Genomic DNA, 115343 nt, shown 5'->3' with positions numbered 1-115343 from the left:
GCATGTTCTGTTGGGGTTTCTGGTGCGAAGAAGAAAACGCCACCAATTAATGTAACTGCAATTGGTGGCAAAAGGCCTGAAAACTTTATTCAATGAAATGCACCTACGCTGGTTCCAACCATTGAGTAAACAAAGGAATCACTAGCCTGAATTCCAGACCAAATTCCTGATAATCATGAAAAAACTAACCTGGTTCCTAAGTGCTTTGCTCGTGCTGGCAGGCTGTCAAACCGCTGACGAGAAAAACGGCCCGTATCCCTACGCGACACAGTACGCCAATTCGTCAGACTTTATTTCCGGAAGTGAACCCATACGTACAGAGCAATACAACACAATTGTTGAAAATCCTTTTGTCGATGTAGCCAAAGAGGCTACGTCTACCTTTTCGATAGATGCCGATGGAGCCTCCTATGCTAACGTTCGTCGATTTCTATCGACGAATACCAGGCCTGTAGCTGATGCGATTCGGACCGAAGAACTGATCAATTATTTTCCGCTCAACTACGCCGATCCAACGGACGGTCGCCCGATTACGGTTGATGGCGAAGTAAGCAGTTGCCCATGGGATGCAGCCCATAAACTGATTCGGATTGGCGTAAAAGGCCAATCGATTGCCAAAGAAAACCTGCTCCCTTCTAACATCGTTTTGCTGGTCGATGTGTCTGGCTCGATGGGTGATGCCAATAAATTACCCCTGCTGAAAGAAGCATTGCCCACGTTTGTCGATAACCTTCGGGCTCAGGATAAAGTAGCAATCGTTACCTACGCCGGACAGGCCGGTGTAGCACTTGACGCAACCAGTGGTTCGGAGAAAAGTAAGCTGAAAGCGGCCATTAGCCAATTGGGCGCCGGAGGGAGTACGGCCGGGGCACAGGGCATTATTACGGCCTATGAAATTGCCGAAAAAAACTTTGTTGACGGCGGAAATAACCGGGTTATCCTGATGACCGACGGTGACTTCAACGTAGGCCCCAGCAGTCAGAAAGAGCTGGTCGACCTAATTGTCAGCAAACGTGACAAAGGTATTTTTCTGACGGTGGTGGGCGTTGGTGTTGGCAATCTTAACGATGGCATGATGGAGCAGGTTGCCAACAAAGGAAATGGTAACTACGAATACATCGATAATCTAAAACAGGCGAAGAAGGTATTCGTGGACGAGTTCAGTAAGTTTTACACGGTCGCCAAGGATGTAAAAATTCAATTGACATTCAACACCAGCCAGGTAAAGTCGTATCGTCTGATCGGCTATGAAAACCGCCTGCTGAAAAAAGAAGATTTTACCGACGATCGGGAAGATGCCGGAGAAGTGAATGCCGGGCAGACCATTACGGCTCTCTACGAAATTGTACCGGCTTTGCCAGAGATTTCTCCGGGTCAGGCCAGCCTGCGTTCTGCACCAACGTTCACCATTAATTTTCGCTACAAACGCCCTACGGCAGCTAGTAGTGAGGCTCTTGACTTACAAATTTTCGATTCCAGTGTCGACTTTGGTATGGCGAGTGAAAACATGCGATTTGCTGCTTCTGTGGCATCCTATGGCCTGTTGTTGCGTAACTCAGCTTATAAAGGAACTGCCACCTATAGCAATGTTCGCAATTGGGCATCGGCCGCCATGCGCTATGATCCCTACGGGTACCGACAGGAGTTCATTCAATTGATTGATAAGGCTAAATCGCTCTGATCGGTCAGTAGGTCTTCGTCATATCGGCCGGAATCGCCAGAATGAAGTTGGCCAGGTTTGGGCTTTCTACTTTAGGTTTATCAGGATCGGCCATTTCAACGGATGAGAGCGTTACGACCTTGATATCAGGCCGTTGCTGGCGTAAATACCAAACGATACCTTCAAAATTCTTGGAATGGTAATCGCCGTTAAAGTGCAGGAGGGTCTGACCGGGTTTCAGATTCTGTAAAATAAAATAAGCCATCGTGGCATCTTTGATGGCCTGAGCGCGGGCAAAATTGGCCGCCGGACTGCGTTCCGCCTGTTCGGGGTTCGCTTTATGTGCGTCGGTTTTGGTCTCAGTACCCCCATGAGTCCCCATCATATCGAGCATGGCCTTATAACCCGGCAGAGTGAGGTCAACGGTGAGGGGTAATGGGGCCATCTGGCGTTTGGCCTCTGCAGATAGGGTATCCAGTGCGCTTAAGCCTTTCCGGGCAACCAGCGTCGCATATTTACGAGGTACATTCGTGGCGACGAACGGAATCTTCTGTTCTCGGGCGAAACTGGCAATGGGCATGTAATCGGTATCGAAATTGGGCCAGAGCCGGGCTTGAGCAGCTAGTTCTTTGCTGGTAGTATGGCCTGTTACGTAGTCGGTAAGTGCCGTTTGATTGTCGGCCTCAAACATTTCTGCGCCCAGAATAAGGGTGCCTTTTTTAGCTACCTGTAAATCTTTGGTTAGCTGAAGCTCCAGCCAGTGACAGATTGGGTTATTGTGCAATTCGCCAAACAAAACAACGTCGGCACCGGTGGCCTGACGCAATAATTTAGCGTATGTTTGCGATTTCAGCTCAGGACTGTAAAGTCGATAGGCAGGTTTGTCGGGCCGGAAAGCAAATGCAATCAGGCAAAGGAGAAGCAGGGCGATACGCATAGGCAGGATTTGCGAATTTTATAAGCTCAATGTCGGAGAAAACGAATATATTAACTGCTCAATTCTGCTTAGGTCTTTGGCTGTAAAGCGTGCCACGGTTACTGATGCTGCTCCTGATAACCGTGGCACGCTTTACAGCCAAAGACCTACAGTAAATAACCTATAAACCTAATGCATAACCGTCTTTCTGTAACTAATAGGACGGATAATTAGTTACCCGTCTGTCAATCAAATACAGGGATCAAATCGAATTTTTTCCACCCAGTCTTACTTCCTCATGACCCTTTTAGAGAACCTTAAAAAATTTCCGGAGTTCACAACTGTTCCGGATGAACAACTTCAATGGCTGATCGACCGGGCCGAAGAAGTTATGTACGAACAGGAGACAATACTCTATAAACCTGGCGAACCCGCCGATCACCTGATGCTGTTGCTGGAGGGGCGCGTTCGTATCGATAATGGCTCCAGTGGTGTCGGTGATGAATTGTATATGTACGATCCGCACTCCATTTTGGGCGTACTACCGTTCTCGCGGATGAAAAGCTTTCCCAGCCGATTTGTGACCCATACGGCGGTAAGAATGCTTCGGCTTCACCGCGATCACCTGCTTGGAATGATACAGACCTGTTACGAATTGACGGCCTCGCTGGTTCAGCAAATGACCAGCCGCGTTCGTTATTTTACGAAGCAGGCTCAGCAGAATGATAAACTGGCGTCGCTGGGACGACTGTCGGCGGGGTTGGCTCACGAGCTAAATAATCCTGTGGCAGCGGTGGTGCGTTCGGTTGATACGCTGAGTACGCATTTGCGGGCTACACCCGAAGCATTCAAAACCGTGATGAGCCTTAACCTGACCGACGATCAGGTTGATTGCGTGAAAACGGTATTCTTTAAAAAGATGGATCAGAAGTCGGCGGGCGAAACGCGCCAGTTGAGCTTACTCGAACGAACGAGTCTGGAAGATGAATTGACCGACTGGCTGGATGATCATGGCATCGATGACAGTATGGACCTGGCCGGGCCACTGGTGGAGTTTAGCTTTACGGTCGATGATCTGGACTGGCTTCTGGACAAAGTTGATGATACGAATCTGGCGGGTGTGACCAACTGGATTGTCAATAATTTGGTGACTGAAAAGCTGGTTTCTGATATTAGCGAAGCATCAAAACGAATTTCGACACTGATCGGCTCCATCAAAAATTATACACACATGGACCGGGGCGGTGGCAAAGAACAAGTTATGCTTGCCGATGGCATTCGTAGTACCATTACGCTATTGAACCATAAAATCAAGAGCAAGCATATTGAGCTGAATCTTTCCATTCCTGACAATCTGCCCGCCGTTTGCGGGTGGCCGGGTGAGCTGAATCAAGTCTGGACAAACCTGATCGATAACGCGATCGACGCTTTGCCTGATGGCGGTAAAATCGATATTGTCAGTCTGCCGGACCGGGAATTTGTGCTAACCCGAATCATCGACAATGGCACTGGCATTCCGGATGATATTCGGGACAAAATATTCGATCCGTTTTTTACGACCAAAGAAATAGGTAAAGGTACTGGTTTGGGCCTCGATATTGTAAACGGAATCGTTGAACACCATAACGGTTCAATTAAAGTGCATTCAGAACCGGGCCACACCGAATTTAGCGTCTGTTTGCCAACTCAGTGAGCCGATAGTCGCCTGAGCAAAAGAGCGAAGTTTATGGTTCTTTTGCTCAGGCGGCTATTATCCACTCAATTACTCAATCGCTCTTTTATTCTTTATAACTATGCGCCTTCCTATTATTTTCTCCATTGATGATGATCCACAGGTATTGCAGGCGATTCAATATGACCTTCGCAAGCAGTATCGGAAACAATATCGAATTCTTTGCACCAGTTCGGCCCGTGAAGCGCTCGAATCACTCACTGAGCTGAAGAAAAAGGGCGAAGAAGTGGCCTTGTTTCTGTCTGATCAGCGAATGCCCGATATGACCGGTGTTGAATTCCTGTCGCAGGCTCGTAAAGTATTCCCAAATGCAAAACGAGCCCTGCTGACGGCCTACTCGGACATTGATGCGGCTGTACGGGCCATTAACGAAGTTCAACTAGACTATTATATTGCCAAGCCCTGGGACCCACCCGAAGAAAAATTGTATCCCGTACTCGACGATCTGCTTGGCGACTGGCTGTCGGACTATCGGCCAACGTTCCAGGGGCTGAAACTGGTAGGCTACCAATTCTCTCCCCGGTCCCATGAATTGAAGGACTTTATGGCGGGTAATTTATTCCCGTACCAATGGCTCGATATTGAAGGTGATCCACTGGCTCAGGAACTGCTCGATCTGCATAACATCGATCGAAGCGATCTGCCCGTCATTGCCTTTGAAGATGGTTCTGTATTGACCCAACCCACCATCGGTGATCTGGGCGAAAAACTGGGACTGAAACCCAAAGCCTCCGAAAGTCTTTACGATCTGGCCATTATTGGTGCAGGCCCGGCCGGGTTGGCCGCTGCGGTTTATGGTGGTTCTGAAGGGCTAAAAACGATTCTGGTTGATAAACGGGGACCCGGTGGACAGGCCGGTACGAGTTCGCGGATCGAAAACTACCTTGGCTTCCCGAACGGTCTGAGTGGTGCCGACTTAACACGTCGGGCTATCACCCAGGCGCAACGGTTTGGCGTTGAGTTCCTGGCCCCACAGGAGGTTATTTCCATTAAATCGCAGGGGTTGTACAAACACATTAAAATGGCCGATGGCAGCGAGGTGATAACGCGGGCTATTGTGCTGAGTACGGGTGTGTCGTACCACAAACTGGCGAACGAAAGCCTGGATAAGTTTACGAGTGCCGGTGTGTATTATGGAGCTGCCACGACCGAAGCATATGCCTTTAAAGGCAAACCGGTCTATATTGTTGGGGGAGGTAATTCGGCCGGGCAGGGCGCAATGTACCTGTCACGAACGGCTTCGGAGGTGTTCATTTGTGTGCGTCGTCCCGACCTCACCGAAACCATGTCGCAATACCTGATCGATCAGATTGACAAGACGCCAAATATTACCGTTTTGGGCTGTACCGAGATCGTTGAGGGGTTAGGTAACGAACAGTTAGAATGCCTGGTCCTCGAAAATATGAACTCGAAAGAGCGCCAAACGGTACCGGCTGCCGGACTCTTCATTTTTATCGGAACGAAGCCATTGACCGATTGGATCGAAATGGACATCATCAAAGATCCCAAAGGGTTTATCGCTACGGGCCGGGACCTCGCTAAATACGCTGATTTCAAGAAAGTCTGGAAGCACGATCGGGAACCCTATTTGCTCGAAACATGCAGCGCCGGTATTTTCGCGGCTGGCGATGTTCGGGCTGGTGCCATGAACCGGGTCGCATCGGCGGTGGGCGAAGGCGCTATGGCGGTCAGCTTTGTTCATAAATACCTGGCCGAAAACTAAATAAGATAGGCTGTATGACGAATGATAGTCAGGCGTAGGTAAGCTCTCTATAGCATACGTCATACAGCCTACCCCTCTCAAACCTATGAACCAACAATCGATTTGCGAACACCTTTCCGCCCTGACGGAAATTCGCACTGCCCAGGAGCATGTCTGCGAGGAGTGTATTAAAACAGGTAGTATGTGGGTGCATCTGCGTACCTGTCAGACCTGTGGCAAAACGCACTGCTGCGATTCATCGCCCAATAAACATGCTACCAAACACTTCCACCGAAGTGGCCACCCTGTCGTTGCTTCGGCCGAACCCGGCGAACAATGGTTGTGGTGCTTTGTTGATGAACAGATTGTGGGCTACTAAACAAGATGTATGCTATTCGGTTTACGCTTTACGGTGCTGTCGCGTCAGTACGCTGGAGCCAGACGGCCGGGTGCAGTAAACCGAATACATAAACCTGAATGATTGCTGAACAAACGCTTACTGAGCACTATATCCGTGTTCGGGCGCACTCCGAAGCTATTTGCCTGGGGCTTGAAACGGAAGATTACGTTGTCCAGCCTATTGCAGATGTCAGCCCACCCAAATGGCATCTGGGGCATACGACCTGGTTTTGGGAAACCTTTGTGCTGGTTCCCAACGCACCAAACTATCGTATTTTCCACGAAGACTTTAGCTACGTTTTCAATAGTTATTACGAAACGATCGGCAAACGCGTTCTGCGGACAGATCGGGGTAATCTGAGCCGTCCTACCGTTGCGGGCGTGTATGCCTATCGCGCTTATGTAGACGAGCACATGAGCCATTTTCTGAATACCTCAGACTTGTCGCCCGATCTCTACGCGCTCATCCAGCTTGGTCTGAATCATGAGCAACAGCACCAGGAACTGCTCATTACCGATATCAAGTACATACTGGGTCATAATCCATTGTTTCCGGCTATTGACATGCCCCTGACTAACCCCTCCGGTCACAAAAGGCTCAATGCCAGGGAAGAGCGAACGATAACCATACCCGAAGGAATTTATAGCATTGGCCATCAGAATAGCGGCCCGGACGCCGGATCGTTCTATTTCGATAATGAACTGGCCCGACATAAGGTTTATCTGAACAAAACAACTATAACCAACGGTTTAACAACCAATGGCGAATACCTGGCTTTTATGGAAGCGGGTGGCTACCAGAATTTCAGATACTGGCTTTCTGATGGTTGGGCGTGGGTTAAGAACAATGGAGTTCAGGCTCCATTGTACTGGCATAAAATCGATGGTGAGTGGTGGAACTATTCCTTCGCTGGTCTGGCGCCTGTTGATCTGAATGAGCCCGTCTGCCATGTCAGCCAATATGAAGCCGATGCCTATGCCCGTTGGACAGGCCAGCGTTTGCCAACGGAATTTGAATGGGAAGCAGCAGCAGCTCAATTGAGTTGGGGCGCTCGCTGGGAGTGGACCAACTCGGCTTACTTGCCTTATCCCGGCTTCACAACCGCCGAGGGGGCTGTAGGTGAATACAATGGTAAGTTTATGAGCGGACAGATCGTTCTGCGTGGCGCTTCGGTGGCTACACCAGAAGGGCATTCGCGGTCAACTTACCGCAATTTTTTTCAACCTGACAAACGATGGCAGTTCACGGGAATACGACTGATAGTAGAATAAATGGAATAAAGGCATGGCGTGAAGAACCTGAAGCATTGGAGGTTGAACTGGCTTCCGGCTCGACGGCACTAGCTGAGGAAGTACGAACAGGCCTGGTAAAAACGCCGAAGCGATTGTCATCACGCTTTTTTTACGATGCTGAAGGAAGCCGGATTTTTCAGGAAATCATGCATACCCCGGAATACTATCTGACCCGGTCGGAATATGAAATTCTGGAAACCCATAAAACGGAGTTGCTTCAGCTGTTCGTCGCTGATCAACGCCCTTTCGACCTGGTTGAGCTTGGTGCTGGCGATGGGCTAAAAACGAAGATCCTGCTGGGTTTTTTTTCGGAACAACAGGTCGATTTCGCCTATGCTCCGGTCGATATTTCGTCCGATGCGCTCGATGGGCTGGTTGCTGATATACAACGACAGTGGCCTGATTTACGGCTTAAACCCCGCCACGACGATTACTTCAACTCCCTCCATCAACTTTCTGCCGAGTCGGATGCCCGGCGTATTGTTCTATTCTTAGGGTCGAACATTGGTAACTTTACACCTGAGGAAGCGCTTGATTTTTATCGCCAGCTTCACGACCAGCTCCTGCCTGGCGACCTTGTGTTGACGGGCTTCGATCTGCAAAAGCATCCGGCGGTGATTCATGCCGCTTATAACGACCGTCAGGGCCTGACGCGGGCGTTTAACCTGAACCTGCTTCGGCGGATCAACCGCGAACTCGATGCGAATTTCGACCTGTCATCCTTCGATCATTATGAAGTCTACAATCCCGAAACCGGCGAAGCGCGTTCGTATTTGGTGAGCCAGAAATCGCAGACGGTTACTATTAGAGCCTTGGAGATGACTGTGCCGTTTCAATACGGCGAAATTATTCATACCGAGATTTCCCGCAAATTCACCCGTTCCCAGATTGAGCAGTTGGCAACGAAAACCGGATTTTCGGTTAGTGGCTGGTTTACAGATTGTAAGGGGTACTTTGCCGACGTAGTTTTTGTTAGAAATTAGCCCTGACAAATGAAGTGGCATCTGGCTCTCCTGCCTGATTTATACGATCCTGTAAATCAACCGCTCCTCTTTTCTCTTCTCCTTTCATCCCTTTTCTTCAAAATTCGGCACTTGTCGTAAAATATTTTCCTTCTGATTCCGACTACCTTGTGGTAAGGCCGCTGGTAATCGGGCCATCAGAACGTGAATACTACTCTTATTAATACACCATCGTCAACCGTTAAGGCAACTGAGCGTAATACGCCACAGCAACTTGGTGAAACGGTCCGTAAGGAGCGAGGACGGTTGCTGGCGTTTATTCGACGTCGATTGCCCGACCCCGACGAGGCCGAGGATGTGTTACAGGACGTGTTCGTCGAACTGACAGAAGCTTATCAGTTAGCAAAGCCCATTGAACGGGTTGCATCGTGGCTATTTTCGGTAGCCCGTAACAAAATCAGCGACTGGTATCGTAAAAGTCAACCAAATGGTATGCGCACTGTTTCGCTCGATACGTCGAACTATACTGATGATGACGAAGATGCACCGGTACTTGGCGAGTGGCTGGCGGTGGCTGATGATTCGGGGCCGGAAAGCGAATTTTTTCGCGAAACGCTGATGGATGCGCTGACCGAAGCCCTGGCCGAACTTCCGGCTGACCAGCGCGAGGTGTTTGTTCAGCACGAACTGGAAGGGCGAAGCTTCAAGGATATGGCCAGTGAATGGGATGTTTCTGTGAATACGCTACTGTCGCGAAAGCGATATGCCGTACTGCACCTTCGGGAACGGCTACGGGATTTGTACGACGATTTCTTCAATGAGTGAACGCAGGTCAGAGCTTAAACAGAAAATCGCGGCTGCTTTAGTCACTCAATCACTAATTCGCTAATTTAACCCTTGGAAACCATGATAATCTTAAAAGTAATTGGCTTTGCCCTGCTTGGTATCGGATTGTTTTTGTTGGCAACCTATGTAGTCATGCGGCTTTGGAACTGGCTGGTTCCGTCGTTGTTTAACGGCCCCCGGCTTCGGTTTGTACAGGCGTTGGGTTTATTTGTCCTGGCCCGATTGCTGTTTGGATTCGGTGGCGGATTCGGGCATCATGGCCATTATGGCTATGGTCGACCTTACTGGCATCATGGGTGGCGTCAGCATAATGAACGATTGGACAATGGGCGTCATTCGGAGCATCGGTTAAAGCCGAACACTCCGACCCCAGTGCCTGATCAGGAGTAAGAGATTTTTAGATTAATAAGAAATGAGACGATTCTGGTTTCGTCGGGGGCTACGTTTCCTCGGCTTCGCAATAGTTTTTGTCGGACTGGCTGGTCTGGTCGTCATGACGCTCTGGAATGCTTTATTGCCAGAGATTCTGGGCGTATCGGCTATTACGTTTGGGCAGGCATTGGGCCTGCTGGTACTCAGCCGTATTCTTTTTGGAGGGTTTAGAGGTGGTCCCCGTGGATACGACTGGCGCGGTGAAAACGGCTGGGAGCAGGGCGGATTTGGCCGTGGTCGCCGTGAATGGAAGCAGAAAATGGCCGAACGCTGGAAGCAGATGACGCCCGAACAGCGCGACCAGATGAAGCAGCAATGGCGCGACCGTTGCCGTAGCTGGGGGAGGGGCCGTTGGGGTTCGCCACCGTTTGAAGAGCCCCCTCATCAGGACGAACCCAAATCCTCTGCCAGCTGACCGTGGCGTGTAAAAACAGCAAAGACCGGCCATCATGGTCGGTCTTCGCTGTTTTTACACGCTAAATTTACTGCTTATCCCACCAAACGCGGGTGTCGAGGTTGTCGGGGCCCTGGCGTGCTATCGCTTCGTTTACTTTGGCCTGATTGACCGAAATTTCTGAATCAGGGTAGCTTAGCCGGTTAATGAAATTACCTTTTATTTCTTTACCCGGATAGGGGTTCGGCTTCAGGGCTGGGAAACCACTCCGGCGGAAATTCGCAAACGCTTCGGGACCGTTCAGGAACGAGGCAACCCAGTATTGTGTGTTGATAAGCTCCAGTCCACGAGCTGCCACGTAAGGATTCTTCTGTAAATAAGCGGCAATGTTCGCATCTGACACCAGGGATGTCGCATCATAGTCGCCGAGTTGCTTCATGTGAGCCGTTACACCTGCATTATAAAAATCGGCGGCACTGCCTGTTGTCCAGCCGCGTTGGACGGCTTCAGCCAGGAGCAATTGGGTCTGGGCATAGGTTACCAGAAAGCAGGGGGCAGTAAAAGCCCCCATTCGGGTACGGTCCAGTTGTGAGTAGTCATAGAAACTAGCCAGACCATCGGCAATGGCTTTGGCTGGAATTGTCCCGTTATCGTAGCCGAGAGGCATGCCAATCTGCACCACCGGATCACGGTTGGCTTTGGCGGCTGTTTGTTCCGGCCCGCTTTTAGCACCCACGTAGCGAACAGCAATGGAGGCCAATCGAGGATCGGACGTTGATTTCAGGTAATCGACAAAAGCACCCGTCAGGTAATAGTTCGCAGCTTCGGTTGAGTTGAGCGTACCACCCACCGAATTCTGGTAGTTGGCATTATTACGAACGGCGCAATTGTCGGCATTTGACTGCATTAACCCGCCAGCTACGGCTTTCTGTACGGTTGACTGTGCCAGCGTCGGGTTAACTTTCGATAAGCGCATTCCAACCCGGAGCAGCACCGAATTGCCAAATTTTTTCCATTTGGCAATGTCGCCACCATACATAATCTCTCCCGCTTCCGTAGGTTTGGTTGCATCCAGTGCGGCTGTAGCTTCCGTGAGCTCTTTGATGAGATCGTTATAGATACTTTCCTGCGTGTCGTATTTGGGCGTAACGTTTGCACTTAGATAGCCTAGCCCAGCTTCGGTATAGGGAATATCGCCATAGGTATCGGTCAGCACCATAGACGCAAAGGCTTTCCAGATGCGAGTCATATTATACAGATTGCTTCGAGTAGCATCCGTTTTGGTTTTGGCTAATACATCGACCAGATAGCGGATGTTATCCCGGAAATACCGTTGCCAGAGCTGTGCGTTTGCACCGGCTGAACCCCGGTTATCGATGTTGAAATTTCCTCCGGACAGGATACCGGAGTTCGGTGAAAACATCTGCTGTACGATCGGCTCCTCGAAGATGAGCATGCCCCCCGGATAGGAAGTGTTTATGATCGCGTTGTTGAACGTAAAGACCGGATTCAGCGCCGTAGCGGCAGTCGGGTTGGTATTGAGCTGGTCGAACCCGTTCTCGCAACTACTTAGGCCAACCAGAAAGGCGACAAGTGGTATATAGATAAGTGTCTTTTTCATTGGTAAAGAGTTTTTGGGTTTGGCTTTCAGAGCGCTTTTACGCTATAGTTTTCGTGTGCACTTGTAAACGATGAAAGCCATGAACCTCATTTAAAATCTAACATTCAGGTTGAAACCAATACTGCGGGTGATGGGCAATCCAGTCGACTCCAGACCGATCAGGTTATCAGAGCTGAAACCGAATTGTTCAGGGTCGATATTGGGCACCCATTTTTTCAGGACTGCTACGTTGTTGGCCACGGCACTCAATCGAATCCCTTTGATAAACAACGTTTTGGGTAGGAATTTGGTGAAGTCATAGCCAATGCTGATCTGACGAAGTTTCCATAAGCCAGCATCGTAAAGAACCTGTTCGCCAAGACTTTTCGAGCGCCCAACTGAATAGTAATCCTGTACAAATGCCCGAACTGCATTGACCTCCCCTTTATCATTCACACCAACACCGACCATTTTGTTGTCGGCTTCACCCCGGCCAATCAGGGTTTCTTTTTGCAAACCATGCCGGAACGCATTCAGGTTGGTGCCCGAAATCATCTTACCGCCCAGTTTGAAGTCGATCAGGAACGATAGGTTTAGACCTTTATAGTTAAAGGTGTTTGTAATGCCACCGACGTATTTGGGGAGTGCTGAACCAAGCGAAATAGGAGCCGGTGTACGGTTCGGTATGCCATCGCTGCCGTGGACAATCCGTCCCTGTGCATCTCTTGCATAGCCGTAGGTGAATAATTGACCCAATTCCTGACCAACTACCTGCCGAAGTTCACCGACATAAATTCCGGTGCCGACTACAATCTGATCGGCTTGCTTATCCTTGTTATAATCCTTTTCGGGTGTGCCGTCGTCGTCGGTCAGAAGTTTGAGCAGTTTCGTCTTATTATACGAACCATTCAACGTTACATCCCAGGAGAAATCCTTCGTCCTGACGGGGGAGAGGTTCAATAATACTTCAACGCCCCGGTTTCTGCTCTGTCCACTGTTGATCAACGCGCTGGTATAACCTGATGCATCGGAGGTCTGTGCCGCAACGATCTGATCGCTAGTGATTTTGTTGTAGAAAGCCAGATCTAAACCTACGCGGTTGTTAAACATCTTTAACTCCAATCCAACTTCGGCCTCAGCAACCCGACTTGGTTTGAGGGTGGCACTCGGTACAGTATTCGATGTGATATTGCCTACAGGCTGGCCTGCTCCGGCAGGATTCGGAAAGAGGTTTGCCGCAACAGCGTAGAACAGGTTGTTCGAGTAAGGCGCTACATCACCATCGCTACCGACCTCAGCGTAGGCCGCCCGAAGTTTTCCGAAGTTTAACCAGGCTGGTAAATTATTGAAGGCTTGCGAAAAGACGAAACTTCCTGTGACCGATGGATACAGAATGCTTCTATTCGCCGGGGCGAGGGTCGAGAACCAGTCATTCCGGATCGTTCCGTTCAGGAACAACACGTCCTTAAATGAGAATTCGGCCGCTGCATATAAGGAGTTTACTTTCCGTTCGCTAAGGCCATACAGCGGATCTTTCACACGACCGTTCTGTGGTACATACAAGCCCCGAACAATGAAATCCGTGGCCATAACGCTATTCAGGTCGCTCCGGCGATAGAGCTGATTGCCGCCCACCGTCAGGTCAATACCCAGTACGCCAAACTTACGGTTGGCACCAATCAGGAAGTCGGTGTTTAATTCGCGGAATCGGCGGGCTTCCTGCACGTAACGTCCGTTCACAAAACCTGCGGGTGCCGCTGCGAGGGAAGCCTGACCCGTTGGGAAGTTATAGTCCTGATCGCGCGACCAGTAATCCTGCCCGACGCGGCCTTGTAGATAGAGCCAGTCCGTAAAATTATAGCGAGCTGAAATATTACCAAACAGACGATCCCGGCGAATATTCTCAAACTTATAGTTCATGACGAAGTACGGATTCGTCCGGTTCATAAACCGCGAGTATACAAACTCGTTGCCAGTTGTTGGATTGATCTGGTTTGCTTCCAGCACATCGAGCGGCATCGAGTTGGCCAGCGTGTAAATGACCGTTGGTGTACTATTGTCCTGCTGGGCAATCTGAGGTGGGTTTTTATTGTACTCGTTCGAGTAATTGATCGAGCCGGTTACGCTCAGCTTGGGCGAAAGATTATAGCTGAAGCCCAGATTGATCGTTTTCCGATTGAACGAGTTGTTTGGGGTAATTCCTTTGTTGTCCAGATTCGAAAGCGACAGGTTCAAACCGCCCCGATCACTACCGGTTGAAATTGAAATCGAATTTGTCCAGGTCGATCCATCCCGATAAAACGTATTGATCCGGTTACGGACGGGCTGGTAGGGTACGGTTACACCACCGAAAAGTACCTGTGTCTGACCGTTAAACTTCTCGCCGAAACTCCATACGCCAGATGTCGGGTTGGGTGCCGTTGGCCGAACGCCGTATTCACCCTGGCCGTATTCGTACTGGTAGTCGGTGTAGTCCAGCGGATGATCAGTCGTGAAGTTCGAGTTGTAGGTTACTCCAATGCCCTGGCCAATTCCTTTGGTTTTGGTGGTAATCAGAATGGCACCGTCTTTGGCGCGTGAGCCATAGAGAGCGGCAGCTGTGCCCCCTTTCAGAACCGTCATGCCTTCGATGTCATCGGGGTTAATAGACGACAGACCGTCACCGCCATCGGAGTAGTTATCGCCGTTTCGGCTGGCAATGGAGTTGTCGCTACCGGTGTTACCGTTGTTCTGACCAAAGTTGGTGTTATCGATCGGGACGCCATTCACCACGATAAGCGGGCTATTCTGACCCGAAAACGACGATTGACCCCTAATCCGGATTTTACTCGTACCGGCTGCGCCCGTACCAAGGCTGGAAATGTTCACCCCGGCAATTTTGCCCTGTAGAGCATTCATGAAGTTAACCGTACGGTTGGTAGTAACCTGCTCGGGCGTCACAATAGCAGTCGCGTAGCCTAATCGTTTCGCTTCTTTCTTGATACCCAGCGCCGTAACGACTACTTCGTTCAGGTTCTGTTCACCTTCCTGAAGCGTTACGTTCACCTGCGATTGATTACCGACGGCTATTTCCCGACCCGTAAAACCAATGGCGCTGATAACCAGTGTAGCATTGGGCGGGGTATTCAATGAGAAGTTTCCATTGGCATCGGTTGTTGTACCTGTCTGTGTATTTTTGATAAGGATGTTCACGCCCGGAATGGCCTGCTGGTCTTTACTCGATACGACGCGACCCGTAACCCGGCGGTCCTGCGCGTGGGCTACGTTGATGAGTAGAAAAACGGCACACAGCAATATGCTAAGTTGACCGCCTTTGATTAGTAGATAGTGTTTCATCAGAGGATAAGAATTGGTTTTATAATCATGTATTCAAATAGAACAAAGTAATCTTGTCTGGTTTCTATTTTCTTAAAAGGCCTATATAAACCCCATCTACTATGTATTTTGAGTATTTGTTACTAAAGAATCGATGAATTATGCTCGTTTTTACTACGCCTAAATGAAAAAAGCCTGACCAATCGATCAGGCTTTTTTGCTAAGTATGTACTCTTTATTTTATGTCAACTTTACTGTTATAGTCTATGGCTTTGGTTCACCAGTAGCTTCGCTCTTCGCCGATGCACCCAGCGAATTAATCCAGGCTGCAATTTTCAGCGCATCCGCTTTTGGAACCTGTGGCATGGGGGGCATCTCAGTTGCGTAATCTGGCCAGTTTTTTGGCTTTGGGCTATAGATCAAATCCACAATCTGGTCGTTCGTGTATTTGCGTTTGGCAACATCCGAAAAAGCAGGCCCTACCTGACGTTTATTCGCCTGATGACAGGCAGCGCACGTATGGCGGGTTAACAATCCTTTCACTTCTTCGTAAGTTGGTGCTTTGGCCATCGTAACTGCTTGCCCTTCGACCAGTTTAGGCTTGCCGCCCGTAACAGGCTTTTTGGCCGGAACCACCTTTTTATCCGCAGTTGGGGGCGTTGCCGGTGTGGTTACGGGAGCAGTTGCTGAGTTTTTCGTACTTACTTCGCTAAGAGCCAGCTTCTGACCATCGGGAATATTATTCAGTGTGTAGTAGGCAATCGGATGGACGAGTGAGTAGGAACCCTCTTCTCCCCGGACGCCATCGAGCGTTAGCTGGTGAATGTAGTATTTGCGCAGATCACCAACAATCAGCCGGGCTTTGAGGCCATCGGCCGATACTTTTACGCCTTTGATCGGAAGAGCCTCCTTGTTGATTGTCGGGCTACCATAGACGGAATGGTATTTGTAAATAAAACTTTCAACCCGATACGACGCCAGATCTTCGGCCGATTTTCGGTCGACAGGTTTGGTGAATTCTACTTCAAAGCCGTCGGGCATGGCCTTTACTGTCCGCATCTCAAAGGGCATCGTGCCGTTCCAGGCCAGTCGTTGCAGCCCTTCATTGGCTTCGCCAGCCGATCCCCAGCCACGGTTGGTTTCGCCCACAAACAGAGAACCGTCTTTACCCCAGGCCATCCGCAAAACCCCCGACCGGAATCCATTCCGGAATTCAATGGCTCCGCCCTGGTATTCGCCGTTCACTTTCTCCATGAATACCCGCGAAATTTTGCTCATGCCCTGATCGCCGACCAGCAACTGGCCTTCGAATGGTCCAAATGCTCCCTGTGGAATTTCCACAATTTCGGAGTTCGAAATGCCAAGAATACCATGGGGCAACCAAACAGCGGGCGTCTGAATGTCAGCACTTGGAAATTGCTCTTTCATACTATAGAGCAAAGCTGGTGTTTCGTTGACCACGTTTTCGGGTTTAATAGCCCGGCCATTCTCGTCTCTACGCCGACGTTCGTCAATTTTGGCGTAAAACTGTTCGGGAGTGAGTTTAACCGGCGAATTGGCCATGCCGGTCCAGCGTAAACCCGCCGGGTGACCGACAAACGCTCCTTTTTTGACGTGGACAATACCGCCCGATCCCATCCAGTCACCCTGGTTATCGGCATAAAACAGCTGACCATCGTAAATACCTAATCCGCAGGGGGAACGCATTCCTGTGGCCCAGGGCTGCATGTTGCCGCTTTCGGTAATGTTCATGGTCCAGCCCCGCCAGGGAACACGGCTTTCACCCCGCCACCATTCTTCATCGCCAAAGGCAACATTGGCGGTGACAAAAAATGTCCCATCGGGTGCAATTTTTGGGCCGAAGCTGTATTCGTGGTAATGACCCGACAGCGGCCAGGCATAAACAGTTTCGAAGACATCGGCTTTCCCGTCTTTATTGGTATCGACCATTTTGGTCAATTCACCGCGCTGGGCGCAATAAAGGGCGCCGTCTTTATAGGTAAGACCCAGAATCTCGTGGAGACCCGAGGCAAACTTGCGGAAGAACGGCTTACGACTCGTTGGGTTTTCCACAATCCAGACATCGCCCCGGCGCGTGGCTACACCTAAGCTACCGTCGGGTAGAGTCGTCAGGCCGCCCACTTCGAGCAGCGTACCTTCGGGAGCCGTTACTTTCAGAATCTTAAAAAAATCTTCCTCTTTAGGCGATTCCTGCGCCTGAACCGCTGTCAGGCTGGCCATAGCGAAGAGGGTTGTCAATAGCTTTTTCATAATCTGGGGATAGGCATGGGCTGATTGATCGCGCTGAATAAATCACACTAAACCATACCGAATGCCATAAACCGGTTAAAACAAGATCGAATAGGTCAATTTCCCTTTCACAGGCACAAGTAATTCTTTCTGGCCGTTAGATTCCCGAACAATCGGTTTTGCTCCGCCAGCATCGTCGATACGCAGGTATTCCTGTCCATCAATGAGATACATGCCGTTTTCCAGGGGACTAATAACACTACCGCTGGCCAGCCGGGCGTAGAGATTGTCGGCAGGAGTGGCTATTGTTACTTCGCGCTTTATTCCCTGTCCGGCTTCCAGCACCCGAATCTTATCGTCAACCATACTGCCATAGCTCTGATAGCGGAATGTAGGCCGATCGCTCCCATCGAGTACATAGCCTTTCGGGCGGTAGCCAGAACCGGTTGTATCGGTTACCCAGTTGGCCTGTGGCGATGCGAGTTTGGTCAGGAAAAGTACCGGTGCGCCCATGCGTTGTACCATACCGAGCGGCCGCGAAGAACCATCGCCCCGGTCGTGCCACATAGGAGTCGCATCCAGAAACAGGCCACGCCATACCTGTACCACGGCACCTTTGTCCAGATCATAGGTGTAGTGGACCTGTTCAGGGCTGCCTACCGAAATGCCATGCGTAACGCGAATGGTTTTCCCCTGCGTATTTTTATCGCCGGGAAGATCCATAAAGCTACGGAGTATGGTATTTGTAGAGGCTTCGATCAGGATCGGGTCCGTATCGTCGCTATTTCCCCCGACGGAATCACTGATCAGGAATTCGCGAATACCCGGTCCGGCAACACTTAGCCCCAGTGAAGGTTGAAACCAGCCGACAAATTTGGAATAAAAGAGTTCAAAAGGCAGATCGCCTTTGGGCAATGTAATTTTGCCTCTGTTGCCCCTGCCATCAGGTGCCACGACCGACTGGTTGTTGATCTTAAGCATGCCTCCACCGCCTGGAACGCCCAGGTTAAAACGGTATTCCCCCGGTTCCGCAATCCTGATCGTACCCGTATAGCGAATCAGAAAGTCATTTGGAATACGGCTTACCGATGAAGTCAGCACTTTTGAGGCACCTTCAGATTCGGGAGCCGTTTTGTCGTATTCCGGCTCTTTTTCGTACTTTCCTTTGTAGATTGAATACTTCAGATTCAGCAATTCGGGACGCGGTTTGTCGTACGATATGTACCGAATATTGCGAAAGGCTACGGGACCATGATCGCCCTGAAGCATGATTGGACCGAGTGGTTTCTCATCCTCGAAACCAGCCGCACGGGTTGGACCAGTCAACTCAACATCTTCGTGAATGACAACACCGTTCAATTCCACCCGGATCATCCGGGCATTTTCGGTCTTCTGTCCGTTTGCGTTGAAGCGCGGAGCCTGAAATGAGATTTTCAGGTGTTGCCATAAACCGGGAGCCCGGCTGGCATTCTGGCGGGCCGGATGGCCTTCGTAACCATTCTGCCCTTCAGGACGTTTGGGGTCCCAGCGTTCATAGATCGAACCATTGTCGACAACGCGCGGGCTGTGGAGGTCCCAGCCGCTGTTATCCCAGCTATCGAACAACTGCACTTCATAACGACCCTGAAGATAGACGCCTGAGTTCGATTTCGAGGCAATCATATAATCCAGTTCCAGATCAATATCCCCGTGTTCCATGGTTGTGAACAGGTTATATTTATAGGGATTTTTGGGGTCTTCGGGCGCTTTGGCGAGTGGAACGTTGGCTAGCTCACCCGTTCCTTTCTCCGTGATGATGGTATTCGGTTTGTTCAGTTCAGCGCGGGTAGTACCAACAATTTGCCAGTTTTGCGTGGCCGGTTTAAACGCGCTCAGATCATTGAGTAGAATAGGTGTACCAGGCGTTGGAACAGGTTGAGCCAGGGTTAATCCTGTTCCGACGATCCAGCCGATGCCCAACAGCCAGCGGAAGCGTGCTGTAGTAGTTGGTTTTGACATGTATGTTCGTAATTTTTGGCTCGAAATTTACCATTTTTTCCCTACAAAAGGATGTGATTCGGCAATTGCTCTATCTTTGAGGGTTTTATTGGCGAATTCATTAATCCCTTTACATTTCCATGAAAAATGCTCCGTTATCGCTCGCTTTTTGCGTTGGTATCGTTGGTTTAGCGCTTACCTATTCGGCTTCGGCTCAGACTGAACCCAGCAAACAAACGCCCCAGTCTACCGAAATTTGGGAGCCTGTACCACCCGTTGTCACCCCCGGTACTGTCTCTGCAAATACGAGTGGCACAACGCCCCCTTCTGACGCCATTGTACTGTTTGATGGTAAGAATACCGACGAATGGGTAGCCATTAAAGGCTATGCGCCAGCCAGTTGGGAAAAAACCAACGAAGGCCCACTAAAATGGCCAGTGCAGGATGGTATAATGTATTCAACGAAAGGCTTTTCGGCTCGTTCCAAGAAGGAGTTTAACGATTTTCAACTTCACCTTGAATTCAAAACACCCGAAAAGGTAGAGGGAAACAGCCAGGGTCGTGGCAACAGTGGTGTCTTTTTACAAGGCCGTTATGAATTACAGGTTCTCGACAACTACAACAACCCAACGTATGTGAATGGGATGGTTGGCTCGATCTACAAACAGGCGATCCCCTTGGCAAACCCAAGCCGTAAGCCAGGTGAGTGGCAGACCTATGACGTTATTTATCAGGCACCTCGCTTCAATAAAGCCGGTCTGATGGTCGATTTCGCCTACGTAACGGTGTTGCTGAATGGAATTCTGGTGCAAAACCACGTAGCTATTCGTGGCACGACCGAGTACATTGGTTATCCGAAAGTGCAGGCCCACGGCGCTGGTCCGATTCTGCTTCAGGATCATGGCAACCCAGTTGGATTCCGTAATATCTGGGTGCGCGAGTTGTAACGGATCGACTCACTACGGCTCCCTATCCTTCCTGATTGGCAGCCATTATTTTTTAGGTTAACTACCAACGTGCAAACAGGCTCATCACTGGCTCTGTTTGCACGTTGGTTTTTTGAGGCTACCTGGCCGATAAAAGTTTTTCAGGGCTGTTTTTCTACGACTTCTTTTAGGCCCTCCAGTATTTTATCCCAACCTTTTTCTGATCGTTTAAAGCGATCTTCAGCTCCCTTGCCTTCGCCTACATCATCTGTAATCGACAGAATTGTTTCGCCATTTTCGTAGGTCAATTCATCGGTCACCGTCGAGAAGCTGGAGGAGTCGATGTCATCATCGTCGTTCGTTAATGTGTACTTTAAAAGTCGTTCTGGCTCAATCTTCAGGATTTGTCCCTTGAACTCCACTTTTTTGATGAGGAACATTCTTCCTGTAAAAAGGATCGTGCTACCTACCTCCCAATCGGAGAAAACTTCGCAGTTGAAAAAATATTGTTTCGTTTTCTCTGGATTGGTCAGCGCATCCCAGACCACAGCAGGAGCCGCTTTAATTCTCACGTTCTTCCTGACCACAAATTCGCTCATTTTAGTTATTCGGCTAATGTGCGTATAACGAACCGACAGTTTATCGGTTGCCTGTCACTAGCTTAACTAAAAAGAACGTATACCGTTTTATGAACATACCCTTTGTGACTCCGAAAAGCCTATACTCAGCGTGTTAGTGCAATCGAGATCGGAAGCAATTTTTCTGTGATTTTCCGGACTCAGTGAAATAATTTGCGTTTAAATTTCTGCCAGCGGGAAGGTGTTTTTATAATCGCCATTCCACCCCCTGTGATATTGATTCTCTGTTGTGGTTCGCGCAATATAATATCATTCAGGACAATGGAAGTGGTCGATGGAGTTGCCTGGAAGGTTGTTTTTTCGGGAGGATGGTATGGTGCCAATGTTGAGAGGGTAAATTCTGTGGCTTGCATCGGAATCGAAACCGATAGGGTAAATGCGCCGGTACTATCCGTTTGGGTTTGCCAGTTCTTTCCCGGTCGCCCAACAAATACGTAAGCTTTAGCGGCTGGCAATAGATTTCCACTTGAATCCATGCACATTACTTTTCCGGTAACAGTCAGCTCGGTAAAGGAGCCACCAATAGCGGCCCGAATAGGAATCGCCGTTATCGGGTAGCTGGTCTTCACTGTGGTTGTCGGGGCCAGATTACTGGTTTGATTCAATTGAGCCCGAGCCGTTTGCCAGCCGAATAACCCCATAGTTAGTAGGCCGATCCAATGCCGCCAGATAGGGACACTAACCGGCGCTGATAGGGCCAATGGGCGGTTAAGCTGTTCATTACGGAAACGCCCGCAGGTTGTTTCGGTCGGCTGACTAAGCAATCGGACTAATTCCTGATCGGAGAGGGCCGTGTAGTCGACTACTGTTTTCTGACAACTGGCGCAAAACCGCCCCTGTTCGGTCGGCTCCATTTCGCTCCAGCGTTCGTGGCACGGCTGCGGAATCTGAATCGTAAGGCTTCGCATACGTAGGGCAGTTGGGATTTAGTCTAACGCTAACTGATGATGTCTTTAGTTGAAAGTACGCAACGTTACATAAAACACTGGCTAATATACACAGGACTTTTGCGAAAGTCATGATACAAATAACCATACTTAAGTACTATTTGTGGCATGTTCCCAACCTGATCAGTTATTTTCTGGTGTCTTCCCAGATTAACCGTTCATTGGACCGGGAGGTGAAAAAGTCAGTGCACTTTCCATCTCCCGAACCCGTAAAACCGCCCTGGGGCAAACAAAGCACATTGCCGTTTTCGTCAAACAGAGTGCTGGGTATGTCGCAGCATCTCGATGAGAGGTAATAGACGGTTTTCCCTTTGAAGGAATAACAATATATTTTGGCTCGTGGAGTCCACGGTGGTTGGCTTTTTGTTTGAATAATCAACTTCTCAATAGAGGGCGGTATTCCCTTAGGCATTTCGTTGTTTATGAACCCCAGGCTGATTAAACCAAAGAAAGCGAGAATTTGAAGCTGAATTTTCATGGTGAAAACAGGTCGTATTTTAGTGGCAACTCCCTGTTAATGACAGGATTCCTGTTGTGCCGAAAGGGTTGGAATAGTTTGTTATTGGTCTTACTCTAGTAGAACTGCTCGATTATTTTTGACTTAGTTATTCCCGATTTTAACTGATTATCGGTTTGCTGAACTTTCTTTACAGGATGGGCTAAAACATCTTGGCCAATAGGTATTTCATTTCACGAGACGATTCGTCATCCCTTCTCCAACAGTTGATTTTATAGGATAATGCCGACAAAAGTGGCTGTTTGCCAGGTACCGGATATCCGCCAAGATGTGCAGACATCACTAAACTGGATCGAGTCTTTTACCCAACAGGCAGAAGAGAATGCCGCTTGCTTAGTCTGTTTTCCAGAATGCTTTCTGCAAGGCTACTTAACCCAGCAAGCGTTAGCTAAAAAATATGCTCTTAACTTAAACTCGCCCTTTTTTAAGGCTATCCTTAATCGTTTAGCTACCTATCGACCTGCGATTGTAGTTGGCTTAATTGAAGAAGAAGAGAACAGAATCTTTAATACAGCCGTGGTCATCAGGCAGGGTAAATTGCTGGGGAAATATCGAAAAATACACTTATTGCCCGGTGAGCAGGTATTTACGGCCGGTCATGAGTATCCTGTTTTTGACATTGACGAACTCCGGTTTGGCATCACGATTTGTTATGACACCCAATTTACCCAGCCAGCGGCTAAACTCGCCGGGCAAGGCGCTAAGCTTATCCTTTGCCCGGCCAATAATATGATGCGGTATCAAACGGCCGAAACCTATAAACACATCCATCACCAAGTACGAATGGAACGGGTAAAGGAAAACCAAGTCTGGCTAATGTCTGCCGACGTAACGGGAGAGTATGAAGGGCGAATTGGCTATGGGCCTACTTCGGCTATCAACCCGGCTGGAGTAGTAGTAGCTCAAGTTCCCCTCCTGCAAACAGGTATTGTGTTTGCCGAGCTATAAATCAGGATACGCTGAATAGCCTTTCATCGCTAATGGGTTAGCGTTGTGCGATAGCCCAAACCCGAAACGGTCTCGGGCCTCAGAACGCAGTAAGGTTCAGAGATAGCGCCTGGCACATACCTATCGCCTGCTTTTTTGTATCATTGTGATTATAACCCCATGATAACCATGCGCTCAACTCTACTCTCCTTTGCTTTGTTGACCATACTGGCGAGCTGCTCGACAACTACTGTTTATATTGTTCGCCATGGCGAAAAGGTTGATGAAACGGATTCAACCGATTTGAGTCCGGCGGGTTTTGCACGAGCAGCGGCACTGGCCGACACGCTGGCAGGCCGGGGTATCGATTCCATTTTTTCGACCCCGTTTCGACGCACTCGCCAGACGGTTGAACCATTGGCAAAACGAATCGGCGTGAACGTTGTGAATTACTCACCTAAACCGATTGAGGCCATTGCAGATCGGGTCAGCCGAATTCGAAACAAAACGGTCGTGGTGGCCGGACACAGTAACACGATTCTGGAGATTGCGAAGGGATTGGGCGCCCGGCCAACGATGACCAAAATTGAGGCCGGTGATTTTGATAATCTGTTGCGAGTACGTATTCATCGTGGACCGTTCCGTAAGTCTGTTGACCTTTCACAAACAACCTACGGGCAAATTACTTCTCTATAAGCATCATTCCGATACTTTCGTAACGACTTCCTCTGATCAGCCGCCAACTTAGTGAATCATCAGACGCACAGTTGATAGCCATTATATGACGTCTCAACCTGTGTCTTGATCAAATCATACAAATGCAGTATTGATGGCACTGATATCGACGTATACCTTTGTTCATACAGTTAGCAGAAGTCAATTATTTGCTCATGCAACGATTCGTTATCCTGATAACCTGCCTGATTGGTGCGGGCGTACTTACTGCTCAGGCGCAGCCGACTAAAACTGCCACCGGGAAGGTGCCCGTAGTGCTAAAAAAAACGGTTCGGGCGGTTACACCGATTACCTACACGGGTCGTCAGATTGCGGTGGGTAGTGGCGGTGGTTTTACCGGTTTTTCAACGACGTATTACCTGCTCGATAATGGACAACTTTTTGGTCGACGCAGCCGGGATACCACGTTTACACTGATTGCTAAACAAACGGCTGCCAATACAAAGCGTGTATTTAAAACGGTGGAAAGTAACTGCAAAATCAAGACGACCCATTTTGACAATCCCGGCAATACATACAGGTTCGTTCAGTGGCAAAAAGGGAAACAGGCCTATAAGGTTACCTGGGGAATACCGGAGAAGACTGTACCTGCCAATTATCAAAAATTTTACGACTCCTTTATGACCATGATTCCGGCATCGTTACGACTGAAATAGAATCAGTTTACCGGACAGATGCACCGGAATCATGAACAATGAACCGAACCACATGAACTGAAAACAACAAACCACAAACGGTTATGAAACGACATTTACTGGTTTTATCGCTACTGACTGCTACGGTCGCAATGGCCCAGCAACCCGACGCTGGCTTTGGCCGGAAGTATAAAACTACATCATCCAAACCCGGTCTGGCCGCGCGGCTGAATGCCGTCGTCGTGCCGGCTCCTACCCATCAGGCTGGCCGTCAGCTAGTAGGTAGTGGGGCGGCTGGTGCGCGATTGACAACGCAGGCGATGCGTTTGCGTGTCGTTCGTGATTCAGTGACGGGGCTCCCCGTTTTTATCGAAAGAAAATCGACAAAACCAGCGATCGCCAGCCAATCGAAAAACGGCGGAGCACGCTTGTCGGCGGCAGCCGCTGCATCTGTGACTTACCAGTTTATGGAGCAGATCAAGGGGCTGTTAAAGCTTGAGGATCCTCAGGCTAATTTCACCGTTGCCCGTACCGAAACCGATGACCTGGGGCAGATGCACGTTCGGCTGACGCAGACGCATGCTGGGGTGCCCGTACTCGGCTCTGAACTCGTTGCTCACCTGACCGATGGTGAGGTTACTCTGCTGAACGGCCGGTATCAGTCCCTACCCGATGGGCTGTCGACAACGCCAAAGCTGGCTCTAACCGATGCGTCTGAACGAGCATTGGCCGATGTTCGAAAGACATCGAACGTGCGAGCGTTTGGTGATAATATCCTGAATATGAAGCCGACAGAAGGCGATCTGTGCGTATTTATGACCACGAATGGCGCTAAGCTGGCCTATCAACTGACGGTTCGCCCAAACATGCTTGAGCGTTGGCAGTATGTAATTGATGCCCAGACGGGCGAAGTGATCGATAAGTACGATAATACCTGTACGTTCATTGGACCTACGAAAGCATCGGGGAAAGATTTGAATGGCGTAACGCGCTCTTTCCAGACGTATCAGGATGCTAATTTGTACTACATGATTGATGCGTCGAAGCCAATGTTCAATGCCGCGACATCCAAAATGCCGGGTAATCCGGTGGGTGCCTTATGGACAATAGATGCAAAAAACACATTCGGTGACAATCAGAAAGTTTATCAGATTACATCAGGAAATAATACGGACTGGTCGCCAACGGCCGTGTCGGCTCACTATAATGCTGGAGTTGCTTACGATTATTACCGGACAACGTTTAACCGGAATGCCCTGAACGGGAATGGTGGCACCATGATTTCGGTGATAAATCTTGCCGATGAGGATGGTAAAGGACTTGATAATGCTTCCTGGAATGGCAAAGTAATGGCTTATGGTAATGGTAAGTTATTGAAACCATTGGCAGGCGGTTTAGATGTAGCTGGCCACGAAATGACGCACGGCGTTATTGAGAATACAGCTAATCTGCAATATAAAAATCAGTCGGGAGCCATCAATGAATCAATGGCTGATGTATTTGGTGCCATGATCGATCGCGATGATTGGCTAATCGGGGAGGACATTGCCACCCCGGTTATGTTGCCGTCGGGAGCCCTTAGAAATATGTCTAACCCGAATCAGGGTGGAAAGACAAAAGACCCCGAGGGTTATCAACCGGCCACTATGTCGCAATTTGACAAGACAACGGCCGATAATGGCGGGGTGCATATCAACAGTGGTATTCCTAATTTTGCCTTCTATAAATTTGCAACGGCCATTACGAAGGATAAAGCCGAAAAGGTCTATTATCGGGCATTAACGACCTACCTGGTTCGTACGTCGCAGTTCCTTGATTTGCGGTTAGCGGTTATTAAAGCGGCTGGCGATCTTTACGGAGCAACAGGGGCGGAGGTTGCAGCTGCGAAAACTGCATTCGACGCGGTGGGTATTGTGGAGAATGGCCAGACCTCGCCCGACCCCGGCAAACAGCCCGACGTGCCAATTGCTGCCGGGCAGGATTTACTGTTGCTGTCGGATGCCGCCGATGCAAATCTGTACTCGACCAATGTGGATGTCAAACCCGCGAAATTCGATCTGAAAACCTCACGAAGTCTGGTGCATCGCCCAAGCATAACCGACGATGGAAAGTTTGCTTATTATGTGACGACCGACAAACGGATTCGCTCGGTGAACCTGACCGGAACGCCAACCGAAACGGTGGTTTCCGACGAGACGATCTGGGATAACGTAGCGATCTCGAAAGATGGCACCAAACTGGCTGCCTTGACGGCGGATAAAGATGGCTCAATCTATGTGTATAGCTACGCAAAGAAAAAGTGGGCTGAGTTTAAATTGTATAACCCGACCTACTCGGAGGGTGTTGAAACCGGCGAAGTGAAATATGCCGATTCGTTCGAATGGGATTTTACGGGCGAAAACATTGTCTATGACGCCTTTAATGAGCTTCAGAACGGCATAGGTGAGACTATTGATTACTGGGATGTCGGATTCATTAACGTTTGGGACAATAAAGCGGGCGATTTTGCGGATGGAACCATTGAAAAGCTATTCTCTGACCTGGAGGATGGCGAAAGCGTAGGAAATCCGTCGTATTCCAAAAATTCCCCTGACGTCATTGCCTTCGACTACTTCAATGAGAACGATGACAGCTACTATGTGGTGGCTGCCGATCTGAGCAAAGGGGCGCTCAAACAGGTGTATGAGAATAATACGCTGGGCTTTCCCAGTTATTCGCGGCTGGATAATAAACTGGTGTTCGGTGTAGAAACAAATGGTCGGGAAGATATAGCAGGCATTAATCTGGGTGCCGATAAACTGACACCATCAGGAGGGGCAACTGTCTTGTATACGGAAGCCAAATGGCCCGTCTGGTACACACAGGCAACACGTGCATTGCCAGCAAAAACGACCCAAACCATTACGTTCGATGCGATTACTGACCGTTATTCGGATCAGGGTGATCTGACACTAAAGGCTACGTCATCGTCAAATCTATCCGTGAGTTTCCTGGTCCAGAGCGGTCCGGCCAAATTGAGCGGCACAACCTTGCAAATGACGGGCGTAGGATCAGTTACGATTCGGGCTTATCAGGATGGAAGCGCACAGTTTTACGCGGCTACCCCCGTTGATCGTACGTTTACGGTGCTGGCAGTTACGGCTCTTGAGCCAACCTGGTCGAATGCGTTATCGGTTTATCCGAACCCCGCCAATACTACCCTGACCGTCGAACTGCCTGCTTCCGAGACGATTGAAACTATATCGCTTAAAACGATCACGGGTGCAACCGTCGTGCAACCGACCATTCATGGGCGTCAGAAAACGGCCATACTTGATGTTGGACAGTTGCCGAAAGGACTCTATTTCCTACAGGTGCAGACCCCCAGCGGAACGGCGAACCGGAAGGTTATGAAGGAGTAATTTAATTGCCGGATGCAGCATTGACTGTAACAGCCGTGGCCCCTAGTAAACTCATCGGAAGTTTTACTAGGGGCCACGAGCTTTTAACTGGAAATGGCTCTTATTCAGGTACTTTATTTAGTGGTAACAGCAATTATTCCCTTCTCTTTATTGACATCCATCCGAAGGATTGTATTGGGTGATAACGCTTTCAATTCCGCTTCTGAAACTTCTTTGCCATCGATCAGAAAGTGTTTTGGCTCATTTAAAGCGGACCCTTTAGCCGCTGGAACTGGGGGTGGAGGTGGAGGCAACTTCTCGATTCGTTGCCCATTTTGATCCTCCAGCTGAAAATTAATGGGTAGCGTGTATTTAACACTCACGGCCTGTCCGCCCTGTGTACCGGGTTCCCAATTTGGCATATTCTTGACAACCCGTGCGGCTTCTGCATCAGCGCCGAAACCAATTCCTTTGGCAATCTGAACATCACTAATCCCGCCCGTATTGGTGACCACAAAACTCACGAATACCTTCCCTTCTGCTTTGGCTTTCTGGGCCGCTTCAGGATACTTCAGATTCTGGCCCAGGTATTCGCCTAGTTTTTGCATGCCGCCCGGAAATACCGGGGGATTTTCCACAGTTGTAAAAATTTCTCCACCGGCAATTTTCCCGGATTTTTGGGTCGATGCCTGCGCTGTAGCGCTTTGGGGCAGGTCGCGTTCTTGCGTACACATAGCGAGTAAGGCGGCCAGCGGTAAAGCCAGCGCATAACCGAGTAAGGCCCGGCGATTTGAGGCAGGTTTTTGCAACATAACAATTCGTTGTTTTAGGGTTGATTTAGAAACAAAAGGAGTAGTTAAAGCGGTTGACGGGACATTCAACGCATAGGCAACCAACTGGTGCGGATAATCCGGTTGGGGTGTTTTCAGCACCGCCCGATCGGCCAGAAATTCGTGAACCTCCTGCACCGCACGCTTGTAGAGCCATAGTACTGGATTGAACCAGAATGCAACTCGCACAATTTCCAGGAATAAGATATCGACCGTATGATACTGGCGTATATGAGCTTCCTCATGGCGAAGGAGGGCGTCGGGTTGGGCCAGTGTATCCGTACGATTCAGTACCAGATACCGCCCGAAAGAGAACGAAGGCGATGCATCGTCGCCCAGCCGAACGAGGGTAAATGCCTTCCTTTTTTCGGGAGAACCGCTCCTGATCAGCCGAAAGACCGAACGCAGGTTCAGACGTAAGCGAATGAGCATGCCCCCAACGCCCAGGCCATAGATCAGCCAGAACCACTGCGATAACGTTAGGTTGTAGGAGTTGGCTGATGCAGTGCCAACTGTAAACGTGACTGAGGAAATGCTCGTCAGCGTCAGGTCTTCGGAAAGGCCGCCCGGTAATTCAACAAGGGGCAATACTGCTGAAAGTACCACTGACGTAAGCAGGTAGGCTCGGTTGAGGCCAAAAAACGTATTTCGGCGCAGTAGTAACCAGTAGCAGCCGTAAAACAGCACCAAATACAGGCTGGCTACGAGGAGGTAGGGTGGTGTGCTCATAAAACATTTGCACTTTTGAGGTGAATAATGACGACGCCTTTCCAGGCTTTATCTCCATATAAGGTTCTATATTTAGCGATGGTCTGCTCATCTTTGTACACATCGATAGACTCAATATCTTTGGCGTTTACACCATCAATGCTACCGATTTGCTTCGTCCCATTTAGTAGAAACAAGTTGTCCGTCCCTGGAGGAACGATGGCTTTAGCTGGTACGAATAATTTGTAACGATTGGGCAAGGGCATCGAATAACGTTCTTTGCTTGTTCGCTCGAATGGAGCAGCCTGAAACAGCCTGCTGTGGGTTTTAACACTATCCCGATAATGGGCAGGATTTGAGTCGGGATAAGCTATTTTTTGCGACGAGCCATCCTCATATAAGGCGTGAGCTTTATTTTTACCAGGACCAGCAGTGTTGACCGTTGGGGTAACCTGGCCTGTCTGCCTGGCTTCTTTTTCCAGCGCAAACCGAATGGGTAGTTGGTACTGTACAGCTACAGGTTTGCCATTTTGCCTGGCGGGAATCCATTTAGGCATGCTCCTGACAACCCGAATAGCCTCTTCTTCACAGCCTCCGCCAATTCGTTCGATAGTCTTATTCACTTTCGTTTCGCCGACGGCGCCTGTTGGCAGTATCGTGAATATAACGTAAACATCACCTTCAATCCCGGCCACTTTTGCTTTAGCTGGATAGCGCAGATTATGGGCAACATACTGCATCAGTCCTGGAATTCCCGTTGGGAAAACAGCCTTTTCTTCCACAGCCTTAAACACCTTACCATTTATCGTTTGTGAGTCCGATGGTGTGGAAAGAGGCATGACTGGATTGGGCTTAACAGCTTTGTACATGGCCGTTGATCCCATGGCCGGTAGCTCATCTTCCAGAGTTGTTGTTAGCTTTGGGTTTAAGGTTAATGCGTTGTTTTTGATTCGGTTATCAAGTGATTCAAGGCGCCACACATCCATACGATAGCCGAGATGGCTATAGGTAATTCGTGAAGTTATCGGAACATCCGTGAGTTTATAAAAGCCATGACGATCGGTTGTCGTGCCTTTACCCGTAGTAGCCACGCCTACATGAGCGCCAGACAGCGGCTTCCCGTCCACCGCATTCGTTACCCGCCCCGAAACGGTTATGGTCTCGTCCGTTACCTGACTGACAACATCGGAAAGCTGCTCCCGTGCCGTGGTCATAGCGAGTAGGACGAACGCTACCGGAATAATTAAGGTGTATTTGGTCAATGCCCAGCGGGTTGTGGAACTACGGTGAAGCATCTGGATGCGCTGCTTCAGCAAGGACGGATTGAAGAAGCCATTCGTTAACGGGCTTGGTTGCAGACCAAAGCTGTATTCAACCAGAAAGCGGGCATAATGAGTGGGCTGGTCGGTGTGCTGATCGGCAATGAATTCATGCACTTGTCGTAGCATTCGATCAAGAAGCCATAGGGCAGGACACGCCCAGAATAGCGTTCGTAACAGGGCTAAACCTAACACATCGACACTGTGCATCTGCCGAACATGAATTAATTCATGTTTGAGAATTAATTCATTACTAATGTCGGCCGGGTTCAGAACGATATAGTGAAAGAATGAGAACGTTGGCGTTTTTGGGTCGTTGACCTGTACCAGCACATAACCCTCGCCAGCTTGCCGGGGCGAACGCCGGATGAGCCAAAGCAAACTGCCAGTCCTGATCAGCAGGCGTGCCAGTAAACCAAGGGCTACGATACCATAAGCCCATATACAGACTAAATTCCAATCTGGCCCGGTTTCGGCCCGTGGTGTGGCCGTTGCTGTTGGTAAGGCAATGACGCCTACTGGCACAGGTAGCGTCTCGACGGTTTCTGCGGGCAAACTTACCAGCGGTAATGTCAGTGACAACAGAACCGAAAGGATCAGATAAGCCCGGTTGAGTCCGAAGAATGTATGTCGGCGCAACAATAGCCAGTAACAGCCCGCGAATAGCAGACCATATAGGTTAGCCTTCAGGAAATAGTCGAGGGTGTTCATTGGTCTTTGTTTTTGTTTAGGAGCTTAATGATCTCATCGGCTTCGGAAAGACTGATGTTCTTGTCCTGTACAAAAAACGACACCAGCTTTTTTAGCGAGTTATCGAAGTAATTCGCCATTAACTGCTCCGTTTGGAAACGGCGGTATTGTTCCTCCGTAATTAGCGGGTAGTATTCGTGGGTTTTGCCATAAGCCGTATAACCCACCAGTTCTTTTTTTTCCAGAATTCGGATAATGGTCGAGACGGTATTGTAGGCAGGCTTTGGCTCAGGCAGTTCGGCCAGTACATCTTTTACAAAGCCTTTTTTGAGCTGCCATAACACGCGCATGATCTCTTCTTCGGCCTTAGTGAGTTCGCGTAGTTGCATCGTATTTGCGTAGACTGGTTTCGTACCTGAAAGGTATGACTAATAGTTTAGTTTTACAACTAATATATTAGTTGATTTGTTAGAAAAAATAATAGTTTAATTTTTATGGTAATTAATTATCTGATTATTAGGTGATTGATTCTTTTGTAGAAGCCGGTGTTCCTGCCTGGATGTACCGGCCTCTATAAGTAAAACAGTTAGTGATCAACTGAAGGTATCAAGAAGCCAGGCGCGTAATCATGGGCAAATGCGGAAAAGTCCCGTGGGGCCGAACCGGTAGCGTCCTGTACATCGGTCGTAACTACCGACGCTTCATTGCGGCTATAATGTGCGTAATCTTCGATCAGGCCATCGGCCTGCCAGATCGGAAAGTCAAACTGAATCAGTGCGTCCCGCATGGCAGCTGGTGGCACATCGATAAAGGTAACTGAGCGTCCAAGGGCTGTTGCGAGTTTATCGGCCATTTCCGGGTGGGTTAGTGCTTCAGGACCGGTGAGGGTATAGATTTTCCCCGCATGGCCTGAACCGGTCAAAGCCGCAGCCGCAACAGCGGCAATATCGCGTATATCGATGGCGCTGACTCTGGCATCACCGACGGCTGCGAAGAACTTTCCCTGATCAGCAATCGAAGCCCGGAATCCCAGCAATCCCTGCATAAATAAATTGGGTCGCAGAAAGGTAAAAGCCATCCCCGACAACTGGATTGCCTGCTCAACAACGGCATGGTAGCGTAAGAACCGAACGGGAGAAGCGAGGTCGGCCGCAAACTGCGATAATTTTACGATGTGTTCGACGCCTGCACGCTGAGCTTCGGTAACGAAATTGAGCTGCTGACTTTCGGCCTGTTCCGACGAATTCGTGAGTAGAAAGGCACGATCAATGCCAGCTAAAGCCTGTGCAATTGTTGCTGTATCGTTGAAATCACCTGTAACAACTTCGGCACCGGCCAGTGTATCAAATTTTTGTGCATCCCTGGCTGAGCGAACCATGACCCGAAAACTCACTCCTTTCTCGGATAAAATGCGGGTAAGTTCAGTGCCAATCGTGCCGGTTGCACCCGTAATAAGGATGGCAGGGGAGGTTGCTGGAATCGTTGCGCCTTCTGGTTGCAAAGCGGGAGTTGAGCGTGTATTCATGCCGGACGTTTAGTTAAAATTGGCCTGTTGTGTACAGACCAGCTATTATTTCGTTTTTGACAGGACAAAGGTCTACCGCCCTTGCTGGATAAAATTGTAAGAAAACGAAACGATCGTGCTCGTTGAAGGCGAAGGCAACTAGTGCCAGAAAGTGATTAAGTATGATGGATAAACGTGCGGGATCTGGATTGAGCGGCCTTCTGATCCGTGGCTTACCGTTTGATCAATCGACGCTGTTAGTCAATTGATTACTGCTTGCTTTATTTACCTTTAGTTTTGTTAATAACTCACCGTTAGTATGGAGCTAGATTAGTAATCGATACGTTTCCTGTTTACCATAAATTCACCCATTTACTATGCACAGCTATCTACGCCCGTTTCTCATTCTAGGCTTCATCACGTTGATTTTTGTACCAGGTATAAGCCAGACAAGCCACATGGCTGCTAAGCCAAATGAAACGGTTTGGGTAGTTGCTTATCCAGTCAAAGCCAGCAAACGTGCCCAGTATGAACGGTTTGTCCACGAAATTTTCTGGCCGGGCGCGAAGAAATTATCCGTAGCTGAGCAGAAAATATTCAAGCAAACGCGGATATTACACCCTACCAAAGCGGATGCTGATGGTTACTATTCTTACCTGTTCATTATGGACCCGGTTATTAAAGGAGCCGATTATGATATTGCGTCCTTGCTGACGAAAATGTATGGTGAACCAAAAGGTAAAGAGTATTTCAAGCTGTTCACGGATGCGGTAAAGCCGAATAGTTATAAAGAGTATATTGTTACCCAGTCCAAAGACTGACCGTTGCCTGAATTTGCCATTATTTGGGTTATAAATAGCCATAATCGACTCAGTAAGAATAGTGTAGTATTATTGCAGAATAACCATAGATCAATTAAACCCAAACCTCTATCATGAAAACGCTCCATTGCCGCGATGCCGGTTTCGACTGCGAAGGTGTCATCAAGGCCTCCACAGAAGATGCCGTATTGACACAGGCCGCTGCCCATGCGCAGGAAGCGCACGGTGTAACTGTGACGCCTGAACTAGCCGACCAGTTAAAACAATTGATCCGGGAAGAATAGCCGCGAACATACGTAACACGGGCTGTTTCGTTTAGTCCGTGTTACGTAAAATCCCAACGGGTAGTGCCGTAAACGTAGCTTGCACCAACATACGGTCGGTTGTGCTGCTGAGGGTCCCATCCAGACAATTGACCCATTTCGTTGGGGCATCGACTGGTAAGCGAATGGAAGTGTCATGCCAATCGATTCGCTGTGCATCCTGCTTCTGTTGCCGACAGAGTTGGGCAAAATGGAGTGGTATCGTTATAATGTACCATTGGGCGCCAAGCCGACGCGCAAAAGCCAATACATGATCCCGATACATACCATCAACGAGTAATGGCACGTATTCACCCTCCGCAAATAAGGTTGTGTTAGACTGCCGCTCATGCAGGAGCAGATACGTGAGCCAGAATTTGACACGACCGTCGAAACGATGTTGCCAAAGAGTAGACCAATGCGTTTCTGGGTCAGATTCCTGAAGAGAAAGCAAATCGGATAACCACATCTGCCGACGGGCGAAATCAATAGGGCGTCGATTGTCGGGATCGACCAGACTCAAATCCCAGCCTTCTGCTCCCTGGTAAACATCCGGAACACCCGGACAGGTGAATTTGAGCAGAACCTGAGCCAGCGAATTGACTATACCAAAATCGGCTATTTGCCGGTGAAACGATTCGAATCGAGGCCAGAATGCTCCTGATCGTTCGAGCAGACGATCGGTAAATACCTTAACCCCTTCGTGATAGCTATCGTCAACAACCCAGCCGGTGGTGTGGCGTTTGGCCTCCTGCAATGCTTTTTCGAGGTATAAACGAAACCGGTTCGGGAAATCGTCCTCATCGTCGACCCGATTGGATTCGCCGGGCATCGGGTAAGCGCCGAGCAGGTTCTGGTAAATTAAATATTCATCATTCGCGTCAGGCACATACGTCTGATCATCGGCTGACTGCTTTAGTGAAGCGTTCAATTGCTGCCAGTGTTGAACTTCAGCCAGCCATTCGTCGGCCAGGTCGGTCAGTACATTGAGCCTTGCCCGCACATCTTCACCCCGTTTGGTGTCATGGGTGGCAGTCGCGTTCTGGGCAAGCGGCCAATGGGTTTGTCGGTACTGCATAGCTTCATGAAAAGCATCAACTGACAAGCCAAAACGCTCGGGCGAATCGCCAACTTCATTATGACCGATAAAGCAATTGTAGGTGTATAGCAACGTATCTTCAACACCTTTTGCCATCAATGGGCCTGAAAACTGCATGAGTCGGTGATAAAAACGAAGAGCCCGATGGTTGTAATCGGAGTCACCCTCCATTGGCCTGGTCAATAATGCCTCTTCCAGCATAGCAAGTGCCGATTCCAGCTCTGGTTTCGTTTCCCGAATTGCTTTGAGCATCTGCCTTATACTGTCTGATTCGTTGGCCGGTAGCGGCAATTGATTACCGTAGTACCGATAAACGGGGCATTCGATGAGCAATTCGCCAATAGCCAGCTTTAACTCACCAGCTGTCAATTCTGCCAGTGCCGCTTCGTCGGCCAGGTTCAGATCGAGAAAATAATGGTAGAGGTTATTGAGTTCACCACCCATGTATTGAGCCAGAAAATACGCTTTTCTATCCCGAATACGCTCGGGCAGGGGCGTATCACTACCAATTAATTTGTGATAGAAATTGCGAAAGGCCGGTTCTGCCTGGCTGTTTGTCAGCAGATTATTCACCAGAGCCAGAAAATCATATCCCGAGGTTCCCTGCACAGGCCAGTCGGTTGGTAAAGCCTCGTTACCCTGAAGAATTTTCTCAACGACGATGTAGGTTTCATCGCCTGTCAGCGCCCTTAGCCGATCCAGATACCGTTTAGGGTCGAACAGTCCGTCGATATGATCAATTCGCAATCCCTGAAAAACACCGTCGTCTATGAATGTTTTCGTCAAATAGTGAAGTTGCTGAAAGACGGTCTCATCGTCCATATTCAGGCAAATCAGCCCATTGATCGTAAAGAAACGGCGGTAAGTCATTTCCTGCCGGGTTTCAGCCTCAGTGCAAAACCGATAGTGCTGTTCATCGGCGAGGTGATGTAACAAAGCCGGATTTTGGTTCACCGCATTCAGGCAATCCTCAATGTACGTTTCGGTTTGGTCGGTGTGCATCAAAGCCGCCAGTTGCAGTCGAAATTCAGCCCATTCAATTCCATACGCTTCTGGTTCATCCAGATGCCGGAGCTGATCAAGCTGAATCAGTAGTTGCTGTATGGCGTCGGAGGGTTCAGCGGCATCTGCCTGCAGAACAGTTGCATAGCTACCGGGCTTTAGTGGTAGTCGATTCCCGCTCACATCCAGCAAAAAGCGTGTCTGATCGTAGTGCAGTGTCAGGTGACCCTTGGCCAGTGCTTCGTCTATCGGTTCGGCCAGAAACGGGGCCAGGACCCGGCCATGAAAAAATGAACTTGCCAGCGATGTATCAAAGAACGAAGCAAAACGAGATAACGGGCCTTTCTCCAGCACATCCATCAGCCATTGATTGGTGAAATAGTAGGCCATGTGGTTCGGGACAATGTCCTGTAACCAACCCATATTGGCTAGTTGCAGCTGGCGATTTATGGCTCGTAGCTCCTCTTCTGTCCCAATCTCAGGGTTGATCCGGTTCGGGTCAACACCATCGTAGCCATGCGAACTAGCGGGTACAGCCGCAAAAATTGGCGAGGCATAAATCGTTGATACGCCTAGCTTTTGGAGATAAGGCAGCAGTGTATCGAGCTGTTGAAAGGTGAAATCTTTATGAAACTGAAGCCGGTACGTAGAAATAGGATTGTACATAGGTTGAGCGGAAGGATTGGGATAGGCGTTCAGCGTAGGCTTACTACCCATTCGTATAAATCAAAATGGATTCGGCCTGCACGATGACCGGCGCGTCGCCTGCCACTTCCATTGGAGCCGCAAGAGGACCCAACCACTGTGGATCAGCAGAGTCCAGGAGTTTTTGCCAGGGTTTGATACTAATTGGAACCCGGAATGATTCGGGTTTTGATGAGAAATTCATCAGACAAACAATCGGGGCATCGTTTGGATGGTGGCGAATCAGGGTGAGTGTTTGTCGGGCATCGTCCATAACCACGGCCACCGATTCACGATTTGGGTGCCGTAAGGGCGATTTTTTGCGAAGGGAAAGTAACGTCTGGTAGTAGCGAAAAAGCGTTTGGTGGGGCTCCTGAGTCAGGCGTTCCCACCGAAGACGGGAGCGTTCAAATGTCTGAGCGGCCTGCGGATCAGGGGCCTCAACGGAGGTCTGAAAAGCAGCAAACTCCTTTTTGCGTCCCTGCCGAACCGCTTCGATCAACTCTGGGTCAGAATGACTGACGAAGTACAGAAATGGATTTAATTCGCCCCATTCCTCACCCATGAACAGCATGGGCAGGTATGGACTACTCATCACGGCTCCGGCCATGAGTTTCTGCATGGAAAAACTGACCAACTGACTTGGTCGCTCGCCCAGCATCCGGTTTCCGATCTGGTCGTGATTTTGGGAGAAAACGACAAACTGCTGTCCCGGATGGCTGCCTGTCGGCTTTCCAACGATTTTGGCGCGCCGGGGCATGTAGGTTCCATCGTACACGTAGGCATCACGATATGACTTGGCCAGATGTCGAATACCGTCATAATCAGCATAATATCCGCTTCGCTCGCCACCTGCTGTTACCCGTAAGGCATGATGAAATTCGTCGTTCCACTGCGCATCCATACCATAACCATCACTGGCAATCGGCTGAATAAACCGCGTTTCGTTCTGATCTGACTCAATGATGAGGTAATACTGCCGCCCGGTTTCCTGCATAAACTGATCAACATACTGTTTAATCTCGCGGAGGATATGCAGCTCACTCTCATCATGAATGGCGTGAACAGCATCTAAACGCAATGCATCAATATGGAAATCGCGAAACCACATCAGGACGTTTTCAAGGAAATAACGCCGAACACTATCGCTGTAATTATCATCGAAATTAAGGGCGTCGCCCCAGGGCGTTCGGTGTTTATTGGTAAAATAAGGGCCGTAATCGGCAAAATAATTTCCTTCTGGCCCCATGTGATTATAGACTACATCGAGCACCACGGCCAGCCCTTTTCGATGACAGGCGTCTACAAGCCGTTGTAGCCCCGCAGCCCCGCCATAGGAATTCTGTACGGCATACGGGCAAACGCCATCGTAGCCCCAGTTGCGCGTACCGGGAAATTGCGCCACGGGCATAATCTCAATGGCATTAATGCCTAACTCAACAAAATAATCCAGTTTGGCTTCAATACCGGCAAATGTGCCCTCAGGAGTGAATGTGCCCGTATGAAGTTCGTATAGGAGATAACTTTCGAGCGGGAGGTTGTTCCAGGTCGAATCTGTCCATACAAATTGAGCGGTATCGACCGCCTGCGATGGGCCATGAACGCTTTCGGGTTGCGATAGCGATGCCGGATCAGGTCGTTCAGTTGTGTTGTTCAGGATAAATGTATAGGTGTCACCCGGTTTCAACTGGCTGGTAGTCGTTTGCCAGTAAGCGCCATCGTTCTGGAGAGGGATGACTAAATCCTGATGGCAGATACGAAGCGATACGGCTTCGGCCAGTGGTGCCCAGACACGAACGACAGCACTATCGTTCGTGAAGGTAACGCCAAGTGTTCGTTGGCTTATCAATGACTCATTCATACGTTGAGAATGGCGAGTTGGGAGTCTGCAATTGCCAAGACTAACAAGCAACAAACGGGATGTGTTGGCGGGAATGGCTAAAAAGGCGTATACGGCCCTCTTTACAAAGTCAAACTTCTACTTCTACCGTTGTTCCGTCTTCGGCAAAAACCCGGAAAGTGCCTCCCAGTTCTTCAGCGCGGGTCTGCATATTTCGCAAACCATAATGTTGCTCGGAAACCGCTCCGTTTGCCCATGTAAACCCGCGTCCATTATCGTGGATTCGGAGATTGATATGTCCGCCGGGTCGAATTTGGAGGTGTACTGTTGCCTGCGTGGCAAAGGCGTGTTTGATCACGTTGTTGAGTGCTTCCTGAACAATTCGGAACAGATTCAGAACCTGCGTCGAGGTTAGCCGTTGCGCCTGCGACCCGGTGACCACCACATCGACATGCAGGCCGTCGGTTTCGTGTACGTAGCGGTTGATATACTGATTCAGGCGTTCCGAAAATTCCTCGACCGTAAAACTTTCCTGATGAATGGCCCAGATGGTTTCGCGCAGGAGTTTAACCGCTTCGCGCGTATAGCTCACAATGGTGCGTAACTGGTCGGCCCATTGACGCCCGTTCATTCGGGGCTGTTTCTCAGCCTGATCACTGATGTGGGTAAGGTTGGTAACGACAAAGGCCAGATGGGCACCTACATTATCGTGAAGGTCGCGGGCAATGCGTTCTTTTTCAACCAGTAAGCTATTTTTCATGGCCAGCGTCTGAACCTCAGCTTCGTAGGTTCGCTCCTGCTGGATCGTTTGTTCTTTGATGAGCCGTTCGGTCTGATCACGGTTCATTTTGTAGCGATACGCCAGTCCGACTGTCAACACCAGCACCTCGAACAGGGCCGCTGGGGCATAATAAGCAAAATTGGCAACGGGCTCATACGTTGGCAGCATGCCGAAATTGGCAAAAACCTGCCCGAGATTCAACGCATAAAACGGTAAGACTGCTATGAGATACAACCAGGCTTCTTTAACGTGGTATTTTCGGACGATACTCACCACGATATAAGCGCCGATAACAGGCATTGGAAACCAGTAAAAAACGGAAAAAATTCGAACCAGGATAAGCTCCAGTAAGGCAGAGTAGGGCGTAAATCGTTCGATGGTCAGCGCGATCAGGCAGAAAACGCCACACCACAAAACGATTGTTCCGACTTTGTGCCAGCGATGGGACGGGGTATTAATTAATGGAAGAAACGTTCGGACAAACAGCAGTTGTGAATAGAAAAGAATGAGCGGGAACAAAAAATAGACGTTTTGTCGGGGCAGCCAGAACTGTTCTTCAAAGGCAAATTGATTCATGAACCCATCGTTGATGATAAAAAAACCAACAAGGCCCAGCAAACAGAAAATATATTTCGAATAAATGCGGTCGAGGGTAATCAGAAAAAAAATGACGTTCATAATCGCTACAAAGACCAGTGTAAATAATACACCGCCCCAGAACAGATAGCTTTTCTGAAGAAGAGAATCATAGGCCGACGCCCGCACAAGCTCGACGGGGACAATTTGTGTGCCCCGATGTTTAAGAATACGTAGGTATGCTGTTGCGTTCTGATGCCCGGATAGCGTAAATGGGAACCAGTAATGCCGATGGTTTAAGGGGCGTTTGGCAACGGGTGTTTTCCAGCCTATGATGGGTGATGTTGAAAGAACTTGATTCTGCTCATCGACTAAAAAGAGCTGGAGTTCGTCGAAACACCAGAAATCGATTTCGGCCAGCCAGTTCTGGGTCTGATCCGATGCATTCGAGAGTTTGAACCGTAGCCAAACCGGCTTGGCCGATTTTATTCCCGTCACATAGCCAAAGTTGGGAACGGGTGTTGTTACAGGCTGAAAGACGGATGCTATGGTCGGTGTCATGACATCCTGAATACCTCTGTTTCCCAGCGAATCCTGAAAATAGGCCAGACTTCCCCGAAGAGAAACCTGATCATGATCCCCCTGCAAAACGACAACTGGCTGACTGTTTAACGGCTGCCCCAGCAGGCGGCATACCATCAGACAACCACATAGTAGCCCTAATAGCCTGTATTGGGAATGTTTCATTAGTGACTCGTAATAGCCACTAATGTATGCATTTATTGAAGAATATGAGATAGCGTTACATTACTTACGCTGGGTAGACTAAGCAGACTGCTGCCAAAATCGTTGGCGATTTACGTATATAAACAGAGTAGTCAGAAGAGGTAAGAATACGTAAAGTAGCTTGATTGAACGTTTGTTAATGCGTAGGAACTGGATTGCTCCGATAAGTTGGCCAGCCAGCTGGTTTACGTTCCAATAGGCTGCCCTGTGGCCGTTGCTAGTTGTTGAACCTATAGAATTAACTCAATTATAATATGGACTAAATCCCGGCTAATAAGCGGCAATCTTGTCGCTTATTAGCCGGGATTTGACCTGGCCTCTTGTTATGACATGCAGAAATTACGCATGCATTTATAGGGTATAGCCTCCATTATACTGCCGCCGAACGAACTGATTGGCATAGTCGAAATTCGTAATTTTCATGTTCTCTCCATCCCAGAGGAGTTTTTTGCGCCCGGTGAACTTACCATCTTCGCGGGCCAGATAAGAACGGGTTGCCAGATTGCCCATTAGTACTGTTTCGGCCAGCGGACCTGCTTCATCGAACGAGGATGACGTATAAGCGCCGTATCCTTGTTTGCAGGCTTTGACCCACTGTTGCTGATGACCTTCTGTTTTGCCCTCAACCAGCGGCTTTTCGGGTTTTGGTAATTCTTTGTTCGCAAATTTGTCGACCGGGAGTAGCTTCGGATCATTCCCGAATAACCCACCCACCAGCATCCCTTTGGTGCCAATGAACAGCATGCCCCCGTCAATACTGCGGAACATATCGCTGTACTCAACACCTTCGGGTACTTGCGGACGAATGCCGCCATCAAACCAGGAGAATTTAATTTCTTTCACTTTACGGTCATCCGAAGGAAACGTCAGATGAATGGCCGATGAAGGCGGGCATACGTCATCATAGAACGCTTCCTTGAAAAAATCGGAATAGACCGAGCCTACACTACACTCTACCGAGGTGGGATATTTGAGTTTCAGCGCACGGAACGGCACATCCATAAAATGGCAGCCCATATCGCCGAGCGCTCCCGTTCCGAAATCCCAGTAGCCTCGCCAGCGCGTGGGCATATACGCTTCATGATAATCGCGGTTGGGCGCGGTGCCGAGCCATAACGGCCAGTTCACTTCGGGTGGCACTGGCTGCGACTCCCCCTTATCTTTTGGCGACCGGACACCCTGCGGCCAGACAGGGCGGTTCGTCCAGCAATAAACCGTATGAACATGGCCAATCATTTTTTCCTGAATAGCCGTTTCGATGATGCGTGTGGCATCTCCCGAGCTACCCTGATTGCCCATCTGGGTCACAACTTTGTATTTACGGGCTGCTTCGGTCAGCATCCGGGCTTCATAAATGTCGTGTGTCAGTGGTTTCTCGACGTAAACATGTTTGCCGAGTTGCATGGCGGCCATCGCAATCGGAGCGTGCATGTGGTCGGGTGTGCTCACAATAACCGCATCGAACGTTTTACCCGCTTTGTCGAACATTTCGCGGTAGTCCTGAAAATAAGGCGCGTTCGGAAATTGAGTCCGGAATTTTTTCGACTGGCGATCATCGACATCGCATAAGGCCACAAAATTGTCGGAACCGTTGTTGTAGGCTAACCTGATGTTCACGTCGGCCTTGCCACCACAACCCACAGCCGCCATGTTGAGCTTGTCAGATGGCGCGATCACTCGTGATCCATCGGGTCGTTTTCCTCCTAAAACGTGGCGGGGTACAATAAAGAAACTGGCTGTGGCAAGGGCGCTGCCCTGCAAAAATTTACGGCGAGAAGTAGTCTGGTCAGAGGCCATTGGACAAAGATATTGGGCGTTGATTAATTAAACTAAACTATAAAAAATCTAACTTCCAATATCTAATGTCCAATAAAAAGAATTTAGGCCATTACCTGCCCCATTTTCATGGCAATACCCATATCGCCTTTTACTTTGAGCTTACCGGTCATAAAGGCCATCATCGGATTGAGGTCGCCGGTGCCCATTTTTACCAGATTGTCCACGCTGACATGAAGGTCGCAATCGGCGGGTTTATCGTCGTTGGAGACAACTACAGGCGATTGAGTCGCATCGATATAAACAACGCCCTGATCGGTTACGAGCTTTGCCGTGGCATTAAGGCTGTCGGCGTGGGTGGCTTTGGTTCGGATTTGATCCGTTAGTTCTTGCAAAGTCATGTTTGATAGGTTTCGTTGGTTGATTATGAAACTCTGCCGCGAAATTAAGGTTTTTACGTAGTGTAGACTGACTCGTGTTGCAGTATCTTGGTCGCCGATTAAACAAACGACCCGGTTGGTCGCCCTACAGATGCGTTCTCAATTCTTAACTTTACTGTGTATCCTCACGTTCATTAGCTGCGGTTTAGGCCTTTTTGATTCCGTTGTGTCGTTTTTTCGAACCGATGCTGTTGCCGAAACCTCGTATGTTAAACGCAAACTCACTCCTGAGGAGGAGCGGAATAAGCCTAAACAGTATTTCGAAGACCGGGCAGCAACTGGTGCTCAACCCATGCCCGGAGACCCGGAAGAAATCCGGTTGCTGGCCATTGCTCAATTCTTTTATTCGCTACTCACACTGATTGGAGCTATTCTAATGTTTCGACTCCGCCGGATCGGTTTCTGGATTTACCTGGCTGGTGTCACTGTAGGCATTGTATTGCCGGTCGCACTGGCGGGTTTCGGGGCCTTGAACACCTCCTTCGGCGTATTCTTCAGCCTCATTTTTGCCGGTCTCTACTGGCTGAATCTGAAGGATATGCATTGAAAAGGTGTTGCTACCAGGCTTCGGGTGCAGAATAAAACACGAAGCCTGTATGTTGTATCCAGCCTTCTTATTCTGAGCGGTGCCCAAGAACTAACCCCAATGAGGCTAATTTGTCACGGGTCGAATCGTGGCTCGTATGCTGAATGCAATGCATACCGAGTGTTCGGGCCACCTGCACAAACATCAGCCTGTCGTCGACGTAAACGACCTGATCGGGCTCTACCTGCGCTACGTCCAAGGCTAGCTGAAAAATATCGGTGTCGGGCTTGCGCAGGTGTACATAGCACGATGACACAAATGCGTCGAAAAACGTATCCAGACCAAACTGCCGGATACGATACGCATTGATCTCCCGTCCTTCGTTATTTACGGCCAGCAGCTTTAAGCCATATTCCTGTTTTAACTGGCTCACTAACTGGATCATATCCGGATAGGGCTCCGACTGTTCCATAATAAACCGGGTAAACTCAAGCGGTGAATAGGAGCGCTTTTCGTAAAAAACAATTCGTTTCAGGTAATCATCCAGGCTCAATTTACCCGATTCATACGTATCGAACGTCAGGTGGTGCCGCTCATTGAGTTGTTCATAATCCAGCCCAAATAGCTCAGCTGCCCGTCGTCGGGCATTTCGGTCCCAGCCATTTGTTAATAATACTCCACCTATATCCAGAAAGAGCGCTTTGACAGGTTGCGTCGGCGTCATGGGCGATTTTTGTAGTGAATTGGTTAAAAATCCTAAACAGGTTCAATGTTAACGGTCTTCGGCTAACTATCAAATTCGGGCGTGTTAAGAAACGTGCTCAAGGCTAAAATAAAGCTTCGGTCTGCGCGATAAGTTTCCGGAAAATGTCGGCAGCGGGCTTCGCTTCGGATGCCGACGCCAACTGACCGGCCCACATGTTTGTAAACTCGGCATTATTTTGCCGTTGAGCGGCAACTCGCAAGGCAGTTGTCAGACTATTTTGTATGGGATATTCCGGAATCGAAAGCCCCGATTTATCGATTTCACGCATAAAGGTATTGCTGATTCCCCTGGCCCATCGGCCAGAAAAAGAACGTGTCAAAACACTGTCGGTTTCCGACGATCGCTGAAGTCGTTCTTTGTAGGCCGGTATGGCCACACTTTCAGGACTGGCGATGAAAGCCGTTCCAACCTGTACACCCGATGCTCCCAAATCAAAAGCAGCTTTAATGGTTTGCCCATTATGGATACCGCCAGCGGCCAGTAAGGGTTTCGAAACCCGATCGGCTATCAACGGAAGCAGCGACATAAGCCCGACCATCGGTAGCGGGTCGTCCGTTAAAAACGTTCCCCGATGGCCTCCGGCTTCGATGCCCTGAACCGAAATAATATCAATATCTTTTTCCGTAAGCAACTCGGCTTCTTTTACGGAAGTAGCCGTTCCATTAAGCAGGCATCCGGCAGCTTTCAACGACTGAATCGATTCGTCATCCAGAATGCCAAACGTAAAACTGACAATGGGAATTTTTTCCTGAATCAGTACATCGATCTGGTCTTTGTATGAATAAAAATGTAAGTCATTCAGCGCCAGTTTTGTATACGGAATCTGATTCGCCAGGCATACCGTTTCCAGATAAGCCTGCATGGCTTCTGCGGTAGATTGGTCAATGGCTGGTATCGAATGAGCAAAGAGGTTTACGGCAAACGGCTTGTTGGTTAGTTGCTTTGTTTGCTGGATGAGTTCTGTTGTTCGTTGGGGCGACAAACCCCCAACCGGCAGTGAACCAAGCCCTCCCTGATTGGAAACAGCAGCGGCCATTTCCGGGGTGGAAACGCCCAGCATTGGGGCCTGTATAACTGGATACTCGATCGATAATAAACGGGTTAGGTTATTCTTCCATTGCATAAGCTAACAACTGTTTCTGGCTGATATATACTGACAAAGACGAATTAAACAGGCGATCTGGATGGCCGACGGCATCGCCAGGAAACCATTAATCAGCGTTCGACCCATATCGTCTTGACGTTTACAAATTCTTTTATACCGGCTTCTGAGAGTTCGCGACCAAAGCCCGATGTTTTAATACCGCCAAACGGAACACGGGCGTCTGACCGCATGAGCCCATTGATGAACACCGAACCCGCCTGAATTTGCCGGGCCAGCCGATCTGCCTTGTCCATATCCTGGGTCCATAAGGCCGAACCTAAACCAAAGTCCGACTGATTGGCCAGCCGGATAGCGTCGGATTCATCTTTTGCTTCGATGATGACGGCCAGCGGGCCAAAGGTCTCTTCGTCAAAGGCGGCCATGCCCGGTTTTACCTTATCCAGTAAAATGGGTTGAACATTGCAGCCCGACCGCTGGATGGCAGAACCCTTGCTACCCGTAATGAGCCGGGCTCCTTTGGCAATGGTCTCGCGGTACTGGCGCTCAATGTTGTCGGCCAGATCGAGCCGGGCCATTGGTCCCATCGTAGTTGCATCGTTCATCGGGTCGCCCTGCCTGATCTGCTGGATTTGCTGAAGTACCAGTTCTGTAAATTGTTTTTTGACTGATTTTTCGACGATAAACCGTTTGGCCGCAATACAACTCTGCCCGGCATTCTGCATCCGGGATTTAACGGCTATTTCAGCGGCTTTTTCCAGATTGGCGTCAGCCAGCACAATGAGCGCGTCGGAGCCACCGAGTTCCAGTACCGACTTTTTGATCTGACTACCAGCAATAGACGCTACCGATGCACCGGCCCGCCCACTGCCTGTGAGTGTAACGGCTTTTACCCGTCGGTCTTTCAGTAACGTTTCAACAACAGGAACATCAACCAGCAGTGTCTGAAAAACACCATCGGGCAGGCCCGACTCCCGGAACGTCTCTTCAATGGCCAATGCACAGCCCGGAACGTTGGGCGCATGTTTCAGTAAGCCAACATTGCCTGCAAGCAACCCCGGAATCGCAAACCGCATGGCTTGCCAGAACGGGAAGTTCCAGGGCATAATGGCCAATACAGGTCCTAACGGCTGATAGGTGATCACGCTACGGGCGGCCGGACCATCGCTGGATTCGATGGACTGGTCGGCCAGAAAGGCCGCTGCATGGTCGGCGTAGAAGGCACAGCTAATGGCGCATTTTTCAATTTCGGTAATGGCTTCCCGGAGTGTTTTGCCCATTTCGGCGGTCATTAACTCCCCATACCGTTGCTTATTGGCAGTTAAATACTCGCCGACTTTGCGGAGGAAGACAATACGATCTGCTAATGACAAAGCCGACCAGTCGGCAAATGCCCGGTCGGCTTGTTTTACTTTACGCTCAATGCTGGCAATGCTATCGGCGCGGTATGTATTTAGTTTGCGCTGGTTGTAGGGATTGATTGACGAAAATGTCATGGCTACTGGTGATCGCCTTCCTGATCAATGTGATTCACCAGAACAACCATTGTATCGATCATTTGTTCCCAGCGATCCTCACCAACAACACCGATAAACTGTTGCTGAATATCCTCTACGCTTTCAAAAACGGCCTGCAACAAAGCCTTGCCACGATCGCTCAGGTAAATGACACTCGACCGTGAGTCGTTGTGGTTTTTCTCCATATGAATGTAGCCTTCGCTTTCCAGCAAACTAACTACTTTACTCATGGCCTGCTTCGTTACGCACGCGCGTTTCGCCAGTTCGTTATTTGTTATGCCCTCGGGGGTTAGGTTAGCCAGAAACCCCATATAGCTCAATTTAAAATCCGTGAATCCCAACTCATGGAGACGGGGTTCGATGATTAAATCAAAATGACGCTTCAGCCGACCCATCAAGCGCCCGAAGGCGCGCTCTCGATAGGACCAGAAATATTTATAATCAAATGCTTTTTTGTCTCTTTCCACGATCATGCACGCAAAATAAAAAACTCTGAAACAATCTGCGACTAAATTTTGTACAAATATAGTCAACCTGTTTGACTTTATGGTCAACCGGGTTTACTTTTGCTGCACAATAGTCAAACAAGTTGACTATATAAAATGTTCTGTAACAAACCACAACAGGTGCTGAATAACTAATACAATGGCAACCACAATGGCAACCGAAGAGGAAACAACTACGGAAGAAAAAAGCGCGGTAAAGACCTATCTGCCCCGCATCATTATAGCGCTAATTTTACTGGTAGGTGGATATTTTGGCTATAAAGCCTATGTCCACAGTAAAGAGTACGAAACAACCGATAATGCCCAGATTGAGGGCAATTCAGCGCCAGTACTGGCCCGTGTGGCGGGTTACGTACAGGCTGTAAATGTAGAAGACTACGCGAATGTAAAACAGGGACAGTCACTCGTTACAATCGATCCGCAGGAATATGACGTAGCGCTGGCACAGGCCGATGCCGACTATCAGCAATCGCTGGCGGATCTGGCCACGGCACGCGCCGATTTGCAGAATGCGCTGGCCAATGCCCGTAATGTGGTGCAAAATGCCCGTGTTGCTCAGTCGAACGCACAGGTGCAGGCGTCACGTCGCGATAAAGCTCAGCAGGATTTGAATCGGGACCAGAATCTGTACAAAGAGCAATCGCTGACCAGAAAACAACTGGAAGATTCTCAGAACAATGTTGAAGTGCAGTCGCGCCAGTATACCGCTAATGTTGAGCAGATTAGCCTCGCTAAAACGTCAGAGGGAGTCGCGCAGGCCGGTATTGCCAAAGCACAGGCTAACATTCAGAAAATTCAGGCCGTATTGAAGGTGAAGCAGGCGGCTATTGACAATGCGAAACTGAAAGTTGGCTATGCCCATCTGGCTGCTCCGATTTCGGGTAAAATTGGCCGTAAGAATGTAGTTGTTGGTCAATATGTGCAGCCGGGGCAGACCTTGTTCACGATCGTTGCCGACTCGACATTCTGGGTTGTGGCTAACTTCAAAGAAACCCAGCTGGAAAAAATGAAACTCGGTCAGGCAGTCGATATCAAGCTGGATGCTTACCCTGACCTTGACGTAAAAGGTCGTATCAGTTCGCTTTCGGAGGCAACGGGTGCCCGGTTTGCGCTTCTTCCACCCGACAATGCATCAGGTAACTTCGTGAAAATCACGCAGCGTGTTCCGGTAAAGATCGAGATTTTGAATCCGGAAAAGTACAAAAATGAATTGCGGGCCGGTTTGAGCGTCGATGCTGAAGTGCGGGTAGCCAACTAAAAAGTTTTCTGTTTCCAATTTTCAGGTGAGCGCATTCTGGCTCTGACAAACTGAAAACTCATATACAGAAAACTGAAAACTTATAAAAATGGCAACTCAAACATTGGCCCTTCCGGCACAACCGGCTTTGCCAACGGGTTTTAAACGGTGGATTATCGTGATCACGGCTATTTCGGCAGCTATTGTCGAGCTGATTGACACATCCATCGTCAACGTTGGTCTGACGGATATTGCCGGTAATCTGGGCGTTACAATCGAAGACGTAGCCTGGGTCGTTACTTCCTACGCTATCGCCAACGTCATTGTGATACCAATGACTGGTTTTTTACAGCGCTACTTTGGCCGAAAATCATATTACATCGGTTCCATTATTCTCTTCACGATATCGTCGTACGGATGTGGTTTTGCGACCAATCTGGAGATGCTGATCTTTTTCCGTTTTTTGCAGGGCGTCGGGGGCGGTGCCTTACTTTCGACCTCGCAGGGGCTTATCTACGATGCCTTTCCGGCCTCGCAGCGGGCGGTGGCATCGGCTATATTCGGTATGGGAATCGTGCTTGGTCCAACACTTGGCCCAACGCTTGGCGGCTATATCATCGATAATTACCACTGGAGCTGGATGTTCTACATAAACGTCCCGATCGGCATTATCGCTACGTTTCTGAGCATTACCTACATCGATAAAAAACCCGACGAAGTCAATATTAACCGGCGTGGTATTCATATTGACCAGATTGGCATTTTACTGCTGACAGTCGGTATCGGGAGCCTGCAATATGTGCTGGAACGGGGCGAAGCCGATGACTGGTTCGATGATGCAGCGATTCGGTATCTGGCTCTGATTGCGGCTTTCACATTACCATTCTTTATCTGGTGGGAGTTGCGGGGCACTAAAGAGCCGGTTGTTGATCTGCGGGTGATGAAAAATCGAAACCTCACTATTGGCTCTATACTGGTTGTCATAGTCGGTTACGGTCTGTTTACATCGGTGCTTCTCTATCCGTTGTTTGCCCAGCGCATAGTTGGGTTAACGGCCACCCAGACTGGTAAGTTGCTGATTCCGGGTGGGTTCATAACGCTGCCTATGTTTGCGCTTACCGGCCGTTTACTGGCTAAAGGTGTATCGCCGAGGCTGATTGTGAGTTTAGGCTACGTGGCTTTTGGCTCGTTCTGCTTTATCATGTCGACCTACAATGCCGATGCGTCGGATGGCGATTTCATTACAGCGCTCATCATTCGCGGTATTGGCCTGGCTCTGGTCAATGTACCACTGATTAATCAGTCGGTATCGACGCTGGAGCCCCGACAAATGCCCACCGGTATTGCCATTGTGAACATGATGCGGCAGATTGGTGGTGCCTTTGGGGTGGCCATCACAAATACCTACGTGACGCAGCGCACAGCCTTGCACCGGAGCGATCTTGTCTCGCATCTACAGCCTGGTAGCCCCGCACTGACCGAGCGACTCAATGCCATGACGCAGGGATTGATAGCTAAGGGAGTTAATTCGATCGATGCGGTATCGGGTGCTTATAAAAACCTCGATGCCATTGTTTCACGGCAGGCGCTGATGATCTCTTATCTGGATACATTCCGGCTGGCTGGGTTATTTTTCGTGGTGTCGTTCCCACTCCTGTTCTTACTGAAGAAGAAAAAAATGTCTGCCGAAGCGGCTAAAGCTGCTGCCGATGCAGCCCACTAAACTTAAGTAGTCAGTTTATCACCGTCATTGTGTGGTAACTGACTACCGAAAACACTTACCAATGAAATCGCAACTAGTAACTATACTCGCCTTTTGCGCAATCGGTGTTGCGCAGGCTCAGAACCAGACAGGGACGATAACCGCCCCCGAGGATCTGAAAGCGTTGGTGCAGCAGGCAAATACAAACTACCCAACGCTGAAACAGCAGCAACAGCAAATACAGGCGGGTGAAGTACGGGTCGATATTGCCCGGACGTCGATGCGTCCCAGCGTGAATCTAAACGGTAACTATACCTACATAACGCCGGTGCCGCAGTTTGCTATTCCGCTCAATGGGCAGGAAGTCGTAGCCAAATTGGCTCCCAATAACAGCATCAACACCAACGTATCGATTGGGCAAACAATTTATGATTTTGGGCGTACAGATGCTTCCGTTCGGCAGGCAGCCGACAATGTGCAGATACTGCGCCGGAATTACGAGCTAACGCAGCAATCGCTGGCCTACCAGGTGGCGGCTGCCTATTATGGTGTTGGTTTTCTGCAACGTAGCCTGATTGTTCAGGATTCGGTGATCAGGACGGCCAGTGCGAATGTACGGCTGCTGTCGAACCGGCTCCAGAACGGCGATGCGCTCGAATACGACGTGTTGACGGAGGCTGTACGAGTGAAAGTGGCGCAGAACCGGAAAATTGAAATTCAGAATCAGCTGGAAAAACAATTGGCCACCCTGACCTACCTGACCGGAAATCCTCAGCCTGAAACGAATCGGGCTATCGAACAATTTCAGTTGGGTGTTCAGTCGGTACCTGTATCGCTGTTTGACCTGAACGGCCAGTTCCAAACAGCCTCGGTTGGTAACAAAACCGTTCTGCTGGCTCAGGATCAGGTAAAAGCGGCCGAAACGGACGTGTTAGTCAACAATCGCTCGGGACAACCCAGTATAACGTTCAATGGTACGGCCGGCTTTAAGAATGGCTATCCACTTGAGGTTGAGCAACTTCGGGGTAACACGACGGCGGGGATCAATTTTGTCGCTCCTATTTATTCCGGGAAACGGTATAAACTCCAGAATCAGGCTGCGCAGTTGAATCTGAATGCAAGTCGTTACGCGGTTGAAACGGCTAATGCTCAACTTCGGCAGAGTATCGCCCTATTGAACGCCGACATTCGCAGTAATCAGACCCGCCTGGCCAACCTCGAAACGCAGGTTTTGCAGGCACACAAAGCCCTCGATATTGCCAATGCCCGACTGCGTAATGGTGTTATTACCAATGTTGAACTACAAAGCGCTGAAACAGGAGTAGAAGAAGCTGAACTAGGTCGATTGACTTTTCAATATCAACTATTGCTCAATCAACTGGAGTTAAAACGACTGTTGGGGGAACCATTGTTTTAGGCAACGAATTGTTCTAACAGTGCAACGAATGGTCCTCATTTAGGATCATTTGTTAAAATGTGATTAGTAAAACAACAAAGACTATTAACGGGCCGTTACTAGCGAATGGCAACGAACCTCATCGCAGATCTATTATGAAAGAGCGTGTTACAGAGATATTGAAAAACTTTGGCGTTGCAGAAACCGCCGTTACGAACGAGGTACACTTTGTTCGCGATCTTGGACTTGACAGTCTCGACACTGTCGATTTGATTATGCAGTTGGAACAGGAGTTTGGTATCCGGATTCCCGATGAAGACTACGCGAAACTAACCACCATGCAGAACGTTTTAGACTACCTGCAGCATGAACAGCGTGTGTCAGTAACGGCATAATCAATAGCAATCCATTGGCCATGCATCATTTTTAAAGAAGCGCATAGCCAATGGATTGTTAATTGCGTTTTTATACCTCCATACTAACCAGTGCATTGCCCCGCAAAACCGGAACGACATCGTAAAGATCGTGTTGTAAACAATAGGTAATGTCTTTCTGAATCCCCAGCCGCTGCAATCTGCGGATATGGGAAGAGTTCGATAAGTAACTGGGCAAGTTATCTTTTCCCTGGCCATAGAGCCGCCACGCCATAATCACACTATCTTCGGCCATTGCATAGCTTTCCTTCAATCGGTCGATCAGGGCACCGGCAAACAGCGTATCCTCCATATTGACGCGTCCTTTCCAACCCGCACACAGGACCATTACGTCATAAGGTTCGGTTTTCAGATAGCGCGCAATCGCATCCAGATTCAGGAATGAACCGACGAGTACTTTCACCGCTCCCCGCGAGCGCGTAATGGCCAGCGTGCCGTTTGTGGTCGTCATGGCTACGTCAGCGCCACGAATTTGTTCGTCCATGTAGGTAAACGGCGAATTGTCTAATTCAAAACCTTCTACCTTACGGGCATTGCGCTCGGCTGCCGCCAGAAAACCGCGTTCCTGCCATTGCCGACATTCGTCGACCGTTGCTACCGGTATAATGCTCTTGACACCGTAGGCAAAAGCGGTTACCATACATGAAGTCGCCCGGAATACATCGGCAACCACCACAATCGTATTTTCTATCGTGTGGAGATGTAATAAATCAGGAGTTAAGCAAACGTCAATTTGTTTCATTTTGGTTGGATGTGGTGTCGGGTTCTCAAACCCGACACGTATAGGATAGAAATGTCGGTTTTTAGAAACCGACACCACATCAATCCCGATTCAGATTATTTTTTTACGAAAGGAGGTTTCACGACCTGGGCCTTTAAAAGCCGATCGCGGACTTTAACAAAAATTTCAGTGCCGGCCTTGCTGAATGCAGTTTGAACGTAGCCCAAACCAACGCCCTTGCTGAGCGTGGGCGATTGTGTTCCGGAGGTCACCTCGCCGATGTGGTTGCCATCAGCGTCGGTCAGTTCGTAGTGGCCACGAGGAATACCCCGGTCAATCATCTCGAAGCCAACCAGTTTTTGACTGACACCCTGTTCTTTCTGCTGTTTCAGCAAATTGGCATCAATGAAGTCGTGGGTAAATTTTGTTACCCAGCCAAGGCCCGCTTCAATAGGTGAAGTTTCGTCGGTGATGTCGTTGCCATAGAGATTATAGCCCATTTCGAGCCGGAGCGTATCCCGTGCGCCAAGCCCAATGGGTTTGATGCCGTAGGGCTTTCCGGCTTCCACAATGGCATTCCAGACACCTTCGGCCTGGTGATTGGATACGTAGATTTCGAATCCGCCCGCGCCCGTGTAACCCGTTGCCGATACAATGACATTGGCATAACCGGCAAAGTCGGTTTTTTCGAAGGTATAATAATCCATCGAATCCAGATCTGCACTCGTGAGCGACTGTAATGCCTTGGCCGCCAATGGCCCCTGAACGGCGAACAGACACATATCGTCGGATACGTTGACCATCGTTAAGTCATAGTCAGCGGCATACTGACCGATCCAGTTCCAGTCTTTTTCAATGTTCGACGCATTGACAACGAGCATGTATTCCTGCGAATTAATCCGGTAAACCAGCAGGTCATCGACAATGCCACCCCGGCCGTTGGGCAGGTAACTATACTGAACCTTACCGTCGAAGAGCACACTGGCATCATTGGCCGAAACGCGCTGAATCAAAGCCAGAGCCCCTTCGCCTTTGAGGATGAATTCGCCCATGTGCGAGACGTCGAAAATGCCGACTCCATTCCGAACGGTGTTATGTTCTTCCAGGTCGGAGGAGTAACGAACGGGCATCTCGAAGCCCGCAAACGGCACGATCTTCGCGCCTAACTGCTGATGAATGTGATGGAGAGTAACTTGCTTAAGCGACATTTGCCCAGGGGTTATCCGGCAAATTTACAAATGGATTATTGGTTTTAACGGCTCTTTCTGTAATTCACTGCTATTGAGCCATTGGTCAATTCACGAAACAGCCACAACCTGGGCTGGCTGTGGCTGTTGTCAATCTGATAAATTGGTTGTTTACTGTCGTATTATCTTTGCGGTCTGGCTTCTGGCAGGCGTTGTAACCTGCAACAAATAAAGCCCCGAAGTCTGACCCAGGCCAAGTGTTTGCTGCTCAATAGCTCCGGCTCGTTCTACCGTCTGTTCGCTAATCTGATTACCCCGTACATCGCGGATAATCAGGCGAAGAGGCTGGGCTTCAGCTCCGTGTACTTCAACAAGTATGCGTTCGGCACTGGTTGGATTTCCCAGAAGAACAATTTTCAATTCCTGTGCAGATTCGAACGCTGTAACGCCAAGCCGGGCACCATTACAGGGCGCGGGCCGCGTCCAGAAATAGCTTACTTCAGAAGCGGGTTCACCAACATACCGGGCCGTGATGGTGATGCCATTGAGGTCATTAGCCGTGCGGGCTTCGGCGTCGAGTTTAGCCGTAGGGTTCGTAGTCCAGTCCGTGATTCCGATAGCCCGATATTCGACGGTTTTGTTGGGATCACTGCTGAGTTTGCCAAACGTGATGGCTCCACTTATACAGTCATAACTGGCAACCGTAATGGATAGCGCAGGCGTTGACACGGGCTGATCACAGGGAGCAGGCCGTGTCCACAGATAACTCACCTGCGATTGCGGGTCGTTAACGTAACGGGCCAGAATGTTGATGCTGCTCAGGTCGCTGGCCGTGCGGGCTTCGGCATCGAGTTTAGCCTGCGGATTGGTTGTCCAGCCCGTAATGCCAATAGCCATGTACTCAACGGTTTTGTTGGGATCACTGCTGAGTTTACCGAACGTAATGGCTCCACTTATACAGTCATAACTGACGACCGTAATCGACAAGGCTGTTGTGGAAATAGGTTGCGTGCAGGGCGCGGGACGGGACCAAAGATAGGTTACCTCAGAAGCGGGTTCGCCAACGTAGCGGGCCGTGATGTTGATGCTATTGAGGTCGCTGGCCGTGCGGGCTTCGGCATCGAGTTTAGCCGTAGGGTTCGTAGTCCAATCCGTAATTCCGATAGCCCGATATTCGAGGGTTTTATTGGGGTCGCCAGTGAGTTTACCAAAAGCAATCGCGCCAGTGAAGCAATCGTAACTAACGACCGTAATAGCCAAAGGTTGCGTACTGGATGCACCCAAAGGCACGAGCTCGCTCCGGAATTTTTTGAAATTATTCTGAGACAGATCTTTCGCAATGGTACCATCATTGTAATAAATGGCATCGCCATTATCGACCAGCAATTGAATCTGACTGGCTTCGGTCAGCGGGTTCGGCACGTCGAGGATCGATTCAAAACTGCCGTTAGCATTGAGGGCCGAGAGATCAGTGTTGCTTAGTACGGGAGCATCAGCTGGGTTACCTGTCCAGGTATACAATCGAAAATCGTTCGGAGCCGGACCTTCGTTCCCCGCTGCGCCTGCAATAATGATGTACTGGTTATTGGCATTTTTTCGAATTTCCCGGATACCGCGTCCTCCCAGATCCATTTCGATAGGTGCGCCAAAGGTAGCCGACCCCACAGTTCCACCGCCCGATACGGCAATCAGATTCGTGAAGTTGGTAACTGGAACGATAAGGGCTTTTGTTCGGGAGGCTGGCAGGATCTGAGGAGCACGGAATGCCAGATAGGCGGTGCTATTATCGGGAGCCATTTCGACCCCTTCGATATTATAGCCAGCAGACTGCTTCGAATCGACGGCACTGTTGGCACTGGCTACCAGCCCGTAGTAATTAGCGCCTTTACCGTGACCATTCGTCGCATCCCAGTTCAGAATATCATCTTTCAGGAAATCATAGCGTCCTGCATACGTAAGTGTACTTGCGCTTCCTGATCCGCTAAGATCCGTGGCGAAAACCCGGTTACGGTTTGGACGAAAACCACCCCCATCGGCATTACTTTCTGAACCGACCCAATAAATTCGATTACCCACTCGGGTCGAAGCCTCAAGATCGACCTCACGCGGGGTACTGCCTGATAGGTCGGTCAGACCTAATTGAGCCGTAAAGTCAAAACCAGTTGAGGGTAATCCAGATTTCGTCCGATCATATAGCCGTAACACCTGATTTTCGTCGTCGGCTACCAGCATCGTATTGGCATCCAGCACCATCGCCGTTGAGGCATCGCTGGTGCCCGTATGGAAACGGGTCGAGCCAGGGTTTACAGAGCTCGCCGAAGCGGCATAATTAATGCTATACGTCGCTGTGTTGCTGCCATCACTGACTAGAACGGAAATTGTCGCAAATCCGACGGCTATCGGGGTTATTTTTAGATTACGGCTGGCCCCCGAACCCGTAAGATTAAGATTTGCATTGGCAACCACACTCGTCGTATTGCTACTGGCTGTAACCGTCAGGTTGCCGACTGGCGTATCGGTATCACCGATGGTAAAATCAATACCGAGCGTGTTGGCCGGATCGGTTGGGTCATTGATTACCCCGCTTACATAGCCTGGGCTGGCCGCCGGCAGATTAAGTAAGGTAGAGGCCGTCGACTCCTGGATGGTTGGCGGGGCCGTTGCCGATACGTCATTGTCGGTGATGGTTGCCGACACACTATTTGTTGCAATGCCATTGTAAGCCAGATCGCTGCTGATGGTGTTATGCGTTACGGTGCCAGAGTGTACTCCTTCAACAACGGCATCATCGACGGCTGTAACAGTTACGGTTTGTGCTGTATTCCAGTTGGCGGTTGTGAACGTCAGCGATGTGGGATTGGTGCTAAGCTGGCTATTGGGTGAAATTGCGATTGTAACGGAAGCCGTTGGCTGGTTATTCAAAACGATACTATACGTATCGGTTGCACCACCTTCTGCTACAACCGTTGTTCCGCCGGATTCAACAACTTTTACCCGAGGCAGCGGAATTAAATAACCACCGGGATTGCCGAGATTCCCTGTAGTAGACAAATAGGAATTTTGAGCATCATTGGCAGTCGAAAGTTTCCACGTACTGATTGTGTTAGAACCAAGATTTACCCGCTCAGCCCAGCCACTTGTGTTTTGGGTACGGATAGTAGGGGGCATACTTTGATCATTGTACGTCAGTCGGTCAACAAGTGTGTTGCTGGCATCATAAATGTTTATTTCATCACTACGGCCCAGATTTTGACTATTGCCACCTGCCACTTTTACGGTACTCGGCAGATACCAGGTTGTCCGAAAAACGGCGGGTGTAACCTCGGTTATAATGGCCGATTCATTGGGTTGAAGAATACCTAAACTGCTTAAGCTGAACGAACCTGGCTGACGGCTGCTATCGTCAAAGCTCCAGCCGGTCAGGTCAATGGCGGCATCGCCGACGTTCGTGATCTCTATATATTCGCCGGGGGCGCCGTCGTACATGTATTCGGTGATGCGTATCTGGCCGCCCGCAACTTTGCCTGTACTGTTTAAAGCAGGTGCAAAGTGATGAAGCCTTGTCGGGCTATTGTCAGTTATTAAAACAGGAATGCCAGCTTTCACAGGCAGCGCCGATGCGAGCCATAACAAAGTGATTGCCAGAGATTGCAGGGAAAAATGATGCATAAATCGGATCGTGCGGGGTTAGTGCAAGCCCGAAATTATAGTCTATTCAGCAACTGGATAACTGCTGGTCGATTTGATAATAGAACGTTAATAGTTCGTTAACATTCAGGGAATAGTAATTTTAGGTAATGGGTTGATTTTTTGACGATTATGGGTTTGCGCTACATTCTTACCGGAAGGAAAAATTGATTGGCAGACTATATTTTACCCGGACTTTCTGACCACGCTGTACACCCGGTTTCCAGCGGCCATTCATCTTCTGAACGATCCGTAACGCTTCCTTGTCCAACTCCGGATCGACGCTTTTGATGACCTCGTAGTCACAGAGCGCTCCGTCTTCGCAAACCACAAAACTGAGAAGCACTCTACCTTGTCTACCAGCGCGTTGCGCTTCAACCGGATAATGTAGATTTTCCGACAGGAATTGTCCTAAACCAGCCATACCACCCACAAATTCTGGCGGGCTTCCGAACTCAGTATAGCGAAGGGTGTCACCCCCGGCAACCTGGGCCTTTCCTTGCTGACAGTTGCCTTTGTCGTACTGTTCCTCATAAAAATACGATCCATCAGCATAGCGTCCTGTCCAGACACCCTGCTTTAATCCGTTTTCATAGAGCCCCTGTTCAATAAAGGTTGTCTGACGGGCTGTATCAGCGCGAGATCGTGTTGTCTCGCTGTAAATGGCTCGGCCATTTCCTTCTTTGACAAGCTGCTGACCCGTATGATCCCAATAGGCGGAAACGGAATTTGGGGCTTGTTTGGTTGGAGGCTTCGGTTTACTCTCGAACCGGATCTCCCGGACCTGCCCAGTTGTATACCAGGATGTGACTGTATAGCCATCCTCACGTTCGGCTCTTTTTTCTGCTACCAATCCATTTGGGTGATACTTCAGGCCGACATTTGTTAGGAGGCCGTTCTTGTAAAAAGACTGGTTGATGATAGAACCTGAATCGCTCAGTGTGACTACTTCACCTTCCCACAATTTGTCGCTATTCTGATAACCGATCGTGATGGTTGACTGGCTCGATGCACCTTTTCGATTAATTGCCTGACGAACAAAGGGTAAGCGATATTCTTCTTTCCAGTCCGAACCTTTGGCTTTATAAATAATAATGTCGCCATTCGCGAAGCCGTTGGTGTCTACTGGTGCAATTTGCTTGTAACGCACCTGGGCGTTGCTATCGGCAATAGGCTTTTTGTCTGCATCAAAATAACTTACTCTCGCACCGTTGCTGTATGTATAGGGAACATTGGGCTTAAACGTAACCGGAATCATAACCTGCTGCCGAACCGCCTTGCCATTCTTTTTGGCGGGCTTCCAGGCCTTGAATAGAGAAAAAACACGAGTAGCCTCCCGGTCAAGGTCGGGACGTAGACTATTCATGGGCTTTACATCAGACACACGCCCATCTGGTTCGACAATGGCGTTAAAAACAATCCGCCCGCCAATACCTTTAGCTTCAGCGGCTACTGGTTTGCGCAGATTCGTTTGTAGAAAAGTATTCAGGAAGGGCATGCCACCATGTGGTTCGGCTGCACTATCGACTTCAAAAGCCTGATAGGGAGTTTGTTGGGCGAAAACACCTATGTGCAGGAGAATAAAGCCGGAAAGAAGTAATAAGCCTCTCATATAATAGGTTGACGGATATAGGAGACACTAAAGTATACTAAAACGTAATATGCATCAATAAATCTTATGATAATTTATGCTAATGGCTGTCCAAGGGAAAGCCGGTCTACCCCAACCGAGATAAGTTGTTCCATCTCTTCCTGGGTTGCCCCATCGACAACAATCTTAACGCCTATGGACTTCGGAACGAGTTGGCGAAACGCCAGAGCTGCTTCCTGCGAAAACCCGGTCTGGCGTGACCCGGTCTGGCGTGACCCGGTTGCATTTTTGATGAAGTCGGCCCCGGTATTGGCAGCCAGTTTAATCATGGCCTGAAGCTGTGCCTGATCGAGTAATGATGATTCGAGAATAACCGTAAAAAACTTCTCCTGCGCATGAGCCAGCGCAACCAGCTTTGCCAGTTCAATTTTCAGCCAGACGGAGCTGGGCGAGAAGAGTGCCGATGTATTGAGTACGACCTCAATTTCACTGGCTCCGTCGCGTAAAGCCCATTCCAGTTCGGTTTGTTTGGCCTCCGTACGCTGGTATCCGAAGGGGTAGCCAATAACCGTTGAGAGAATAGCCGGATGATTATCACCAAGTTCGCGCCGGAATTTCTTCACCCAGAACGGAGCCACTGTCAGCCCGGCAAAGCCGAGTTGTGTGACGTCATCGAGCGCTTCATATTGCTCATTGATGGTTACGTCCGGATGCAGCAAGGTCCGCTCAATGTAGGGGAAGAGGTGATTCATGTAAAATTAAAGAGCGAAAGCGGAAATGAGTGAACGAGCGGAAATAGACGTGTGTCATCAATTCGCTCTTTCACTCATTCACGCTTTCGCTCTTTTAGTTATTAAAATACTTGAGTTTCACCACTTCTTTAGGGTCAAGGAAGCGCCATTTACCGCGTGGCAGCTCTTTTTTAGTCAGACCAGCGTAGGTGGTTCGGTCGAGTTTCGTTACTTCATAGCCGAGGTGCTCAAAAATCCGACGTACGATGCGGTTACGGCCCGAGTGGATTTCGATTCCAATAACCTGAGCATCAGGCGTTACAATGCTCAATGCGTCCGGCTTGATAGGCCCGTCTTCCAGAGTAAGACCTTTCTGGATCTCCTCGAAATGTTCGTTCGTTATCGGTTTATTGATCTCGACCTGATAGATTTTACGGACATTGTTAGACGGGTGAGTCAATTTGTCGGCCAGTTCGCCATCGTTGGTCAGTAGCAATAACCCCGTTGTGTTGCGGTCCAGGCGACCAACCGGATACATCCGGAAATTACCTGCGTCGGCAACCAGTTCCATAACGGTTTTGCGTTCTTCCGGATCTTCGGTGGTGGTGATATAGTCCTTCGGCTTATTCAGCAGGACATACACAAAACGTTCGGGATTCAGTGTTTTGGTGCCATACTTCACGGTATCGCCCTCTTTTACTTTGAAGCCCATTTCGGTTACGACCTTACCATTAACCGAAATGTCGCCCCGTGCAATGAGCTCATCGGCTTCCCGACGCGAACACACACCCGAGTTGGCAATATATCGGTTCAAACGGGTCAGGCCCGATTCTGCATTCCTGGCGTCATCGGCAGTGCGTTTTGGCCGGTCGTTATCATCCCGTTGCCGGGGATTACGGGGTTGGTCATACCGTTCCTGGCGAATGCGATCCAGGTTATAGTCTGGTGCTTTGGTGTAACGACCCGTACGACGGTCGCCCGATTCTTTACGCTGCTCACCGGAGAAGCGCGGTGCTTCGCCCTTGGTGTCGCGCTGGTCGTCACGATTGGTACGATTCCGCTCATCGGCTTCCCGATTGAAGCCGCCAACGCGCTTGAAAGCAGGCTTCTCCGACCCCGAGCTTCGTGGCCCAGCCTTGCGCTCACGCGGGAAACGGGAATCTTTATCTGTATTTCGATCATTGCCGCGCGAATCCGGGCGGTCGTTCCGGTCGCGGTTAAAACGAGGTTTATCGTCGCGATTCGTATCCCGGTTGAAACGTGGTCGTTCGTCGTTGCGATCGCGGTTAAAGCCGCCTGGGCGTTCATCACCGGAGCGGTTGTTGGCATTGAAACGTGGGCGATCACCTTCCGACCGGCCTGGCTCACTGCCAAATCGGTTATTGCTGCGATCAGAGCGTGGCCGCTCATCATTTCCACCGCGATCATTAAACCGGCGCTCGCCACCAAACCGGTTATTGCTACGCTCAAAACCTGGTTTATCGTCGCGATTAAACCGTGGACGTTCGTCGCTGCGGTTCGAGCGTGATTCATCAGAACGATCCTGACTACGACCGCGTGGTGCGTCGTTCCGATCGCGGTTAAAACGAGGTTTATCGTCGCGGTTGGTATCCCGATTAAAGCGCGGTCGTTCGTCGTTGCGATCGCGGTTAAAGCCGCCTGGGCGTTCATCCCGGTCGGTGCGTGGTCGCCTGTCGCCGAAGCTGTCCGGGCGTTTATCATCACGACTTCCCCGGCTCACATTCGGGCGGTCGTTGCTGGTTCGGTTAAAGCGGGGTTTATCGTCGCGGTTTGTATCTCGGGAGAAACGCGGTTTGTCGCCATCGGGGCGGTCGTTACTGCGGTTAAACCGTGGTCGGTCGTTGTTACCGCGAGACTCGTTGTTGCGGTTGGACGGGCCAGATGCCCGATTGAAACGTGGGCCGTCATCCCGACGACCCGAGGAACGAGGCTCACCATCACGGCGGTCGTTCTGATCTGAATCCTGATTCATGGAAAAATACAGTAAATCGTACTGTTATACGGAATTGAAGTGCTGATTATCAGCTCATTTGCTGAAGCGTAGTTCAAAAGGGACGCAAAGTTAAGGCTTTTCTCGATAACCATACCATGCCCGACTCCAGTCACAACGCATTTTATTAGAAAAACAATCCATTGAAGCGATCAGTCGTTAGTAGGCAGTAGATAGTCTTCAGTAGACAGTGCGCAGTGGTCAGACGGTAGTCAACAATTTCGATCTGACAACTGCGTACTGTCTACTGCATCAGGCTCACTATTTGTCGCAACCCGTAAACTGCTTATGCCAGCACTTACTCCGCTCTATACACCTGCCCGACGTACTTCTGAGCAGTCGCTTCTGAAAAAATACATGGATTGGCTCTTTATCAAAAAAGGCCTTTATTTTCGGGATTATGACGATCTATGGGATTGGTCGGTCACTGATCTGGAGGATTTCTGGGAAAGCATCTGGCAGTTTTTCGATGTGCAAAGCCATTCACCCTATCATCAGGTGGTTCTCGAAGGAAACCCGCGCGACATGATCGGCACTGAGTGGTTTAGAGGAGCGACGCTTAACTATGCCGAGCATATTTTTCGCCATCAGAATACCCAGCGGCCAGCCATTGTATTTGCTACCGAACAACGGCCGAGGCTCATGACCGTGTCGTGGGTAGAGCTGGAACATCAGGTCAATGCGGTTGCTACCTATCTGCGGCAGCAGGGGGTTGGTGTTGGGGATCGGGTGGTGTCGGTGCTGCCGAATATACCCGAAGCTGTAGTCGCTTTTCTGGCTACCAACGCAATCGGTGCTGTTTGGTCGAGTTGTTCGCCCGATTTTGGTACGACCAGCATTGTTGACCGTTTCCAGCAAATTGAGCCGAAAGTATTAATTGCGGTTGATGGCTACACCTACAACGGTAAGCCTGTTGATAAAACGGATGCCATTCGCGAACTACGAATCAACCTGCCAACGCTCCAGCGAGTTGTCTGGATTCCTTACCTTGACAGCGATAGCCGACTCGAACGGGCCGTGCTCTGGGAAGAAGTGCTGGAAACGCCGACGCCGAATGAACTAACATTTGAGTCTGTACCATTTGAGCATCCGATCTGGATACTATATTCGTCGGGCACGACCGGAAAGCCCAAAGCTATTACGCATAGTGTGGGCGGTTGTTTGCTGGAACACCTCAAAGTGCTGGCTCTCCATCAGGACGTTCGTATTGGTGAACGCTATTTCTGGTATTCGACCACTGGCTGGATGATGTGGAACTTTGCGCTTGGCTCAATGCTGGTTGGAGCAACGCTTGTGCTTTACGAAGGCTCGGCTGGCTACCCCGAGCTAAATACGCTATGGAATCTGGCCGATGATGCCCGAATCAATCATTTTGGGGGAGGAGCTGCTTTTTACATGGCTTGCATGAGGGCTGGCCTGAAACCCGCCAATACGGCCAAACTGACCCACCTGCGGACAATTGGCTCTACTGGGTCGCCATTACCGCCGGAGGGATTTCGCTGGATCTATGAAAACATTAAATCAGACGTCTGGCTGATTTCGTTTAGTGGTGGAACGGATGTGTGCAGTGGATTTGTTGGCGGAAATCCGTTACTGCCGGTTTATGAGGGCGAAATTCAATGTCGATTATTAGGTTGTAAGGTCGAAGCATTCGATGAGAATGCCAAACCCGTACGAGGTGAACTGGGAGAGATGGTGATTTTGCAGCCTATGCCATCGATGCCGATCTATTTCTGGAATGATCCTGGTAATGAACGCTACCGCAAAAGCTACTTCGATAGCTATCCGGGTGTCTGGCGGCACGGCGATTACATTCGCATTACCGAGCGAAACGGGGTCATCATATACGGTCGCTCCGATGCGACGCTTAACCGCGATGGTGTGCGTATCGGCACCAGCGAAATTTACAGCGCCGTTGAGAGTTTACCCGAAATTGCTGATAGCCTGGTCGTTGGTTTAGAACAGCCGGGCGGCCGCTATTTTATGCCTTTGTTTGTTGTTCTGCGGGATGGATTTACACTGACCAGCGAGTTGAACTCCCGGATCAAACAGACAATTCGAAGTCAGTTCAGCCCCCGTCATGTACCCGACGCCGTATATGCAATTGACGAAGTACCGTATACGATGAGTGGTAAGAAACTGGAAACGCCCGTTAAGAAGATTCTTGCCGGAGTCGATGCGTCTCTGGTTGCCAGTAAAGATACGTTGCGCAATCCGGCAGCGCTGGATCAGTTCACGAGCTTTACCGTTGGTAAGTGAATGATCGAGGGGCGATGAAGCAGCGTATTCTAACTTTATCTGTTGTATCAAAACGACGATGAATTGCCTTCCGCTACTAGCTGGCATTGACCTTTGAGGTTGTCGAGGGCTTTCCAGTACGTGTATACCGAAGGACATCTATGCATGCAGGATAGGTATGGCAGTAACAAATAGTGGAATGTGAGTTACAAATTTTTGTATCTTGCAGTCTACCAGCTCACAAGCCCTCCATTATTCCATGAAACGTGTTTTAGTTATCCTGGCCATTATTGCGGCCATCCTGCTCGTCGGTTTCTTTGCCTTACGTAGCTGGACGAAATCCAGTAGTCCCGAAACCATAGCCCAGTTCGATCAGGATGGCCTTAGCGTAAAGGTCGATTACTGTCAGCCCTACAAGAAAGGTCGCCCGATTTTTGGCGGACTAGTGCCCTATGGTAAGGTATGGCGAACGGGTGCCAATGAAGCTACCGTTATTGAGTTTGGGCAGAATGTAAACGTAGCAGGCAAAGCATTAAGCGCCGGGCACTATTCACTCTGGACGATTCCTACTCAAAATGGCTGGACTGCCATTTTTAATCGGGAAGTTGGTCAGTGGGGAACCAACTATAACGAGGCTGAAGATGTGCTGAGAGTACCCGTAACGGCACAAAAGCATAGCCCCATGACCGAGCAGTTTACGATCAACTTTGTGCCACAGGTGGGCGGAGCCGATATGTTGCTGATCTGGGATGAAACAGAGGCTATCGTGCCAATTCGCAAACAATAGATAATAGCTTACTGATGAAAACTGGCACCAATGAACTTCAGGGCATCGGGTAGGCCAGAACGCCAGTAAGACCACGTATGGGCGCCGTCTCGGGCGCGATATTCGTGCGGAATCTTGCGTTCAAGCAAAGCGAGGTGTAGCATGGCATTGCCAACTGTCAGGGCGTCGTCGTCGCCACAGTCGATATACCAGCGTACTTTTGTCAGGTCACCTTCCGGTGCTGATTTCGCCAGGTTGATTGGACTATTGCGCTTCCAGGTCACGGTCAGCCGTTCTTCCCCTTTGACGAGACCGCTGAATACGGGTGCAAAAACTGTGTTATACCGATCGTCTGGAATGCTCACAAAGCTCTCATCGGTGCGTATGCCTGCACTCAGGGCAGCACAGGAACTAAATAATTCGGGGTGATGCATCGATAAGGTTAGTGAGCCAAAGCCACCCATCGAGAGACCCGAAATGGCTCGGTATTCCCGTTGAGTGCGCGTCCGAAACATCGTATCAATGTGCGGGATCAGCTCCTGCACAAACATATCCTCGTAACGAATTTTGTTCTGGTAATCATTGACATAAAAAGTAGCGCCCCCGTCGGGCATAACAATAATCATTGGGGGTAATTCGCCTGATCGAATACCCGAGTCGGCAATGCGGTCAGCTTCGCCAAATTGTACCCAGCCTGTTTCATCATCGCCGTAACCATGCAACAGGTAAACGACCGGATAACGTCGGTTCGATGTATAATAGTCGGGCGGCAGATAGATTGAAAACTTGACTCCTCTATTCAGTATCGAACTGTTGAGCACCATGCCTTCCAGCAGACGAGCTTGCGGAGCGGACACAACCGGAACCGGTCCGTTGGATTGAGGAGTTGTTAGCTGGGTGCGTCGGCGTGATTGGGCTGATGCAAGAATTGGAAGAACAACGAGCAAACAAAAAAGTAAACGGCGACAATTCATGGGTTTCAGGTAGTATGGCGGTTAAATTTATAAGAAATTTATCCGGTCTCAGAAATAGAGGTGTTATTACCCCGTTTTTCTTGAGCAAAGCTCCTTCCTCTTTAACGAACTAACTATGTTGAGTATGCGCAAATGCTTACTACTCTCTTTATTTTTTAACTCTTTTTTAGCTACCCTCTGTTGGGCACAGGCATTGCCTGATTGGGAAGACCCGCAGGTGATTAGTCGAAATACAGAAAAACCCCATGCCACACTCATTCCATTTGCAACGGAACAGCAAGCCCTGACATCGACCGACTGGCGCACGTCGCCCTATGTCAAATTGCTCAATGGTTCCTGGAAATTCCGCTGGCTGAAACATCCTGACCAAATACCTGCTGATTTTTATCAGCCCACCATCGATGATAAAATCTGGGACGATCTGCCGGTTCCTTCTAACTGGCAGGTCGTGGGTGCCCGCGAAGGAAGACCCTATGATCGACCTATTTTTACGAATATTAAACATCCGTTTCCGGCTACGCCCCCGCGTATTACATCCGATACGAATGCGGTAGGGCTCTATCGGGTACGTTTTACAGTTCCGGCCAATTTTCAGGGTCGTAACATCTTTCTGCACTTTGCTGGTGTTCAATCGACATGTCGGGTGTTTCTGAATGGCCAGCCAGTTGGTTACCATGAAGATAGCATGACGCCTGCCGAGTTTCTTGTCACGGATAAGCTTAAAGCCGGTGAAAATCTGCTGGCGGTAGAAGTCATTAACTGGTCGGACGGAAGTTATCTTGAGGATCAGGATTTCTGGCGGATCTCCGGGATTTTTCGTGATGTGTTTCTGTATGCACCGCCCGAAACGTACCTGCGTGATCTTTATGCCACAACTGATCTGGACGAGCAATACCGCGACGCTACCCTGAAAATAACGGCAAATGTCCGAACGCTTTCTGCCGCACAAGTACCATACCGACTTCGGGCTACCCTGTACGACTCGAAACGAGCGGTTATTTTTTCGGAGACGATCAGTTCCGAAACGGCTACCAATACCGGGCAGGAGTCTCTTTTTCGATTAGCGAAAGAAATAAAGAATCCCGCTTTCTGGAGTGCCGAATCGCCAACATTATATACGCTGACCGTGCAACTCATTGGGTCTGATGGTCAGCCATCAGAAGCCATTAGCCAACGCATTGGGTTTCGGGAAATGACGTTAACAGAGGGTCAACTGCTGGTAAATGGCAAACCTGTTACCTACAAGGGCGTTAACCGACACGAATTTGACCCCAACACGGGGCGGGTTATCAGCCGCGAGTCGATGATTCAGGATATCAAACTGATGAAGCAATACAATATCAACGCCGTACGCACCTCGCATTATCCGAATGTAACGGACTGGTATGATCTCTGCGACGAATATGGCCTTTATGTTATTGATGAAGCCAATATTGAAAGCCACGATTTATGGTCGAAAGGGCAATCGCCAGCGACCAAACCCGAATGGCGCGATGCCTTTGTTGCGAGGGGCCGAGCGATGGTTGAGCGCGATAAGAACCATCCGTCTATTGTTATCTGGTCGCTGGGTAACGAAACAGACATGGGACAGAACTTTCGGGATATGGCTGATATCATCCGGTTGATCGATCCTACACGACCCATTCATTACGAGGGCCGTCGACCGTATACAGGAACCTCACTGACAAATTTTGACATTATTTCGACCATGTATCCGTCCGTCGACGATCTGGTGAAGCTGATGGAGAAAGACCCCGCCCGTCCGGTTATCGTCTGTGAATACGCCCATTCGATGGGCAACAGTGTGGGTAATCTGAAAGACTACTGGGCTGCTATCGACAAGTATCCGCGTATGCAGGGAGCATTTATCTGGGACTGGGTTGATCAGGGATTGCGGCTAAAAAACAAAGCAGGAAAGGAATTCACGGATCATATTAATTACATCGATGGTGCTAACGCTGGCGACGGTCTGGTCAATCCTGATCGAATACCACAGCCGGAAATCAACGAGGTCAAGCTGGTTTATCAATACGTGAAACTGGCCACCCCAACTCCGTTGTCGGCCGGGCAAATTCGAACAGACGGATCGGTAAAGCTAAACGTTCGGAATACCTACGATTTTCAATCGCTTGAACCGTTCCGGCTGGAGTGGGAGTTGATCCGTAATGGTGACGTTATTCAGCGGGGTGGCGAAAATAATTTAGTGGCTAAACCCGGCCAAACGCAGGTTCTAACCCTGCCGGTCCGTATCAGCGAAGTGGTTGATCTTCGGCAAATTACCGGTAATGCCCGCGCCGTTCAAGCGGATGGTGCTTCCCTGTCAAACGAATATTTTCTAAATGTGCGTATTCTTCTGAAACAGGCAACAAGCTGGGCCCCAGTCAGTCATGAAGTTGCATCGGCTCAGTTTCCAATCAAAACGGATGCGGTAACACCAGTCGTTATGAGTATCAACCGCATTCCGGCAGTCAAAGTAACGCCATCTGCTACGACTGTAACGATTCGCGGAAAAGATTTTGCGGTTGTATTTGATAAAACCAGGGGTACGCTGAACCAGTGGATTTTTAGAGGCAAAAGCCTGCTTACCCAAGGTCTTCAGCCAAGCCTTTGGCGAGTGCCAACCGATAACGATGAAGGGGGCGGCAACCAATCGTTTGCGGCCCGCTGGCGTCAGGCTGGTTTAGATACGGTTAAAGCCCGGCCCGTCGATTTTAAGGTAGAAACGCGCCCGCAAATGGTGCGGGTTAGCTGCACAAATGAACTTGTCGGTACTGGCGGTAGTATGCTCCAGCAGACAGATTATGTCGTATATGGAACGGGTGATGTACAGGTTACCACAACCTACTCGCCATCAGGGACGCTTCCACCACTAGCTCGGATAGGTATGCAGTTTCAGCTACCGGTAACGGTCAATAACCTGAAATGGTACGGTCGTGGCCCATTTGAGAGTTATGCCGATCGAAAAGATGCTGCTAAGGTTGGACTGTACGAAAGCAAAGTGGCCGATCAGTTTTTTCCGTACACAATGGCGCAGGAAAATGGCAACAAAACCGATGTTCGATGGGCCGAACTCACGGATGGTATGGGTATTGGACTACTGATCATGGGCGATGTGAGCACTAACACCGTACTGACTATCAATGCCCGCGATTATACTGATGCCGCTTTACTGAAAGCTAAACAGCCCGATAATCAGGAAGTCGAACGGGGCACGGCAACCGTTGTCAACGTTGATATGGCGCAAATGGGGCTAGGGGGTGATGATAGCTGGTCACCACGCGTTCATTCGGAGTATCAATTATTGGGGACAAAATCGTATTCGTATTCATTTCGGATGCGGCCCGTCGATGCCCGAACGAATATTGCCGAGGTAGTAAGTTTGCCTCTGCCACGGTAAATAATGCACCTCTGTTGCTTTTTAGGATACCTAAAATTGGACAAGCGTGACGTTGTAACAGATACGGGGGAAATAGCAGCCAGCTATCCTATCCGTATTCGTTGTAACCCTGTGTTAAGAATCCTTTATTAGTTACGTTTGCACTTGTAGACGCAAAATTACTATTTTCGTCCCAGTGCTTCGGCACGCCAAAACCTATACCCACGCGCATGGCCAAATTGATTATCGTAGATGACGAGAAGAGCATTCGGGCAGCTCTACGCGATATTTTAGAGTATGAAGGTTACGAGGTGGACGAAGCCAAAGACGGCGAAGAAGGGTTGGACATGATCATGCGCACGAGCTACGACGTAGCGCTGTGTGATATCCGGATGCCCAAAATGGACGGCCTGGAATTGTTACAGAAAGCAAACGAAGCCAGCAAGGGTACTCAGTTCGTGATGATTTCGGCCTACGGCAATGTCGAAAACGCGGTTGAAGCCACAAAGCGCGGAGCCTTTGATTTCATCACCAAACCACCCGATCTGAACCGCCTGCTCATCACTGTCCGGAATGCCATCGAACGGGCCAAGCTCGTGCAGGAAACAAAGACGCTGAAGAAACGAATCTATAAGCTCAATGAGATTGTGGGTGAATCTGCCCCCATTCAGAAAGTAAAAGAAACCATCAATCGGGTGGCGGCAACGGAAGCCCGCGTTCTTATAACCGGAGCCAACGGTTCAGGTAAAGAGATGGTAGCCAAGCAGATTCATGAGAAAGGCAGTCGGTCAAATCAGTCGCTTATTGAAGTTAACTGTGCGGCTATTCCCGGCGAACTGATTGAAAGTGAATTGTTTGGTCACGAAAAAGGGGCGTTCACTGGCGCCAGTTCCCGTCGTGTCGGTAAATTCGAGCAGGCCGACAGTGGAACATTATTTCTGGATGAGATTGGCGATATGAGCCTTTCCGCACAGGCGAAAGTGCTCCGGGCCTTGCAGGAAAACAAGATCACCCGCGTTGGGGGCGATAAAGAAATCAAAGTTAATGTCAGGGTCATTGCGGCTACCAATAAAGATCTTCGGCAGGAAATTGTGAATGGTAATTTCCGGGAAGACTTATTCCACCGCCTGAGCGTGATCGTTATTCATGTTCCGCCCCTGGCCGAACGTCGTACCGATATTCCGCTGCTGACCGATAAGTTTTTACATGATATTGCCACCGAATATGGCTCTACGGTTAAAGAACTGACTCCTGATGCCATGACTTACCTCCAGTCGCTGCCCTGGACGGGTAACGTTCGCGAACTGCGCAACGTGGTTGAGCGGCTGGTTATCATGTGTGGCGAAGAAATTACGCTGGATGATGTGAAAGCATATGCATAAAGCTGAACCACATCGGCCGCCCGCCGATGTGGTTCAGATAACCATCAGATTACAGCCCCGTACATCGGAATTGTCGAACCGGCCGATGACACGGAAACTCCCTTCGTTGTCGTCATACTGCCCTAAATCCTGCGTTTCAATGAACGAACAGGAGTCCAGATTCGCTAAATCGACGACGTTGATGCCGCCCGTGCGTTTATAATCATCGGGGTATATCAAAAATGGGTCATTGATGTCGCGCAAAAACACACGTAGGGTAGGGCTGGGCTGAAACAGGCCATTCCCGTTGGAATAAGCCTGAGAAAGCAATTCGGTCATACCATATTCAGAGTGAACAGTTTGAATGCCTAACGCCTTAATCAGGATCTGGTGAACCTCTTCGCGTAATAACTCCTGGCGACGACCTTTCATGCCGCCCGTTTCCATGACGATCAGGTTCGGGTTTTGCCCCAGAAATGATAAATCCTGCCCCGACTCGGCCCAATCCAGCAAACCAAACGTAACGCCAATAAGCAGAATTTTTTTCTGATCAGGTTCTTGAGTAAGTTGCCGGAGCTGTTCGGTCAATTCATGGTGGTTGTGGAGAAAAAAACCAGATTTATCCGAACCTGTCTGGGCCATAAATCGCTGAACCATATACACCAGCGACGAGTTATTTCGTTCAAGATACGATGGCAGTAAAGCTACAATGTGGAAGTTGCCCAGAGAACCGTACGTTTGCTCAAAAATACGGGTACTAATGGCGTCATAAAGGTCCGGATCGGATACAAAATGGCGACTGGTCTGTTCTCCGGTTGTTCCACTACTGGCAAAAGTTAGCGTGTCTGGCTGCGGCTGAAAACCAGTCAGAATGTTATGGTTTTTGAAGAAACTGATTGGCATGAAAGGCACCCGGCTTAAGTCTGTAACCTGTTCAGGTTTACTAGCAAGGTGCTGTAGATAATCCCGGTAAATGGGATTGTGAGTGGCCTGATACCGGAAAACGGATAAGGCAAGCTGCTCGAACAGACCCTGGTCCGACGGGCGGGAATGTATAGACAGAATTTGCTGGCGGAGTGATTGCCGAAATGAGGCTATCTCGGTCGAAAGCATTGATGAAAGAAACAAAGTAACAAAACGTTTTATTTGCACTACGAGTACAACAGTATGCAACGGCAACTAATTCAACCGTATTTTCTGGTGTTGGGAATCGCTCTGACACTATCGTCCTGTTTTAACGAACCAAACTATCCTGACGCACCATCGGCTGATTTTAAAGGGATTTTTAAGTACACCATTGCGGCTGGTTCGGGCGTTGGTGCCGCTAAGCGTGATTCGGTAGTGCTTACTATTGGTTTCAAAGATGGCGATGGTAATCTGGGTAATGATATTCCTGTACCTAAAGCCGATTCAGCCCGTTATGCCCAGAATGGTGGCTGGGGAAATTATCAGATTCGTACTTTCCGATTGATCAATAAACAATATGTAGAACTTGTTCAGGACGTCAACAAAGTTTTATTTTTTCCTGACCTGACGAAAGGGAAGCCGAAGGGCGCGATTGAAGGAACGATCGATTTCCGACAGATCTTTACGTACGGCTCTAGTTTTAAGATGTATCCGACGAAGTTTCAGATTAAGATTCGGGATCGGAGTCTAAACGAAAGCAATGTGGTCGAAACCGATACGATTAGTGTGCCGTTTCCTAACTAAAAGACTATTTGTTACGCTTCTTTGACGGAAGGCTGTGGTTCTACGGCCTTCTTTTCTTTGTCGGCATTCAGCACAATCCGGAACGTTGTTCCCTTACCAACTTCTGAGCTTTTAACGAACAGACGCCCGTTGTGGTATTCCTCAACAATCCGTTTGGCCAGCGTCAGGCCCAATCCCCAGCCGCGTTTTTTCGTACTGAAACCCGGCGTAAATACTTTTTGCATACTGGCTTTAGGAATGCCCTTTCCTGTATCCGTAATGTCGATGGCTATTTCATGATTGGGCAAAGCCAGTATGTTAAGCCTTAACTCACCGACACCCTTCATGGCATCGACCGCGTTTTTGCAAATATTTTCAATAACCCATTCGAACAGTAGTTTATTGATTTTAACCGTCTCGCCATGGGGTAACTGACTGGTCATGCTCATTTTGACCTTCGTCGAAATTCGCTTCGCCAGATAGCCCGTAAACTGTTCGACCACATCCGTAATATCTTCGTCTTTCAGTGTAGGTATAGAGCCGATGCTTGAGAATCGGGCCGTAATGGTTTCCAACCGTCGAACGTCTTTTTCAATCTCATCTGTAATGGATTCATCGAATTGGGCCGGGTCCGATCGCATATACTCCACCCACGCCATCAGCGACGACATAGGCGTGCCTAGCTGGTGGGCCGTTTCTTTGGCCAGCCCTACCCACACCCGATTCTGCTCGGCCCGACGCGACGAACTGAATGACAAATAAGCCAGCACGCCTAAAGCCGTCAGAATGGCCAGTAGTACATAAGGGAAATAGGTCATTTGTCTGAGAAGATTAGAGTTATCGTAATAAACCAATCCTCGCTCACCATTTCCGACCTCAACGACTAGGGGGGGGTGCCGTTTACGCATATCAACGATCCTCTGCCTTAGATACTGTTCCTTTTCATTGTCTGTCAGGTTATCGGGAAAATCGATATTGAGCGGTTTGGATATCTGCCCATTGGGATCGACATAGATGGCTGGAACAGTTCGGTTTGCCTCAAGAATCTCACTGGTCACAAAGGTCAGATCGCCAGAATCGAAGTGATTAGGGTCAACCAGGTAAGCAATGGTTTTTGCGTAGAGTTGTACATATTGCTGTTCGCGGGTTTCCAGTTTTGTGATGAGCCGGTTCGTATATAACAGTGACCCCGTTCCCACCAGTAACAGGTTCAGCGCGACGATTATCTTAAGGATATTATTCTGATTGTAGATATCGAATGATTTCAGCATGTCTATGTTCCGCCAATCGGGTTACGATTTTAAAATCTACCTTGATAGCAGCCTTTTTATACTGGTAAATATAGGGGCAACAAGCAACTAATCAGCTTGTTTGCTCGTATTGGTGTGGTAACTGCTCAGGCCCTCCAAGTGTAAACGTTAAAAATGAGTTTATTGTGTAAAATCGAACGTCTGAGCAGCAATACGTGTTAAAAACAAGAATAGGATTCAGCAAAGAAACTGGCTTCCTATTTGGATGAATTCTAAATAGTGGAACCGATCCTACACTCTGTTTCCATCTCCGGTAATTGTACCGTAATTTTGCACTGGCCATTGGCTGATTAGTGTGATTCGTAACAATGTTAGACACTTTCAAATCAATTAGTTTATCCCACAAAACGGCTCCTCTCCGGGTACGGGAACTAATTGCACTTAACGAAGATGAAGCAAAGAGGCTGATGCTTCGGTTGCGGGATTTTTTTGGCTTATCGGATCTGCTCGTTGTTTCAACATGCAACCGTACTGAAGTCTATTACGCGTTCGAGCAGGATCTTAACGCCGAAATAGCCCGGTTGTTGCTGATCGAAAAAGGCTTGACTGATATGGATCAGTATTTGCCTTATTTCCAGTTTTTCAATGCACATTCCGATGCCGTTCAGCATCTGTTTGAGGTATGTGTCGGCCTGCATTCGCAGGTAGTTGGCGATATGCAGATACCTAATCAGGTGAAGCAGGCCTACCAGTGGTCGGCTGATCTTGACATGGCCGGGCCGTTCCTGCACCGGCTGATGCACACAATTTTCTTTACCAACAAGCGGGTAGCCCAGGAAACTGCCTTCCGCGATGGGGCCGCTTCTGTTTCCTACGCAGCCGTAGATTTAATCGACGAATTAGTTGGCGACAATCAGAATCCGAATGTTCTGGTAATTGGCTTAGGGGAAATTGGAGCCGATGTTTGCATGAACCTGGAAGCCAGGAACATGAAAAACATAACGCTTTGCAACCGGACTCAGGCTAAAACCGAAGCATTAGCTCAGAAACATGGCTTCCGCATTGCTGATTTTGCGAATCTGACCGATGAAATTCGTCGGGCCGACGTGATTGTTTCATCGGTTATGCGCGATGAGCCGTTAATTACACCGGCATTGTTGAAGGAATTGACTGTACTGACCTATAAATATTTTATTGACCTGTCTGTTCCGCGTAGTGTCGATGCTGCTGTTGAGCAGATTCCGGGCGTACTGGTTTATAATATTGATCATATCCGTAACCGGGCCGATGAAGCCCTGAACCAACGTTTAGCCGCCATTCCGCAGGTTGAAGCCATTGTGGCGCAGGCCGTGGCCGAATTTGGCGACTGGTCGAAGGAAATGGTTGTTTCGCCAACGATCAATAAACTGAAGAACGCGCTGGAGCAGATTCGCCGGGATGAAATTGCCCGTCACCTGAAGCACCTGACCCCCGATGAGTCTGAAAAGGTGGACAAAATTACGCGGGGTATCATGCAGAAGATTATCAAGCTGCCTGTTCTTCAACTGAAAGCCGCCTGTAAACGGGGAGAAGCCGAAACGCTGATCGACGTTCTGAACGATTTATTTGATTTGGAAAAACAGCCTGCTGACGAATACAAACACACACATTGATCAGCTCACTGATACTGACAAAACTCCCAAATCGTTAATGATTTGGGAGTTTTGCTTTTTACACCCTTTCTATGTCTCGGTTTTTAAATACCCTGCTTCGCCTGTTTATAATCGCTATTCTGGTAGCGGGGCTGATCGCCATCTGGGAGCAGATTCGCGGAAGCGATGTGATGAGCCGGTTTCGGCGCGGTGACAAAACAACTCAAAGTATCGTGCTGAAAGAAGTTGTGGCGCTCGGGAAGCTGGAACTGGTGAGTTATACGTTCAAGGATATTATTGAGCACGAACAGGTTAATACATTTCTGCCTAATGCGAACGCCGTGTTAATTGTAGAAGGGCAGGCAACGGGCTGCATTGACCTTACCCAAATCAAGCCGGATGATATTCAGGCTGAGGGCGATTCGGTAGTGGTCCTGCTGCCCAAACCAGAGCTTTGTAGCTGGAAAATTAACCATGATCGATCGCGGGTATATGATACGAGGTTCTCATTTCTGGATCAATCACAGCTGGTTAGCGACGCCTACCGACAGGCTGAACGACAGATTCGACAGTCGGCGCTAAACGGTGGAATTCTGGATCAGACTCGCCATAATGCCAATCAGATGCTGAAGCCCTTACTCGAACGAATTTCGGGCCGAAAAGTGCGGCTCACCTTCCAACGATAGGGGTCTTCAGGGAATCCATGTCAATTAATTATCCGTATAAAAAATACTTGTCGGCAAACGCGATAATTTTCGGCATCATTTTGGTAACATCGTCTTTAATATGTCGTTTTTAACGTAACAATCTTTAACATTTCGAGGGCCATGAATGCCAACACGCTACCCGTTACGAATGGCAGTCTGTTGATTGCCGAGCCATTTATGGGCGACACTAATTTTGACCGTAGCGTTGTGCTGGTCTGTGAACATAGCCCCGCTGGCACATTCGGTTTGGTACTGAACCAGACTACGGATTTACAATTAGGGGATGTCATTGACGATGTCTATACGACTCAGTCCTTGTTTATTGGCGGCCCGGTGCAGCAGAATACGCTACATTTTATTCATCGTCGGCCCGATTTGATCGATGGTTCTATTCGGGTAACGAGTGGTTTATACTGGAGTGGTGATTTTGAACAGGTGAAACAGGCCATTAATGTTGGCACCCTCACGGAGCGTGATATCCGGTTTTTTGTGGGCTACTCTGGTTGGGATGCCGGGCAACTGGCCGGTGAACTGGACCAGAAAGCATGGATCGTGAGCCGTGCCGATGCCACCTTCCTGTTCGAAACACCCGCCGATCAGTTTTGGCGCGGTGTGCTCAAGCGAATGGGTGGCGAGTTTAAATCAATAGCCCATTACCCGGTCGACCCACGGTTGAATTAATCCTGATCACAGCCGCAAGGGTAATATCTTAACTTTTTTCACCAATTTTGTCGGCGGTCCGGCGTTTCCGGATAATCAGCCGTTATTGGAAGGTCAACTTCCTTCCATCAGTTTTGTATGCAGGTTTCCCGACTACTACTACTTATTTTTTTATTCAGTTCGCCCCTGGCTTTGCGGGCGCAGAGCAATAAACCCGTTGGTGGGCATTTTGGTGTGAAAGTGGGCGGGTCGTTAACGCGACTAAGCCTCTCGGGCACGAGTGTCAACATTCCCAAGCAGAATCTGGACCCCAATCTTGGTATTATGTACCGATACCGGCTTCATCGACTTGTCCTGCAACCCGAGCTCATGCTCAATGTAAAAGGGGGCGCGTTTCAGGTTGAACAGACCAATGCTGCACGTCTGACCATAAACAACACCTATACCTATTTGAGTGTACCGATCCTGTTTGGCTATATTCCGACCGAAGGATTAACCATACAGGCTGGCCCTGAATTTAGTTATGCGTTGAACTCCGGGTCCAGTACTGGGCCGGGCCGGAACAATGACCTGGGCGTAATCCTGGGCGTACATTACGATTTTCTGGATATGCTCGATAAGTTTAGCCTGCATCTTCGCTACATTTATGGCCTGACGAATGTTTCGCCAGAAGCAACCGCAACCTACCAGAATCGCGTTTTCCAGGCGTCGATTGTTTATAATCTGTTTCCGAAAAAGAAAAAGTAAGTTCCCTTCGTACGGAATACGAGGTATCGTTTAGGCTATACACTGGCTGATCCAGCGACACACAGGTGGGGCAGCTACTGTATAGCCTAATTCGTATACTATAAATCATAATCGCATACTGTAAAAAGCCATGCTGTCCGACTTTGGCATTATTCTATTGTTCATTCTGGCTGCGTTCGCCTTTATTGGCATCGTGCTGTTTGGGGCACGGCTGCTCCGCCCGAACCGCCCGAATGTCGAGAAGAACAGCACCTACGAGTCGGGTGAGGAGCCAGTCGGTAATGCTAACGTTCAGTTTAATATCCGGTTTTATGTGGTAGCCCTGGTATTTGTGCTGTTCGATGTCGAACTCGTGTTTCTGTTTCCGTGGGCGACGGTGTTTGGGCAAGCGGCACTGATTCGGGAGACGGGCGGTTTATGGGGTTGGTTTGCACTGGCGGAAGCGTTTTTATTCGTCGCAATCCTGGCTCTTGGGCTAGCCTACGTTTGGGTAAAAGGTTACCTGGACTGGGTGAAGCCGCAGCCCAAAGTGCCCACGATGGAAACGAAAGTACCCGCTGATTTGTATCAGCGGGTAAACGATCGCTACAAACGGTGAGCCTGTTTCTGCGCCGTTATCTGGTGCTGACCGCGTGGATAATAGGGTCGTTTTCAATAGAAACGTTTGCTCAGCAACCCCTTGTTGAGGAATATCGAGTGCGAATTGTCACGAAAGAGGGTAATCGATTTCGGGGTGTTCTGGACGCGGTAACGGATAGCCAGCTGTATGTGGAAACAAGACCTCAGCACTGGCGCAGACGAATTCCACTTTCTGCCATTCGCAAAGTGGTCATTCGCCGGGAAAATAAAAAAACGGTGCTGATAACAGGTGCGGTTATTGGTGCATTGATCGTTGGCTTTATTTCGAATGAGTCGCTGCGGCAGAATCCAGCCAGAAGCCCCGTCGCGTATGGCCTTACACTGGCTTTTGCTTCGGCAGGAGGGGCAACGGCCGGGCTAATACTAAGCTCGGCCATTGGTAATGTATCGAGCCGGGTTATTCGACCGCTTGATCCTGCCAATCCAGAAGGCAGCTTACGGCGGCAATTAGAGCCATTTAGTGTGGAGTACCAACAGGATTTACTAAATCGATTGCCAGACAAAACCAGTAAGTGACTAAGTTGGTAAGAAGCTGGCATCGGTTGTATCCACGAACGTATCGACTAAAAACATGTCATCAAATTCTGTTTCAGATAAATCGGGCGAAGCAAGTGTTCTTCTGATGCATTCAGAAGAACTCCTGAACTGGTCACGCGAAAAGTCGCTCTGGCCCATGAGTTTCGGGCTGGCATGCTGCGCCATCGAAATGATGCAGGCTTTCGCGGCCAATTACGACCTTGAACGCTTCGGGATTTTTCCCCGCCCTTCGCCCCGGCAGTCAGATATCATGATTGTATCGGGCACGGTGACCTACAAAATGGCCGACCGTATCCGGCGACTGTATGAGCAGATGCCCGAACCCCGTTACGTTATTTCGATGGGATCATGCTCCAATTGTGGCGGCCCTTACTGGCAGCATGGGTATCATGTGGTGAAAGGCGTAGACCGAATTATTCCGGTCGATGTCTATGTGCCTGGCTGTCCTCCCCGCCCTGAAGCGCTGATCGACGGTTTTTTGAAACTACAGGAGAAAATCAGAACGGAACACCCGTTGTCGGGAAATAAAGAAATCGTATTTTCGGAGGACAAACCCGCTGAGTCTGACGATTTTTCGACCCGATCCTGATGAATACTTTGTTTGTTACCCTCCGGCAAACGCTTGGATCGCCCAGGCTCCTGTGGCTTCTCTATGGCATTACACTGGTGCTGGGTTTGCTGGTGGCCCTGCCGTTCTACAACACGCTGAAGGTTGAGGACCAAAATTCACTGGCTTTTCTAAATCTGCTGAACGGCTTCGATTATAGCATTTATTCCGACTTTATGCACCGCAGTGAGCGGGCTATCAATCCGTTGTTTAGTGTTGGCCGCTGGTTGGGCGGCCTTTATATTTTTCTGAGTGTATTTGTTGCCGGAGGTATTTTACTGCGTTTTTCGCAGACCCGGCCGCGATTCGATATTGGCGTGTTCTGGCAGGCGTGTAGCCAATACGTCGGTCGGTTTCTTCGACTGTTTAGCGTTAGCTTTCTGTTTGTGCTGGCAGGAGGGGGCTTCTGGCTCGTTCTGGGCACGTTAATGCATCTTGCTCTGGAAGATACGCTAACCGAGCGGGGATTATTCTGGGTCGGAGCTTCATTCTTTGCGTTGTCTGCTCTCACGGTTACGTTTGTACTCTGCATAGGTGATTATGCAAAGGTGCTGATGTTCAGGGAAGATGAACGTGGCGCTTTTCGGGCATTTGGACGCGCGGGAAGGCTGGTGTTACGCAATCCGGGCAAAACGTACGGGCTTTATCTGGTATTGATTTTGATCGGAACGGGCCTATTTGGCATTTATTTCCTGATCGATGAGGCCATTACCATGGACGACTGGCTAACGATTCTGCTTATGCTGGTTGTCCAACAGTCTCTGATTTTTGCGCGCGTTGGCTTGAAAGTATGGTCGCTCGGCACGGCTTATGCCATCTACGGAATCCTACCCAAACCCGTGCCTGTCGTTCGACCAACCGTGAGGCAGGAAGCCGTTGCCGAACCGTTGCCGATTGCTGTTTCTGAAGAGGAGAAAAGCCAGCCTCCGGTTGAGTGATCATAGATTACAACTCCCGCGTCTGCGATACGGACGGATGCGATATTGGGCTATAAATGCCCTTCACTTCCTTATTTTAAGGTCATTGTGCCAATAAAGGTGCCTTGATTTCCCAATCTTCTTTGGTCATTTCGTATAATTGCAGAATCGTTTTGACTTTACTCGCAGATTCTGCCGTATGGCTGTTCCTACTCTTTCTTCTAAGCCGCCCGGCGGCCCGACTCAACCGACCAAAGCTGGGTTACTAAGTTTACCCGTAATTGTAGCCGCGTTAGGCTATTTCGTTGATATTTATGATTTGCTCCTTTTTGGGATTGTCCGCGTACCGAGCCTGAAAGATCTGGGCCTTACACCGGATCAAATCTCAACCGTTGGCGCCAGCATTCTGAACTGGCAAATGGGTGGATTACTGATTGGGGGTATCCTGTGGGGTGTTTTAGGCGATAAGCGCGGGCGATTATCGGTACTGTTCGGGTCAATTATTACCTACTCTATTGCCAATATTGCCTGTGGTTTCATCAAGAACGTCACGTTTATGGACCCGGTTACCTACTACGCTGTCATGCGCTTCGTTGCAGGCATAGGGCTGGCTGGTGAATTAGGAGCGGGTATTACGCTCGTGAGCGAGATTCTACCTAAGGAAAAACGCGCCATAGGTACATCGCTGGTAGCTGGTATTGGGCTTTCCGGGGCTGTTGTGGCCTATTTTACGGTTAAATATTTTGATTGGCAAATGGCCTTCTTTGTCGGCGGAGGGCTGGGCATTGGGTTGCTGTTGCTGCGGGTTGGTGTTGTGGAGTCGGGTATGTTCAAGGACGTAACCGAACAGAAGCACGTAAGCCGGGGTGATTTTCTGTCGTTTTTTACCAATGCCGACCGGCTGAGCCGCTATCTTAAATGCATAGGCATCGGATTACCAACCTGGTTTGTGATTGGTGTTCTGGCTACGTTCAGCAATGAGTTTGGCAAAGCGCTGGGCATTACCGAAGAGATCCAGCCAGGGTTAGCCATTATGTGGTGTTACGTCGGGCTGGCTGTCGGCGATCTTGCCAGCGGTTTTATCAGCCAGGAGCTGGAATCGCGCAAAAAAGCGGTGGCTTTACTGATGGGTATTGCCCTGATTTTTGGCCTTGTCTATCTGTTCCTTGGCATTAAAAGCGCAACTGTGCTGTATGGACTATGTCTGGCAATGGGTTTCGGCATCGGCTATTGGGCTATGTTCGTGACCATTGGTGCCGAACAATTTGGCACGAACCTCCGTGCAACGGCTGCTACAACAATTCCGAACATGGTGCGTGGTCTGGTCATTCCGATGACCTTGACCTATCAGGCGCTCAAACCATCGCTCGATATTATTAATGCCGGAGCGGTTGTCGGGCTAATCAGTTTTATCCTTGGCTTTTACTCCATACTCACCATTCCGGAGACCCACGGTAAGGATCTGGATTATCTGGAGGAATAAATCTTGCACGGCCGCCCGGCGGTTCAGCTACTAATTTATGCAAACTGTCTCTAGCGTACCTGCCCGAGTATCGTTCCGCCCCTTGTTTGCCTTGCCCGTCATTGTATCGGCGCTGGGCTTCTTTGTGGATGTGTATGACATGCTTATTTTTAGCATTGTCCGCGTACCAAGTCTACAATCATTGGGTCTGTCGGAGGTCGATGTATCAAAAGCCGGAACGTTCATTCTGAACTGCCAGCAGGCGGGTTTGGTGTTAGGCGGGTTTTTGTGGGGTGTTCTGGGCGATAAACGCGGTCGGATGTCGGTGCTGTTTGGTAGTATTCTTACCTACTCACTGACCAACATTGCCTGCGGATTTGTGCAGGATGTGAACACCTATGCGTTGCTGCGCTTCATTGCCGGAGTTGGTCTGTCGGGTGAGATCGGAGCCGCCATGGTACTGGTATCCGAAATTTTACCGAAAGAAATTCGAAGTTACGGGTCGTCGATGGTAGCCGGAATAGGCTATCTGGGAGCAGGAGTAGCTTATCTGACGGTCGAATACTTCAATTGGCGAACCGCATTTTGGGTTGGCGGTGGCATGGGCCTGGTCTTACTGCTGCTACGGGTTAGCGTATTTGAATCGGGTTTGTTTAGCCGTTTGAAAGTAGAACACAAACGGGTTAGTCGTGGTAATTTTCTTTATTTTTTTAGTAGCTGGCCCCAGCTTATCAAATACCTCCGATGCGTAGCTGTTGGTGTGCCAACCTGGTTCATCGTCGGTATTCTGGCTACGTTTGCCAATGAGTTCGGGCAGGCACTCGACATTGCTGAAGGTGTTAAACCCGGTCGTTGCGTGATGCTGATTTATGTTGGTTTAGCAGGTGGCGATCTGCTGAGTGGCCCGATCAGTCAATGGTTACGATCAAGGCTCAAAGCTATTACGGGTTTACTGATTTTTAGTGCGCTCCTAAGCGGCATTTATCTCTTTGGCGGTATCCGAACGGCAAGCGGTATCTACACCGTTTGTCTATTGGCCGGTTTTTGTACGGGCTATATCGCTATGTTCCTAACGATGGTAGCCGAACTCTATGGCACGAACCTTCGTAATACGGCCACGACCTCGGTGCCGAGTGTTGTACGCGGGACACTTATCCCAATGACGCTCCTGTTTCAGGCGCTCAAACCATCCGTAGGTACGTTAGTGGCTGCCGGATTGTTGGGCGTCATTGTTTATGGGCTGGCGTTCTGGTCACTGAGTCGAATGGAAGAAACGTTTGGGAAAGATCTTGACTTTGTAGAGTAGGGCATTCCAGTCATACATTGAGCCTCATACCGATCTCCTGTTGGTATGAGGCTTTTTTTTGACATGACTTTCTGATCGATCTCTGCTATTCGGTCAGGAAAGATTTTTTTAACCGCAAATTTCTTCCCGGAACCATTCATCATTTTCTTAAACCGTTGCTCACGAAGGCGAGCGGTTAGCGGCTTTATGCGCATCATTGGGTTGACAGCTAAAGGTTCTAAACATAACAATTCAACACAATGAAAACCTCAATCAAATTCGTCGCAAGTGCATTAGCATTCGTTTTAAGTGTATCCGCATCATCGTTCGCACTGGGTCCAGGCGATCAACCCGAGCAAAAGGCATTTGCCATTGCTATGTTTCCTGCCAACGACGTATCTAAAGTCTGGCTTTGCCTGGAGAAATATAAAGCCGACGATAAAATCAGTGTCGAACTGCTCAATGAAAAAGGTCAGGTCATGTTCCGCGAAGCATTGCCTGCAAAAGGAGGCAAGAAGAACGGTTATCGCCAGCAGTTTGATTTGAGCCAGGTTGGTGATGGTAAATACACCTTCCGTATTTCGGATGGCAACCAGACCGAAGAGCGCACATTCAAACTGACAACGCCAACTATAGAGCAGCAATTGCCAACGCGGCTCATCTCAATGAATTAAATAGTGCCGAGGAATTTACGCATAGAAGTTAGAAACATGAAAGGCATGGGGCATTGCTCCATGTCTTTTTTAGTTAAGAACTTACGACTTCTTTTATAACTTGCCAATGCTATTCCTGACTAGTATGCAATCGACAATTAGTGCTTCCTCTTCTCCTGTTTCGCTTCGACCCTTATTTACGCTGCCGGTTATTGTTGCCGCACTGGGCTATTTTGTGGATGTGTATGATCTGCTCCTGTTCAACATTGTTCGTGTACCCAGCCTGAAAGATCTGGGTCTTTCTGAAGCGGAAATTTCGCTCATTGGCGGACGAATTCTGAATTATCAACAGGCCGGATTATTACTTGGTGGCATTCTTTGGGGTATTCTGGGCGATAAGCGAGGGCGGTTATCGGTGCTGTTTGGCTCAATTATCACGTATTCACTGGCGAACCTGGCTTGTGGCTTTGTGCATGATCCACAAATTTATGCGTGGTTTCGGTTTGTGGCTGGCCTGGGTTTGGCTGGCGAGCTTGGCGCGGGCATTACACTGGTGAGCGAAATCCTTCCTAAAGAGCTTCGTGGCTACGGATCGTCTCTGGTGGCCAGTGTTGGCCTTTTAGGGGCTGTGGTTGCTTATTTTACCGTTACACTGTTTGACTGGCGTACGACCTATCTGGTCGGTGGTGGTTTGGGGTTAGGTCTGTTGGCTTTACGCGTGAGCGTGCTCGAATCAGGTATGTTCAAGAAAGTGCAGGGAACCAACGTCTCGCGGGGTAATTTCTGGGCTTTGTTCCAGGGGCGGGACCGTATTCTGCGGTATTTCCGCTGTATGGGAATAGCACTTCCAACGTACCTTGTTATCGGCATTCTGGCTACCTTCAGCAATGAATTTGGTAAGGCGCTAGGTATTGACGAGGCTATTCAACCCGGCCGGTGCGTGATGTTTACCTACATTGGTACGGTTATTGGCGATCTGTCGAGTGGTATCCTGAGCCAGCGACTTCGATCCCGGAAGAAAGCCATCGGTCTGATGATGGGACTTACGGCGTTTTTTGTATTCGTGTATTTATCCGGAGTAATTTCTTCCGCCACTACGTTCTACGCGCTTTGTCTTTGCATGGGCTTTAGCATTGGCTACATTGCGATGTTTCTGACCATTACAGCCGAAAGTTTTGGAACCAACCTGCGCGCTACAGCCACGACCTCCGTTGCCAATAACGTTCGTGCGACCACATTGCTGAGCATTCCGGCATTTCAGGCCATGAAACCCTCTGTTGGTGTACTGGGCGCAGCGGCCATTGTGGCGCTGGTTTGTTTTGGGTTAGGTTTCTGGTCGCTGATAACCATGGAAGAAACGTTTGGGAAAGAACTGGATTATACTGAAGCATAAAGCTTTTATTCATAGCTGCATAACCTCTATTTGCCGTACTGTAGATCCGTTTACCAAAAATGATCGGGTACTTAACAACCTCTTAACCAGCAGACACAGCAAATCTGTGTATCTTTGATGCATGAATCGGGACGACAATCGGAAGCGGCTGCAGGAGGAGACATTTGATATTTGCATCATCGGGGCCGGAGCCAGTGGGGCCGGGGCCGCTCTTGACGCTGCGCTGCGCGGTTACCGCGTTGCCCTGATTGATCGGGGTGACATTGCCGGAGAAACATCGTCGCGTTCAACCAAGCTCATTCATGGTGGGGTACGGTATCTGGAACAGGCAATTAAAAAACTTGATCTGGCACAATTAAAACAGGTTCGGCATGGATTGGCCGAGCGCCGGACTGTAATCCGTAATGCTCCTCATTTAGCGCATCCCCTGGCTTTATTGACTCCCGTGTTCAGTTGGTTCGAGGGTATGTATATGTCCATCGGGTTGGCGCTTTATGCCTTCTTTGCCGGGCATGACAGCTTTCCTAAAGGACGCTGGCTGAACAAAGCCGAAGCCCTCGATAAAATGCCGACGCTGACACCCCAAATGCATAGCGCTGTTCTCTATTATGACGGCCAGTTTAACGATGCCCGTTACGCGCTTGCACTGGCTCATTCTGCCGATGAAGCGGGTGCCGCTGTCGTCAATTACCTTTCTTTAACGGATTTTGAGCGAGAAAATGGGCAACTAACACGGGCCATTGTGCAGGATCAGTTAACGGGCGAGACATTCCCGATCCGGGCAACGCTTTTTCTGAATTGCACCGGGCCTTTTTCTGATGCGATTCGTTTATTAGCCAATCCGGCCCTTGACCGGCGCATTCGGCCAAGCAAAGGCGTCCATATTGTGCTGCCTCGCGAAACCTTACAGAGCGATTGTGCCATACTGATTCCAAAAACGGCCGACGGGCGCGTTGTGTTTGCCATTCCATTTGGCGACAAGGTCTTCGTTGGCACGACCGACAATGACTACACGGACCTGAAGCATGAGCCCGTACTTGAGGCCGATGAGGTTGATTATCTGCTCGATACTTTACGCCCTTATCTGGCCAAAACACCAGATAAAAATCAGGTTCAGGCTGGTTTTGGCGGAATCCGACCATTGATTGTGAGTAGCCGTGCCGATACAAAAACGCTCCTGCGCGACCATGAAGTTGAGCATGATTCCGAATCGGGCCTGTTGAGTTTACTGGGTGGCAAGTGGACAACGTATCGCCTGATGGCGCAGGATGCTATTGACCGCGTGGGCGAACTGCTGAATAAACCAGCCATCGGTACGACAGAACTTCATTACCTGGTTGGGGGCGAAACGTATCGCTTTGAGGATTGGCAGGTGTTACAGGAAGACTATAATCTCCCAACTGATGTTTGCCAGCATCTGATGCAAACCTATGGCGATCGGGCTGAACGTGTGGCTCAACTTACTGCTGAACGCCCTGGTCTAGGCGAGAAACTTACCCAAAGCCAGCCCTTTATTAGAGCCGAGGTTGTTTATCAGGTGCAGCAGGAAATGGCCGTAACACTCCGCGATGTACTGGCCCGACGCTGGCGGCTCGAATTGTCGGACTGGCAGCTGACAGCCCAAATAGCCCCTCTGGTTGCCGGTTTGATGGCTACCGAATTAGGCTGGAGTAGTCAGTATCAATCGGAACAGATCGAGACGTATCAGACTTTACTCCGTTCATTCAGAACGCAGGCTGGGCTAACAGCTGAACGTGTAACAACTGCACGAGTATAAGTATTCAGTAGGTACCGTTCGTTCATTCATTGACGATTGTCAGGCTACTGATCACTATCCGTATGAACTACCTATGGTGGTTAAGGCAGGCAATGTGATAGCCCTCTCGATTTCTGAAGATTTCCGGTTCACGGTAAAACCTCTTCTCCAAAGACAATGGAGACTTCATGACTATTGGCTTTTCTAAATTAGTTGCAACTACCAATCGGGTCTACCGTGGCTGGCACGGCCAGATTTCTATCGGAGATTACAACCAATAATGCGGTAAGTGGGTCGGTCCTTTACAACCCCCAAACTCATGAGAACTAATTTTATTGGATTCCTGCTGTCAATGACCCTTGTTTATGGATGCCAAATGGAACCTTCCGTTACGCCCGAGACTACAGGCCCAGAACCCGAACCCTATCGAATCACCCGTGATAGCGTCAAAAGCGGTAATTATTTAGGCATAGCCATTGACGAAGAAGCAGCAACCGTATATCCTAAAATTCAGGCACTTCAGCAAACGAAGGGGGTTACCTACCTGAACGTAGTCAATAACGTTTTTTCTGAACTCACGACACTGAAGGAACGGCTGCCTTTGTATCAATATATTCTCCTGGATCAAAAGCCAGGAACCGACTCAGGGGTACAAATTACTATTGAAGGGCAAGCGGTTAAAGGTATCTATCTAAACAGTGGCCAGCAACTTACTCAATGGCCCGAAAAACAAGCTGCCAATTCATCGGTGCGGGTGGGTGATCCTGTTTCGTCTCTGTATGAAAAGCTAGCCAGTATCAGAAGCTTAAAAGCGTATACGAACAAGTTTGAATACATTTCCTTGCTGACTAAAAACCTCTCTGCTGCTTACGATTCGGGCATGAACCAATCACCGCAATGGTATTTCGGTTATTCAACCGGTCCTGATCAAATGGATCAGATACAGGTACATTTCCAGGACGGTAAGGTCAGTAAATTATACATTGACCATTACGCTAAGTATTAGCGAAACCAGACTATACCTGATCAGATCTTTCTACATGGGTCTCTATCCAACAGAGTTTCTTCGCTACCCTAATCAGGCTGCTGGAGGAGTTTTAAGAGATCCATTTGACAGTCTGAGCACGTGGACCGCTGAGCGAAAGTCCTGATTACACGAAGCTGTTAAAGTTTCATAAATGCCGGGCGCTTATCAAAAGATGCGCTGATTTATTGACTTCTTGTACTGGAAATTATTTCACCAACTCAAGCGAGAAATACGGCTATGAAACAATTTATGTGCTACCTGGCGATAGGTATACTACTTGCCTCCTGCAATAAGACCGAAGAAGCCGTAAAATCGGTCAACTATGGCTCGAACAATGGAAAATACCTAACCATATACGGTACAAAAATTTATTATGAAGAATATGGTAACGGGGTACCCTTACTTCTGTTACACCAGGGGCTTGGATCGATTGAAAATCTAAGCGGCATTATTCCAGAATTAGCCAGACACTTCAGAGTAATAGCACCGGACGCTCCAGGACATGGCCGATCTGAGCAGGCCGACAGTTTGAGTGGGGACTTGTTAGCCGATTACTGCTCTGTACTTATTGATCAGCTTCACCTGGATAGCGCTTACGTAATGGGTTGGAGTACGGGTGGGAATACGGCTTTGTTACTTGCCGCCAATAGAACTGATAAAATAAAGAAAGTTGTCAGTGGAGCTTCAAATGCCAGATCAAGCGGGCTAACTGAGGAAGGAATTGCGTTGAAAAAGGAGTACACTGTAGAGGCCGTAAAAGAGGACAAAGACTGGCTTAAACATTATCAGAGCCTAAATCCTCAGCCCGACAAGTGGATTAAGTTTTGGGAGGATAATCAAAAAATGTGGTCAGGAGAAATTAAAGTTTCCGACGACAAACTTTCCCGCATTGCCGTACCCGTGTTGATTATACGGGGAGATCGCGACATGATAAAACTAGAGCATAGCATTGATATATTTCGATCGCTGAAAAAAGGACAATTGTGTATTTACCCGAACATGGGACATGATATGCCCGAATTAAAAAGTGAGATGCTGTGTAAACTAGTACTGGATTTTTTAAAGGAGAATAAAGAAGAGAGTGGCCACTAAAAAGAGGTTGGCAAAATAGGCCGTTCAGGCCAAAAAACGAGCTTTCAACTCAGGAGTGGGCAGCATACAGGCATCACGCCGACCGAACCAGCGGTAACGGTTCCGGGCAACGAAACGATAGACAGCATCCCGGATAGCCTTCGGTATAATGATGAATCCGTAGAGCAACGGCCATCCGCCCGACAACTGACGAACCACGCGCAGGGCCGCCGTTGATTGCTCGTGGAAGTGGCCATTTTCCCACAATACGAAAGAGTCAAACTGGTCCGTTGGGCGACCGATCTGGCGAAGTATGTCCTGCCCGGTTTGCGATTGTAGGGATGCGAACCGAAAGTGTTTTTTGGAATCGTGATTGATGACGAATGTAACGGCCGCATTGCAAAGGTTGCAAACGCCGTCGAAAAGCAGGGTCGGTTGAGACGAGGAGGTAGCCATAGTTTTTTTATAACACTAAATGGCCGTTGCCCGTTCTGGTTTAGCGCTTAATGGGTTGATGCTGCATCAAATCGTTGATGACTTTTTCAACCGCCAATACGGGCATTTTTACGACCAGGTGCTGATGCCCTTTACCCGCATCGTCCCAGCCATTGGAACCGTCAGTGTTTAGTGTCAATCGACCCGATTTTACTGTATAATAAGGTGCATAACCTTTAATGCCAACCAGAACAGCGGTTTGATCCCAGCTCATACGGCCGCCTTTATCTTCCTTCGCTTTGGGCAGGGAAATAGCAAAAACGTCTTTTATCGGACTGTTTCTGATTCGGCTATTTTGCGTTAACGGTAAACCACTATGAATCTGCTGGCCGATCTCGAAACCACTTAGCAACATGGATGTTGGCCAGTTTTCGAAGACAATTTTTGAGGCTGGCGTATCTCTGAACACATTGTATTCCCGGCCGCTCGGAAACTTGCCCGCCATGCTAACGACCTTCTTCACTTTCTTCGATACCAATTCTTTTCCCGAAAGTTTGGAATACTGATCGGGTTTTGAATTGAGCAGGTTAGCCAGATTAGTCAGAAATCCAACCGTAATAATGGTAACGCTCCGGTCGGGCTGCTTCGCCAGAATCTGTCGGTAGAGCGCCACTGCATCCGGAACCTCATTGTTTGACCGGATGGCGTGCGGATAATGAGCTACCAGCGTATCAGACCAGTGCTGCGTGTCTTTGTCGGTAACAGCCTCACCTTTGGGTACGCCAATGGGAATGTTCGGCCGATGAAAATACGTATTCAGCACGCTCAATACCTGCGAAACTTTAGGGTACTTCGTGCTGGCAATCGTGGCCAGAATCCGGGCCTGACCACTATCGGCAAGGGCGTGGAGGATCGTAATGGCACCAACATCGTCGTAATCTGGCCCCATATCCGTATCAAAAATGACGGGTACCGCAGATTTTGGCACTGATTGTGCTTGAGTTTTACCGGTCGTCAGCATAAAAAGCAGTCCAACGAAAATAAGGTGCAGGCGGGCCATAGAGTAGTTCCTTTGCACACAGAAAGCATTCTTTTTTGCCAACTTACTTGACTCCTTCCATGATTTCGCTCAAATCACTCGCTGCTTCACCCGATGTACAACTCCGCAATCTGGGATGGGACTGGATGCTCGGGCAGGATACATTGCCTTATTTAGCCAATGAGGTAGTGCTTGTAACGCCTGCCGAAGCAGATGCGTATTATGAAGCGGCTAATGAACTATTCGAGATGTTCATTGCCGCCGGGCAGCATGTTATCGATCAGAACCGATTTGCTGAACTTGGCATTCCGGCTAATCTGGTCGAGCTGATAAAATTATCGTGGGACGATGATCGGAACATTCATTTGTATGGTCGCTTTGACATAGCTGGTGGAATTGATGGCCAACCCATTAAACTGATCGAATTCAACGCCGATACCGCAACCTGTTTGCCCGAAACGGCGGTGGTGCAATATGCTCACCTTCGGGCCAATGGTTTTGACGAAAGCCATCAGTTCAATGCTGTTTTTGAAACGCTTACGGGCCAGTTTGAAGAGCTGCTTGCCTTGAATCCGGACCTGCAACCGACCTTGTTATTATCGGCCATGCGCGACTTCCCCGAAGATGATGCCAACGTCGCCCTGCTTGGCGAAGCCGCACGTGAGGCTGGTTTTGAGGTTGAGTTCGATTTTATTGATAGCGTCGAATTTTCGGATGAGGAAGGTATTTTCTGGCAAAATCCGAAGAATGGTCAGTTCGAAAAGCTTGATTTCTGGTTTAAACTGATTCCCTGGGAAGCAATCGCCGAAGACGAACCCGAACTTGTAGAGATTTTGACGGATCTGGTTCGTAAACGCCTGGCCTTGATCCTGAATCCTGCCTATACACTACTTTTTCAATCGAAATACATCCTGAAAATTCTGTGGGAATTGTACCCAAATCATCCGCTATTGCTGGAAGTAGAAACAAAGCCGCTGGTCAATAAAGTATGCGTTGAGAAAGTATTGTTCGGGCGTGAGGGCGCTAATGTTCGCATTCTGAACACCGATGGCAGCGAATGGCAGGCCGTTGACGGTGACTACGGAGATTACCCGAAAATTTATCAGGAATACGTTGAGTTTCCGAAAGACTCCACCGGGCATAGTTATCAGGCCGGGGTTTTTTACGCAGGAGAAGCCTGTGGGCTTGGATTCCGGCGCGGTGGTTTGATCTTAGACAATGGCGCGGGCTTTGTTGGGCACGTGGTCGAATAACGATAGCTTGATAGCTGCTGTGTCATCGATAAAAAAAGTGACCTGCCAATTGGCAGGCCACGCTTCGGTCACGGTGGGGTAATAGCAAACCTAACCAACTTAATTACTTTCCTTCCTGGTCTTTTTGCGCTTTGTGCTGACGCCGACGTTCCAGTACTTTGGCGCGCTGCTCGGGTGTCATAGCGTTCAGGCGGGCCTGCATCCGGTCGTGGTGCGCCTGTTTAAAGGCTTTCCGCTCCTCAGGTGTCATCTTTGCGAGTTTCCCCTTTATGTCCGCCCGTTTTGCTTTCCGTTCGTTAAGGGTCAGCCTGTGTTTACTTTTTGGCGCTTCTGGCTGACTTTGAGCATAAGCACCAACAGACAAAAACAGCGCTGCAACGGCCACTACTATTCCCTTTGCGTTCATCAGTTTTGTTGTTTTGTGCTACTTGGACGTGCTTTGTCAATAAAGGTTTAATCCTTATTCGTTCATTTATCGTTTATTGTTTATACCGGAGAAATCGATACAATTCACCCGTCCCGCAGCAAAACCGTTTGATTAATGAATAACCTAAGCCTTTACATCCAGGCCATTATTTACATCGCTGCTGGACTGAATCATTTTATAAATCCCAAAACCTATCTCAGCATAATGCCGCCTTATATTCCGGCGCATAGCATGCTGGTTATGTTGAGTGGCGTAGCTGAAGTACTATTGGGTATTGGATTACTCTTTCCGGCAACCCGTTCGCTATCGGCCTGGGGGTTGATTCTGTTGCTCATTGCCGTCTTTCCGGCCAATGTGTATATGGCTACCGCCAGCCGGTTTCGGAAATTTCCGGTTTGGTTGCGCTGGGCACGATTACCCATACAGGGTCTCCTGATCTGGTGGGCCTATCAATATACTTAATCTACTGAAGCACTTGTAGCCATCCTTTGCACTGGGTTCCGGTGGGGGTTGTGAGCAGGTAATAATAGACGCCATTTTCAACATTAGCACCCCAGTCATTCTGATAAGGTGACGCGTCAAACACCCGTCGGCCCCAGCGGTTATAAATCACCATTTTCATGCCCGACAGGCCGATATTGAAAACATCATTTTTCCCGTCGTTGTTGGGCGTAATAACATTTGGGATGTTATTCAGATTCTCGACACTAATCGTCCTGGTAGCGCTTAGGGAACAGCCATTACGCGATGCCGTGAGTGTAATCGTGTATTGCCCCGATTGATTGTACTGATAGTTTTCGGGTATAGGCGTTCGAACGGTATCACCATTGCCCAACTGCCAGACATATCGGTCCGCATTCTTTGTATTATTGACGAATGTAAGCTGGGCCGCCTGGTTGCAGTCTTCGCCAACCTGGACCGTAAAATCAGGCCGAAATGACGCATCAGTGCTCACGGTTACGCTTTTGCGAGTTACGCAACCAAATTCATTGGTCATGTCGACCGTGTAAGTCGTCGTTTGTTTTGGACTGGCCATTGGATTGGCAATGGTTGTACTGCTTAATCCATCGGCTGGTGACCAGGCATATTTTGTAGCTCCGCTGGCCCTCAGAAGGGCGCTGGCATCGGGGCAGATGGTTGTGTCGGGGCTGATCTGGAAATTGGCCGGATTGACCGTAATCAGTTGCTGGACAGAATCCACTCGCTGACACGTCAGTGGGTTATACGCGCGAATCTTGACAAGATATTGCCCGGCTTTGGTGAATACATAGCTCGTTTTTGCCGTATCGGTTGAGACGACCTGGCCATCGATGAGCCATTGGTACTGTTTTCCACCAGAACTCGTATTCTGAAACGTGAGTGTAAGGGGTGTGCATCCTGTTATGACGCCTTTTTCCGTACCGCGATAGGTATCAAAACCCGCCCGCAGCCGGTCTACATCAAATTTGAACGCCAGGTTATTACAATTGGTACTGTTGTTGGTTTTTGACCAGGCTTGGGCCGTTGCCGGGAAATTTGTGCCGCCACAGGCGCAAACCGCATGGAAAATAACACCCTGTTTATTGAATCGTGATGTCCCGCCATCGACATGATCGCCCCGACCGATGGCGTCACTACCGACAAACGTGGCATAGAGTAGTGATTTGGCCCCCCGCTCCAGTAGGGCTACCCAAAAATTACTGCCATTCGTTGTTTTCTTATAGGCTTCTTTCGTAACCGGTAAGCCGGTCGTGTTGCTGCTTGTGTTAAAGCCGGTTCGTACGTTCACCACTCCGCCCCAGCCCGACAGGTATATGTTACCACATTCGTTGACCAGAAATGCCGTCGGAGCAATGTCTGGCGTTGACCGTCCCGACCCAATAACAGTAGAGAAAATGGTCTTTGCTAAATTCGGGTCAAGTGCATGGATAAACTGGCTGCTTCCCGCATTCTGATACGTACCCGTTGTGACGGGATATTTGCCTCGTGTCGACCCAAAAACGTATGGATTGCCATCAGGATCTATGTCCAGCAAGTAGGCAATGTCTTCGGCTTCGGTACCCAGATACGTCATCCGGGCTATTTTCTGATTATCGAAGCGAGCGACGAATCCGTCGACATGGATTGTACTTTCCAGCTTCGATTTAAGGGCATCTGTGCTGGCGGGCAAGTCGAGACTAGTGGTGACTCCACAAACATATAAGCTGCCTGATGCCGTTAATTTAAGGCTATGCGCTTTGTCATAACCGCTACCGCCCATTCGGGAACTCCAGCGAAGTTGCGATAAATCAGAACTTAATCTGAAAACGACTGCATCGGCCTGATTGCTCCCGGTTATGGGCAGGGCAGCAGCCAGAAAATCAGTGGATTCGGTTACGCTGGCCACATAAACGTCATCGTCTGGACCGACAATTACTTCACCCCGAAGATCATCGCCATAATTTCGGAATGATATCCCATCGCCATGTATACCGGTAGTTAAACTGGCACCTACTCCATCTTTACTGGCTCCTCCTACGAATGTGCTCGCTTTTAGTTGCTTGCCATCGGGACTAAGAATAGAAATAAACAGATCACTGCCATTGTTAAACTCAATACTGGTCGTGGTCGCGAAGGAGTAGGAGGCTGGTGTACCCAGTTGGGTTTTAGTTTGATAGGCACCCGCTGTTACCGGAAAATCGGTTGAGGAGGTGGAACCCATGATCACAAGATCTCCCCGGTTATTGACAATGAGGCTATGTGGCACCTCGGCCTGTTTGCCGCCAAGAAACGTAGCGTAAAGCAGTTTGCTGCCATCCGGGCTGAATTTCAGAACGGCTACATCGACTTCGCCACTAAACTTGGCTTGAAACGCCCCGGTTATGGCCGGGAAATCTGGCCCGAACACAATGCCGCCAGAGTAAAGATTACCGTCTGTATCGTAGGTAGCCGTCATGCCCCAGTTGTCGGAATAGGAACCAGAGTAGCTCGAGAAAACCAGTTCGGGGTCAATGGTCAGCGTTTGTGTTTTATCGTACCCATTTGGAAATCGGAAGCCTGCCTTTCGAACGGTAGTCGTATTCTGGTCGGTGTCGAGTTGCCAGTGTGCAGCGACTTCGATGGCGCGACCGTTCTGGCTAACATAGGAGTAGGGACGGCTTTCCGTAATCGACTGAAGGCTCGTTTCGACCACCAGCTGCTCATTATCCATTCGAACGCGGCTGGCACCTGAATAAGCCAGTCGAATAGCGGCTGGGTCGGCACCAGGGTGAACAATAAATTCGTATTTGAGCGTCTGATAATAGGCATATAGCCGCAGATCAATTCCCGGATAAAGGTCGTGGTAAAGCACCTCGCTAAATGCCGAAACATTACCTACAGGATGCTTGCCTGTAAGATAATTACGAATAGTAGGGGAGGGGTGACTGGTTTCAATCTGGCTGGCGGCATTAGCTCCCTCAAATCGAACTTCAACGGCATGCCCCGGAATCTGATCGCTCATGGGTTGCCCTGCCGTTGGGGTATGATGGCTGGACAGGATTGCGCCATCGTAGAAAACGTAATGAAGCGCATTGGCTTTCAGGTACAGATAACCGCCCGGAATTTCAGCCCGAAACCGCACCTCATCTGCCCATTGACCACGGTTTTGCACAAAAGCAACCGGTTCTGCCCGAAGACTTGTGGTAAACAGACAAATAAAAAGAAATAGCGAGTAAAAACGCGGCATAGAGTAAGAGGTCAGCTACACGTGAATAACGTGATTTTGTTCATAAAATGATAGGCTATGATCACGTTTATAGCTTAAGTACTTTACTGGTAGTTTCGTTAGAGTGGTAGTAGAAAAGGAGCCCTAAACAATCACTTTATGAACGACGGCGATTTGATATAATCATGACGGTTAGCGAACCGATTATAAGCCATTTTAGACACCCGGTAGTATATTGTTTGGGCAGATAAACGGGCAAGGGTCAGGCGGTAAAGAGTAGGCAGATTACATCTGTCTCTTATGGAGGTAATACTAATTAATTCCCATTGCTATGAACGGTTCACAAAAAGTATCCCGTAAGGATTTTCTTAAAACCAGTGCGCTGGCGATGGCCGCCGTCCTGACTCCTGGCCTTGATGTATTTGCCAAGCCTGCCAAAACCGTTGGCTTACAACTATACACCCTGCGTGACTTACTGCCGAAAGACGTTGAAGGCACGCTGAAAAAAGTAGCTGAGATTGGCTATAAAGAAGTTGAGCTATTTGGCTATTCGGATGGTAAGTTTTTTGGGAAAACACCGGCTCAGTTTTCGGCTTTACTGAAGAGTCTGGGTTTGTCGGCTCCGAGCGGTCACTACACTACCGGAAACACCATGCCCAATGCGAAGGGTACGCTGAAAAAGGACTGGAAGCGGGCCGTCGACGATGCGGCTACACTGGGCCAGAAATACATGGTGTGTGCGTATCTGTTTCCGGAAGAACGCAAAATGGATGACTACAAACGCCATGTCGATCTGTTCAACAAATCGGCAGAGCTTTGTAAAGCCAGCGGCATTCAATTTGCTTACCATAACCACGATTTTGAATTTAAGCCCATGGGCGGTCAACTGCCCTACGATCTTATCCTGAAAGGCACTGATCCGAATCTGGTGAAGATGGAGCTTGATCTTTATTGGGCCAGTTTCGCGGGGCAGGATCCGGTTGCTCTGTTCAAGAAACATCCTGGTCGTTTCCCGCTCTGGCATATAAAAGATATGGCCAAAACAAAAGAGCGCGAATTTGCGGAGGTGGGCTTAGGCTCGATCAATTTCCAGCGTATTTTCGATGCGAAGAAAACAGCAGGATTAACGCACTATTTCGTAGAGCAGGATATCTGCAAGCGCCCCCCATTGGAATCCATTGCCATCAGCTATCGGAATCTGACCAAAATTAGTGTTTAGAAAAACGAACTAAACTCAACCTCAGCCCACAAGCCTGGTATTGGTTTGTGGGCTGAGGTTGTATGAACCTAAATGAAACGAAGAAATTTTGTGGCCTCATCGCTATTGGCCGTTCCTGCGCTGGCGACTTCTGAAAGCAACAAGCCTGATGCACAGAAAGCAGTATATGAATGGCGAACCTATGAACCCAGGTATGGCTCTCCGCAATCGACTATTGAAAATTACCTGAAAGATGCGCTGATTCCGGCGCTAAACCGGCAAGGTGTCAAAAGTGTAGGCGCTTTTCGGGAGATGGGTAAATCGGATCCGGCCAAACTACACGTTTTAATTCCCTATCCATCCTGGGATGCCTACATTACGGCGGCCAGCAAGCTGACCAGCGATCAGGCATTTGGTCAGGCTACTCAGGCTTATGTTAGCCTGCCGCCCGAAAAAGCACCTTTTGGCCGCTACTCGACATCACTGATGAGTGCGTTTGATGGATTGCCACAGCTGATTGTACCGGAGAAACAACCCAGAATTTTTGAACTGCGCACCTACGAAGGCTATAACGAAGATGCCGTTCGGCGGAAGATAAAAATGTTTAATGTAGAAGAGATCAAGATCTTTAACAAAACGAAACTATACCCGGTATTTTTTGGGGAAGTTGTGGCGGGTGAGCACATGCCTTGCCTAACCTACATGCTAACATTTAAGGATATGGCAGAGCGTGATGCTAACTGGAAACAATTTAGCGCTGATCCTGATTGGAAAACTACTGCTCAGGCGCCGGAATATGCCAACACGGTGTCAAACATTATCCGGATTTTTCTGGAGCCGACCAGTTATTCTCAAATTTAGTTTTTAGAAATTTGGCTGTTAAACGCAGGATGGCGGACTTTAACTAAAGTACGAGCAACTATCCTGCGCTTAACAGCCAATGTCTTTTATCCCGAAGATAAACCACCCAATGATTCGACCTGTTTTTGTATTTGTGGTCATGCTTTCCCTGACCATAGTAACAGCCTGGAGCGCACCTGGTGACACACACATCGTTATCGAAACCCGTCGAACCGCTCTGGTCATTCGGGTGGATAAAGACCAGAATCCGACTATTGTTCACCTCGGCCAACGGCTTGATCGCACCGACGAGTATGCACGCATTCCGGGAAATGGCAAGCGTGGGGAAGATTACACGGGCATTTACAATTCCGTTTATACGCCTGCCGGGGGACGAAATCTATTGGAACCAGCCATTCAGGTGACCCATGCCGACGGGAACCCATCACTTGACCTGCGCTATGTGCGGCATGAACGCAAGCCCGCAGAGGAAGGCACCGTGCTGACAACGGTTTATCTGAAAGACCCGCAATATCCGTTTGAGGTGACGCTGTACTATAAAGCATACCAGAACGAAGATGTTATTGAACAGTGGTCTACGATACGGCATACCGAAAAAAAGAACGTTACGCTGCATAAATACGCATCAGCGAACCTGTACATTCCGGCGGAGAATTATTACCTGACGCATTTCCACGGCGACTGGGCCAACGAAATGAATCCAACCGAAGAACTGCTTTCGGAAGGCATCAAACTGCTGGATACCAAATTAGGAACACGGGCCGATCTGTTTCAACCACCTTCGTTTATGGTCGCCCTCAACCAGCCCGCTGAAGAAGATAAAGGCGAAGTTATGGCCGGAACGCTGGCCTGGTCGGGTAACTATCAGATTGCATTTGAGGTCGATCCGCTGCATAACTTACGGCTTACGGCAGGAATCAATCCGTACGCATCGGCCTATTCGCTGACACCAGGCAAGGAGTTTACAACACCGGCGTTTCTGTTCACGTATTCAAATTCAGGGAAAGGAACCGCCAGCCGAAATCTGCACCGTTGGGCGCGTAAGTTCCGTATTCCGCAGGGACAGGGCGATCGGCTGACGCTGCTCAATAACTGGGAAGCCACCTATTTCGATTTCAACGAGGAAAAGTTAACGGCACTTTTTAAGGATGGCAAGAAATTAGGCGTCGATCTGTTTCTGCTCGATGACGGTTGGTTTGGCAACAAATACCCCCGTAACGACGATCGCGCTGGTTTGGGTGACTGGCAGGAAAATGTTAAAAAACTGCCGCATGGTTTGGGCCATCTGGTCAAAGAAGCCGAGGGCGCAGGTATTAAATTCGGTATCTGGCTGGAGCCAGAAATGGTAAGCCCCAAGAGCGAACTTTACGAAAAACATCCCGACTGGGTGCTGAAGCTCCCAAACCGTCAGGAGTATTATTTTAGAAATCAGCTGGTACTTGATCTGACTAATCCCAAAGTTCAGGAGTTCGTCTACGGTATTGTCGACGATGTGGTGACGAAAAATCCAACATTAAGCTATATCAAATGGGATTGTAATGCCGTCATTTATAACGCATTTTCGGCTACTAATCCCAACCCATCACACCTGTATGTAGACTATGTGCAGGGCTTGTATAAAGTGATGGAGCGGCTCCGCACGAAGTATCCGACCTTACCGATGATGCTCTGTTCGGGGGGCGGTGGGCGTGTCGATTACGGCGCTTTACGGTACTTTACCGAGTTCTGGCCGAGCGACAATACCGACGGTCTGGAGCGGGTGTTCATCCAATGGAATTATTCCTATTTCTTCCCGGCTATTGCTACCTGTAACCACGTTACTGATTGGGGGAAACAGCCAATCAAGTTTCGGACGGATGTGGCCATGATGGGCAAAGTTGGCTACGACATCGTTGTCAGTAAATTAGATGAGAAAGAACTGGAATTCAGCCAACAGGCGCTGAAAACCTACGAGCAGATCAAGACGGTTGTGTGGCAGGGTGATTTATTCAGACTGTTATCGCCTTATACCAGTGACATTGCTTCGTTGATGTATGTGAGTGAATCCAGAGATCGGGCTGTCTGGTTTTCGTATTTGACCAAAAATCGCTACAAGGCTGGTAGCACCGCTCCCGTTCGCCTGAAAGGGCTCGACCCGGCCAAAAACTATTCGGTTCGGGAATTGAATGTATATCCAGGAACAAAATCGGCGATTAACACGGAAACCACTGTTTATTCCGGAAACTACCTGATGACCATTGGCTTTAATCCCAATGTCGATACGCGCCGAACCAGTGTTGTACTCGAATTGGTCGAAAGTAAATAAAACGACACTCGATCGTTTCGAGTTGTGAGGTCAGGAATGCTTTGTGGATAACCAGGCAGGAACTATTTCGAAAGCATGGATTACTTGCTTTCGAAATAGCTCTTGCCTGGTTTTTTGCCGGATAAACGTGGCAGATTCAAACGCACAGGTATGCGATAACGTTGCCGAACTTGTTGCGTGTACTCTTCCAACATCTTATAGAAGTTTTCTTCACTACTAGATTCGTCGTCATGTAGTGGTTGCGAGCGTTCGATCATGAGATAATGAACTATACGTCATTAATTTTGACGCAATATAAGAAAAACTAACTAGTTGTAAACGAATTTACTAGTTAATTAAGCGAAAGACTTTCCAGGTCAATTACTTCCAGTAGCCTTGAATACTGCTTTTGGGTTCTTTTTTTTAGAACGAGCGCTTCCAGCCAGTACTCTTGCAACTGTTGAATGCTGGAAACCAACTCGATGTAACTTTGCGATTTGCTCAGATATCTACTTGACCCTAATTCGTAGCACCGATCAATATGCTCTTTATGGAGCGTTGCTGACAGAATCGAAACAGGTATTAAGCTAAAATCGTCGTTTTGCTTTAAAAAATGAAGAAGTTCAAAACCACTAAAGACGGGCATTTCTAAATCCAGAATAATCATATCTGGCAGTCTACCGTCTAATTGATGCGTTAAATGGGTCAAGAGCGCTGCTCCATTGTCAAATACCCGCAAGTCGCATTCCTTAAAATGATCAGTAAAAATATGCTCTAACAAGTAGCGATCGTCTTCGTCATCGTCTACAGCATAGATTAACGGACTAAAAAAATCAGGCATTCCGTCTAAATAATTGGTTGTATATTTTACGAAAAACATACGCAATGTAACTACGTATTATAGATTAACAAATAGATTTTGCATTATATATTGTCCAACGCTGCGAAAAATTATAATTAATCTTCTGTTTGGATAATGTATATAATTCCTGCTCATATTAATGAATATATATTGGAAATAGACTATTTAGGTGGTCAATCCCAATCTGCAAGTTTGATATAAGTCTAGAGAATAAATAGAATATTATCGCTTTCCGGCAATCTAACTATACCGCCAATCTCGTACATAAGGAGACAGCAAAACAACCTTTTAATGACTTTCTTTTTTGAACAGGCAACGGTCATTTCTACCGAATTGCTTGATTGCCTTCCTATTCGACTATACGCTCGTACTGATAGTCGCCAATTATTTTCTCCAGCTGATATAGTCTGTTTAGAAGCTGAAAAGAATTATTGCTGGGTGTGTTTAAAAGATGGGCAACGGTTATTGACAACCAAGACATTAAAGCACCATCATAGCCATTTGCCAGCGAATTGGTTTGTCCGTCTTCACCGAAATTGTGTCGTAAACCGGCAATTTATTGAAAAAATAGAATTTGCTGACGGTAGCTACCGGGTTGATGTAACAACCGGCGAGTCGTTTCCCGTTTCGCGTCGTCGATGGAAGGAAATTCGCCGTCAATTATTAGGTAATCAAGCTATAAAGAGTCGTTCGATTATGGCTTCTTTTCGCTAATAAAATTCGGGTAAATCGATCAGCTACAGTTTTATGTTATGCCTATTCTGGCCAGACTTTAAATTAATTTTTAATTAATATCCTATTTATTAGTAAAATAATCAAACATTTGCCTTTGTTATATTGATAAATAAAGCATGGGTACTGTGATGAAACCAACCTTAGGCAATGTAATCCGGCTGTGGTTTGGGGCTGATACGCCTATTCGACACCACAAAATTAAATTGAATCCAGACTTATGGGCTGCCTGTCAGCGCGTTAGCCAGGACTTTAAGGCTCCATCCGGGGCTTTATCGAAAGATCATTATCGTAAATCTGACAAGACTTCCTTTGCCAGGGCAGTGCTGGATACGATAGAGCAAGATAAAGTACATGATGAAGCTATGCATAGTACATATTATTGAAATCGTCAGATGGATTAATTAAAACCGCTGCTACTCAATTATGCCCACCTATTCTAGACTAGTTGATAGATAGGTGTGTCTATTCGCGTGAGCTATGGTCAAGATAGCTCCGTTTATAACAGGTATTTATCGTGTAAATAGCCTGCTACTTGCCTTCATGCCCATAGGGTTGCAACATGAGCTATGTTGCAACCCTATGGGCACGTTTGGTATTCTAGCACACCGGTAGATTGAACTTATTTAGTGACTATATGCTCAATACGTTTAGGACTTTCGCTCAGAACAGTGCCACCGTCCGCGGCTGCGGTGGCACTGTTCTGAGCGAAAGTCCTAACATTAATTGATTTTTAGTTTGAACGAACCATTTGTTAATGTAATCGTGTCTTTCTTACTCTGCTTACTATAACCATTCCCTTCTGGATCAATGGCTGAATCATAACCGGTTGTTTTTGTAATTGCCTTATCTTCCATTTTGTTAATAAGGCGTCCTACACCGCCGAAAACCGTAGCCGTCGCTTTTTCCTTCCAATACGTGCCAGCCAGCGAACAGTTGAACGTTGCTTCCAGAAAGCCATCAGCCCCCATTTTTACAGTGATTGTTTCGTCGCCATTTTGAGATTTTCCCACGTGATATTCCATCCGGGGCTCCCGTGTTTCTTCAACATACTTGACAGCCGCAATTCCTTTATAGGTGCCCAGTTCCTGAATTTTTTTCTTATTTTCTTTCGTATCTGGCTTATCGGCATCAACAATCAGGTAGGTGCCTGTCTCGATAATATCTTTATTGTCGTAACTGCCGAGCCATATTCTTACTGATTTATCGGGTTTAATGCTATTGGCTGTTACCCACCAGTAATTACCAATGCGTATTCGCCGGGGCTGGGTTTTATAGGGTTTCCCATCGATTTGTACTTCGAACGAATTGTCGTTTGCAACCTGGGCATAGCTTGTTGCTGCAATTACCGTCAGCAGAAACAAAGAAAACAATGCTTTCATATTCGTTAATGGTTTAGTTGAAAAATCGATGTAAATGACATGCCTGATTAGAAATGTATTGGATTATTGCTGGTAATCCTTCTAGTAACCGGCACCTTTTATTGAAAGGTTTTGCGGGATACATGACTACGCAAAAGTCGAATAAACGGTACTAATACTAAACTACCTATGCTATCAAACGCAATTTTTGTTGAGTGAATCAGCCGAAAAAACGTTTGGACCGTCAGTTCTTTAGTTTTGGCGTGTAGAAACAGTTGTTCGAGGTTAGACGGAATAAGTTGCTGGCAGTAACGTTCTTAGGGTAATCTGCTCGTCGTTATTCAGACCACCATGAAATACGTCATTGTGGCAATGCTCATCATCCTGTTTGTGGTTGTTCCTCTGCTGGCCTACGGCTTGTCTGACATTGCGTCGTGGCTGACAGCGGGGAAATTGGAGTATGAGCTAAGTATCTGATAATAAGTATATTGCTTGCTGTTGCTTCTTGTCCTGAATAGGTGGATGAAGCGGCATAACCAACAGTAAGTTCGTGTTGCGTTGACCGATAAATCACTTCGTCAACCAAATATGGATATCGCCGTTATAATCAGTAATTATACTCGTTATTAGTTACGTGTGCCTGTTAACTCAGTTGGTGGGTTTGGGGGAGTGACTGCTACCAAAAAAGCATTTGATGCTAGTAAGTTGCTTACTTCTACCCTGTATGGATTGTGAAACGTTTATTTGAACTCTTAAGTCTTCTGTTATTGGTTATCGTGCCCTCGGTAGTCTATTGCAGGTTTGAGGTTTTTGAGTTGATGCAGACTAGCCGTTGGTGGCGACTCCTGGTAATTAGTTATCCTATTCTATGCTTCGACTTATTAGCCATCCTGTACCTATGGTTAAAAGATAGAGGGCGCTAAGTATTCTTCCATTACAGATCTGTTTCGCTTCAACTTCTTTTCGTTGGTAGCTGTTGATAGAGCCCCTAGTAGTTTTCTGCCAATTGATTTACCTGTTGCCATGAAGTCAACTATCTCTGAGCTCGCTAAAGGGCAGATTTTCGCCCTCTCGGACTAAAGGACCACCAGTTTTAGGCTAGATTCAGCATTTCTCTACCTGTCGGTCACCAAGGGTTAGCCCCAGATTACTGTACTGGTTGAAAGGAGCTATTGAAAGCCATTACCAATCATACTTTAAATCTGGAAAATCGCAACTGAGCTAGCTTAATAGGCAATTCATCTCATATGTATTTACCTCAAAATTACCCACTGGTAGTTTTGTACTGCGCCTGACGAATCATAGCTGTATGCTGATTTCTGGCAGGTGAAGTGCTACAAAAAACGGGTATTTTAAATCAAAAACGTATGAAGAAATTAGCTTTATTAAGTGCAATGGCCTTATCTGCTTTTCTGTGGGGATGCAAGAAAACCGATGATGTGGTTGCCACAGTGTATGAACTCGACGATACGAAATCAGTAGCTGAGTGGAAAGGCCATCTTCGCACCGGGTATTTCAATGAAGGGTCTATTCGTGTTCAAAGTAAAAACCTGACGAGTCAAAACGGGAAAATTAGTGGCGGGATATTCAGCATTCCCCTTTCTTCTCTAGTCAATTACAATTTACCGACAGATTCCCTGAAGCAACAGCTGGTGCACCACCTGCAAAGTGCCGACTTTTTTAATATGGCTGTTCATCCTGCCATAACCTATACGATCACCAGTGTTACGAGCTATACGGGCAGTACGCCCAATGGTATCGATGGGGCCAACTATCAGGTAAACGGAGACCTGACGATGTTAGGTAAAACCTATGCGGTTAACTTCCCGGCTAAAATTGATCTAACCAATAATCAGATTATGGCAGAGGGAGTCCTGAAAGTAGACCGGACAAAATGGGGAATAACCTACGCATCAGATCCTACATTACCCGACGCCAATTTCATTCAGCCTGATATTGATATTCACCTGAAGTTAGTGGGTAGCAAAAAATGATACTGTTCACCTAGATTGGCATGCTGCCAGTAAGGTATAATTAGTAATGTAGGCAGCTTTACTCGTGGCTCCATCAACAGGACCGGACCTCTCAGGTCCGGTCCTGTTGATGGAGCCAGTACTTGTGAACCATTTAAGGATGTTGAAATCATAACCTCAACACGCCGTTTATTTTAGCTGTTTCAAGCAACTAACTATATTCTATTGTGCCATTCAGATACGTATAGACATTGAACATAAACTATAGGAAGTAGCGATGTAACTGATTGTGGTGCAACTAATTCTGCTTATCACTTAAGCTATAATCTTTCAATAAATAGGAGTAGTATCCGTGATATTTATACCGTTTGCTCAAAACCGTGACTCTAGGATTAATAATTACTTAAGTCTATCGCTTAAATAGCCAATTTAAAGTGCCATCTGGTCAGGTGGTATCTTTTTCTTTTCTTAAACCCTTAATCCCCATGAAAGCGATTTACTCATACCTGATCGGCACTCTGGTAGTACTTCCAGTACTGACCAGAGCCCAGAACAACTACGTCGCCAATACATCGAACTCAGCTACTCCGGGTAGTAACAACACGCTGGTTGGTACCTTTGCAGGCAATTTTGTTACAACAGGATCTAACAATGTCTTTTTGGGTGGTAATGCGGGGTTTTTCAACACCACAGGATCACTGAATACCTTTACGGGTTCTTCGGCGGGTTACAGCAATTCAACGGGTGGTAACAATACGTTCACGGGTTACTACGCCGGTTTCGGTAATCAAACCGGCTCTTTTAATGCCTTTCTGGGATTTGGCGTAGGCCGTCAAAATACCACCGGGTCGTCTAATACATTGATGGGTCCTTATGCCGGGTATTCCAATCAGACTGGCAGTCAGAATACGTTCATGGGTTATTATGCTGGCTACAACAATGTTGCGTCAGGCAACACATTCATTGGCTATCAGTCGGGCACCAACAACACCTCTGGTCAGTATAACACCTTTCTGGGTTATCAGGCCAATGCCGGTTCGGGCGGACTGGTCAATGCAACGGCCCTTGGTAACAACGCAACTGTCAATGTATCTGATGCCGTCGTAATTGGTAATAATGCAAAGGTCGGAATAGGTACCAGTAGTCCAACCAATCGCTTGCACATCAATAGCGGAGAAGTCAATAAATCAGGTCTACGGCTCGAAGAGGTTAATGACGATGATCCCGTTAGCCGCTTTACCAACAAATTTTTAAGCGTCGACGGCGACGGTAATGTCATTTTGGCCGGATATAGCAATGGTGGTCGTGAAGCGGCTGTCGAAAGTTTGTGGCAGCGCAAGGGTCGCTTTCTCCAAAGCAGTAATGACGATGCCGTTATTATTGGTCAGAATGTACTGAAAACACCTGCCGGATACCGGCTGTTTGTTCAGGAAGGTATTTTAACCGAGAAAGTGAAAGTAGCCATTAAGAACACCGCCGACTGGTCCGATAAAGTATTTGCGCCAGCCTATAAGCTACAGTCGCTCGTTCAGGTTGAACAATACATTACTGCTCATCAGCATTTACCGGGTGTTCCGTCGGCTGAGCAATTGGTAAAAGAAGGGATGGATGTCGCCAAAATGGATGCTAAACTGTTAGAGAAAATAGAAGAACTGACCTTGTATTTAATTGAACAGCGCAAAGAGTTAGCAAACGTTCAGGAGCAGAACCGGCAATTGAAAGAGAGAATGATGGTGTTGGAATCAAAAGTTAACCATTAAGTTAGTTGATGTATGAAAAAGGACCTATTCTTAGTCGGCTTATTATTTGTTAGTGGTTCGGTTGTAGCACAGGATTATCCACCACAAATAACGCTGAGCCAATTTGTAACAGCAGGGCTTATGATCGATCAGAAAGCCAGTGAGACAATCGTGGCCAGTAACGGTATAAGCCAGGGAGCAACGGTGTACTATACAGCTGGCAAATCCGTAACATTGCAACCGGGCTTTACGGCGCAGGCAGGTTCAGTATTCACGGCTACTGTAGCGATTGTTAACGGTTCCTGGCCCACGAGGGGAGAATCCCATTTATCCGCTCGAGTATATCCTAATCCCTTTGTGGAGCAAACAACCATCGATTATAGTATACCGTTGAGTGGTCGGGTGCACCATACGCTCATGGATGCCACCGGGCGTGTGTTGAGACAGTTAGAAGAGCAAAGCGAGCAATCGTCCGGGAATTATCAAATCCAGTTAAAAGGGGATAACTTACCGGCGGGCCTGTATTTCTATCAATTACAGCTTGGTAGCGAAAGTCGTACGTTACGGCTACTGAAAAAGCCATAAGAGAGGTAAATGCCGATCGTGTTTACTCTCACGAATACCTACTGTGCCATCTGTCAGATCGATGGAGCCTAAAGCGAGCATTCGACTATACTGGTCATCAATGGTAAACCCATATCAACTATAGCCGGGTTTGTACGACCGGAAAGATGGTATCACGAACAGCTATGGAGGCTGGAACTTCGGGCCTTTGTCAATGATCTTCATGTTGTGTTTCTCAAAAGTTTGCACTGCCGGGTAGCCCAACTCATACTTCAACCGCTTTGGGGATTTACTCTAAAACAGGCCTTTGGCCTGGAGCCACGGTCTGCCGTGCCACGGTTACTAATGATGTGCAGACAAACCACCGTCCGCGGCTGCGGTGGCATGGCAGACCATGGCTCCAAGCCAAAGGCCTGTAAAATTTAAACAGCGTCATAAACAGCCTTTGAATAGGTAGCCGAAATCCTTTTGCCTAATTTTGACCCCGACTGACGACAATGATCTATTGACTACTAACTAAACAATAATGCAACCTACCCTTTTAATTCTGGCGGCTGGTATGGGCAGCCGTTATGGCGGAGTTAAGCAACTCGACCAGTTTGGGCCAAACGGAGAGACAATCATTGACTATTCGCTTTTCGATGCTATCCGGGCGGGGTTCGGAAAGGTCGTTTTTATTATACGCCAGGAGCTGCGTGCCGACTTTGAAGAGGTATTCGGCCAGAAGTTAGCCGGAAAAATTGACGTGGATTATGCCATTCAGGCATTAAGTTCATACGTTCCGGCTGAGTTAGGCGAAGTGAAACGTACCAAGCCGTGGGGTACTGGTCATGCCATGCTTTGTGCGAAGGATCATACTAAAACTCCATTTGCGGTTATTAATGCCGATGACTTTTATGGGCTGGAAGCATTTCAGCTGATTGGCGATTTTCTAACGACTGATACGGATAACCAACTCCATGCGATGGTGGGTTATGAAGTGAAAAACACGCTCTCGGAGAATGGATCGGTTTCGCGCGGGGTGTGTGAGGTGAATGAAAACGGCAATCTCGTATCTGTGATCGAGCGTACGAAAATCTACGAGAAGGAGAACGGTTTGGAGGGTCGGCGGATTGTATATGAAGAGTCGGAAGGGCTAACTCCTTTATCGCCCGATACACCCGTTTCAATGAATTTCTGGGGTTTCAAACCGACTGTTTTCCCATTGGTACAGCATCAGTTCGAAAGTTACGCCATTGCAAATATTGACTCGCCAAAGGCTGAGTTTTACATTCCAACGGTTATGACGAATCTTATTCAAACTGACCTTGGGCATTGTAAAGTATTCCGGAGCCGCTCTGAGTGGTTTGGTGTCACCTATCCGGAAGATAAGCCAGTAGTACAGGCAGCTTTGAAGCGCCTGCACGATGAAGGGAAATACCCGGAGAAATTGTGGTAAGAGGTTATCCGAGTTCGTTTGTCGTATTTTTCGACAAACGAACTCGGATAACCCAAAGCTTACTTCTTTGTTACCCGAACCGCAATCCGACGGTTCTGGGCTCTGCCTTCGGCAGTATCATTTGAGGCTACCGGATGTTGCTGGCCATATCCCTCAGCGTCTAAACGCGATCCGTCAATGCCAAGTTTTACTAATTCAGCCTTGACCGCATCGGCCCGCTCCTGCGACAGCTTTTGGTTTATTTCGGCACTGCCGGTGTTATCCGTATAGCCACCCAGCTTGAGTTCTGCCTGTGGGAACGCTTTCAGAATTTCAGCCATGTTTGTCAACTGCTCCTGCGACGATGGTTTTAGTGTCGATTTCCCCGTATCGAACAGCAGTCGGTCGAAGTTGAACCAGGTCGTTTTATCAACCGGCTGATTCTTGTCTTCAATAAATTTCACAAGGTTATTCTCAATGCCGAACTCTGGAATGTTCAGTTCATAGCCAGAGGGAAGTTTACGTTTGAAGAATGCACCTAAATTGGCCGTTGCATCGCCAAGGGCATCACCGGCCGAATCTACGGCTGATTCTACTTGACTCCCGACTGAATCGACTGTGGCCGACAAATCCGATGCCATATTGCTCATATCGGTACTCAGGCTGTCAGTTGTAGCTGATAGGCTTGTTTTTTCATCGTTTCGGCATGAGCGCAGAACAAAAAACATAGCTAGTGCACCCAATAGTAATAAAAGCCAGGGCAACCAGCGATTGCCGTTTGTACGCTGGTTACTGTTGTTATAACTCAGTGTTGATGCTGGGGGATTAGCACGAACCTGTGGAACAGGGTTTACCATCGTCGACAATTTGCCGCCCAAACCCCCAATCAGGCCGAGGCCGGGAATAGTACTTAACAATGACCCAAGTTCTGAAGGGATGGCGGCCTGAACGTTCTTTGTCTGGGCGTTCAGAAAACTGGCTAGTTCTAGAGGACCGATATTCTCGTCGGCCATTTTCTTACCGATCAGGCTTAATAACACCGGCGCAGCCAGGTTTATTAGTGATGACGCCGATGATTGTTTAATGCCACTGTCAGTCGCGAGGGCTTCGGCAATGTCATAGGCTTTGCTTCCAAACAGACTTCTAATAACATTAGCACCAATGGCCAGGAGGCTGTCAAGTTTGCCACTTTTACCATTCAGTAAACCGTCTAATTGGCCCAAAACGCCCCCTTCCTGGGCGATTACATCACCACTTGCATGATTCTGGGCCATAATCTCCCCAACGAAATTCATGATCGTGCTTGCTCCACCGGGTTCTAACGCTTTTTGAATTATACCCCCTAACACCGCTGGAAGGGCACCATTCACGGCTGTTTGTGTTTTTTGCTCATTCTCACCAAGCGTATTACTTACCTCACTTACAACACGGTCGTTGAGGTGGGCTTTAGCTAAATCCAATAGATTCACTGACATATAGAAGTTAGTTGTATAAAGCTGATTAGACGAGGAATTATGAATAAATAACTAATCAGAATAGGTTTTTTAAAAAGTAGATCTAATGGATTATAGCGTTTACTTGTGTAAGTAATTGAAAGTGAGAGAATAAATATTTTTTAGCTGCGGTAAATTCAACAATCTGTTTCTGAAAAATAATGCAATGAATTAATGTAGTCTTTTTGCTGAGAGCCACTGTCTACGATACCGTGCCCCGGTTTGTTTGCGTATCAGTAGCAACCGTGGCACGGTATCGTAGACAGTGGCTCTCAGCGAAAGGTCTAAAATGATTTAGGCCCTAAAAAAGCTGGTCGCTGTCATTCGGTTATCCCGTCATACAGCGACCAGCTTTGCCTTATAAAACCGAATTTAACTTTTACTATCCAGGAAATTCTTAACAATTCGTTCCACGTCTTCCGCTAGTCAGGCCGTAATCCGGGATGGACAACAAGCGCGTTCCCGGCCGAACCAGGCCAGACTAAGTTACGGGTTCGGGCATCGACCACAAGTATTTATGGATCGCAGGTCGTGAATAAAAGACTTTGATCGTACCAGCTAGTACAATTTATTCCCTGACTACCATCTATAAATCGGGATGTTTCTTATGCCAATCCGTAGCGTCCTGATATGCCTTTGCGACGGCCAGGACCTTACCTTCTTCAAATAACTGCCCCATAAACGTGATGCTACTCGGTGTATTTTGCTTGTTAAAACCATTGGGGAGCACCACACAGGGATGACCTGTGAGGTTAGTAAGTGTCAGATTTCCACCTGCATAGGTTGGGCTAATGTATACATCAAGATTGGCTGTCTTAAGTTGAGTCGCCATTTCATTGATCAGTTTTGTTCGGGCACGATTGGCCTGTATATATTCAACTGCCGGAACGAACCGTGACGAACGAAACTCATTTGGCCAGGCGTTTTTTAGCTGACGAACCATCTTGTCGTCTTTACCGGACCGAGTCAGTTCGTCAAATGAAGCAGCGGCTTCAGCGCCGAGCAAGAACGAAATTCGATTGGCTGACACACCCGTTGGTAACTCAAATGGAACGAGCTCAGCGCCCAGGTTGCGCAGAACCTGTAGCGTTAACGAGTCGTTGGCGCGGGTTGCATAATTGCTTTCGAAGGCTTTTTTGACATAGCCAATGCGTATGCCTTTGAGCGATGCCAGTGGGCTATACTGAAACGGAGCTGCCATAACAGTCGGATCATTCCCATCGGGACCATAGATCGCATTAAAAACAAGTGCGCAATCATCAACAGAGCGAGCAATTGGCCCGATTTTATCCATGCTCCAGCTTAATGCCATTGCCCCGTAGCGACTCACTCGGCCGAACGTCGGACGCAAACCTGTAGTACCGCAAACGGTTGACGGTGAGACAATAGAACCGAGTGTTTCGGTACCGATGCCAAAAGGAATTAATCCGGCCGATACGGCTGAGGCTGTTCCGGCCGATGAGCCGCTGGACCCATTTTCTGTTTTCCACGGATTACGGGTTTTACCGCCAAACCATACATCGCCCATGGCCAGCTCACCAACCGATGTTTTTACGCAGAGTACAGCCCCAGCTGCTTCGAGCCGCTGAATAACAGTCGCATCGACGTCCAGCGTCTGGTCCTGATAAGGCACCGATCCCCAGGTTGTTTTATACCCTTTCTTCGCCAGAATATCCTTGGCACCATAAGGGATTCCGTGGAGCGGTCCCCGGTATTTACCGGCTTTCAACTCGGCATCGGCCCGTTCTGCCTGCTTTAACGCTAATTCGTCGGTTAAGGTAATGACACAGTGCAGCTTAGGGTCGAACGTCTTGAGTCGATTCAGGAAGAATTTTGTTAGCTCAACCGATGAAATTTGTCGGGTTTTGATGAGTTCGCTCAATTGTGAGACGGTGTAAAAGGCAAGGTCATTTCGGTTGGCGGGAACTGTAACTTTTACGGATGGTGCTGTTTTAAACAATGAAGGGCCAGTGGGCATTTTGAAACCAGCTGGCAACGGATTAAAATACAAAGCGGGAGCAATGTCATTGGGTAAATCAATCTTGCGAAGGGCTTCGTAGTCTGTGCGAAGGTCGGTGAGATTATCGAGCATTGAATCGCGCTCGGCGGGTGTAAATTCCAGCCCAAATACGCGGGCGGCAATTTCAGCCATATCGGCTGTTAAGGGTTTTTGAGTATCACTGGCGGTAATAAACGCGCCAAACAGAAAACTGCCGATACAGGCAGTAAGAAGAATGAAGATTTTTTTCATCAGATCAGGCTGTTGACAGAGCAATAGCCTAAATTACTTCGGGCAGGGCATTAAATAACCTGATGCAGTAAAAATTCATGATGTAACGCAACAATCTGAGGGATAAGTAATTGTTTCTCGTCATTGTTAATGACATAATCAGCCAGACTTAACCGTTCATCGTCGCTAATCTGGCGATTGATGATGTTGATGATTTCCTGCTCAGAACGATACGGATCGCGCTGACGAATACGTTCGATTCGCAACGCCAGAGGAGCCTGTACAACGATGACTTTATCAAGAGAATTATGGTCACCAGCGGCCTTCATAATGGCAGCCTCTTTGATAACATACGGCTTATCAGCGTGTTCCTGAACCCAGGCGTCTGTATCGCTCATGACGCGGGGATGGATCACACCGTTAAGTTGAGTTAGCAAGGCGGGGTCGGCAAAGACCTGTGAGGCTACCCATGCCCGATTATAATGGCCTAGTGGATCGTAGGCATTAGGTCCTAGCACACGCAGTATGTCAGCCTTAAGAATAGGGTCATGCTCAGTAAGCCATTTGGCCCGTTCATCTGCCTCATAAACCGGGACACCAAACACCTGAAAGATTTGGCAGACGATACTTTTACCCGCTCCAATCCCACCCGTTACACCAATCTGAAGGGTCGTGCTCATGAGTTGTCAGAGTTTACTCCTGGAAGAAGGCGTAGCATGGCTTTTTGTCCGCTTTTGTGGAAAGCTCCCTAATTACTGATCCTCTATTTCAACGGCGGAGATAATAACTCGCCGACTTCAAAACTAACCGTTACCCGGTCGGCACTGACGCGCAGTAATGGGTGCCGGAAATGATTCAGGATCACTTCGTTATCATAATTGTCGGCAATCCGTTTACCGGGAATCGTTACAGGTAGTGTATCCGCAATGCCGCGAACGAGTCGTTCCGGCCCCTCGACCTGAATGGTGCGGGGGGTCATATTGATAACACTCGACACAATGTAACGGGGAGCCAGATCGATGTGCAGACTATCGGGAATCAACCGAATCGTTTTTGTCATACGTCGATCAAATCCCATTTCAACTGTATCGGCAATGACGTAATTAACGTGCAGTTTCTTGATGTGTTCGGCCAGTGCAGCGGTCAACGAAGACGTGTTGATTACCGATGCCTGTAGCGGATTTGATACCGTATAGTCAATGGGGTCAACCCGAAACTGTAACCAGGAATGGCGAAGTAGCCCCCAGCCATCGCCCGAAACGTTGACACGCACAGTGCGCGGTAGCGGTTTGGTGGGAACAAAAAGTGAGTCATTATAGACAAACCGGATCGGGTATTCGACGTTGAGCGTATAGCCGGTTTTATTGAGCGCACTCAGAAACCAGAACAGCGTAGCCGCTCCCAGACACAACAGGGCCTTCGTTGGCTGAAACGGTCGGTTGTTTGGGGGTATGGTCACAATGGAGACATGTAGTAACCCCGACGAACAAAAGTCAATGACTCCTCAAATCACCGGGGTTTGCTCTTATTTTTCTAAATCAGCTGGTTTAGCTGTTGCTTCACGCGAGATAGACGATTTTTCAAAAGTCATCTTCACGCCCCGATCAACTTCGAGAGTGACCGTTGTGCCGTCGACCGATGCAATGCGTCCATGCAATCCACCAATTGTTACGACGCTATCGCCTTTCTTCAGATTGTCCACAAAGCTTTTTTGGTCCTTTTGTTTCTTCTGCTGGGGACGAATCATGAAGAAATAAAATACGCCAATGATACCTACCCACAACAACACGTTGTAGATCATGGATGTATTGGAACCGGCCGCAGCCTGTAATAAAATCGAAAACATGAGTGAGTGGAATTATGATTTTTTGGTTGAATCGGCTTTGGAGTTAACCAACGCTCTGAATTGCAAATCAGTCATGGCCGGGTCGGTATTGGCAATGACTGTAACGGTTTTGTTTTGTTCTCCGCTTTTACCCCGGCTATTAAACCGTACCCGAATCGATGAGGTTGCACCAGGAGCAACTGGTTCGTGGGGCCATTCGGGCGTTGTGCAGCCACAAGAGGCTGTAATATTATTGATAATCAACGGAAATTCACCGGTATTGGTGAATTTAAACACATGCTCAACCGTGTCTCCTTCGGTTAGGGCTCCAAAGTCATAAATTCCCTTTTCCGCAAACGTAATTTTAGGCATTTTGCCCGTTGCAGTAACCTTGGCCGATTCGCCCTGTTTCCGGTTATCGCAACTGATTTGCCCGCAACTCACTGAAGCTACAGCCAGGAGAAGGAGCCATTTTTGTAAGTACATTAGTGGTGAGTAGTTTATAGTTTTCAGTCTTCAGTGTATAGAGTTCAGCAACTGGCGCTGATACAGTCAGCCCGCTGAACTCTATACACTGAAGACTGAAAACTACCTTGTTTAGGCATTTTGCTGCTTGATCTGGGCCATCAGGCGATCAACATCTTCCAGAAGCCGTTCGGCTTTTTCGCGTGCATCGTTCACAACGCGCTGGCCCTCGTTTTTCGACAGATTTTCGGGTAATTCTGCCGAATTAACTAAGTCGTTGATCATACTCTCGATCTGCTCCCGATATTTCGACAACCGGA

98 protein-coding genes (2 of these 98 running past the window's edge) are annotated in these 115343 nt (G+C 48.6%); 53 read left to right on the top strand and 45 right to left on the bottom strand.

Features of this window, described 5'->3' with window-relative positions; all coding sequences use genetic code 11:
* Nucleotides 1-4, bottom strand: the 5' end (the start) of a protein-coding gene (locus GJR95_RS29880; protein WP_162389344.1) for an SDR family NAD(P)-dependent oxidoreductase. The gene continues 761 nt to the left of window position 1, outside the view; the window shows 4 of its 765 coding nt (coding positions 1-4); its start codon is at nt 2-4; its stop codon lies off the left edge, out of view.
* A 171-nt stretch (nt 5-175) separates the two neighbouring features.
* Between GJR95_RS29880 and GJR95_RS29875 the strand changes: the two genes are divergently transcribed.
* Nucleotides 176-1681 carry a vWA domain-containing protein gene (locus GJR95_RS29875; RefSeq protein ID WP_162389343.1) on the top strand — a complete coding sequence of 502 codons (1506 nt, stop codon included), beginning with the start codon at nt 176-178 and terminating at the stop codon, nt 1679-1681.
* 4 nt (nt 1682-1685) lie between these two features.
* On the opposite strand, the gene GJR95_RS29870 is transcribed toward GJR95_RS29875, so the two are convergent.
* Complete coding sequence (locus GJR95_RS29870) at nt 1686-2597, bottom strand: ChaN family lipoprotein (protein WP_162389342.1); 912 nt, start codon at nt 2595-2597, stop codon at nt 1686-1688.
* 277 nt (nt 2598-2874) lie between these two features.
* On the opposite strand from GJR95_RS29870, the gene GJR95_RS42705 reads away from it, so the two are divergent.
* The 8 genes from GJR95_RS42705 to GJR95_RS41900 all read left to right on the top strand — a co-directional run bounded on the left by GJR95_RS42705 (nt 2875) and on the right by GJR95_RS41900 (nt 10357).
* Nucleotides 2875-4269: a sensor histidine kinase gene (locus GJR95_RS42705; protein ID WP_162389341.1), complete on the top strand. Its 1395-nt coding sequence runs from the start codon at nt 2875-2877 to the stop codon at nt 4267-4269.
* 100 nt (nt 4270-4369) lie between these two features.
* Entirely contained in the window at nt 4370-6031 is a 1662-nt protein-coding gene (locus tag GJR95_RS29860) for an FAD-dependent oxidoreductase (RefSeq protein WP_162389340.1), read from the top strand.
* Nucleotides 6032-6116: 85 nt separating this feature from the next.
* Entirely contained in the window at nt 6117-6389 is a 273-nt protein-coding gene (locus GJR95_RS29855; RefSeq protein ID WP_162389339.1) for a UBP-type zinc finger domain-containing protein, read from the top strand.
* Nucleotides 6390-6487: 98 nt separating this feature from the next.
* Complete coding sequence (gene egtB, locus GJR95_RS29850; RefSeq protein WP_162389338.1) at nt 6488-7681, top strand: ergothioneine biosynthesis protein EgtB; 1194 nt, start codon at nt 6488-6490, stop codon at nt 7679-7681.
* The gene (egtD, locus tag GJR95_RS29845; RefSeq protein WP_162389337.1) at nt 7645-8685 is read left to right on the top strand and encodes an L-histidine N(alpha)-methyltransferase; all 1041 of its coding nucleotides are present in this window, start codon (nt 7645-7647) and stop codon (nt 8683-8685) included. The genes egtB and egtD overlap by 37 nt, the downstream gene beginning before the upstream one ends.
* A 183-nt stretch (nt 8686-8868) precedes the next feature.
* Nucleotides 8869-9489: an RNA polymerase sigma factor gene (locus GJR95_RS29840; RefSeq protein ID WP_162389336.1), complete on the top strand. Its 621-nt coding sequence runs from the start codon at nt 8869-8871 to the stop codon at nt 9487-9489.
* 81 nt (nt 9490-9570) lie between these two features.
* Entirely contained in the window at nt 9571-9900 is a 330-nt protein-coding gene (locus GJR95_RS29835; RefSeq protein ID WP_162389335.1) for a hypothetical protein, read from the top strand.
* A gap of 22 nt (nt 9901-9922) precedes the next feature.
* Nucleotides 9923-10357: a hypothetical protein gene (locus GJR95_RS41900; protein WP_198424754.1), complete on the top strand. Its 435-nt coding sequence runs from the start codon at nt 9923-9925 to the stop codon at nt 10355-10357.
* A 67-nt stretch (nt 10358-10424) separates the two neighbouring features.
* On the opposite strand, the gene GJR95_RS29825 is transcribed toward GJR95_RS41900, so the two are convergent.
* From GJR95_RS29825 to GJR95_RS29810, 4 genes are all read right to left on the bottom strand, one after another.
* Nucleotides 10425-11957, bottom strand: a complete 1533-nt coding sequence (locus GJR95_RS29825; RefSeq protein ID WP_162389334.1) for a SusD/RagB family nutrient-binding outer membrane lipoprotein — start codon at nt 11955-11957, stop codon at nt 10425-10427.
* Nucleotides 11958-12047: 90 nt separating this feature from the next.
* Nucleotides 12048-15272, bottom strand: coding sequence for a SusC/RagA family TonB-linked outer membrane protein (locus GJR95_RS29820; protein ID WP_162389333.1), 3225 nt, complete (start codon nt 15270-15272; stop codon nt 12048-12050).
* 243 nt (nt 15273-15515) lie between these two features.
* Nucleotides 15516-17522: a c-type cytochrome gene (locus GJR95_RS29815; RefSeq protein ID WP_162389332.1), complete on the bottom strand. Its 2007-nt coding sequence runs from the start codon at nt 17520-17522 to the stop codon at nt 15516-15518.
* Between the two features lie 75 nt (nt 17523-17597).
* Nucleotides 17598-19499, bottom strand: coding sequence for a family 16 glycoside hydrolase (locus GJR95_RS29810; RefSeq protein ID WP_162389331.1), 1902 nt, complete (start codon nt 19497-19499; stop codon nt 17598-17600).
* A gap of 119 nt (nt 19500-19618) precedes the next feature.
* On the opposite strand from GJR95_RS29810, the gene GJR95_RS29805 reads away from it, so the two are divergent.
* Complete coding sequence (locus GJR95_RS29805) at nt 19619-20425, top strand: 3-keto-disaccharide hydrolase (RefSeq protein ID WP_162389330.1); 807 nt, start codon at nt 19619-19621, stop codon at nt 20423-20425.
* 140 nt (nt 20426-20565) lie between these two features.
* Here the strand turns inward: GJR95_RS29805 and GJR95_RS29800 are convergent, their stop codons facing one another.
* From GJR95_RS29800 to GJR95_RS42895, 3 genes are all read right to left on the bottom strand, one after another.
* The gene (locus tag GJR95_RS29800; RefSeq protein ID WP_162389329.1) at nt 20566-21003 is read right to left on the bottom strand and encodes an SRPBCC family protein; all 438 of its coding nucleotides are present in this window, start codon (nt 21001-21003) and stop codon (nt 20566-20568) included.
* Nucleotides 21004-21182: 179 nt separating this feature from the next.
* A complete protein-coding gene (locus GJR95_RS29795) occupies nt 21183-21950 on the bottom strand; it encodes a carboxypeptidase-like regulatory domain-containing protein (RefSeq protein WP_162389328.1) in 768 nt (255 codons plus the stop codon).
* A 166-nt stretch (nt 21951-22116) separates the two neighbouring features.
* Nucleotides 22117-22401 carry a DUF6970 domain-containing protein gene (locus GJR95_RS42895; RefSeq protein ID WP_394370008.1) on the bottom strand — a complete coding sequence of 95 codons (285 nt, stop codon included), beginning with the start codon at nt 22399-22401 and terminating at the stop codon, nt 22117-22119.
* Between the two features lie 327 nt (nt 22402-22728).
* Here GJR95_RS42895 and GJR95_RS29785 point away from each other — a divergent pair, with 327 nt between their 5' ends.
* The 4 genes from GJR95_RS29785 (at nt 22729) to GJR95_RS29770 (ending at nt 28204) form a co-directional block, all read left to right on the top strand.
* Nucleotides 22729-23454, top strand: a complete 726-nt coding sequence (locus GJR95_RS29785; RefSeq protein WP_162389326.1) for a carbon-nitrogen hydrolase family protein — start codon at nt 22729-22731, stop codon at nt 23452-23454.
* 168 nt (nt 23455-23622) lie between these two features.
* Complete coding sequence (locus tag GJR95_RS29780; RefSeq protein WP_162389325.1) at nt 23623-24129, top strand: histidine phosphatase family protein; 507 nt, start codon at nt 23623-23625, stop codon at nt 24127-24129.
* Nucleotides 24130-24323: 194 nt separating this feature from the next.
* On the top strand, nt 24324-24824 hold the full coding sequence (locus GJR95_RS29775) for an FAD-binding oxidoreductase (RefSeq protein WP_232540899.1): 501 nt from the start codon (nt 24324-24326) through the stop codon (nt 24822-24824).
* An 83-nt stretch (nt 24825-24907) separates the two neighbouring features.
* Complete coding sequence (locus GJR95_RS29770; RefSeq protein ID WP_162389324.1) at nt 24908-28204, top strand: M4 family metallopeptidase; 3297 nt, start codon at nt 24908-24910, stop codon at nt 28202-28204.
* 113 nt (nt 28205-28317) lie between these two features.
* Here the strand turns inward: GJR95_RS29770 and GJR95_RS29765 are convergent, their stop codons facing one another.
* The 4 genes from GJR95_RS29765 to GJR95_RS29750 form a co-directional block, all read right to left on the bottom strand.
* On the bottom strand, nt 28318-29742 hold the full coding sequence (locus GJR95_RS29765; protein WP_162389323.1) for a M56 family metallopeptidase: 1425 nt from the start codon (nt 29740-29742) through the stop codon (nt 28318-28320).
* Nucleotides 29739-31751 (bottom strand): TonB family protein, encoded by a 2013-nt coding sequence (locus tag GJR95_RS29760; protein WP_162389322.1) that lies wholly within the window; start codon nt 31749-31751, stop codon nt 29739-29741. The genes GJR95_RS29765 and GJR95_RS29760 overlap by 4 nt, the downstream gene beginning before the upstream one ends.
* The gene (locus GJR95_RS29755; RefSeq protein WP_162389321.1) at nt 31748-32119 is read right to left on the bottom strand and encodes a BlaI/MecI/CopY family transcriptional regulator; all 372 of its coding nucleotides are present in this window, start codon (nt 32117-32119) and stop codon (nt 31748-31750) included. The genes GJR95_RS29760 and GJR95_RS29755 overlap by 4 nt, the downstream gene beginning before the upstream one ends.
* A gap of 197 nt (nt 32120-32316) precedes the next feature.
* Complete coding sequence (locus GJR95_RS29750; RefSeq protein WP_162389320.1) at nt 32317-33255, bottom strand: SDR family oxidoreductase; 939 nt, start codon at nt 33253-33255, stop codon at nt 32317-32319.
* 356 nt (nt 33256-33611) lie between these two features.
* Between GJR95_RS29750 and GJR95_RS29745 the strand changes: the two genes are divergently transcribed.
* Both GJR95_RS29745 and GJR95_RS29740 read left to right on the top strand, forming a co-directional pair.
* A complete protein-coding gene (locus GJR95_RS29745; RefSeq protein ID WP_232540898.1) occupies nt 33612-34055 on the top strand; it encodes a hypothetical protein in 444 nt (147 codons plus the stop codon).
* A 113-nt stretch (nt 34056-34168) separates the two neighbouring features.
* Nucleotides 34169-34339: a DUF1059 domain-containing protein gene (locus GJR95_RS29740; protein WP_162389319.1), complete on the top strand. Its 171-nt coding sequence runs from the start codon at nt 34169-34171 to the stop codon at nt 34337-34339.
* A gap of 31 nt (nt 34340-34370) precedes the next feature.
* Here the strand turns inward: GJR95_RS29740 and treY are convergent, their stop codons facing one another.
* The 5 genes from treY to GJR95_RS29715 all read right to left on the bottom strand — a co-directional run bounded on the left by treY (nt 34371) and on the right by GJR95_RS29715 (nt 43302).
* The gene (gene treY / locus GJR95_RS29735) at nt 34371-37175 is read right to left on the bottom strand and encodes a malto-oligosyltrehalose synthase (RefSeq protein WP_232540897.1); all 2805 of its coding nucleotides are present in this window, start codon (nt 37173-37175) and stop codon (nt 34371-34373) included.
* The gene (treZ, locus tag GJR95_RS29730; RefSeq protein ID WP_162389318.1) at nt 37168-39003 is read right to left on the bottom strand and encodes a malto-oligosyltrehalose trehalohydrolase; all 1836 of its coding nucleotides are present in this window, start codon (nt 39001-39003) and stop codon (nt 37168-37170) included. Before treZ ends, treY begins: the two co-directional genes overlap by 8 nt.
* A 109-nt stretch (nt 39004-39112) precedes the next feature.
* Nucleotides 39113-41086 (bottom strand): sensor histidine kinase, encoded by a 1974-nt coding sequence (locus GJR95_RS29725; protein ID WP_162389317.1) that lies wholly within the window; start codon nt 41084-41086, stop codon nt 39113-39115.
* Nucleotides 41087-41476: 390 nt separating this feature from the next.
* Nucleotides 41477-42922, bottom strand: a complete 1446-nt coding sequence (locus GJR95_RS29720; RefSeq protein ID WP_162389316.1) for a Gfo/Idh/MocA family protein — start codon at nt 42920-42922, stop codon at nt 41477-41479.
* An 83-nt stretch (nt 42923-43005) separates the two neighbouring features.
* Nucleotides 43006-43302: an SCP2 sterol-binding domain-containing protein gene (locus GJR95_RS29715; protein WP_162389315.1), complete on the bottom strand. Its 297-nt coding sequence runs from the start codon at nt 43300-43302 to the stop codon at nt 43006-43008.
* 130 nt (nt 43303-43432) lie between these two features.
* Between GJR95_RS29715 and GJR95_RS29710 the strand changes: the two genes are divergently transcribed.
* The gene (locus tag GJR95_RS29710) at nt 43433-43888 is read left to right on the top strand and encodes a hypothetical protein (RefSeq protein ID WP_162389314.1); all 456 of its coding nucleotides are present in this window, start codon (nt 43433-43435) and stop codon (nt 43886-43888) included.
* Nucleotides 43889-43955: 67 nt separating this feature from the next.
* Here the strand turns inward: GJR95_RS29710 and GJR95_RS29705 are convergent, their stop codons facing one another.
* From GJR95_RS29705 to GJR95_RS29690, 4 genes are all read right to left on the bottom strand, one after another.
* Entirely contained in the window at nt 43956-44591 is a 636-nt protein-coding gene (locus GJR95_RS29705; protein ID WP_162389313.1) for an HAD family hydrolase, read from the bottom strand.
* A gap of 103 nt (nt 44592-44694) precedes the next feature.
* A complete protein-coding gene (locus GJR95_RS29700) occupies nt 44695-45756 on the bottom strand; it encodes an NAD(P)H-dependent flavin oxidoreductase (protein ID WP_162389312.1) in 1062 nt (353 codons plus the stop codon).
* Between the two features lie 92 nt (nt 45757-45848).
* Complete coding sequence (locus GJR95_RS29695; protein ID WP_162389311.1) at nt 45849-47231, bottom strand: NAD-dependent succinate-semialdehyde dehydrogenase; 1383 nt, start codon at nt 47229-47231, stop codon at nt 45849-45851.
* 2 nt (nt 47232-47233) lie between these two features.
* Complete coding sequence (locus GJR95_RS29690) at nt 47234-47725, bottom strand: MarR family winged helix-turn-helix transcriptional regulator (RefSeq protein ID WP_162389310.1); 492 nt, start codon at nt 47723-47725, stop codon at nt 47234-47236.
* 172 nt (nt 47726-47897) lie between these two features.
* On the opposite strand from GJR95_RS29690, the gene GJR95_RS29685 reads away from it, so the two are divergent.
* The 4 genes from GJR95_RS29685 to acpP all read left to right on the top strand — a co-directional run bounded on the left by GJR95_RS29685 (nt 47898) and on the right by acpP (nt 52488).
* Nucleotides 47898-49016: an HlyD family secretion protein gene (locus tag GJR95_RS29685; protein WP_162389309.1), complete on the top strand. Its 1119-nt coding sequence runs from the start codon at nt 47898-47900 to the stop codon at nt 49014-49016.
* Between the two features lie 88 nt (nt 49017-49104).
* Nucleotides 49105-50718: a DHA2 family efflux MFS transporter permease subunit gene (locus tag GJR95_RS29680; protein WP_162389308.1), complete on the top strand. Its 1614-nt coding sequence runs from the start codon at nt 49105-49107 to the stop codon at nt 50716-50718.
* A gap of 61 nt (nt 50719-50779) precedes the next feature.
* The gene (locus GJR95_RS29675) at nt 50780-52114 is read left to right on the top strand and encodes a TolC family protein (protein ID WP_162389307.1); all 1335 of its coding nucleotides are present in this window, start codon (nt 50780-50782) and stop codon (nt 52112-52114) included.
* A 134-nt stretch (nt 52115-52248) separates the two neighbouring features.
* Complete coding sequence (gene acpP, locus GJR95_RS29670) at nt 52249-52488, top strand: acyl carrier protein (RefSeq protein ID WP_162389306.1); 240 nt, start codon at nt 52249-52251, stop codon at nt 52486-52488.
* A 70-nt stretch (nt 52489-52558) separates the two neighbouring features.
* On the opposite strand, the gene GJR95_RS29665 is transcribed toward acpP, so the two are convergent.
* The 6 genes from GJR95_RS29665 to GJR95_RS29640 all read right to left on the bottom strand — a co-directional run bounded on the left by GJR95_RS29665 (nt 52559) and on the right by GJR95_RS29640 (nt 62437).
* Nucleotides 52559-53269 carry a 2-phosphosulfolactate phosphatase gene (locus GJR95_RS29665; RefSeq protein ID WP_162389305.1) on the bottom strand — a complete coding sequence of 237 codons (711 nt, stop codon included), beginning with the start codon at nt 53267-53269 and terminating at the stop codon, nt 52559-52561.
* A 95-nt stretch (nt 53270-53364) separates the two neighbouring features.
* On the bottom strand, nt 53365-54456 hold the full coding sequence (gene gcvT, locus GJR95_RS29660; protein ID WP_162389304.1) for a glycine cleavage system aminomethyltransferase GcvT: 1092 nt from the start codon (nt 54454-54456) through the stop codon (nt 53365-53367).
* A 150-nt stretch (nt 54457-54606) separates the two neighbouring features.
* Nucleotides 54607-58104, bottom strand: a complete 3498-nt coding sequence (locus tag GJR95_RS29655; protein ID WP_162389303.1) for a lamin tail domain-containing protein — start codon at nt 58102-58104, stop codon at nt 54607-54609.
* 169 nt (nt 58105-58273) lie between these two features.
* Nucleotides 58274-59734 carry an energy transducer TonB gene (locus tag GJR95_RS29650; protein ID WP_162389302.1) on the bottom strand — a complete coding sequence of 487 codons (1461 nt, stop codon included), beginning with the start codon at nt 59732-59734 and terminating at the stop codon, nt 58274-58276.
* Between the two features lie 74 nt (nt 59735-59808).
* Nucleotides 59809-60465 carry a deoxyribose-phosphate aldolase gene (locus GJR95_RS29645; RefSeq protein WP_162389301.1) on the bottom strand — a complete coding sequence of 219 codons (657 nt, stop codon included), beginning with the start codon at nt 60463-60465 and terminating at the stop codon, nt 59809-59811.
* Nucleotides 60466-60559: 94 nt separating this feature from the next.
* Nucleotides 60560-62437 (bottom strand): pseudouridine synthase, encoded by a 1878-nt coding sequence (locus GJR95_RS29640; RefSeq protein ID WP_162389300.1) that lies wholly within the window; start codon nt 62435-62437, stop codon nt 60560-60562.
* Between the two features lie 306 nt (nt 62438-62743).
* On the opposite strand from GJR95_RS29640, the gene GJR95_RS29635 reads away from it, so the two are divergent.
* Nucleotides 62744-64714 (top strand): acetoacetate--CoA ligase, encoded by a 1971-nt coding sequence (locus GJR95_RS29635; protein WP_162389299.1) that lies wholly within the window; start codon nt 62744-62746, stop codon nt 64712-64714.
* Between the two features lie 238 nt (nt 64715-64952).
* Nucleotides 64953-65480, top strand: a complete 528-nt coding sequence (locus GJR95_RS29630; protein WP_162389298.1) for a DUF2911 domain-containing protein — start codon at nt 64953-64955, stop codon at nt 65478-65480.
* Between the two features lie 8 nt (nt 65481-65488).
* On the opposite strand, the gene GJR95_RS29625 is transcribed toward GJR95_RS29630, so the two are convergent.
* Nucleotides 65489-66433 carry an alpha/beta hydrolase gene (locus GJR95_RS29625; protein WP_162389297.1) on the bottom strand — a complete coding sequence of 315 codons (945 nt, stop codon included), beginning with the start codon at nt 66431-66433 and terminating at the stop codon, nt 65489-65491.
* Nucleotides 66434-66557: 124 nt separating this feature from the next.
* On the opposite strand from GJR95_RS29625, the gene GJR95_RS29620 reads away from it, so the two are divergent.
* Both GJR95_RS29620 and GJR95_RS29615 read left to right on the top strand, forming a co-directional pair.
* On the top strand, nt 66558-69830 hold the full coding sequence (locus GJR95_RS29620) for a glycoside hydrolase family 2 TIM barrel-domain containing protein (protein WP_162389296.1): 3273 nt from the start codon (nt 66558-66560) through the stop codon (nt 69828-69830).
* Between the two features lie 209 nt (nt 69831-70039).
* Nucleotides 70040-71191 (top strand): sigma-54-dependent transcriptional regulator, encoded by a 1152-nt coding sequence (locus GJR95_RS29615; protein WP_162389295.1) that lies wholly within the window; start codon nt 70040-70042, stop codon nt 71189-71191.
* Nucleotides 71192-71224: 33 nt separating this feature from the next.
* Here the strand turns inward: GJR95_RS29615 and GJR95_RS29610 are convergent, their stop codons facing one another.
* A complete protein-coding gene (locus GJR95_RS29610) occupies nt 71225-72283 on the bottom strand; it encodes a LuxE/PaaK family acyltransferase (protein ID WP_162389294.1) in 1059 nt (352 codons plus the stop codon).
* A gap of 54 nt (nt 72284-72337) precedes the next feature.
* On the opposite strand from GJR95_RS29610, the gene GJR95_RS29605 reads away from it, so the two are divergent.
* Nucleotides 72338-72880: a hypothetical protein gene (locus GJR95_RS29605; protein WP_162389293.1), complete on the top strand. Its 543-nt coding sequence runs from the start codon at nt 72338-72340 to the stop codon at nt 72878-72880.
* Nucleotides 72881-72891: 11 nt separating this feature from the next.
* Here the strand turns inward: GJR95_RS29605 and GJR95_RS29600 are convergent, their stop codons facing one another.
* Nucleotides 72892-74130 (bottom strand): sensor histidine kinase, encoded by a 1239-nt coding sequence (locus tag GJR95_RS29600; RefSeq protein WP_162389292.1) that lies wholly within the window; start codon nt 74128-74130, stop codon nt 72892-72894.
* A 347-nt stretch (nt 74131-74477) separates the two neighbouring features.
* Between GJR95_RS29600 and hemA the strand changes: the two genes are divergently transcribed.
* The 15 genes from hemA (at nt 74478) to GJR95_RS29525 (ending at nt 89222) form a co-directional block, all read left to right on the top strand.
* Nucleotides 74478-75761, top strand: coding sequence for a glutamyl-tRNA reductase (gene hemA / locus GJR95_RS29595; protein WP_162389291.1), 1284 nt, complete (start codon nt 74478-74480; stop codon nt 75759-75761).
* Nucleotides 75762-75832: 71 nt separating this feature from the next.
* Nucleotides 75833-76426 carry a DUF4230 domain-containing protein gene (locus tag GJR95_RS29590; protein ID WP_162389290.1) on the top strand — a complete coding sequence of 198 codons (594 nt, stop codon included), beginning with the start codon at nt 75833-75835 and terminating at the stop codon, nt 76424-76426.
* A 141-nt stretch (nt 76427-76567) separates the two neighbouring features.
* On the top strand, nt 76568-77128 hold the full coding sequence (locus GJR95_RS29585) for a YqgE/AlgH family protein (RefSeq protein ID WP_162389289.1): 561 nt from the start codon (nt 76568-76570) through the stop codon (nt 77126-77128).
* A gap of 117 nt (nt 77129-77245) precedes the next feature.
* Entirely contained in the window at nt 77246-77854 is a 609-nt protein-coding gene (locus GJR95_RS29580) for a porin family protein (protein ID WP_162389288.1), read from the top strand.
* 130 nt (nt 77855-77984) lie between these two features.
* The gene (locus GJR95_RS29575; protein ID WP_162389287.1) at nt 77985-78452 is read left to right on the top strand and encodes an NADH-quinone oxidoreductase subunit A; all 468 of its coding nucleotides are present in this window, start codon (nt 77985-77987) and stop codon (nt 78450-78452) included.
* Nucleotides 78449-79009 (top strand): hypothetical protein, encoded by a 561-nt coding sequence (locus GJR95_RS29570; RefSeq protein ID WP_232540896.1) that lies wholly within the window; start codon nt 78449-78451, stop codon nt 79007-79009. The genes GJR95_RS29575 and GJR95_RS29570 overlap by 4 nt, the downstream gene beginning before the upstream one ends.
* A 55-nt stretch (nt 79010-79064) precedes the next feature.
* Nucleotides 79065-79619: an NADH-quinone oxidoreductase subunit B gene (locus GJR95_RS29565; RefSeq protein ID WP_162389286.1), complete on the top strand. Its 555-nt coding sequence runs from the start codon at nt 79065-79067 to the stop codon at nt 79617-79619.
* Nucleotides 79619-80575: a hypothetical protein gene (locus tag GJR95_RS29560; RefSeq protein ID WP_198424752.1), complete on the top strand. Its 957-nt coding sequence runs from the start codon at nt 79619-79621 to the stop codon at nt 80573-80575. Before GJR95_RS29565 ends, GJR95_RS29560 begins: the two co-directional genes overlap by 1 nt.
* A gap of 178 nt (nt 80576-80753) precedes the next feature.
* A complete protein-coding gene (locus tag GJR95_RS29555) occupies nt 80754-82037 on the top strand; it encodes an MFS transporter (protein ID WP_162389285.1) in 1284 nt (427 codons plus the stop codon).
* Nucleotides 82038-82074: 37 nt separating this feature from the next.
* Complete coding sequence (locus GJR95_RS29550) at nt 82075-83322, top strand: MFS transporter (protein WP_162389284.1); 1248 nt, start codon at nt 82075-82077, stop codon at nt 83320-83322.
* 239 nt (nt 83323-83561) lie between these two features.
* Nucleotides 83562-83975 carry a hypothetical protein gene (locus GJR95_RS29545; RefSeq protein WP_162389283.1) on the top strand — a complete coding sequence of 138 codons (414 nt, stop codon included), beginning with the start codon at nt 83562-83564 and terminating at the stop codon, nt 83973-83975.
* 124 nt (nt 83976-84099) lie between these two features.
* On the top strand, nt 84100-85347 hold the full coding sequence (locus tag GJR95_RS29540) for an MFS transporter (protein WP_162389282.1): 1248 nt from the start codon (nt 84100-84102) through the stop codon (nt 85345-85347).
* Between the two features lie 121 nt (nt 85348-85468).
* On the top strand, nt 85469-87124 hold the full coding sequence (locus GJR95_RS29535) for a glycerol-3-phosphate dehydrogenase/oxidase (RefSeq protein ID WP_162389281.1): 1656 nt from the start codon (nt 85469-85471) through the stop codon (nt 87122-87124).
* A 298-nt stretch (nt 87125-87422) separates the two neighbouring features.
* On the top strand, nt 87423-88109 hold the full coding sequence (locus GJR95_RS29530; RefSeq protein ID WP_162389280.1) for a hypothetical protein: 687 nt from the start codon (nt 87423-87425) through the stop codon (nt 88107-88109).
* Between the two features lie 258 nt (nt 88110-88367).
* Entirely contained in the window at nt 88368-89222 is an 855-nt protein-coding gene (locus tag GJR95_RS29525; protein WP_162389279.1) for an alpha/beta fold hydrolase, read from the top strand.
* A gap of 24 nt (nt 89223-89246) precedes the next feature.
* On the opposite strand, the gene GJR95_RS29520 is transcribed toward GJR95_RS29525, so the two are convergent.
* Together GJR95_RS29520 and GJR95_RS29515 are read right to left on the bottom strand one after the other, a co-directional pair.
* Nucleotides 89247-89657, bottom strand: coding sequence for a thiol-disulfide oxidoreductase DCC family protein (locus tag GJR95_RS29520; protein ID WP_162389278.1), 411 nt, complete (start codon nt 89655-89657; stop codon nt 89247-89249).
* A 40-nt stretch (nt 89658-89697) separates the two neighbouring features.
* Nucleotides 89698-90657, bottom strand: a complete 960-nt coding sequence (locus tag GJR95_RS29515) for a nucleoside hydrolase (RefSeq protein WP_394370007.1) — start codon at nt 90655-90657, stop codon at nt 89698-89700.
* A gap of 98 nt (nt 90658-90755) precedes the next feature.
* On the opposite strand from GJR95_RS29515, the gene GJR95_RS29510 reads away from it, so the two are divergent.
* On the top strand, nt 90756-91928 hold the full coding sequence (locus GJR95_RS29510) for a glutathionylspermidine synthase family protein (protein ID WP_162389276.1): 1173 nt from the start codon (nt 90756-90758) through the stop codon (nt 91926-91928).
* A gap of 103 nt (nt 91929-92031) precedes the next feature.
* Here GJR95_RS29510 and GJR95_RS29505 read toward each other — a convergent pair whose 3' ends face one another.
* Nucleotides 92032-92334: a hypothetical protein gene (locus GJR95_RS29505; protein WP_162389275.1), complete on the bottom strand. Its 303-nt coding sequence runs from the start codon at nt 92332-92334 to the stop codon at nt 92032-92034.
* Nucleotides 92335-92469: 135 nt separating this feature from the next.
* Between GJR95_RS29505 and GJR95_RS29500 the strand changes: the two genes are divergently transcribed.
* Nucleotides 92470-92817 (top strand): DoxX family protein, encoded by a 348-nt coding sequence (locus GJR95_RS29500; protein ID WP_162389274.1) that lies wholly within the window; start codon nt 92470-92472, stop codon nt 92815-92817.
* A gap of 1 nt (nt 92818) precedes the next feature.
* Here the strand turns inward: GJR95_RS29500 and GJR95_RS29495 are convergent, their stop codons facing one another.
* Nucleotides 92819-96040, bottom strand: a complete 3222-nt coding sequence (locus GJR95_RS29495; RefSeq protein WP_162389273.1) for a gliding motility-associated C-terminal domain-containing protein — start codon at nt 96038-96040, stop codon at nt 92819-92821.
* 310 nt (nt 96041-96350) lie between these two features.
* Here GJR95_RS29495 and GJR95_RS29490 point away from each other — a divergent pair, with 310 nt between their 5' ends.
* The 3 genes from GJR95_RS29490 (at nt 96351) to GJR95_RS29480 (ending at nt 100383) form a co-directional block, all read left to right on the top strand.
* The gene (locus GJR95_RS29490) at nt 96351-97238 is read left to right on the top strand and encodes a TIM barrel protein (protein ID WP_162389272.1); all 888 of its coding nucleotides are present in this window, start codon (nt 96351-96353) and stop codon (nt 97236-97238) included.
* Nucleotides 97239-97310: 72 nt separating this feature from the next.
* Complete coding sequence (locus tag GJR95_RS29485) at nt 97311-98078, top strand: NIPSNAP family protein (RefSeq protein WP_162389271.1); 768 nt, start codon at nt 97311-97313, stop codon at nt 98076-98078.
* A gap of 109 nt (nt 98079-98187) precedes the next feature.
* Complete coding sequence (locus GJR95_RS29480) at nt 98188-100383, top strand: alpha-galactosidase (protein ID WP_162389270.1); 2196 nt, start codon at nt 98188-98190, stop codon at nt 100381-100383.
* A gap of 80 nt (nt 100384-100463) precedes the next feature.
* Here GJR95_RS29480 and GJR95_RS29475 read toward each other — a convergent pair whose 3' ends face one another.
* Together GJR95_RS29475 and GJR95_RS29470 are read right to left on the bottom strand one after the other, a co-directional pair.
* Nucleotides 100464-100640 (bottom strand): hypothetical protein, encoded by a 177-nt coding sequence (locus GJR95_RS29475; RefSeq protein WP_162389269.1) that lies wholly within the window; start codon nt 100638-100640, stop codon nt 100464-100466.
* Nucleotides 100641-100714: 74 nt separating this feature from the next.
* Nucleotides 100715-101203: a response regulator gene (locus GJR95_RS29470; protein ID WP_162389268.1), complete on the bottom strand. Its 489-nt coding sequence runs from the start codon at nt 101201-101203 to the stop codon at nt 100715-100717.
* Between the two features lie 312 nt (nt 101204-101515).
* On the opposite strand from GJR95_RS29470, the gene GJR95_RS29465 reads away from it, so the two are divergent.
* Together GJR95_RS29465 and GJR95_RS29460 are read left to right on the top strand one after the other, a co-directional pair.
* Nucleotides 101516-101938, top strand: a complete 423-nt coding sequence (locus tag GJR95_RS29465; RefSeq protein ID WP_162389267.1) for a LytR/AlgR family response regulator transcription factor — start codon at nt 101516-101518, stop codon at nt 101936-101938.
* 149 nt (nt 101939-102087) lie between these two features.
* Nucleotides 102088-102342, top strand: a complete 255-nt coding sequence (locus tag GJR95_RS29460; RefSeq protein ID WP_232074048.1) for a hypothetical protein — start codon at nt 102088-102090, stop codon at nt 102340-102342.
* Between the two features lie 336 nt (nt 102343-102678).
* Here the strand turns inward: GJR95_RS29460 and GJR95_RS29455 are convergent, their stop codons facing one another.
* Nucleotides 102679-103338, bottom strand: a complete 660-nt coding sequence (locus GJR95_RS29455; protein WP_162389265.1) for a hypothetical protein — start codon at nt 103336-103338, stop codon at nt 102679-102681.
* A gap of 330 nt (nt 103339-103668) precedes the next feature.
* Between GJR95_RS29455 and GJR95_RS42585 the strand changes: the two genes are divergently transcribed.
* The 5 genes from GJR95_RS42585 (at nt 103669) to GJR95_RS29435 (ending at nt 109031) form a co-directional block, all read left to right on the top strand.
* Nucleotides 103669-103794, top strand: a complete 126-nt coding sequence (locus GJR95_RS42585) for a hypothetical protein (protein ID WP_262889734.1) — start codon at nt 103669-103671, stop codon at nt 103792-103794.
* A gap of 890 nt (nt 103795-104684) precedes the next feature.
* Nucleotides 104685-105311: a YceI family protein gene (locus GJR95_RS29450; RefSeq protein WP_162389264.1), complete on the top strand. Its 627-nt coding sequence runs from the start codon at nt 104685-104687 to the stop codon at nt 105309-105311.
* Between the two features lie 464 nt (nt 105312-105775).
* Nucleotides 105776-107050, top strand: a complete 1275-nt coding sequence (locus GJR95_RS29445; protein ID WP_162389263.1) for an autotransporter outer membrane beta-barrel domain-containing protein — start codon at nt 105776-105778, stop codon at nt 107048-107050.
* A 12-nt stretch (nt 107051-107062) separates the two neighbouring features.
* Entirely contained in the window at nt 107063-107614 is a 552-nt protein-coding gene (locus tag GJR95_RS29440) for a T9SS type A sorting domain-containing protein (RefSeq protein WP_162389262.1), read from the top strand.
* Nucleotides 107615-108119: 505 nt separating this feature from the next.
* The gene (locus GJR95_RS29435; protein ID WP_162389261.1) at nt 108120-109031 is read left to right on the top strand and encodes a nucleotidyltransferase family protein; all 912 of its coding nucleotides are present in this window, start codon (nt 108120-108122) and stop codon (nt 109029-109031) included.
* 59 nt (nt 109032-109090) lie between these two features.
* Here the strand turns inward: GJR95_RS29435 and GJR95_RS29430 are convergent, their stop codons facing one another.
* The 7 genes from GJR95_RS29430 to GJR95_RS29400 form a co-directional block, all read right to left on the bottom strand.
* On the bottom strand, nt 109091-110485 hold the full coding sequence (locus GJR95_RS29430) for an OmpA family protein (protein WP_162389260.1): 1395 nt from the start codon (nt 110483-110485) through the stop codon (nt 109091-109093).
* 604 nt (nt 110486-111089) lie between these two features.
* A complete protein-coding gene (locus GJR95_RS29425) occupies nt 111090-112754 on the bottom strand; it encodes an amidase (RefSeq protein ID WP_162389259.1) in 1665 nt (554 codons plus the stop codon).
* 50 nt (nt 112755-112804) lie between these two features.
* Nucleotides 112805-113413 carry a dephospho-CoA kinase gene (gene coaE / locus GJR95_RS29420; RefSeq protein ID WP_162389258.1) on the bottom strand — a complete coding sequence of 203 codons (609 nt, stop codon included), beginning with the start codon at nt 113411-113413 and terminating at the stop codon, nt 112805-112807.
* An 83-nt stretch (nt 113414-113496) separates the two neighbouring features.
* Complete coding sequence (locus GJR95_RS29415) at nt 113497-114192, bottom strand: YbbR-like domain-containing protein (RefSeq protein WP_394369969.1); 696 nt, start codon at nt 114190-114192, stop codon at nt 113497-113499.
* Between the two features lie 66 nt (nt 114193-114258).
* Nucleotides 114259-114579 carry a preprotein translocase subunit YajC gene (gene yajC / locus GJR95_RS29410; RefSeq protein WP_162389257.1) on the bottom strand — a complete coding sequence of 107 codons (321 nt, stop codon included), beginning with the start codon at nt 114577-114579 and terminating at the stop codon, nt 114259-114261.
* 12 nt (nt 114580-114591) lie between these two features.
* Entirely contained in the window at nt 114592-115044 is a 453-nt protein-coding gene (locus tag GJR95_RS29405; protein WP_162389256.1) for a DUF1573 domain-containing protein, read from the bottom strand.
* A gap of 111 nt (nt 115045-115155) precedes the next feature.
* A protein-coding gene (locus tag GJR95_RS29400) for a YtxH domain-containing protein (protein WP_162389255.1) crosses the window boundary here: on the bottom strand, nt 115156-115343 show its 3' portion. It continues 115 nt past the right edge of the window; 188 of the gene's 303 nt are visible here — the last part of the coding sequence; its start codon lies off the right edge, out of view; the stop codon is at nt 115156-115158.

The organism is Spirosoma endbachense, from assembly GCF_010233585.1.
In the GTDB taxonomy this organism is placed as follows: Bacteria; Bacteroidota; Bacteroidia; order Cytophagales; family Spirosomataceae; genus Spirosoma; species Spirosoma endbachense.
The sequence above is the reverse complement of the archived record's forward strand: the minus strand, read 5'-3'. Positions and strand labels throughout refer to the sequence as shown.

Bases quoted from the DNA above. Each gene is read 5' to 3' on its own strand.
- GJR95_RS29585 (WP_162389289.1), top strand. From the start codon at position 76,568: ATGAATGCCAACACGCTACCCGTTACGAATGGCAGTCTGTTGATTGCC.
- egtB (WP_162389338.1), top strand. From the start codon at position 6,488: ATGATTGCTGAACAAACGCTTACTGAGCACTATATCCGTGTTCGGGCG.
- GJR95_RS29540 (WP_162389282.1), top strand. From the start codon at position 84,100: ATGCAATCGACAATTAGTGCTTCCTCTTCTCCTGTTTCGCTTCGACCC.
- GJR95_RS29640 (WP_162389300.1), bottom strand. From the start codon at position 62,437: ATGAATCAGGATTCAGATCAGAACGACCGCCGTGATGGTGAGCCTCGT.
- GJR95_RS29485 (WP_162389271.1), top strand. From the start codon at position 97,311: ATGAAACGAAGAAATTTTGTGGCCTCATCGCTATTGGCCGTTCCTGCG.
- gcvT (WP_162389304.1), bottom strand. From the start codon at position 54,456: ATGTCGCTTAAGCAAGTTACTCTCCATCACATTCATCAGCAGTTAGGC.
- GJR95_RS29650 (WP_162389302.1), bottom strand. From the start codon at position 59,734: ATGAGAGGCTTATTACTTCTTTCCGGCTTTATTCTCCTGCACATAGGT.
- GJR95_RS29520 (WP_162389278.1), bottom strand. From the start codon at position 89,657: ATGGCTACCTCCTCGTCTCAACCGACCCTGCTTTTCGACGGCGTTTGC.
- GJR95_RS29455 (WP_162389265.1), bottom strand. From the start codon at position 103,338: ATGAAAGCATTGTTTTCTTTGTTTCTGCTGACGGTAATTGCAGCAACA.
- GJR95_RS29470 (WP_162389268.1), bottom strand. From the start codon at position 101,203: ATGCCTGATTTTTTTAGTCCGTTAATCTATGCTGTAGACGATGACGAA.
- yajC (WP_162389257.1), bottom strand. From the start codon at position 114,579: ATGTTTTCGATTTTATTACAGGCTGCGGCCGGTTCCAATACATCCATG.
- GJR95_RS29795 (WP_162389328.1), bottom strand. From the start codon at position 21,950: ATGCGAAGCCTTACGATTCAGATTCCGCAGCCGTGCCACGAACGCTGG.
- GJR95_RS29875 (WP_162389343.1), top strand. From the start codon at position 176: ATGAAAAAACTAACCTGGTTCCTAAGTGCTTTGCTCGTGCTGGCAGGC.
- GJR95_RS29775 (WP_232540899.1), top strand. From the start codon at position 24,324: ATGCAACGATTCGTTATCCTGATAACCTGCCTGATTGGTGCGGGCGTA.
- GJR95_RS29675 (WP_162389307.1), top strand. From the start codon at position 50,780: ATGAAATCGCAACTAGTAACTATACTCGCCTTTTGCGCAATCGGTGTT.
- GJR95_RS29545 (WP_162389283.1), top strand. From the start codon at position 83,562: ATGAAAACCTCAATCAAATTCGTCGCAAGTGCATTAGCATTCGTTTTA.
- GJR95_RS29615 (WP_162389295.1), top strand. From the start codon at position 70,040: ATGGCCAAATTGATTATCGTAGATGACGAGAAGAGCATTCGGGCAGCT.
- GJR95_RS29810 (WP_162389331.1), bottom strand. From the start codon at position 19,499: ATGTCAAAACCAACTACTACAGCACGCTTCCGCTGGCTGTTGGGCATC.
- GJR95_RS29750 (WP_162389320.1), bottom strand. From the start codon at position 33,255: ATGAATACACGCTCAACTCCCGCTTTGCAACCAGAAGGCGCAACGATT.
- GJR95_RS29530 (WP_162389280.1), top strand. From the start codon at position 87,423: ATGAGAACTAATTTTATTGGATTCCTGCTGTCAATGACCCTTGTTTAT.
- GJR95_RS29785 (WP_162389326.1), top strand. From the start codon at position 22,729: ATGCCGACAAAAGTGGCTGTTTGCCAGGTACCGGATATCCGCCAAGAT.
- GJR95_RS42585 (WP_262889734.1), top strand. From the start codon at position 103,669: ATGAAATACGTCATTGTGGCAATGCTCATCATCCTGTTTGTGGTTGTT.
- GJR95_RS29835 (WP_162389335.1), top strand. From the start codon at position 9,571: ATGATAATCTTAAAAGTAATTGGCTTTGCCCTGCTTGGTATCGGATTG.
- GJR95_RS29560 (WP_198424752.1), top strand. From the start codon at position 79,619: ATGAATACTTTGTTTGTTACCCTCCGGCAAACGCTTGGATCGCCCAGG.
- GJR95_RS29665 (WP_162389305.1), bottom strand. From the start codon at position 53,269: ATGAAACAAATTGACGTTTGCTTAACTCCTGATTTATTACATCTCCAC.
- treY (WP_232540897.1), bottom strand. From the start codon at position 37,175: ATGGGTAGTAAGCCTACGCTGAACGCCTATCCCAATCCTTCCGCTCAA.
- GJR95_RS29465 (WP_162389267.1), top strand. From the start codon at position 101,516: ATGACTTTCTTTTTTGAACAGGCAACGGTCATTTCTACCGAATTGCTT.
- GJR95_RS29440 (WP_162389262.1), top strand. From the start codon at position 107,063: ATGAAAAAGGACCTATTCTTAGTCGGCTTATTATTTGTTAGTGGTTCG.
- GJR95_RS29680 (WP_162389308.1), top strand. From the start codon at position 49,105: ATGGCAACTCAAACATTGGCCCTTCCGGCACAACCGGCTTTGCCAACG.
- GJR95_RS29745 (WP_232540898.1), top strand. From the start codon at position 33,612: ATGCACAGCTATCTACGCCCGTTTCTCATTCTAGGCTTCATCACGTTG.
- GJR95_RS29405 (WP_162389256.1), bottom strand. From the start codon at position 115,044: ATGTACTTACAAAAATGGCTCCTTCTCCTGGCTGTAGCTTCAGTGAGT.
- GJR95_RS29555 (WP_162389285.1), top strand. From the start codon at position 80,754: ATGGCTGTTCCTACTCTTTCTTCTAAGCCGCCCGGCGGCCCGACTCAA.
- GJR95_RS29610 (WP_162389294.1), bottom strand. From the start codon at position 72,283: ATGCTTTCGACCGAGATAGCCTCATTTCGGCAATCACTCCGCCAGCAA.
- GJR95_RS29705 (WP_162389313.1), bottom strand. From the start codon at position 44,591: ATGACGCCGACGCAACCTGTCAAAGCGCTCTTTCTGGATATAGGTGGA.
- GJR95_RS29600 (WP_162389292.1), bottom strand. From the start codon at position 74,130: ATGCTGAAATCATTCGATATCTACAATCAGAATAATATCCTTAAGATA.
- acpP (WP_162389306.1), top strand. From the start codon at position 52,249: ATGAAAGAGCGTGTTACAGAGATATTGAAAAACTTTGGCGTTGCAGAA.
- GJR95_RS29630 (WP_162389298.1), top strand. From the start codon at position 64,953: ATGAAACGTGTTTTAGTTATCCTGGCCATTATTGCGGCCATCCTGCTC.
- GJR95_RS29655 (WP_162389303.1), bottom strand. From the start codon at position 58,104: ATGCATCATTTTTCCCTGCAATCTCTGGCAATCACTTTGTTATGGCTC.
- GJR95_RS29720 (WP_162389316.1), bottom strand. From the start codon at position 42,922: ATGGCCTCTGACCAGACTACTTCTCGCCGTAAATTTTTGCAGGGCAGC.
- GJR95_RS29480 (WP_162389270.1), top strand. From the start codon at position 98,188: ATGATTCGACCTGTTTTTGTATTTGTGGTCATGCTTTCCCTGACCATA.
- GJR95_RS29490 (WP_162389272.1), top strand. From the start codon at position 96,351: ATGAACGGTTCACAAAAAGTATCCCGTAAGGATTTTCTTAAAACCAGT.
- GJR95_RS29710 (WP_162389314.1), top strand. From the start codon at position 43,433: ATGCGTTCTCAATTCTTAACTTTACTGTGTATCCTCACGTTCATTAGC.
- egtD (WP_162389337.1), top strand. From the start codon at position 7,645: ATGGCAGTTCACGGGAATACGACTGATAGTAGAATAAATGGAATAAAG.
- GJR95_RS29740 (WP_162389319.1), top strand. From the start codon at position 34,169: ATGAAAACGCTCCATTGCCGCGATGCCGGTTTCGACTGCGAAGGTGTC.
- GJR95_RS29780 (WP_162389325.1), top strand. From the start codon at position 23,623: ATGCGCTCAACTCTACTCTCCTTTGCTTTGTTGACCATACTGGCGAGC.
- GJR95_RS29855 (WP_162389339.1), top strand. From the start codon at position 6,117: ATGAACCAACAATCGATTTGCGAACACCTTTCCGCCCTGACGGAAATT.
- hemA (WP_162389291.1), top strand. From the start codon at position 74,478: ATGTTAGACACTTTCAAATCAATTAGTTTATCCCACAAAACGGCTCCT.
- GJR95_RS29685 (WP_162389309.1), top strand. From the start codon at position 47,898: ATGGCAACCACAATGGCAACCGAAGAGGAAACAACTACGGAAGAAAAA.
- GJR95_RS29800 (WP_162389329.1), bottom strand. From the start codon at position 21,003: ATGAGCGAATTTGTGGTCAGGAAGAACGTGAGAATTAAAGCGGCTCCT.
- treZ (WP_162389318.1), bottom strand. From the start codon at position 39,003: ATGAATGAGTCATTGATAAGCCAACGAACACTTGGCGTTACCTTCACG.
- GJR95_RS29815 (WP_162389332.1), bottom strand. From the start codon at position 17,522: ATGAAAAAGCTATTGACAACCCTCTTCGCTATGGCCAGCCTGACAGCG.
- GJR95_RS29535 (WP_162389281.1), top strand. From the start codon at position 85,469: ATGAATCGGGACGACAATCGGAAGCGGCTGCAGGAGGAGACATTTGAT.
- GJR95_RS41900 (WP_198424754.1), top strand. From the start codon at position 9,923: ATGAGACGATTCTGGTTTCGTCGGGGGCTACGTTTCCTCGGCTTCGCA.
- GJR95_RS29435 (WP_162389261.1), top strand. From the start codon at position 108,120: ATGCAACCTACCCTTTTAATTCTGGCGGCTGGTATGGGCAGCCGTTAT.
- GJR95_RS29715 (WP_162389315.1), bottom strand. From the start codon at position 43,302: ATGACTTTGCAAGAACTAACGGATCAAATCCGAACCAAAGCCACCCAC.
- GJR95_RS29445 (WP_162389263.1), top strand. From the start codon at position 105,776: ATGAAAGCGATTTACTCATACCTGATCGGCACTCTGGTAGTACTTCCA.
- GJR95_RS29690 (WP_162389310.1), bottom strand. From the start codon at position 47,725: ATGATCGTGGAAAGAGACAAAAAAGCATTTGATTATAAATATTTCTGG.
- GJR95_RS29765 (WP_162389323.1), bottom strand. From the start codon at position 29,742: ATGAGCACACCACCCTACCTCCTCGTAGCCAGCCTGTATTTGGTGCTG.
- GJR95_RS29460 (WP_232074048.1), top strand. From the start codon at position 102,088: ATGAAACCAACCTTAGGCAATGTAATCCGGCTGTGGTTTGGGGCTGAT.
- GJR95_RS29820 (WP_162389333.1), bottom strand. From the start codon at position 15,272: ATGAAACACTATCTACTAATCAAAGGCGGTCAACTTAGCATATTGCTG.
- GJR95_RS42705 (WP_162389341.1), top strand. From the start codon at position 2,875: ATGACCCTTTTAGAGAACCTTAAAAAATTTCCGGAGTTCACAACTGTT.
- GJR95_RS29805 (WP_162389330.1), top strand. From the start codon at position 19,619: ATGAAAAATGCTCCGTTATCGCTCGCTTTTTGCGTTGGTATCGTTGGT.
- GJR95_RS29870 (WP_162389342.1), bottom strand. From the start codon at position 2,597: ATGCGTATCGCCCTGCTTCTCCTTTGCCTGATTGCATTTGCTTTCCGG.
- GJR95_RS29505 (WP_162389275.1), bottom strand. From the start codon at position 92,334: ATGAACGCAAAGGGAATAGTAGTGGCCGTTGCAGCGCTGTTTTTGTCT.
- GJR95_RS29825 (WP_162389334.1), bottom strand. From the start codon at position 11,957: ATGAAAAAGACACTTATCTATATACCACTTGTCGCCTTTCTGGTTGGC.
- GJR95_RS29475 (WP_162389269.1), bottom strand. From the start codon at position 100,640: ATGATCGAACGCTCGCAACCACTACATGACGACGAATCTAGTAGTGAA.
- GJR95_RS29495 (WP_162389273.1), bottom strand. From the start codon at position 96,040: ATGCCGCGTTTTTACTCGCTATTTCTTTTTATTTGTCTGTTTACCACA.
- GJR95_RS29625 (WP_162389297.1), bottom strand. From the start codon at position 66,433: ATGAATTGTCGCCGTTTACTTTTTTGTTTGCTCGTTGTTCTTCCAATT.
- GJR95_RS29755 (WP_162389321.1), bottom strand. From the start codon at position 32,119: ATGCAACTACGCGAACTCACTAAGGCCGAAGAAGAGATCATGCGCGTG.
- GJR95_RS29770 (WP_162389324.1), top strand. From the start codon at position 24,908: ATGAAACGACATTTACTGGTTTTATCGCTACTGACTGCTACGGTCGCA.
- GJR95_RS29500 (WP_162389274.1), top strand. From the start codon at position 92,470: ATGAATAACCTAAGCCTTTACATCCAGGCCATTATTTACATCGCTGCT.
- GJR95_RS29605 (WP_162389293.1), top strand. From the start codon at position 72,338: ATGCAACGGCAACTAATTCAACCGTATTTTCTGGTGTTGGGAATCGCT.
- GJR95_RS29590 (WP_162389290.1), top strand. From the start codon at position 75,833: ATGTCTCGGTTTTTAAATACCCTGCTTCGCCTGTTTATAATCGCTATT.
- GJR95_RS29635 (WP_162389299.1), top strand. From the start codon at position 62,744: ATGCCAGCACTTACTCCGCTCTATACACCTGCCCGACGTACTTCTGAG.
- GJR95_RS29575 (WP_162389287.1), top strand. From the start codon at position 77,985: ATGCTGTCCGACTTTGGCATTATTCTATTGTTCATTCTGGCTGCGTTC.
- GJR95_RS42895 (WP_394370008.1), bottom strand. From the start codon at position 22,401: ATGCCTAAGGGAATACCGCCCTCTATTGAGAAGTTGATTATTCAAACA.
- GJR95_RS29565 (WP_162389286.1), top strand. From the start codon at position 79,065: ATGTCATCAAATTCTGTTTCAGATAAATCGGGCGAAGCAAGTGTTCTT.
- GJR95_RS29725 (WP_162389317.1), bottom strand. From the start codon at position 41,086: ATGAAACATTCCCAATACAGGCTATTAGGGCTACTATGTGGTTGTCTG.
- GJR95_RS29510 (WP_162389276.1), top strand. From the start codon at position 90,756: ATGATTTCGCTCAAATCACTCGCTGCTTCACCCGATGTACAACTCCGC.
- GJR95_RS29580 (WP_162389288.1), top strand. From the start codon at position 77,246: ATGCAGGTTTCCCGACTACTACTACTTATTTTTTTATTCAGTTCGCCC.
- GJR95_RS29450 (WP_162389264.1), top strand. From the start codon at position 104,685: ATGAAGAAATTAGCTTTATTAAGTGCAATGGCCTTATCTGCTTTTCTG.
- GJR95_RS29525 (WP_162389279.1), top strand. From the start codon at position 88,368: ATGAAACAATTTATGTGCTACCTGGCGATAGGTATACTACTTGCCTCC.
- GJR95_RS29860 (WP_162389340.1), top strand. From the start codon at position 4,370: ATGCGCCTTCCTATTATTTTCTCCATTGATGATGATCCACAGGTATTG.
- coaE (WP_162389258.1), bottom strand. From the start codon at position 113,413: ATGAGCACGACCCTTCAGATTGGTGTAACGGGTGGGATTGGAGCGGGT.
- GJR95_RS29645 (WP_162389301.1), bottom strand. From the start codon at position 60,465: ATGAATCACCTCTTCCCCTACATTGAGCGGACCTTGCTGCATCCGGAC.
- GJR95_RS29425 (WP_162389259.1), bottom strand. From the start codon at position 112,754: ATGAAAAAAATCTTCATTCTTCTTACTGCCTGTATCGGCAGTTTTCTG.
- GJR95_RS29700 (WP_162389312.1), bottom strand. From the start codon at position 45,756: ATGCAATGGAAGAATAACCTAACCCGTTTATTATCGATCGAGTATCCA.
- GJR95_RS29760 (WP_162389322.1), bottom strand. From the start codon at position 31,751: ATGAACACCCTCGACTATTTCCTGAAGGCTAACCTATATGGTCTGCTA.
- GJR95_RS29550 (WP_162389284.1), top strand. From the start codon at position 82,075: ATGCAAACTGTCTCTAGCGTACCTGCCCGAGTATCGTTCCGCCCCTTG.
- GJR95_RS29620 (WP_162389296.1), top strand. From the start codon at position 66,558: ATGCGCAAATGCTTACTACTCTCTTTATTTTTTAACTCTTTTTTAGCT.
- GJR95_RS29515 (WP_394370007.1), bottom strand. From the start codon at position 90,657: ATGCTGACGACCGGTAAAACTCAAGCACAATCAGTGCCAAAATCTGCG.
- GJR95_RS29430 (WP_162389260.1), bottom strand. From the start codon at position 110,485: ATGTCAGTGAATCTATTGGATTTAGCTAAAGCCCACCTCAACGACCGT.
- GJR95_RS29695 (WP_162389311.1), bottom strand. From the start codon at position 47,231: ATGACATTTTCGTCAATCAATCCCTACAACCAGCGCAAACTAAATACA.